We start from the raw sequence: 111,867 nt of genomic DNA on the forward strand, positions 1-111,867 counted from the left end.
ATCAGAAACGGGCCCCGGCGCATCCCTCGTCGCAGCGGCGACCAACGCACGAGGCCCGTTTCAACGCTTCGTCCAACGGAGGAGAGTAAGCCTGCTCGCACGCGGAGCCGTCTCCCGGGACCCCCTACCTGCGGGTTCTCCGCGGGTAGGGGGCCTGTTGTCGTGCTGGGGGCTGTGTTTCTGCGCGTTAGTGACGTGGTTCGACAAGATCAAGTCGAAGAGGCTCCAGACCCCTCGGCGGACAATCAGCCGAGGACTACGGCAGGTTGACCGACGTCGAGGACGCCCGGTGTGCTCAAGGCCATCCGTTCAGCAGCGGAGTACGGCAACCGCAGCGTCCAAGCACGAAGGCCGGCGACCAAGAGCGCCCGGCAGCGACCTCAACGACCTCAACGACCTCTCGACCTCTACGACCTCAGCGACCAAATGTCCGATCCGCTCTGAGCCACATACCGGAAGGCTTCTGACATTCACGGCTGCCATCAACGACGCCGGTGCTCACCCGATACCGAGGGGCATCAGGGCTGGGTAACTCGCAGGTGTCGTCGTGCGGCCAGTTCCTCCGCGCCGACCACGGTCAGAATCGGGGTACCCGGCGGCGCGAACATGGTCACCACCAGCTGCGACTGCGCGTCCGAAAGGTTGTTGCCGCCCTGGTAGTGGATCACGTCGCCCCCAGGTTCGAACAGGGCGTCACCAGCCTTGAGCACCCGGGGCGGTTGCCCCTCCAGCTCGAAGAGGATCTCGCCCTGGGTCACGTAGCCGAAGAGCGGCCCGGGGTGCCGGTGCGGCGGCGCGCCCGGGTCACCGGGCAGCAGGGTGACCCGGATGGTCCTGGCCTCGGCGCCGGCCGGGATTCGGGCCGCCGCCTCCGACAGGGTCGTGATCACCTCAACGCCTGGGGGCAGGTGTGCGTGCTCAGCGCTCATGTGTTCCTCCAAACAGGGACTGTCCACAGAGAGGACAAGACGGCTTCCTCGTTTGTGACAGCCCTGCGCGGCGAACCTGCCCAGGGCCGCGCCGGAGATCCGGCCGCCCGAGCGGATCAGGGCGCTCGGGTTGCCGGCGGCAATCTCTACAGCTCCGCATGGCCGTTCACCCTCGGGGTGCCTGCTCGGCATGGACCTACGCCGCGTCGGCAGCGGCGAACGCATGACCTTCGGCAAGGCCGGAGCGACTCTTGGCCAGTGGATGTCGGAGCACGCCCTCGACAACCCGGCGTTGGGTGCCCAGCCCGGAGCCGTGGTCGGTACCGCGTCGCGGTCGACGAGCACGGCGTCGGGGCGGCGCCCGGGCCACGGCGCGTTTGCCCCGCACCGGTGGGACCGCCCGGACGAGTGGAATGAGCCGGTCCGGACGAGCGGAACGAGCCGGTCCGGACGAGCGGAACGAGCCGGTCAGGAGTGTCCACGGTCGGGCCGCAGTGCGCGTGGCGGCGGGTTGTTCTAGCGTCGAACAGAGGGAGGGGCAGTCCTGCCGAGCCGACGGGTGCGGGGGCCCGGGGCCACGGTCGTACGCCGGGCGCGTCCGCTGCTCGGCGCCTTGAATCCGCGCATCCCCGACCAGTCCCGGAGAGCAGGTGCCTCCCATGCACACGGCGGCCCGTATCGCCGGTGTCCTCACCGGTTTGACCCTCACACTCGGCGGCGTGGCCTTCGCCGCCCCCGCCGCCCACGCGGATATTCCGGCCTGCACGAACATGGTCCGCCAAACGGGCGTCGAAGTCTCAGACGCCGTCAGAGCGGCGTGCACCCAAGGTGTGCACGCGGACCTGCGGGGCTGTGTGAGCGCCCTGACCCAGGCCGGCACGCCGGGCGGCGCCGCGAACGGTGCCTGCCGAATGGCGGCCAACCCTCCGTGACTGCCGGGGCCCCGGTCCGGTGGCCGCATGCAGAAGGGGCCCCGTCGTGGTGACGGGGCCCCTCTGGGTGGGGCTAGGTGATCAGCCGCACTGGCACGGGTTGCCCGACTGGCAACCGCACCCGCAGCCGGAGCCGCAGCCGCAGGCGCCGAACAGCGGGAGGCTTTTGATGTCGGCGGGCTGGTCGGTGTCGCGGTCCAGGGTCGGGTCGGGCGTGGCGGGAGAATCGGCCATGGTGTCCTCCTCAATGAGGCCTCAATGAGGCATCGAGGCCGGGTCCTTACGCCTGTACGCCTAGGCGCCTAGGCGTAGGCGCGAGTGCCTACCCCCATTGCATGCCCGCTCCCCTGGGCGCATCAACGGCGCACTGAGGCTCGCCCGCGCCCCCGGAGTGAGACGGCAGCCCCGGGTGCTCCCGGACCTCAGACGCCCTCGGCGCCCGTGACCGGCTGAATGTCGGGCTGGAGCTCGTCCGCGTGCTCACCCGTCACCAGGTACACCACGCGCTTGGCCACCGACACCGCGTGGTCGGCGAAGCGCTCGTAGTAACGGCCCAGCAGGGTGACGTCGACGGCGGTTTCGATGCCGTGCTTCCAGCGGTCGTCGAGCAGGTGCTGGAAGAGCGTGCGGTGCAGCAGGTCCATCTCGTCGTCGTCCTGCTCCAGCTGGAGCGCCAGGTCGACGTCCTTCGTGATGATCACCTCGGCCGCCTTCGCCATCAGGCGCTGCGCGAGCTGGCCCATCTCCAGGATCGTGGCGTGCAGGTCGTGCGGGATCGCACGCTCGGGGAAGCGCAGCCGGGCCAGCTTCGCCACGTGCTGGGCCAGGTCGCCGGAGCGCTCCAGGTCGGCGGACATGCGCAGCGAGGTGACGACGATACGCAGGTCCGTCGCCACCGGCTGCTGGCGGGCCAGCAGGGCTATCGCGCGGGCTTCGAGCTCGTGCTGGAGATCGTCGACCTTCTGGTCGGCCGCGATCACGCTCTCGGCGAGCTTCAGATCGGCGTCGAGGATGGCCGTGGTGGCGCGCCCGATCGCCGACCCGACGAGCCGGGCCATCTCGACCAGGCCGTCGCCGATCGAGTCAAGTTCCTCGTGGTACGCGTCACGCATCTGGTTTGTCCCTCTCTTACGTCATCTTGGGGCCCGGGGGCCGGGCTGCCCTGACCGCCGGACGGACCGCCGGACGGGCCCCGTGAACCCCACGCTCCCACGTTCCGGCCCGTACGCGTCCGTTTCCGGCATCCCAAATGAACCATCCCTGGCTCCTGGGTGAACTCTGGGCGACGAGTGTTCGAGGTCGCACTCCGATGGCTGTGGCCTGGCGTGTCGCCATGCCTAACCTGGGGGCATGGACGTGAACGCGGCGGTCGCCGCAGCGGCAGCGATCGCCGGAGTGCTCACCGGTGTCATCGCCATGCTGGCGTTCCGCTGGAGCGAGCGCGACCAGAAACGCCCCACCCGCACATCCCTGCACACGGACCCGGTGCTTCCGCCGGGCGTCGACACGGTGCTCTCCGTGCTCCGGTCCTCGGCCGTCGTCCTCGACGAGGCCGACGCCGTGGTCAAGGCCAGCTCCGCCGCGTACGCCCTCGGGCTGGTGCGCGGCGGCAAGCTCGCCGTCGAGCCGATGATGCAGATGGCCCGCGACACCCGTCGCGACGGGGAAATACGCCAGGTCGAGCTGGATCTGCCGAGGCGGGGGACCGGACGGGGGGAGGCCCTGGCCGTCTCCGCGCGAGTCGCCCCGCTGGGCTCCCGGCTCGTGCTGCTCCTCGTCGAGGACCTCACCGAGGCCCGGCGGATCGAAGCGGTACGGCGCGACTTCGTCGCGAACGTCAGCCACGAGCTCAAGACGCCCGTCGGCGCGCTCTCCCTCCTGTCCGAGGCCGTCATGGACGCCTCGGACGACCCGGAGGCCGTCGAGCGCTTCGCCGGACGTATGCAGATAGAGGCCACCCGGCTCACCAACCTCGTACAGGAGCTCATCGACCTGTCGAGGGTGCAGAACGACGATCCTCTCGAGGACGCCGAGCCGGTCCGGGTGGACGAGCTGGTCGCCGAGGCCATCGACCGGTGCCGCCACCAGGCCGGCACCAAGCAGATCACCATGGCCGCCGGTGGCACCGCCGACCTGAGCATCTGGGGGAACCGGGGCCAGCTGGCCGCCGCCCTCGGCAACCTCGTCGAGAACGCCGTCAACTACTCGCCCGCCCGCACCCGGGTGGGTATAGCCGCGCGCCGGGTGACCGCGCCCGGCGGAGACCTCATCGAGATCGCCGTGACCGACCAGGGCATCGGCATCTCGGAGAAGGACCGGGAGCGCGTCTTCGAGCGCTTCTACCGCGTCGACCCGGCCCGTTCCCGCCAGACCGGCGGTACGGGTCTCGGTCTCGCGATCGTCAAGCACGTGGCCGCCTCGCACGGCGGGGAGGTCACCGTGTGGAGCTCCGAGGGTCAGGGCTCCACGTTCACCCTGCGGCTGCCCGAGGCGGCCGCGGCCCGCGACCGCGGGATCGACCACGACATGCCCGGACTCGACGATGAGGACGAGAACGGGCAGCCCGACGGGACGACCACCGTCACATCCCCGTATGAACCGCTTCCCGCTCCGGAGGTCCTTCCGTGACCCGTGTGCTCGTCGTCGAGGACGAGGAGTCCTTCTCCGACGCCCTGTCGTACATGCTCCGCAAGGAGGGCTTCGAGGTCGCCATCGCGACCACCGGGCCTGACGGACTCGACGAGTTCGAGCGCAACGGCGCCGACCTCGTCCTCCTCGACCTGATGCTGCCGGGGCTGCCCGGCACGGAGGTCTGCCGCCAGCTGCGCGGCCGCTCCAACGTCCCGGTGATCATGGTCACCGCCAAGGACAGCGAGATCGACAAGGTCGTCGGGCTGGAAATAGGAGCCGACGACTACGTCACCAAGCCCTTCTCCTCCCGCGAACTGGTCGCCCGCATCCGGGCCGTCCTGCGTCGCCGCGGGGAGCCGGAGGAGGTCACCCCGGCCGCTCTCGAGGCGGGTCCCGTCCGGATGGACGTCGACCGCCACGTGGTGACCGTCTCCGGCTCCAAGGTCGACCTGCCCCTGAAGGAGTTCGACCTCCTGGAGATGCTGCTCAGGAACGCGGGCCGCGTGCTGACCCGTATGCAGCTCATCGACCGGGTGTGGGGGGCCGACTACGTGGGCGACACCAAGACGCTGGACGTCCACGTGAAGCGGCTGCGCGCCAAGATCGAGCCGGACCCGGGCGCGCCGCGGTACCTGGTCACGGTGCGTGGCCTCGGCTACAAGTTCGAGCCGTAAACCGAATCCTTCTCACGGCGGCACGTACGACGCGACCCACCCGTAGGACAACGGGCGGCGCGTACGACAAAGGGCGGCACCCTTCGGGGTACCGCCCTTCGTGCGTGCTGGATCAGTGGCCGGCCGACGAGGAGGCCGTCGCGGTGGCCGTGCCCGTGGCCGTCGCGCTCGCGGAGGCCGCGTCGGTGGGCGTGCCCGAGACGGAGTCGGACGGCGAGGTCGAGGCCTTCGGCGACTTCGAGGAGGTCGCGGAGCCGGTGGCCGTCGCGCCGGGCGCCGCGGGGATGTTGGTGGGGCCCCACTTGGTGAAGTAGCCCTCGGCAGGGACGACGAACGCGCGCAGCTTCACATCACCGGTCTTGCTGAAGGTGAAGGTGATCGGCTGGGCGTTGCCGTCCTTGACGGCCGTGCCGGGGTTGCTGAGGGCCGCGGAGGCGTTGCCCTCGCCGCCCAGGATGACGTGGCCGCCGGCGGGGATGGTCAGCTTGCCGCCGCCCTTGGCGGGCGTGATCTGGGCGACGCCGTCGCCGCCGATCTTGACCGAGTCGAGGGTCTGCGGGGTGCGGCCGTTGTTGAAGACGGTCGCGGAGACCACCGCCGGGCCCGTGGACGTCGTGTCGGGCTGGGTGATGACGAGGACGTTCTGGATCTTGATGTCGCCGACGCTGGTCGCCGCGTTGTCCGGCTTGACCTCCAGCGTCTGTGCGTTGTTGCCGGCGCCGCACGCGGCGAGCGAGGCGATCGAGAACGCAATGGCGGCGGCGGCGAGAGAGCCGCGTCGAAGGCTGCTGCTCACGGCGGCGGCAACTCCTTGAACGTGGGCGAAGCAGAGCGGCTCCGGTGTAAAGCCGCCCTAAGGGTCTGTCAGCGGCCTTAGGTTACCGAGCCGTTCCCGCGCCGCCGCACCCGACCCGCCCCTTGGCGCCCGCGAGCCCCGTTGCGCCGCTCGTGCGCCCCGGTCCTCGAGTGGTTCCGGTCCGCCTCATCAGCTACTTTGAGCTTCCGTTCGTCCGCCATTCACATAAGCGGCTGTACGAGTTGCCGCGAGAGTAGCGACGAGATCCGCTTGGGGTTTTCCGGTAAGGAATCCACGGCGGTCCGGAAAATTGATCATCAGTAGATCGGCGCGGTCCGTGATCAATTCCGGATTCGTCTCGTACCCGACTCCGCTCACCGAACGGAGTAGCGGAAGTCGAGCTCCTGGAGCGGGACAAACCGGGATGTTCAGAACCTGGTCAGGAACGTCCGGTGTGTGTAACGTACGCGTTTCTCTTGCCCTGAACAGCCGCTCCCACCTGCGAATACCCTCTTCCGCTCCCCCTTCGCAGCACGTTCCTGTCGCGGTTGTCAAGCCCCGAGATATGCCCTGACCTGCGAAAACGCCATTCAGAAGACGCCGTTTCCGTGTTACCCTGGATAGCCACGGAAGGGGTACCTGTCACATGACGTTCAAGGTTGGCGACACCGTGGTCTATCCCCATCACGGGGCCGCGCTGATCGAGGCCATCGAAACTCGCCAGATCAAAGGCGTGGACAAGACCTACTTGGTGCTGAAGGTCGCCCAGGGCGACCTGACGGTGCGTGTGCCAGCGGACAATGCGGAGTTCGTCGGCGTGCGTGATGTGGTCGGTCAGGATGGGCTGGACCGGGTCTTCGAGGTGCTGCGCGCGCCGTACGCCGAGGAGCCCACGAACTGGTCTCGTCGTTACAAGGCAAATCTGGAGAAGCTCGCCTCCGGCGATGTCATCAAGGTCGCGGAAGTCGTGCGTGACCTGTGGCGTCGTGAGCGCGAACGCGGACTCTCCGCCGGAGAGAAGCGCATGCTCGCCAAGGCCCGCCAGATCCTGGTGAGCGAGCTCGCCCTCGCGGAGAACACCAACGAGGACAAGGCCGAGGCTCTGCTCGACGAGGTTCTCGCGTCCTGACGCAGGCAGTCGTCGAGACGGTGGCCGCTCACCCGGCGGTCGTCCCGGCGTCCACACAAGGCCGCACAGCTGCGCAATGAAATGCCGCGGTGCCCGATGACGTAAATGCTGTCGCTCCACACGATGGCTGTCGCCGGGCGCTGCGGCATGTTCGTACCCGCGTGATTTCGGAAACGTGTGGCCCCGAAAACGTGCGGCCCCGAATACACCTGCGTCCCATGGAATACACCTGTGTCCCATGCGCCTGCGTCCCCGATGCCGCGTCGATACCCGCGTCCCCGATACTTGGCGTGCCGGGCCCGGACAGCTTGCTCGACCGGATGTCACGGAAGGGTCCGGTCAGGGCTCGCGCCCGGCACTGCCCCGAGCTCTCGGCTTCGCTCGAGCAAGGGGCACGCCCAGGCCATACCCAAGCACGCCGAGTACACAAACCTGACAGGAACCGATGTCTGACGATTCGCGCTCCTCGCTGTCCGGAGGCCGCACGGCGGCCGTGATTCCGGCCGCCGGACGGGGCGTGCGCCTCGGTCCGGGCGCCCCCAAGGCGCTTCGCGCGCTGAACGGTACCCCCATGCTCATCCACGCGGTGCGCGCCATGGCCGCCTCCCGCGCGGTGTCGCTGGTCGTCGTCGTGGCCCCGCCCGACGGTGCCGCCGAGGTGAAGGCGCTGCTCGACACGCACGCGCTGCCCGAGCGGACCGACTTCCTCGTCGTCCCCGGCGGGGACAGCCGTCAGGAGTCCGTGAAGTACGGGCTCGACGCGCTGCCCCCCGGCGTCGACATCGTCCTCGTGCACGACGCGGCCCGCCCGCTCGTGCCGGTGGACACGGTCGACGCCGTCATCGAGGCCGTACGTGACGGCGCGCCCGCCGTCGTCCCCGCGCTGCCGCTCGCGGACACCGTCAAGCAGGTCGAGCCGGCGAGCGAGCCGGGGATGCCGGAGCCCGTCGTCGCCACGCCCGAGCGGGCGCGGCTGCGGGCCGTGCAGACGCCGCAGGGGTTCGACCGCGCCACCCTCGTCCGCGCCCACGAGACCGTCACCGGCAACGTGACCGACGACGCGAGCATGGTCGAGCAGCTCGGGGAGCGGGTGGTGGTCGTGCCGGGGCACGAGGAGGCGTTCAAGGTGACGCGTCCCCTGGACCTCGTCCTCGCGGAGGCGGTCCTCGCGCGCAGGAGGGCCAACGATGGCTTCTGAGTCGCACGGGCCGGTGCCCGTGGTGCTGCCGCAGGTCGGCATCGGTACCGACATCCACGCCTTCGAAGAGGGGCGGGAGCTGTGGTGCGCCGGGCTGCTGTGGGAGGGCGAGGGGCCGGGGCTCGCGGGGCACTCCGACGCGGACGTCGTCGCGCACGCCGCCTGCAACGCGCTGTTCTCGGCGGCGGGGATCGGTGACCTCGGCGCCCACTTCGGGACCGGGCGGCCCGAGTGGTCCGGCGCGTCCGGGGTCACGCTGCTGACGGAGGCCGCGCGGATCGTCCGCGCGGCGGGCTTCACCATCGGCAACGTCGCCGTCCAGGTCGTCGGACCCCGCCCGAAGATCGGGAAGCGCCGGGACGAGGCGCAGAAGATCCTCTCCGAGGCGGTCGGGGCACCGGTGTCGGTCTCCGGCGCCACGACGGACGGCCTCGGCTTCCCCGGCCGCGACGAGGGCCTGATGGCGATCGCCACGGCCCTGGTGGCCCGCACACCCTGACGCGCGTCGGCCCCTGGGCGGCGACGGGGGTGCCGGTGGTGTCGAGAGGCCGGTGGCCGCCCGCAGATGTCACGAATAAGTCCTCCTTGCGAGGGAAGGTCGCGGGGCACTCCCCGGCGCCCACTACCCTGGAGTGGTGACCATTCGCCTGTACGACACCAGCGCCCGGCAGATCCGTGACTTCTCCCCGCTCAAGCCGGGTTGTGTCTCGATCTACCTGTGTGGCGCCACCGTGCAGGCCGCACCGCACATCGGGCACATCCGCTCGGGCCTCGACTTCGACATCATGCGCCGCTGGTTCGAGTACCGCGGGTACGACGTCACGTTCATCCGCAACGTGACCGACATCGACGACAAGATCATCACCAAGTCGGCGGACCAGGGCCGCCCTTGGTGGTCGATCGGGTACGAGAACGAGCGCGCGTTCAACGACGGGTACGCCGCGCTCGGCTGCCTGCCGCCCACCTACGAGCCGCGGGCCACCGGGCACATCACCGAGATGGTGGAGATGATGCGCGGGCTCATCGAGCGCGGACACGCGTACGAGGCGGACGGGAACGTCTACTTCGACGTGCGGTCCTTCCCCGGGTACCTCCAGCTGTCCAACCAGGAGCTGGACAACCTCCAGCAGCCGTCGGGCGTCGGTGAGACCGGCAAGCGGGACCCGCGTGACTTCGCCATGTGGAAGTCCGCGAAGCCGGGCGAGCCGAGCTGGGAGACGCCGTGGGGACGGGGCCGGCCCGGCTGGCACCTGGAGTGCTCCGCCATGGCCCACAAGTACCTGGGCCCCGCGTTCGACATCCACGGCGGCGGGATCGACCTGATCTTCCCGCACCACGAGAACGAGATCGCGCAGGCCAAGGCCTTCGGCGACGAGTTCGCGAAGTACTGGGTGCACAACGCCTGGGTCACCATGAGCGGCGAGAAGATGTCCAAGTCCCTGGGCAACTCCGTACTCGTCTCCGAGATGGTCAAGGCGTGGCGTCCGATCGTGCTGCGCTACTACCTCGGTACCCCGCACTACCGCTCGATGATCGAGTACAGCGAAGAGGCCCTGCGCGAGGCCGAGTCGGCGTTCGCGCGTATCGAGGGCTTCGTGCAGCGGGTCGTCGAGAAGGCGGGGGGCGTCGTCGAGCCCGCCGCCGAGGTGCCGCCGGCCTTCGCCGAGGCGATGGACGACGACCTGGGCGTCCCGCAGGCGCTCGCCATCGTGCACACGACCGTGCGACAGGGGAACTCCGCCCTCGCCGCCGACGACAAGGAAGCCGCCGTCGCCCGCCTCGCCGAGGTCCGGGCCATGCTCGGCGTCCTCGGGCTCGACCCGCTCGACGAGCAGTGGGTCGGCGAGGGCGACCGCGGTGAGGATCTGCACGGCGTCGTCGACACCCTCGTGCGGATGGTCCTTGACCAGCGCGAGGCCGCCCGCACCCGCAAGGACTGGGCCACCGCGGACGCCATCCGCGACCAGCTCAACCAGTCCGGTCTGGTCATCGAGGACGGCCCGCAGGGGCCGCGCTGGACGCTCGGCCCCCGCTGAGCGGGTCCACTCGGGCCCTCCTCAGGGCCTTCGTGGGCCCTTCTCGGGGCCTTCGCGGGGCCTCTCGGCCTTGATCGATTGTGCCGCCCGGGCCTCCGGGCGGCACACTGCATATACGACACCTCAAGAACGTACGCACGCTCGCCTCACACAGACAGGTAGGTCATGGCCGTTAACAACCGCCGCATGTCCGGCAAGAAGGGCGCGCAGGTCGGCAGTGGCGGCCAGCGACGCCGGGGCCTGGAAGGCAAGGGCCCCACCCCGCCCGCCGAGATGCGCAAGGGGCACAAGAAGAACCGCATCGCGGGCGCCAAGGCGAAGCAGGTCGCGCGCCGTCCCGTCCCGCGCGGACGCGGCGGCAAGGGCACGTCCGAGATGGTCGTCGGACGCAACTCGGTCGTGGAGGCGCTGCGCGAGGGCGTGCCCGCGTCGATGCTGTACGTGCAGCAGTTCATCGACAACGACGAGCGGGTGCGCGAGGCGCTCCAGCTCGCCGGTGAGCGCGGCGGCATCCACCTCATGGAGGCCCCGCGCCCCGAGCTCGACCGTATGACCAACGGGCTCAACCACCAGGGTCTCGTCCTCCAGGTCCCGCCGTACGAGTACGCGCACCCCGAGGACCTCGCGGCCGCCGCGTACGACGAGGGCCAGGACCCGCTGATCGTCGCCCTCGACGGCGTGACCGACCCCCGGAACCTGGGTGCCGTCGTCCGTTCCGTCTCGGCCTTCGGCGGCCACGGCGTCGTCGTGCCCGAGCGGCGCGCGGCCGGCATGACCGCCGGTGCCTGGAAGACGTCGGCCGGTGCCGCCGCCCGTACGCCCGTCGCCCGCGCCGCCAACCTGACGCGGGCCCTTGAGTCGTACAAGAAGGCCGGTCTCGTCGTGGTCGGACTCGCCGCGGACGGCGAGGTCGAGGTCGGTGATCTGGAGGCCCTCGGCGGTCCCGTCGTCATCGTCGTCGGCAGTGAGGGCAAGGGCCTGTCCCGACTGGTCGGCGAGACCTGCGACTTCCGGGTGCGGATTCCGATGCCGGGCGGCACCGAGTCGCTGAACGCCGGTGTCGCGGCGGGAGTTGTGCTGTACGAGGCCTCGCGCCGACGCGTCTGAACAGACGTCCGAACGGATATCTGAACAGGCGTTTGAGCAGACGTCTGAGTGAGTCACCCCGTGGGGCAATCGGGATGTTCGGCATGACCTTGACGCGGTCCGGACAGATCGGCGCAGTCAAAGCAGTGTCCTAAACACACATCACTCGGTTAGATGAGTGTGGACACCAGAACACCCCGCACACCCACGGGGGACCGCTCGTCGGGATTCGACGACGCTCCCGCGCTGAGCATGGTGAAGGTGCCGAGCGATCCGGCGCAGGTCATCGTCAATCATGCGAGCTTCCGCGTGCAGCTAGGCGGCGCGACGCGGACCCCATCCTGGCGCGTCGCACGGCACTTGAGCGCCGACGACACCGCGCGGATCCCCGTCGTCGGTACGGCGGGCAGAGCGGGCGGCCCGGCCGCCGGGGCCCGCCGCCGCGCACCCGTCGTCTGGAGCGGGCGGTCCGACCCCGACGACACCGGCGCCCACCGCCTGCTGCAGGCCGTGCGCAGCACCAGCGTGCGCCACGGCGTCGCGGACCCGACGGGCGACGCCGGCGCCACCCAGGTCATCCCCCGCCTCGACGAACACCAGGGCTACGCGGGCGACTTGACCGTCGACACGGTCGGGACGCCCCTCGTCGGCAGCCAGCGCGGCCACGACCACGACCACGACTCCGCGGGGACCCGGCTGCTGCCGAACATGCGCAGCGTGGACAGCGCGTACGACGAACCGCGCTACACGGGTGGGCAGTTCGCGGCGGAGGACCCCGACTACGACGGCGACGTCGATGGCGGCGGCACGCCGGCCAGGCGGCACGGCTCGGACCCGGTCCGACACGCCTACTACCCCGGGCGCCGGATGAACCTCGGCGTGGTGCTGCTCCCGCTCCGCGTCTTCCTCGGCTTCATCTCCATCTACGCCGGCATGGGCAAGCTCTGCGACCCCGTCTACTTCGACGGCGGCAAGCGCGGCTCCATGGTCAAGTGGCTGAACACGCTGCACCCTTGGGACGTCGCCGAGCCGCTACGGCAGTTCGCGCTCCAGCACCCCGTCGGCTCCGGGCTCGTCATCGCCTTCCTCCAGGTCATCGTGGGCGTCCTCACGGTGCTCGGGCTGTGGCAGCGGGTCGCCGCCGTGGTCGGCGCGATGCTGTCGGCCGCGCTCATCGTCACCGTCAGCTGGAAGACGGTCCCCGCGTACGACGCGCCGGACATCATCTACCTCGCCGCCTGGTCGCCGCTGATCATCGCGGGCGCGCCCGTCTACTCCGTCGACGGACGCCTCGCGAGCGAGGCCTGGCGCACGCTCGGGCCCCGCGCCGACATCTGGGACCTGCGGCACCGGGTGCTGCGCCGCGGCGCGCTCGTCTCGGCCATCGTCGTCGGCCTCACGCTCCTCATCGGCTCGCTCCTCGGCGGCGCCGTCCGTGACGCCGACCGGGTGGTCGTGCCGGGACCGGGCGAGGCCCCGCGCAACGAGCTGCCCGGTTCCCCGCTTCCCGAGGAGCCCGGCACGCCCCAGCACAAGACCACCACTCCCTCGGCCTCGGCCAAGGCGCCCACCCACGGCAGCTCCTCCTCGCCGTCGGGCGCGGCCACCACGCCGGGCGCCGCGGTCCACGAGACGGGCGGCACGGTCACCAGCGGCCCCAGCCAGACCCAGGGCACCGGCCAGGCCCCGCCCCAGCAGTCCTCACCGGTCCACCAGGCCCCGAGCACCAGCGCGGGCCCGACGTCCAGCGGCGGCAGCTCCAGCACCGGCGGCACCGGATCGAGCGGCGGCACCTCCTCCGGCGGTTCGAGCGGCGGCGGTGGTGGTGGCGGCACCTCCGGCGGCTCGGACAAGCTGGTCGGCGGTCTCCTCGGGTAACGCGTAACACCCCCTGGCAGTACGAGGACGGGCCCCGCACATCAGATGTGCGGGGCCCGTCCTCGTACTGCCGGAAAGGGGCTCTCGGCCCTTCGTGCGGCCGGGAAGGCCTCTCAGCCCTCGTGCGGCCGGGAAGGCCTCGCCGCCCTCGCACGGCCAGGAAGGGCCTCGCAGCCCTCGTACTGCCGGAAAGGGGCTCTCAGCCCTCGTGCATGCGGCCGGGAAAGGGCCTCTCAGCGTCCCAGGGCCGCGAGTTCCTTCGCCGCCTCCGTGAGGTCCTTCGCGGTGTCGATGGCGCGCCAGTAGGCGCCCTGCGGGAGCGGGAAGCCGGCCAGGCGGCGTTCGCGGGCCAGGTGCGGGAACGTGGTGCGCTCGTGGTCGCCGCGCTCGGGGAGCAGGTCGGCGAACTCGGCGGAGAAGACGTAGACGCCCGCGTTGATCTCGTACGTGGTCGGCGGGGACTCGATGAAGTCCGTGACGCGTCCGAAGCCGTCGGTCTTGACGGCGCCCCACGGGATGCGCGGGCGGGCGAGGGCGAGGGTCGCGACGGCGTCGCGCTCGGTGTGGAAGTCCGCCATGTCGCGCAGCGAGAAACGGGTCCAGATGTCGCCGTTCGTCGCGAACCAGGGCTTGTCCGGGTGCGGGAGGTGCGCGGCGGCGTACTTCAGGCCGCCGCCCCGGCCGAGCGGTTCCGTCTCGACGACCGTCGTGATGTTGACGGGGAGGTCGGCCGAGTCCAGCCACTTCTGGAGGACCTCGGCGAGGTGGCCGCAGGAGACGACGACGTCGGTGACGCCCTCCTCGGCGAGCCAGGTCAGCTGGTGACCGATGATCGGGGTCCCGGTGCCGGGGATCTCGACCATCGGCTTGGGCCGGTCGTCGGTGTAGGGACGCAGTCGGGAGCCCTGACCACCGGCCAGGACAACGGCTTGAACGGGGCGTGACGCGGCGTTCGGATGGGTCATGCCCGAACTGTACGTGGCGCCCCGCTCACGGCTTCTGTCGGCAACAGTTCCCTTAAGCAGCTGTTACCTGACAGGACAGGTGGGGCCGGTGGGGCTCAGAGATGCGTGGCCGCGACCCCCGATGCGAAGGACGTGTCGCAGACGGGGCGCGCGAACGCCTGGGCACGCGTCGGGCCGTACGCGCGGACCGCGGCGCGGCCGAGGGCACGGGCGATGGAGACGCAGTGCTTGGCGAGCGACGGGCGGCCGTTCACGGCCTCCTGGAGGTGGGTGAGGGCGACGCCCGGGTTCTCCTCCTGGAGCTCCAGCAGGAGCCGGTCGCGCAGCACGTCCTGCGGGGCACGGGAGACGGCACGCGAGGAGACGTCCGAGGAGGAGGCGGTGAGCACCGAGTCCGAGGAGTTCCCCGACCAGTTGACTCGGGTGACCGCCAGGGTCCCGGAGAGCACCAGGACGACAGGCAGGACGAGGGCGAGGGTGCGACCGATCCGGCGCGCGGGGCCACGGCCACGCCGGGTCCGTTGGTTAGTGGTGGTGGAGTGCTTCACGCGAGTGAGGGTAGCGCGGGGTGATGATTTGGCGACATTTAGTAATCAGTTCGGGGGATAGAGGAACGGCTTTCGCTGGGCGGCGAGTTGACGTACAGGGATCGAAATGACCGGCTTGCCGGGGTATTTATCGACAACGAAGAGGGCCCCACGGTCAGCCGTGGGGCCCTCTTCGTCAACTTGGGTGAATTCGACCGCGGCGCGGTTTTCGTCCCCCCGACTTGCTTTTCGCGGTGATCAGGGCGATCAGTCGGAGAGGCGCTCGCCCGTGGAGGTCGAGAACACGTGGGTCTCGCCCGGCCGCGGCACGACGTGCAGCGTGGCGCCCTTGTCCGGGATCGAGCGGCCGCTGACGCGGACGACCAGGTCCGTGAGCTTGTCGTCGACCTTGGCGCTGCCGTAGACGTAGCCGTCGGCGCCGAGCTCCTCGACGACGTTCACCGAGACGGCGAGGCCGGCCGGGGCGTCCGCGGTGTCCTTGGACAGCGTCTTGGCGGCTTCGCCGTTGTGCTCGACGATGTCGAAGTGCTCCGGGCGGACGCCGACCGTGACGGTGCGGTCGCCCTTGTCCGCGGCGGCCTTCAGGGCCTCGCGGTTCACCGGTACGACGGAGTTGCCGAACTTCACGCCGCCGTCCGTGATCGGGACCTCGACGAGGTTCATGGCGGGGGAGCCGATGAACCCGGCGACGAACAGGTTCGCGGGGCGGTCGTACATGTTGCGCGGCGAGTCGACCTGCTGGAGCAGACCGTCCTTGAGCACGGCCACGCGGTCGCCCATGGTCATGGCCTCGACCTGGTCGTGGGTGACGTACACGGTGGTGATGCCGAGGCGGCGCTGCAGCGAGGCGATCTGCGTACGGGTCGAGACGCGGAGCTTGGCGTCGAGGTTCGACAGCGGCTCGTCCATGAGGAAGACCTGGGGCTCACGCACGATGGCGCGGCCCATCGCGACACGCTGGCGCTGACCGCCGGAGAGGGCCTTCGGCTTGCGGGCGAGGTAGTCCGTGAGGTCGAGGATCTTCGCCGCGTCCTCGACCTTCTGGCGGATCTCGGCCTTCGGGACACCGGCGATCTTGAGCGCGAAGCCCATGTTGTCGGCGACCGTCATGTGCGGGTAGAGCGCGTAGTTCTGGAACACCATCGCGATGTCCCGGTCCTTGGGCGGCAGGTGCGTGACGTCGCGGTCACCGATGTGGATCGAGCCGGCGTTGACGTCCTCGAGACCCGCGAGCATGCGCAGGGAGGTGGACTTTCCGCAGCCGGAGGGACCGACGAGGACGAGGAACTCGCCGTCCGCGACGTCGAGCTCGAGCTGATCGACGGCGGGCTTGTCGCCACCCGGGTAGATGCGGGTCGCCTTGTTGAACGAGACTGTGGCCATGGTGAGGGGCCCCCTTCACCGGCAGGAACGTGCCGGACGATCCGTTGTAAAGGTGGTGTCCACCGCGAAGCCTTCGCGGTGGTGTAGTCCACAAGAGTGAACTGGCTCAGGACGGTACCTGGCGTTCACCTGGTCTGTCAGTAGCCAGAGGGCTGTGAACTTCGCGGAAATTTTCGAGAGGGCGCGGCTGGGACGTGGGTACACTGCACGGGCACACGCGTGCAGGCCTCCTTAGCTCAGCTGGTCAGAGCGCCGCTCTTGTAAAGCGAAGGTCGTCGGTTCGAATCCGACAGGGGGCTCCGTGAACCACCTGGGACAACGCCCCCGCGATCATGGACCGCGAGGGCGTTGACGGTAGTTCGTGACGGCAGTCCCGCTTAACGGCGCCGTTTGAGCAGGCGATCCATGTGGCCCATGGCCTCCCGACGGTTGTCGTCGCTCACGTGGGTGTAGACGTTCATCGTCACCGCGATCTGCGAGTGCCCCAAGATCTCCATGACGGTGCGAGGCGCCACGCCGGCCGCGAAGAGCAGCGACGCGCACCCGTGGCGGGTGTCGTGCAAGCGCACCTGCGGCAGACCAGCGGACGCCGCGATCCGCAGGAACGACCGGTACAGATTCCGCGGCTCGATCGGCCTACCGCTGCGTGTCGTGAAGACGTGATCACTGTCGTGCCAGTCCGCGCCGATCGCGTCCCGGCGGGCGGCTTGCCGTAGACGCTGCCACCGGAGTGGCGCCACACACATCAGCGGGATGGGGATCACCCTCGCTCGCCGATTCTTGGTCGTGTCGAGGTACAGCTCCTTGCCGCCACGGTTCAGCGTGGTCCGGACGGTGAGGGTGCGTCGGTCAAGGTCGACGTCCCGCCATTGGAGCCCGAGGATTTCCCCCCGCCGCAAGCCGAGTGCGACGGCCAGAACGAACGCCGGATAGAGCGGGTCCGTCCGCGCTGCTTCCAGGAACGTCAGGGTCTCGTCCAGCGACCAGGGGTGCAGTTCGCGCGGCTCGACTCGCGGGGCGGGTACCAACTGCACGACGTTGCGGCTTATCAGCTCGTCACGGCATGCAGCCGTCAGGGCCGTTCGCAGCACGCGGTGCGCCTCCTTCGCGGTTGCCGCCGACGCCTGCTCCGTGACCTTGGAGATCATCTGCCGCACGTTCGCCGTGGTGAGCGACTCCAGTCGGCGACTGCCCAACAGCGGTACCAGGTAGAGCCGGACGTGCATCTCGTACTTCACGTACGTGGGCCGCTTCCGTTGCGGCTTGATGTACTCCGCCAGCCAGTACGGCAGCCACTCGGAGAGCTTTGCCGACCGGGAAGGTGTCGGGATCCCCTGGCGGTCGCGCCGAACGAGTTCCTGACGCTTCTCGTCGCACTCATCCCAGGTGGAGCCGTAGACCGTCTTGCGCTTGCGGGTGCCGTCAGGCTGCGGGACGTAGACGCGCGCCTCAAAACGCCCGTCCTTGCGCTGCCAGATGCTGCCGGCGCCGTTCGGGTTCCTCTTACGGGATGTCATCAGGCCGCGTTCTCCTCGATCTGTTCCTGAATGAAGGCGCGCAGGCTGTCGGGGGAGATGCGCCGCGCGCGTCCGACGGTGAAGCTCGCCAACTGACGGGATCGGATGAGGTCGTAGACCTTGCTGCGGCTGAGGCGCAGGGCGGTCATGACCTCGGGGACCTTGAGTGCTTCGTGGCTCGGGGGCATGGCGGTGGTCATGCAGGGATCTCCTTGGGATGAGGAGAGGGCGGTCCGGGGCGTGGTTGGCGTCACAATGCTGTGGGTCGCGGCCCATCGCGGCCCAAGGCTGTGACCTGCGGTTTTGTCCCGCTCTTGTGCGGCCCATCGCGGCCCAGCCGTTCGGAGGGTGGGCCGCGATGGGCAGCGATGCGGTGTGGGTAAATCCGCAGCTCAGGCGTGTTGGGCCGCGATGGGCCGCGACCCGGCGGATTGTGGACTCAACCGCTGAGGGCGATCCCGTGGTACGTGGCGATCCGCTCGCCCGAAGGGGCTCGGGGACGGGTGCGGTTGAGCTGGGGGACGACGGAGAGCAGGTTGCGGCCGAAGATCTGTTTCGTGCCGTGGCGGACGCCGTTGTCTTCGGTCCACTCGCGCCAGACGTTCCACAGGTCGTCCACGGGGATGCTGCACGTCGGGCCGGTGGTGCAGCGTTCGCGGACGAATGCGCTGGTGGGTGAGGCGGTGTCCTGCATGGTGGTGATTGCCTCGCGGCTGGACGGCGGCTGTGTGATCCGTCCGTTGCGTTGGAGGCGGGCGAGTCCGTCCAGGGCCCAGTTGAGGATGCCGGGCATCTCTGCGGTGAGCCGATCGGTGAGGGTGGGATCTTCCTTGCCGAGCCACGACAGCCGGGTGCTGAGCAGGATGAATCGGTTGGCGATGACGCCGGAAGAGTCGCCGAAGTGCGGCAGTTCGTTGGACAGAATCATCAGTCGCGAAGGCACCCGACCCGTCCACGGTTCGCGGTACTTGCGGTCGATGTCGATCGTGTCGTCGCCCGAGATCGTCAACAGCCGCTCCACGACCTGGCTGTTGTCGTTGCCGGACAGTCGGGCGTCGGAGATGATCGCGAGGGATTTGCCGATCAGGGTGGACAGTCCGAAGTTCGTGCCGAGTCCGGCCAGGGTCGGGCCGGCCAGGTTCTCCTTGCCGACCAGAGCTTTCAACACGCGGGCGATGGTGCCTTTGCCCGAGCGAGAGGGGCCGACGATGAGCAGGATCTTCTGCTGGTCGGTGCGGCCGGATAGGACGTAACCGAACCACTCCTGAAGTGCGGCGATGGAGTCGGGGTCTTCGGGCCAGAGCTGCGCGAGGAAACCGTGCCACGTGGGCGCGTTCGCGTCGGGGTCGTAGGCGAAGGGGACGGAGACGAGGTTGAAGAACTCCGGTCCGTGCGGCAGGAGCGCACGGTCGCGGATGCGCAACAGGCCGTTTTCGCAGGCGACGATGGGTCCTTCATCCCGTCCGGTGTCGCCCTGGTCGTCGACCCAGGCGGGGGCGTCGGTGTCGGTGGGCAGCAGGGTGATCGATCCGAGGGCATCGAGCAGGTTGCCGATCTTCTGCTTGGTGGGTGCCCAGTCGCGTTCCTCGGTCTGCCCTTCCTTGCCGGGTGCCTGGTAGACGGTGTGTTCGAGGCGCGTGTACATCGCCTTGCGGATCTGCGCTTCCTCCGCTTCGCGCCAGCAGGAGCCGTTCCACCGCATCCACGATGCCCGCCAACGCCGGCATACGAGCCGTCCGTCCTCGGTCTGCCAGTCGGGCAGCAGCCGGCGGGCCACGGCCAGGGGGTTGGTGGGCGGGGGCAGTTCCTCGGTCTCGGTGGCGGGGCGGTTCATCATGCGGCCGTCCTCCCTTCGGTGAGCTGGGCGGGTGTTCCGGTGCAGGCGTCCTTGTGGGCGCCGTAGTCGGCGACCAGCGCGGCCACGCCATGGGCTCCGGTGGCAGTGCCGGTCTGCCCGCAGGCGCAGGCATAGGCGGCGGTGGGGGTGTTGCCGTGGCGCTTGGACCAGCGGGCCCCGTCGTCGTGGGAGCGGTAGACCGGAGGGGCGTAGATGCGGATGCCGGGCTGGTCCGGCGTGGGGTTGTCGGCGGGGTGGCGTGCGTCGCGGACCGGGAATCGCTTCGAACGTGGAAGAGCAGAGAGGACGCCTTCGGCGACGCCCTTCGGGTCGCCCACGGCCGTCAGGGGCAGGCTCGGTTCAGCGACGTGCGGGCCCGTCGTGGCGGTGGGTTGGCCTTCCAAGGGGGGATGAGGTGGGGCGCTCATGCCGTGTCCCGGGGACGGGCTTTGCGGATGGAGCCGTCCAGAGCGCTGCGGATCGTGGCGCGGCACTCCGCAGCGGTGAGTCCGTGAGCCTCCCCGACCGCTTGGAAGGCGTCCTCCACCATGTGCCGGGCGATGTCGCCCCATGCGACGAACCGTCCCACCTTGAAGGTGCACCGGTTCAGCGTGATGTTGCGCTTCGATTCCGGGGCTGCGGACACCACGGCGCATTCCCGCTCAAGCGCGGCGAGGGCCGCGCGGCTGCCGTTGGCCGCGGGGAGCCTGAGAGGCCCTGTGGGGCGTACGGGGGCGGGTTTCAGGATGCTCAGCAGCCACGAGGGCAGAGAAGCCGTTACAGGGCCGCTGATGGCTTCGTAGGGTCCGGCGGGGGTGACGCTGCCCGCGGCGACGACGTAGCCGCCCCATGCCCGGGTGTCGACCAACGGCGCTACGGTTCCTGCCGTGTTGGCCAGCCGCACCCCGGACGGCGCCGTGAAGTAGAGGTGGCTGCCGCCGCTCGCGGTCCGGGTCCGGTAGGTGTCGGGGACGGCGTTCCCGGTGCGCTCGCAGAGCGCCCCGAAGGTCGCCGCGCCGTCAGGCGCGTCCCCATTGCTGTTGTCCTTCGGCATGTCGAGGTCGACCACGACCAGCCCCGACGGGCCGGTGGCGATACCGACGTTGAACGCAACCGTGGCCCAAGTGGCGTGGATGCGCTCCGGGTCGGTCGTCGCGCGCTGCTCCCACTTGCGGTGGCCTCCCGCGCAGGGGCCGGTGCGCGGGCAGGTGGCCTCTCCGTGGAGGGCGGGGCGCTTGGTGCCGGGACGGAGCGGGAAGACGTGCCAGCCGCGGCCGGCGGCGTTCAGCGCGGCGGCGAGTAAGGCCTCTCGCCGGTTGTCCGTGGGTTGGGTCATGCTGGAGGTCTCCAGTTCCTGTGATGGGTTCTGGCTGGCAAGGGCGACCCCGGTTCTTTGGCGAGATGCGGGGGTCGCCCTTGGCGTAGCTACTGGTTCTCGGCCCAGACCGCGTATTCCTGGCGGACGTAGCCGCGGGGATGGGCGAGCGTGGCCGGGTGCTCCGGCCCGTACGGGTCGCCGCCGTAGTCGCCCTCGCCGTCCTGGTCGGCCTCGATGAGCTGGCGAGCGGCGTTGGCCGCGACATCGGCCGTGTCGTTGCGGACGCCTTCGGCCTCGTACTCCAGCGCGATCCGGTCCAGCAGAGCGGCTTTGCGCAGCCAGTACTCACGGTCCACGTCGCGCTCGTGCGGGCTCTCGGTCGCCGTCCTGGCGGTGGAAGCGGTCCACGCGATCTCGTAGGTGATGCCCGGGGCGGTGGCGTAGGCGTCTTCCGGCGTGGGCCATGCTGTCGGCCCCGCCTCGGTCGCCTCGGGGGCGTCGTTGAGCAGCGCGGCGGAGTCGGGGTGGAAGGCTTTGGTGTAGAGGCGGACGCGGTGGCCGTTGTGGGCGGGGCGGCGCTGGATGGGGTCGCAGTCGAAAGCGGCGGTCAACGCGCGGGTGATGTCCGGCTCGTCGGCCAGGTCGCAGATGATGCGGATGTCGAACACGGTTCTCCTCTGGGGGTGTTCAGCCGTGGAAGTGGCTGCGCTTGATGACGGCTTTGCGGATGTTGACCGTGCTGCCCTTGCCGCTGGTGATGGCGCGGGCGGGGGTGCGCAGGGCGAGGACGACGAGGGCGATCCAGATCAGTGCCCCGCCGCTGAAGCCGGCGGCGGCGTTGATGACTTCACTGATGCCGTATCCGGCCCCGGCGGACAGTGCGCCGCCACCGATGCCGGCGCCCATGAGGCGCTGCGCGATGGGGTCGAGGAGCGGGAGCGGGGTCAGGTCGCGGGGTGCAGGGGCGACGACGGCGGGCGGGGCGAGGTGCTTGGGCATGGGGACCATGCGGCCGTATGCGTCGGGCACCCACACCACGGGCTGCCGTTCGGCGTACGGGTCCATGGCCGTGGACGGGCCGGGGTCGTAGGGGGTGAGGGGCTGTGGCTGGTGGACGGTCACGGCCCGTTCGGCGGGCAGGTGGCCGATGCTCTCGGGGTACATGCGGAATCCCTTCCGGTCACGGTTCAGGGAGGAGGAGACACCCCCTTCCGGGGGCGCTGAGAGGGGGGTTTCAGGGGTCTGACCTGGGGTGCCTCCCTGCCTCCCTGAACGATCAATTACGCAGGTCAGGGGCAGGGAGGCGGGTCAGGGAGGGGGTCAGGGAGTTCTCCCTGCCTCCCTGACTCCGGGCGGGTTAGCTCCCTGTCACTCGGAAGCGGAAGCGGAACCCCTCTCGTCGCGGTCGGCGAGCGCGCGGGCGAGGCGGTCACGGCCAATGACCATGCGCCCGTCGGACTTGTACGGTTCGGCTCCGGTGCCGTCCAGTACGCGCTTGAGGTCGATGAAGGACCACTTGCCGTAGGGGTCCGGGGCGAGCACGGCGAGTCGCTTGAGGACGTCCTGAGTGAGCACGCGGGTGTCCGTGCCGACGACCGAGGCGATGTCGGCGAGCGGGTCACGGACTTCGCGGTCGTTGTCGACGACGTGCAGCGTGGTGATGCCGTTGCGCAGGGCCTTGGCGCGCTCGGCGAGCGCTTCGGCCGCGTCGTCGTCGATGTAGTGGGTGCGCACGGTGATGGATGCCTGGCCGGCCGGGATGGTGATGCCGTCCGAGGCGACCACGAGGGTGCCCTTGTCCAGGCCGGGGCGCAGCAGGTTGGGGGCGGCGCCGCCGTCGACGGCCTTGTCCCCGAGTGCCATGCGGGCCTGCTGTTCGGTGCCCAGGGCGAGCGAGGCGCGGGTGTGGGCGCCTTCCCGGACCAGCTTGGGCAGGTTGTCGTTGGTCGGGTCCTGGGTGCCCTGCCACATCAGCACGTCCACGGCGCGGCCCTGGTTGTGGATCTTCCGGACGGCCATGAAGTACCGGGAGGTGGCCTTGGATCCGCCGTAGGGCCGGTTCTCCTCGTCCTTGGCCGGGCACATGAACGCCACCTGTGCTTCGTCGACGATGACGATGAGCGGGGGGAAGACGGCGTGCGGGTCGTTCTGGCGTGCCTGGAGACGGCGGTTCATCTCGTCCACGGCGGCCTCGGCCATCTCTGTCGCCTGGATGACGTGGTCGTCGGTGGGGCCCTGGATTAGGACGTCGGCGATGCCGTCCATGAAGCGCCAGTCCCCGACGCCCTTTAGGTCGGCGGTCCAGAACTGCACGGAGCGGTCCAGGGCCAGCCACAGGGCGAGGGAGCGAAGAGCGGCGGTCTTGCCCTGGTTGGACAGACCCGTGATGAGCAGGTGCCGCTGATACAGGCTCAGGGAGGCTGCGTCGCCGCGCAGATCCTGTCCCCAGGGGGCGCGGCCCTTGGCGTAGTCGGCGGTCATCGTCTCGTCTGTGAACAGCGGGGACGGGCCGATCGGCTCGTCCAGCGCCCCAGAGTCGGCCACCCACAGCCGCACTGTGCGCGCCGCGGTCGGGATGGTGATGAACACCTCGTGCTCATGCCGGGTGAGGTTCTCAGCGAGCTTGCGGCGCTTGCCCTGCACCTCGTTCGTCGACACCCCGGACGGGAGCGTGACGTCGACCTCGACCCCGCATCCGGCGATCCGGATCGGTCCGAGCATGGACGCGCCGGCGTCACCCATCTCCTTGATGGCGTTACGCAGCGCGGGCACCCCGAGATCCCGCAGGGCCTTGACGACGATCGACGGGGTGATCGGCTCGCCCTCGCCGTTGCGGACGTTTGCGGGCAGGGCCCACTGGGGTGCGGCTTGCTGCTTGCTGCCGACGGTCCACAGGGCGAGCAGGGCGAGGAACGGACCGATCATCAAGGCCGGACCCCATACGACCTGCACGATTCGGATCAGCAGGGCGATGAAGTCGATGGTGGCTCGGAGTGGGGTGATGACGTCGGTGACGTCGTGGTTGTTGATGGCCATGACGACTCCGAGCGCGACCAGCGCCCCGATGCTCACGCCCGTCCCGACCGCAATGCCCTTGGCGGCCTCTACGGGTGAGTGGAGCAGGTCCATGCGGCGGTGGTGGCGGGCGGCGCGGAAGCGCTGCAGCCGCTCCTCCCACTCCTCGGCCGCTTCCAGGTTCCCTGCGGCTTCCGCCGTTCGGATCATGCGTTCGTAGCGGGCTCCGGTCTTGCCGTCCCAGGTGCGGCGGGCCACGATCCGGCCCCCGTTGAACGTGTAGAGGCTGTGCCGGGCGACGGCGCGGACCGTGGTCTTGGTGGTCTCGTGCGTGACCGCGTACTTCACTGCGCGGCCGGAGCGCACCCACAGCGGTACCGGGGGCGCCGGCGGGGCGTCGGGCACCACGGTCAGCACCGTGGGCGCCGCGTCGGCGGTCGGGGGGTCGGTGGGCTTGTGGAGGTGAACGACGTTCTCAGACATGCTGAGGGTGCTCCTGACTGCCCCTTTGGGGCGGGAGTTGTGGAGGGCGCCGGGGTGGCCGTGTCCGTGGCAGGGGGCGGTCACCCCGGCGGGTTGCGCGGGGCTGGTCAGAACCAGCGGGAAGACTTCTTGGCGGCCTTGGCGCGGGCGGCCTCGGTGATGAGCCGCTGGCGCTCGCCGTGCAGGGCGGTCAGCTCCGCGTTCAGCCGCATCTCGGCAGCGGACCCGGTGGCGTCCATCCGCTCCTCGGCACGGTCCGTGCTGCGGCCACGGGAGGCGCGGTAGGCGCCGCCGGCCAGCGCGCGGGCCATGGCGCGGCGCTCCGAGCCGTTCAGCGGCCACCACTCACCCCGGCGGACGGCTTCCAGCTTCTTCTGCGTCTGCTGGATCTCGCGGTCCAGACGGCGAATGTCGGAGTTGGCCATGGTCATCCCCTCCTGGGGTAGGTGTGGCCGGCGGGCGGCTGGTCGCACCGGTTGGCGTACAGGGCGCGGGCAACGATCTGTTCGAACTCGTCCGGCTCGCGGTCGGGGTCCAAGGAGTCGCCAAGGGCGCCCATCAGGCCCACGGTGCGGGCGCAGTCGTCGGCGGCGGTCTCGCGGATGCTCATCAGGCGACCACGCGCTTCCACGCCGCCCGGAGGCGGACCTCGGATGCGGAGTGGCCGGCCGCGCGGAAGCGGCTCGCCATCTCGCGGTAGGAGAGGGCGGGGGTTTCGCTGTGGCGGATCTCGTCGACGAGCGCGTCGAGCGCTGCGTCGGTGAGGGCGGGTGCCGCGTCCAGCGTGAACGCGGAGACGGGCTCGGTGGGTCCCCAGACGGGCAGTTGCCAGCGGGGTGTGACGTCGGGTGTGACGCGGTTCGTCACGCTGGTCAGTGCCCTGCCGGTGTCCTCTCCGTCCCGTGCCGTTTCCAGCGTCGACCACGCCCGCGAGAGGGTCTGTGCGGTCTTTGCCTGGACGCGTGCGACGCGGGCGCCGGCCTGCGTCACGGCCGTCAGCCGGGTCTCCTCGGTGACGGCTTCGGCCCGCAGGCGGGCGCGGGCCACGGCGGCTTCGTCGCGGGCCTCCTGCTGGATGCCGCGGATCGCCCCGAGCGCGTTCGGGGTGAGTGCGGTCCGCTCCCACAATCCGTGGACCAGCCACAGTGCCTTGGCGGCGATGGGCAGCCAGGCCACAGCCAGCCACGCGCCGGCCGACTGCTCAGCGGTGAGTGCGTGGGCGATCAAGACGCCGGCGGCGATCAGGCCGAAGGACCAGCCGACGCCGGTAACGGCGTGGCTGTGGTCGCCCTGCGCTGCGAGGCGGCGTTCGTAGGCGAGGGTAGCCAGCCATCCGCCGTCGATCCCGAGACCGACGACCAGGGCGACGGGCCACGGCATCGCCGTACCGAGCCACATCACCACCACGGCCAGGGTGAGGACCATGGACACCGCCGTCATCGCGACGGCGGGCAGCACGGTCTTGGCGTTCCTGGCGCTCATGCCGCGCCCCCGGCGGTCATCTCGTTGGCGGTGCGGTTGGCGAGGATCCGCCACTCGGTGAGGACCCGCGCCAGGGCGCGGCGCACGCGGCGGGTGTCGACCTCGTTCGGGGTGTGGTCCATGGCGATGATCTGCGCGTCGATCAGGTCGACGTCCGCCAGGATCAGCGGCATTTCCGACTCGATCGCGTCCAGTTCCGCATCCGTCGGCTCGTTCCAGTCGGCGAACGCGGTAACAGCTTCCTGAACAGTGACGATGTGCTTCATTGGGTCGTGTTCTCCCTAGTCGGTGGTACGGCCCGAAAGCGGTCCCCGGGGGGCATCCCCGGGACCGCCTGCCGTTGATGGTGGAAAGCCGTGCGGATGATGGGCGGCACGGCCGCGGAGCAGCGGCCGCGGTGCGGTCAGCGCTGGACGACGTCCTTGCCGAGGTCGCGGTGCCGGACGGTGACGTCATGACCCGCGTCGCGCAGCAGTTCGGCGAGTGCGCGGGCGAAGGTGGGGGCGCGGTGCCGGCCTCCCGCGCACCCGTCGGCGACGGTGACGGTTCCGGCGGACGGGCCGGACGTGAACGCGTCCACCGCCGCGGCGGTCGCGAGCACGAGGGCGGCGACACCCGGGGTGGACAGCACCGCCGTGCGTACCGGCTCGTCGTCCGCGGTCATGTACCGCAGTTCCGGGCTGACGTGCGGGTCGCGGAAGTGGTGGCGCAGGTCGATGGTCAGGTGCGCGGCGGGCGGCTCGTCGTGCAGGTAGCCGAACGAAACGATCTCAATAGCAGCAGCCATGCGGGACTCCTGACGGGTCGTCGGTGTGGGCCTGGCCGGACCTACCGGCCCCGGCTCCCCTCGCCCGCCCGTACGACCGAGAGGGCCGGACGGGCGGGGGAGGCAACCGACCGCAACGCCACACAGACACTGCGGAAGGTGAGAAACATGCGCGGACCAGGCCGCGCGGCCGTCTTTTCGACTCGGGGAGACGGGGCCCACCTATTCAGTTCTCAAGGAACGACCAGGTCAGGGCCCCATGTGAAGGCGAGCTATCCCGAACCGGCACGGTCCGGAAGCAGCCCAAAGAAGGACCCCTTCGGTTCGCTGTCCTAGGACTGCGAGCGACCTGAGAAGAGAATGCACCGCAGTCCTGGGACTGTCAACAGTCCCAGGACTGTGCTTGACTGGGACGTGTCGAAAGGAGGTCTGCGTGGCACCGAAGTGGCGCGAACTGGCGGACAGGTTCGCGGAGCAGATCAGAAGCGGCGAGATCAAGCCGGGCGCCCAGTTGCCCCAGATCAGAGACCTGGTTGCGGCCGGCGAGGGGTCAAAGGACACCGTCCACAAGGCGTACAAGGAACTTGAAGCCCAGGGGTTGGTGACATCCTCGCGTGGCCACGGCACCGTGGTGCGCCAGCAACAGCCGCTCAAGCGGCTCGGCATCGCGCGGTACGACAAGGCGAAGTGGCGGGACGGCGATGAAGTCGCGTTCATCGCCGACCGCGTGGCGTCCGGTCGCTCGTACCGCCGGAACGAACAGACCCAGACGGTCAGCCGAGTCAAAGCGTCGGCAGCCGTGGCCGCAGCCCACGGCTTGCCCGAGGGGGCCGACGTATACGCACGGGCGCGGGTGGTAAAAGAGGGCACGCAGCCGACTCACACCCTGACCAGCTACTACCGGCCCGAACACGTCGAAGGAACCCGCATCGTCGATCCAACCCCGGGCCCTGCCGGGCGGGGCGGTGGGTTCCGAGTCCTATACGACGCCGGATACGAGATCGACCACATGACCGAGGAACTCTTCGCGCGGGTGCCCACGGCGGAAGAGGCTCAGCTACTCCAGCTCTCGCCGGGTGAGTGGGTGGTGGAACTGCACCGCACCACGTACACGGCGGATGGGACCGTAGTTGAGTTCGCCATCGGGGTGCATGCGGCGACGCGGTTCGCATGGTCGTACGACTTCAAAGTGCCCGACTCAGCGAAGACAGAGGGTGAGAGCAAGTGATCCCTGCACAGGCATGGGCGGATGCCCGACTTCTGTGGGACTACCACCGCATGCACCACACCCCACGGCCCTGCTCCGTGGCTGTCGGTCTGGGCAGTCATGACCTTGGCGTGGCTGACGTGACAGCGGAGTTGTATCACCAGGGCATGGCTCCGGTCATCGTGTTCACAGGGGCCACCAGCCCTACGACCCGAGCACGCATGCCGCGTGGAGAGGCCGTCCACTACCGAGAGCGAGCGTTGCAGCTCGGGGTGCCGGATTCCGCCGTACTCCTTGAGCCTCGAGCAACCAACACCGGCGAGAACATCGAGTTCGCCAGAGCGGTGCTGGTCGAGGCCGACATCACGGTCTCGTCTGTCCTGCTCGTGAGCAAGCCGTATGAAGAGCGGCGCTCGTACGCCATGATGCGGAAGCTCTGGCCTGAGGTTGATGTCGTGTGCGCGTCCACGCCGATGGGCTTGGAGGAGTACGCCGACTCCATCGGGGACGCTCGCATGGTGATCGACATGATCGTAGGAGCTCTGCAACGAGTGCTCGTCTTCCCTGGCTGGGGTCTGGCCATCGAGCAGGCCGTGCCGGACACCATCGTGGCCGCGTACGAGCGTCTACGCGACCAGGGGTTCACGAGTCGACTCATCCCGGATGCGGCGCAGCGCACCTGATGGGACCCGATCCGCCGGCGAGGTCGCGGCAGTCCCTTGCAGACATCCTCCGGCCAGATTCGCCCACGTGCACCATGCGGAGTAAGCGAATGCCCTGGTCAACGTGCCTTGCGGTGCAGGTCTTTGGGCGGTCTTGAAAGCCGTCGTGCCTTGGCGCGGTAGAACTTTCCCCACTGCATCGAGCCCCCGCCCGTCGGGCGGGGGAGCCGGCGCGGCAGCGCCCGCAGCATCCGACAGGCCTCAGCCGTGGCGCACTCGAAGGGAAAGAACACAACTGGGGGTGCTCCCATCCCGTCCACCGTCGATCCAGGCAGAGCTGAGCAGTCGCGACCTAGGGCGTCAAGGTCGTTCGTACAGTGGCGCGCTCCGCCTTGACGCCCTGAACCACGCCCGCTCCACAGAGTGTGGGCCGACGGCAGACGGGATGGGAACTGGGGAGAGTAGTGGGCTGAGGCGAGAGACAGGCTGCAGCGATAGCTGCTACCAGACGACGTCCGTGTCCTTGAGCGTTTAGTGAGTAAGGGGCGAGACTGATTCTCGTCTACCCCCGACTGGCACCGAGTGGCCCCCACCGCCTAGCCTTCAGTTGCACTTTCCCAGCTCAGCGTGGTACGAGCCCGTCTGCGCTAACATCCTGATCACCTCGTGCCCGCGCCTAGCCAGAAGAGAGAAGAAGATCGTTACCCCAACACGGCAGCGCGTGACGCAACCGGAGCTGCCGGTCGCGTCACCCTTGGACCGTAGGCGAGGGCGATCTGCTCTGTCTCCCAAGCGCCCCTCAGAAGACAAGGCCGGCCTCGCCGATGTCTTCCCGTACTACGCCGGGTTCGCTTACGACTGGGCGCGCGCCCTCCTCGGGTCCCAGGACATCAGTGACACAGCAGTTGTACTGGATCCGTGGAACGGCAGCGGCACGACCACGCTCGCCGCTCAACACGAGGGCTTCCGAGCGGTCGGCATTGATAGAAACCCAGTAGCCAACATCGTTGCCCGATTGCGAGTCAGCGCATATCAAACGGACCCGGAATTGGTGGACGCCTCATCCATCCGTCCGGCAGAAGTCGCAACTTCGGACGATCCACTGTGCGCATGGTTCACACGCGGGTCAGTCAGCCGGATCCGCGAATGGGCAGAGCATCTCTCTCACCTGCCTCCCAGTCAGTCAGGCTTGCCCTACGTCGCACTTTTCCGTGCCATACGGTCTCTCACAACGTCCTTCGAAGGCAGTAACCCAACTTGGGTGAAGCGGGCCAAGTCGAGCGATGAACTTGTCTCTGTCTCGGCGAAAGACTTCGACTCCTTGTTGATGCAAGAACAGGAGTTCATTACATCTCGCATCGTCACTTCAAGCGAGATGCCCAATAATCCCGTACAGCTCGCAACAGCACTCAGTAGCGCCCTTCCGGTTCCGAACGGATCCGTAGATGCCGTTTTGACCTCTCCGCCATACTTGACTCGCATCGACTATGCGGTTGCCTATACAAGAGAACTCGCCGTACTCGGGCACGACATCGCAAAAGACCGGACACTAAGGGCAGCCCTGATGGGAACCACTCTTATCCGGAAGGACGCCGATTCTCACCTGCAGATTGGAAAAACTGCAGGCACGCTGATCCAGGATGTCACTAGCCATTCCAGCAAGGCTTCGTCAGGGTACTACCGCAAACAGGTCTTGCAATACCTTCGCGACTTGACCGCCGGCCTGGATGAAGTCACGCGAGTCACCAAAAGCGAAGGGATCTTCCACCTGGTGGTTCAAGATTCCTACTACAAGGACGTCCCCGTAAGGCTTGCAGATATCTGCATCGAAGAGTGCACGCTGCGCGGCTGGAACCTAATCGATCGCGACCCCTATGTCGTCAAACGCACCCTGACTTCAGTCAATACAGCGGCGCGTAATTACAAAAAATCCGAAGTGTCTGAAACTGTAATCTCACTTCGTAAGAAATAGTTAGTGTCACAGTTGGGGGAGGAGAAGGCGTGTCGGATGACTTGTCCGAGGAATTCATGCTGCAGCTCTTGACCGAGCGCCAGAAGGTAGACGTTGCTACTCATGACTTCTCGGTGCGCGAACTAGTGCGCATGATGGAGGAAGATGAGCTGAATGTCGCCCCTGCCTACCAGCGCATGTTCCGCTGGAATGCCAAGGCTTCGTCCCTTTTTGTCGAGTCGGTGTTCCTAGGCCTCCCCGTACCGCCAATCTTCGTGGCGACAAACGTTGGTTTCCAGTGGGAGGTAGTCGACGGCCTTCAGCGACTCTCTTCGTTGGCACACTTCCTTGCATCGAACACGGAAGAAGCATCCGCAGTAAGTCGAACCGCGCCACTTGTTCTGACCGGACTTGAGAAACTGGACCGTTTGAACGGACGGACTTACGATTCTCTGCCAAAGAATTTGAAAGTGCACTTCGGCCGCCAGCCGCTTCAGGTCGTTTCACTGACCGATAAAAGCAACCTCGAGGTTCGCTTCGATGTATTCGAACGACTGAATCGGGGCGGGCTGCGACTTACAGCCCAGGAAGTACGCGCCGTCGTGTATAGGGGAGATTTCAACCTCTTCATCGAAGAGCTGGCACTCAATGAAGATTTGAATTCTCTGCTTAAGCTCAAAGAGGGCAGCCAAGATGACGGCACTCAAGTCGAGCAGGTTCTGAAGTTCTTCGCGTACAAGAATCACAGTGATATCTTCGACGGTAAGGTCGAGCGCTTCCTGAATAGCGTCATGGGAATGGCGCAGAACGGCTTCGATTACGTACGCGAACGGATACTCTTCGAGAAGTCTTGCGACTTTCTGAACCAGGTGTGCGATGGTCCCTACCTCAGGAGTGGCACGAAAACTACACCGTTGGTGCAGTTCGAAGCATGCTTGGTGGCTATTGCTCAGCTCTACCAACAGGACGAAGAACCCGTGGTGCCTCGCGCCGGGTGGATCGAAGACGAGGAACTCCGAGCCTCCAGCGGAGGGGGCAGCAACAGTCGAAGGATGCTCGATCGCAGGCTGACGCGGGCGAAGGAACTCTTCAGTGGGCAAGCATGACGCTCTAAGGCAAGAGAATATTGATCACCTTGCACGCCTGCTGAAGCGAACGGGAGAGTTGAAAGTCTTCCTCGCATTCACGCAGACCACTAAAACGGACACAACTGGTTGGACCTCCGCCAGCAGAGATGCCCGCGCCCTGGCCATCATTTGCACTATGGCCGAGCTTGAATCCTTGGTGAAGACCTGCCTGCAACGAACCCACGAAGAGCTCAACTCCGCAGGCATCCGAACCATGGCTTTGATTCCCAGCGTCCGGCAGGTCATTGCTCACGCGGCATTTGAGAGTCTCCGCACGCTTCAAGACCACTCGAAAATGTGGGAGCGGCGTTCGTTCACAACCACCTTGGATGCCAATATCGAGGTCGCGAACTTTCCCATCGAGAGAAGTCACCCCCAGCCGCCACTCGACGGAAAGACCCTCAAGCCAGAGCATTTTTTCCGCCTATGGCAGATATATCAGTTGCCTGACTCTCCGTTTACCAATCCGCGATGGCCCGGCGCACTTCAAAAACTCGCACTGGCGCGGAACGATTTGGCGCACGGAAACCTCCCGTACCATGAGATCTTTCAGCAAGCGGGCAGATCTGTACCCAATATCGAATCATACGTAACTGACGTCAGTGACTTTGCCGCTCACTTCATTGCCACCTGGAACGCTTACCTCGACAAGGAGGCTTACAGAGTGCAGCCGACACCATAGTGTTTTCCCATGGCACTCAGGTTGTGAAGTCGTGGCAGGCGAGGTGGACGCCACCGCCACCCTCTGCCACCGGATCTTGGACATAGAGCAACACCTGAAAACAGGCATGTCTATGCGAATCGGCACCAAACGGACTTTCTTTGCCCGGGGCGCCCCACCGGTCAGTTCTGCACTGGTGGTTGAGGTGGTCGGCTCAGGACTATCTGTGGGACCAGTCCTCAGGAGCTGGATACGCCGACGCTCCTGACCAGCGACTTCTCTGTTGAATGACACACCCTCCGGAGCCGTATGCGCGGGCCCCAGCCTGCGCCAGCGGTTCCGCGCCTCGTCACGAGGAGGCTGGCAACCATGAGCTTCCGGGAATCGCGCATTTTATTTCCTTGATCCTTATATGCTCTCCAGCTCAGTACGACACCAGGGGAGGGTGCAGTGGCTGATCTTCAAGAGACCGCTGAGGCGTGTGAAGACGAGGGCGGGCTGATGCAAGACAACCTGGGACGCCTACGAACCGCATTGGGGTTCGACAGACTTGGCAAGAACGTTCTCAGTTCCATCGCTCGTAAGCTCGAAGCTTCGGGTCTTGGGTACTTCCCGCTTGCCGTCCTTGATCCCCGGTGCAACACAGAACCGCGCAAAGAACAGCAGGTGTGGGTTTATACGCGTGACGGGAGTGAGCGTGCCCGCGTCTTGGACGCTGTTCTGCACCCCCACTCGCACAACGTACGGAGCACCTTGGACGGGCTGGTGAGCGGCGACTACTCGTCACTCAGTGCGGAGGAGAAGCTTCGCGAAGTCCAGAAAATCATTAACGCTTGAAGGTATGCCGCATGCTGCGGTTCGGATAGGAGCCGAGCTGCAGCGTGCCAGACCCGTGCCAGATCGTGCGGAGAATCACGGGGAACACCGGACATCAAGCGGCCGGGCGCGGGAAGCGCTACCGCCCAGGTCGACCAAGCAACCGCCCGTAGGTCGCCTCAGCTTCCCAAGCTGATGGCCCGACAGCTCAGTACGGCCGCGGAATCTCGGGAGCAACACTCCCTGAGGTGTAGGACCCGAGCACTGCGCCCGAGCACGCTCGGTGGACGAGGCGTGGACGACTAGAGAGCCGTCCGATGCGGCCACGTCCACCTGTGCAGGTCAGCGGCACTTTTCAAATGAGTCCTTGAGGGGACTGTAAATCTCCCGGGTCCAGAGCTGGTCCGTCCTCGGGCCGTGCAGGGGCGACCAGCGACAACCGCCAACGGCCAACAACGACTAAAGGGGGCGCGGCAGATTGTCGCGCCCCCTTGCTACGTCTGCCCTGCTAGACCCAGGTGTCCAGCCACATCCGCGACCGCCACTGGTCTATCAGGCCGCGCAGGCGGTGGTCACGGAATACGCGGCGCGTGAGGGCGTGAGCATGTCGCGGCAGGAGGTCGAGTGGGCTGTGAAGAGGGCCGTACGACCCCCGGCGTCGGAGGGCTGACGGCGCTACTCCGCGTCCGGCCAGACGGCCAGCGTGCGAGCCGCGGCCTCGTCGACCAGTGTGAGGCGTGCGCCGGGGATGGTGCCGTACTCGCCCACCCAGGACACGAACTTGCCTCGCGCGACTGCGTCGTTCTCCCACCAGCCCTGCATGACCGGGCGGCCGGTGGAGGACACCGTGAGGTGGAAGCGCTCCCGGTCAGGGGCGGTGCTGGTCATGTGAGCCTGATCCCGCGCGGCCTGTGAGGCTCGCGGGCGATGTACCCGAGCGCTTCGATCCGTCCCAGGTGGTAGTGCACGGAGGCGCGGCTGCGCATGCCCACATGCTCGCCGATCTCCTGCACGGTCGGGGATTCACCTCGTTCGGCGATCGACTCGCGGATGCAGCGCAGGATGTGCTCCTGGGTGCTGGTGAGGTAGTCGACCCTGTGGTTCGCCATATCCGAATTAGATCGCGTGTTCGAATTCTGGGGCAAGGTGAGCCGCACCGGTTTGTTCGGCGGCGCCGTCATGTCGACCTGTTCAGCGTACGGCCGGTGACTGACGAGGGCAGGGCCACCTCAAAGAGTCCGAGGGGCGGCGGTGAACGGCGGCCCGCGGGTCTCTGGCTGGATCGCTTGGCGCTCCACACGGCCGGCGGACATGGGCTCGTGGACGAAACCGCAGATCCGAGCCCCGTTGTCGGGCGAGAGGAAACAGTTCAGCGCCCAAGGCTTTGACCTGGGCACTAAACTCTTCTCTGCGCAGCTGGAATCGAGGATCTGCGCACTGATCTGTTCAGTGCGCAGACACCCGACGGTGCGGCTACTTGGGGCGTTCGTAACCGACGAAGAGGTCGTGGGCTCAAATCCCGCCACCCCGACAGCCGAAACAGCAGATCAGGCAGGCACTGGATTCAGCACCTGCCTGATCTGTTTCAGTCTGCGTGTCTATCCCCGCCTGCCACGCAAGCGGCTTGACTCCGTCATTGAGACTCGCTCCGCTCCCCGCGCGCGGCCCGGCCCTCGGCCGGGCCTGCGGTCATGTCTCCGCCCCGCTTCAGCCCGGCCGGCGCCCGTGCCGCTGCGACTCCATGGTCTCCATGATGCAGCGAGCCCCGCCGCTGCGGGGTGCGCGGCGAGGCCTGCAGATGGTGGTCGGCGTCGTGCGACGTCAGCGATCAGAAGTCAGTTCGGGACGCTTTGATGGTCTTGCACTCGAGCTTCTTGGCGTCCTTGATCTCGTCCGCGTTCACCAGCGCACCAGCGTTTTTGTCAGTGAACTTCTGGCCCGGGGCGAGGTTCTCGGCGGTTGACATGAAGTCGTTGACCTTCTTGCCGTCGGCCAGGACCTCGCCCTCTACGAAGTACGAGTATCGGCGGTCGCCGTTGTTGGCGTAGTCGACGTGGATGGCCATCTCCTTGATGCCGAAGTCGCCGGTGACCACGTCGCACTTAGTGACCTTGAAGTCCTTCATGACCTCGGACTCCTTGGCGCCGCCGGTCTTGGACTTGCCGCCGCCGACGGTGGTGGAGTCGTACGACTTGTCGAGCTCCTTACTGGCCTTGTCGACGGCGGAGAAGAACAGGGCGTTCATGGCAAAGAACATGATGATCGCTACGGCCGAAGTGACGAGGCCGGTGATGCCGGCGCCCTTGCCCTTGCGGACCTTGCCCGCCTTGGAGAGGCCGATGGCGCCGAAGATGATGCCAAGGATCGCGAGCGGCCAGACGACGACGTTCAGGACAGGGATGAAGCTGACTACGACGGCGATGATGCCGAGGACGAGTGCGGTGGTGGCCAGCCCGTTGCTGCCGGGCTGCTGGGGCTGGGGGTACTGCTGCTGGCTCATGGTGCTCCCCACGGGTTTCTGCTGTGTTTGCGCGTGGGTGACCAGTGAAGGACCTGTGTGGTTGCCGCGAAGGTACGGAAAGTGATTAGTTCGTGATTGAACTTTCCTGATGGGCAAAAAATTTGGTGTGCAGGGCGCGGCTGTGGTGTTTTGGGAGGTCATCGGCGGTGACGGCGGGATCGGGCAGGGGCCTCACCTCGGCGTCCCACCGCGATGCGTCACGCGGCTCCACCGTCGTCACCCGCAGTGCGGTGTGATGCTTCGCGTTGAGGAAAACGAGTCGTCCTGGTTGCCCGACATGCGCGGCGGTGTGGACAGCACGCCGCACTGCCGCGGTCCGCGAGGTCCACCGATCGGCCGCACCCGCGGCAACATCCGTCCGAGCGTTCGTGCAACCACTCGACACAGCACCCCCGATCGAACGATTTCCGCCATGCGGCGCTACTGAACAGTGGCCTGCGCACTTGACCTTATGAAGCGCAGCTGAACTTTCGACTGTCGCTGAACAGTTCGCCTGACAGCGGCATCAGAATCACTCGGAAACGGCCTGCAACGACGTAGGCAGGTCGAAACATCCAGAGATGTACCTTATGGCGCTGAACGGTTCACCGCGCTGCTGAACTACATGCTGAACTCTTTGCTGCGCTGCTGAACTCTTTCGTGCTGTTCAACACCCGTGACGTGACGGCAGTCTTTGACGGCAACACCCGTGCACATTGCCGTATCGGGAGAACTAGCCGCGCACCTCGCAGGCCAGGCCGGACGGCATCGCCCCTGGTCGTTGGGCTGTTGGGGGGAACTTGTAAAGCGAAGGTCGTCGGTTCGAATCCGACAGGGGGCTCCGTGAACCACCTGGGACAACGCCTCCGCGATCATGGACCGTGGGGGCGTTGACGGCAGGTCTGCCCCGTAGATCACCTTGTGGTCCTCGCGTACCACCTTGCCGTGACCGAGCTGCACGTGGCCTTCAGCTTCCAGGTGGCGCGGGTGTGGACGAAACCGCACCTCGCAGGCCGGGCCGGGCCGCTGCACCCCTGGTCGTTGGACTGTCGTGGGGAACTTGTGGAGCGAAGGCCGTCGGTTCGAATCCGGCAGGGGGCTCCAACAGCGCGAACAACAGGGGCATCCCGCGGTGGTGCCCGTGCTTTTCCCTGCCGTGCCCCGCTTTACGGCCTTACCCTGTTGGGCACCATCAGGGTGCCGCGCCAGCTGTGTGGAGGTAACGGGGTGAGAGGGCGCAGTCCGGATCGGGTCCGCAACGAGCTCATTGTCTCCATCGTGGACGCGTTGCAGGGGTCGGCCACGGTGAGCCAGGGGAGCAGCCGCGAGGTCTGGCGGGATCTGCTGGCCGGTGAACTGGCCGCGCCCGTGGAACCCTTCGGCGGGGACCGGCTGAGGCCCTGGCTGTTGCAGGTGGTGAAGGAGTGCACCACCGTCGGCGACGGCCTGGCCTGCCTGGTGCGGTCGCTGGAGTACGTGGAACAGCAGTCGGCGACGGTCGCCGAGCTGTGGCCGCTCGTGGACGAGTGGGAGGCCGTCGACTTCTTCAACAACACCGATCTCGGTCACCTGCGGCCCGTCCTGCTGGCGATGGGCTCCACGGACCTGGCCGTCATGGCGCGCCGCGCGAGCCGGTCCCGCGTCCAGGAGCTGCCCGGGTGGTGCCAGACGGGGTGGCAGGTCTTCCTGCGGCTGGCGGGCGAGAACTCCCCGGCCGGTGAACTCCCGCCCAGCATGGCCTTCCTGGCGCTGTCGGCCGACCGGCTGATGGAGGACGGCCAGGCGGACGCCGCCGAGGTGCTGCGCCGCTTCAACCGCACCCAGGCCCTCACTCTGGGCATGGAGGGACTGCTCTCGGACTGGCAGCACTCGGACTTTCCACAGCCCGCGCCCTCCCTCGTCCCCGCGTATCTGATGATCCAGTTCGAGCCGGACCGGATCGAGACGGACCGGTACTACCTCTCGCACTGGCGCCAGTCCGACTCCGAGGGATGGCACCCCGTGCGCGGTGAGACGGTCCACCTGGGCCGGGAGGAGCTCCCGGGCGCGGTGGAGCGGCTGATCGAGGAGGCCGAGGAGAAGTGGGCCGACCTGCGGCAGCCGGTGATCCTCGAGTTCATCCTGCCCTGGGAACTGCTGAACGAGCCGGTGGAGTGGTGGTCGAAGGAGTCCGGCTCCGAGGCCCCGACCCCGCTCGTCATGGACTATCCGGTGGTGGTGCGCAGCATCGAGCGCCTGCAGCGGGCCGCCTGGCACCGGCCCTGGCACCACAAGTGGCGGCAGCTGCGGGAGCGCCCGGCGGACAGTCACTCGCACTGGAGCAGCCCGGCGGAGGACGAGGCGTACTTCTTCCACCTGGAGCGTGAACTGAAGGAGGACCGGCACGCGGTGTGCCTGGTGCTCAGTCAGCCCCCCGGTGACGACTCGGGAACCGGCCGCCGCGAGATCCTCGCCGGCCTGCGGGCCGGGGTGCCCGCGATGATCTGGCACCGCAGCGACTGCGCGGACCCGAAGTTCCAGGACGCCATCGGCGAGATTCTGCAGGACCGGGGGCTGGGCAGCCTGGCGGAACGGGTCGGGGAGTGGCGCAAGGACGCGCTGGCCCTCGGCCCCGGTGCCTGGGACGGGCACGTGGGTCGCCATCTGGCCATTCTGCTCGACGACCCCGAGCGCAAGCCGAGTCCGCCCGGACCGGTGTAGGCCGTCATGCCCCGACGGCCCGGGACGGGCCTCCGACCGGCGAGCGGAGGCGGACACCCCACGGTCTTGCACACGCCATCGCCGACTGTCACGCTATTGACGAGACAGAGCCACCGGCTGTCCACAGGGGGCAAGTACCATCCGGCGATTGACTTTCGGACCCTTCTGCCGTCTCCTGTGGCCTGCCATGTTGCACCGCAAGCAGACCACTGCCAGGCTTGGCACGTGGATGTCACGCATGCCCGCGGACTGCGGGACTCCTCCTCGGTGCTCCCTCCGTCGTCGGGCATGACCGGACGTTCTGAGGGCGCTTATGCAGTGTGACGACGGTCCACGACCACCATCGGCATCACCGTCTGACGATGCGTCACTCGGCGTGCTGTCGCACGCTCTGCGTGGCCTCGGGCAGGCTTCTTCCGCGGATCGCCCGGACGTACTGCTCGTGGTCGACGACTACGTGACCATGCGGGTCTGGGACGAGACGGTCACCCGACTGGCCGACGAACTCGCCCGCCAGGAGTCACTGGGCCCGATCACCCGCTTACGGCTGCTGAGTTCGGACGACACCGAGCCGGGCCGGATCCGGCTGGAGCACCTTCCCCCGCCCGTGGGCGAACACCGGGTGGTGCTGGTGCTGACCGACGGGCTGGCCGCGGGCTGGCGTTCGGACGCGGTGCTGCCGCTGCTGCGTGAACTGGGCCGCTCCGAGCCGATCGCGGTCCTGCATCTGCTGCCCCAACGGCTCTGGTTCCGTACCGGCTTGGACGTCTACCGCATGCGCCTGGGCTCCGCGCGCCCCTGGGCGCCCAACGAGTCCCTGCGCTGGGAACTGCGCACCTCGCCCCTCGAACCCGTGGACGACGACAGAGCGGCACGGGCCGGCGTGGTGCCCGTCCCGGTCCTGGAGCGGACCGGTCACTCCCTCACCGGCTGGGTCGACCTGGTGACGGGCCGGGCCTCCGAGGGCGTGGAGATGTCGGGCGTGCGGGCCCGTGACTGGAAGCGGCGGCCGGACGCCGCGCGTGCCGTGCCCTGGGTCGACGACGTGCCCGACCCCGCCAGCGCCGTACCCCCGTGGGAGCGCGTGTCGGAGTTCAGGGCCGCCGCCTCGCCCACCGCGTTCGCGCTCGCCACCCGCCTCGCGGCGGCTCCTCTGACGCTGCCCGTCATGAGCGCCCTGACGGCCTCGGTGCCGGGTGCCGGACCCGCCCACCTCACCGAGCTGCTGATGAGCGGTCTGGTGCGGCCCGCGGGTGCGGATGCCGAGCGCGCGGCCGACGTGGTTTTCACCTTCGGCCCGAACATCCGCCAGGAGTTACTGGCGCTGGCCCGCCGCCGGGACACCATCCGCGTGCTGCACGACGTACGGGTGCTGATGGCGGTCCCGGAGGGGTCCGAACCGTTGCTGCCCGCCGCGGACGAAGTTCTCGAGACGACCGGCCTGTCGCCCGTGACCCCCCGGAACGTGGCGTTCCTGCGCATCGAACTGGCCGCGCTGCGCGCCCTGTCCGGACGCTTCCTGCCCCAGGCCGAGCGTCTCGCGCGGGCGCTGCGCGCGTACGACCGGCAGAACACGGTCAACCTGGGCAAGGACGCACGTACCCACACGCGGCATCAGGACCCCGCCACCCGGGCCCACCGGGATGCCGCACACGCCCCGAGGGGGCCCGAGACAACTTCAGAAGGAGCCACGACCATGGCGACCACGCAGCAGCCCGCGGTGGAGCGCGCGCGCTCGACGCAGCCGCGCATCTGGGGGAACATCCCCCCGCGCAATCCGAACTTCACCGGCCGCGTGGACCTTCTGGAACGACTGCGGGAGCGCCTTCAGGAAGGCACGACCACCGTGCTGCCCGAGGCCATCCACGGCATGGGCGGTGTCGGCAAGACCCAGATGGCGATCGAGTACGCCTACCGGCACCAGTCCGAGTACGACGTCGTCTGGTGGATCCCCGCCGAGCGCCCCGGCCAGATCGGCCAGTCCCTGGTGGAACTCGCCCAGCGGCTCGGCCTCGGCACCAGCCCCGAGGCCAACATCGCCGGTCCCGCGGTGCGCGAGGCGCTGCGCGAGGGGCGGCCGTACTCCCGCTGGCTGCTGATTTTCGACAACGCCGACAGTCCCGAGCGCGTCCGTGACTACTTCCCCACCGGTGGCAGCGGCACCATCCTCGTCACCTCGCGCAACCGGCGCTGGAGCGTCGTCGGCCCCTCCCTGGAGGTCGACGTCTTCACCCGGGAGGAAAGCAAGGAGCTGCTGCGCCGCTCGGGGTCCCCCGGGGACCTCGACGATGCCGAGGCGGACCGCCTCGCCGAGGCCCTCGGTGACCTCCCCCTCGCCCTGGAACAGGCCGCCGCATGGCGTGCGGAGACCGGGATGCCGGTGTCGGAGTACCTGCGCCTGTTCGAGGACAAGCGCAGTGAACTCCTCGAGGTCTCCCCGCCCCCGGACTACCAGCTTCCGGTCGCGGCCGCGTGGAACGTCTCCCTGGACCACCTGGAGACACGCAGCCTCGCCGCCCTGCGGCTGCTCCAGCTGTGCTCGTACTTCGCGCCGGACCCCATCTCCCGTTCGATCTTCTCCGGCCTCGGCGGTTCCAGGATCGAACCCGAACTCGACCGGGCCCTCAACGACCCGATGCGGCTCGCCCGCGCCATCCGGGAGATCAACCGCTACTCCCTCGCCCGCATCGATCACCGGACCAACTCGATCGAGATGCACCGCCTGGTCCAGGCCGTGCTGATCAACCGCATGGCCCCCGAGGAACAGCAGCGCATGCGCAGTGGGGCGCACACCCTTCTGGCGGCCTCCGACCCCAAGGGACCCAACCAGTCGGCCAACTGGCCGCGCTACGCCGAGCTCTACGGCCATGTCATCGCCTCGGGCGCCGTCGAGTCCGACCAGCCGTGGGTGCGCGAGCTCGTGATGAACGTCGCCAAGTACCTGTGGTACTGGGGGGACCACAAGGTCGCGCGCGAGTTCATGGAGCAGGCCTGGCAGACCTGGCGGCAGCTGTTCGGCGAGGAGGACCAGCAGACGCGGCTGATGGCATGGTGGCTGAGCTTCGTCTATCTCAAGGTGGGCCGTTACGACGATGCCTCGCAGCTCGTCGCCCAGCTCAAGGACGTCTACGCCCGCACCGCGCCCGCGGACCGGGAGGACACCCGTGAGGACGCGCTGGAGACGCTGAACCTGGAAGCCGCCGTGCGACGCGTCCAGGGGGACTTCGCCGCCGGGGCCGAGCTGGACGAGGCGGCCTACGACCGGGCCCGCCGTGCCTTCGGCGAGGACGATCCCACCACGCTGGACAGGGCCCACAACCTCGGGGTGAGCCTGCGGCTGGTCGGCGAGTTCCAGCGCGCGCTGGAACTGGACCAGCACACGCACGCCCTGAAGGCCCGGCTGTTCGGACGTGACCACCAGCAGTCGCTGATCACCGAGGCGAGCATCGCCGTCGACGTGCGGGAGACCGGCGACTACGTCGGCGCGCGGTCCCTGCAGCAGGCGGTCGTCGACGGTTTCCGCGCGGTCTTCGGGGCCGGCAACCCCTCGACGCTGGGTACCGTGCGCCAGCTCAGTGAGGCGTCCCGCAAGGAGGGCGACCCGGTCACCGCGCTGGTCCTGGCACGCGAGGCGTTCGACCAGTTCACCCGTCGGTACGGCGACACGCACCCCGAGTCCCTGACCGCATCCCTCGCCCTGTCGGTGGCGCTGCGGCACAACGGTGAGCTGGAGGCGGCCCGCGACCGCGGGGAGAAGGCGCGCGAGCGCTACCGCAGGCTGTTCCAGGCCGACCACCCGCACGTCCTGGCGGCCGACATCGACCTCGCTGTGACGTTGCGGCTGTTGGGCCGGGTGCAGGAGGCCAAGCTGCTGGACGAGAAGGCGCTGGAGTCGCTGACCGAACGCCTCGGGGCGGGCCATCCGATCGCGCTTGCCTGTGCCATCAACCTGGCGAGCGACTTGAGCGCGCAGGGACAGTCGGCCGAGGCCCGCCAACTTGGCGAGAAGACGGTGGAGCTGTGCCGGGAGCGACTGGGCGAGGACCACCCCACCACATTGGTGTGCGCGGCCAATCTCTCCCTCGACCTCATCGCCGTCGGCCAGGAATCGGAGGGCGCGGCATTGCACGCGGCCACACTGGAGCGGATGGAGCGGGTCCTCGACGGGCCCCGGCTGCGCTCCGCCGAGCCCGCGCCGCACCCGGCGACGCTGCAGACCCGGGCGATGAAGCGGGCCAACTGCGACATCGACCCGATGCCGTTGTGAGGTGAGGGTCAAGGCCGCGCGACCGCCGGTGGCTACCGCGAACCCGTGGGTGAGGCGAGCCAGGCGGCCAGGCGGACGGGGTCCGGTGCGGTACCGGTAGCGCGTAACACGGCGTGGTGGACCGTCCGTGCCCGCTCGGGCCAGTGGCAGAGCAGGTGGGCCGCCGCGGGTTCCGTGCCCGCCGCCTTCAGGGCGTGCCCGAGGCCCGCCCAGGCGCCTGCCCGCTCGGGTTCGACGGCCAGGTGGGCCCGGTAGGCGTGCTGGGCCGCCGTGGGGTCTCCCGCCGCCAGCAGTGCGTCGCCGGGCAGGGCTCCGGTGACGTGGGCCGCGGCCTTCTCGGGGTCTTCGGACGGCGGTCGTTCGTCGGGAGTGGTGCTGAGGTGGTGGCGGGCGAGCATGGCCATGCTGTCCAGCCAGCGTGCGGACAGGTCGGGGACGAGGTCGGGCTCGGCCGCCAGGGCGGCGGGCGGTCCGCTCGCCCCGGCCAGCCAGGCGCGTACGGCCTCCTCCACCGCGGGCGCGGGGGGCCGCAGGTGGTGGACCCGCCAGCGGGCGACGTGGTCGGCGGCACACAGCCGGGCCAGGGCCAGTTGCTCCTCGGGAACCGGCTCCTTGAGCCACTGCGCGCAGTGGCCGCGCAGGGTGTCCAGCAGGGCGGCGCCGAGCGGTGTGCGGCGCGGATGGCGGTGGACCTGTTCCAGCGCCGTGGCCACATGGGTCCGCCACAGTGCGAACTCGAAGTGCGCGATGGCCTGCTGGGCGTCGGCCTCTTCCCGGTGGGCGCGCCAGAAGCGGGCTATCCCCACGAACGCGTAGATGCCCTGGAGCAGCCCGTCGAGAGGTCGGGGGTCGTCGCGCCAGGGCGCGTACCACAGCTCCGTACTCGCGTCGGCACTGTCGGTCAGCAGAGGTGTCAGGTGCAGGAGGCCGCCCAGTTTGGTGTGCTGGAACTCGTGCACGAGTGTGACCGCGAGCTGAACGGCGTCGTCGGGTTCGGAGGCCTCGATGCCGCCGAAGGCGTCCCCGGACGTCACGCTGCGCGGCCGAAACCTTTCCCTTGCCGGGGTCGGAGTCAGCGAGAACACCCCCCGCCGCATGGCCTCGGCCGTCCCGGGCAGTTCCCGCAGCAGCACCCTCCAGGCCCGCTCCAGCTCCTGCCGCCACTGCGTCACCGCCTCCTCGGACAGCGGGCGCGGCTCGGTCGGCTGCGGATACGTGCGATACGGGTCCAGGTCGTCCAGTGCCACGTCGAGCTGTCGCCCGGCGGGGCCGACCGCGAGTCTGCGCACCTGGTGCCACCCCGGTCCGGCCGACCCGGGCGCGGGCGGTACGGCGATCGTGGCGTCGGCCGTCTCCACCACCGCGCGTCCGCCCTCGGCGCGCACGGTGGCCGTCGTCCACGGCTCGGTCGTCGGCAGTACCGCACAGCCGAGGGTCGGCAGCGGCACCCGGCCGTGCCGAACCGGGACCTCGATGCTGAAGTCCAGCTCCGCGCGTAGCGCCGCCACGGCGGCGAGCGCCGAGAAATGGCCGAGCACCACCCACAGCGGCGGCTCGTCCTGCGGAATCGACCCGCGCAGCCGACGTAACGCGGTGGCCAGCCACATTCCTGTCTGCGGATACATCAGCAGTTCGTCGACGACGGAGGGCGAACGTTGCTGCGCCTCGCTGAGGAGGTCCCAGGCGGGACCGGTGTCCATGGCGTCGTCGAGCATCCGCAACAGCAGCAGACGGCGGCTGCGTTCGGCTTCGAGCAGGAGGTCCAAGGTGGCCGGATCGCCTTCGCCACGGGCCAGCTCGGCCAGCGCGGCGGCAGGCAGGTGATGATGGGGCGGGGACGGCTCAGCACTCATGGGCGGCCCTGGCGTCGTCAGTCGAAACGCTCCGCGGGGTTGAAGTCGCTGACACTGGCCTGCGGCAGGTCGATGCGTTGCTGCAGCTCCTCCAGCGACGCGGCGAGAACTCGGCGGTCAATGGAGCGCAGCGTTTCAAGAGATACCCCCGCGAGATCGACCAGGCTGGACTCGACGGCGGCCACAGACGGCTCCATGACGGCCAAACCCCTTCCCCCCGGCTGTGTTTGTGGATGCGGGCTGCTCACATCCTCCTGATAATGGCCCGCTGCGCGGAGGATGAAACCCCGCGCCCGCGGGGCGGCGCGATATCAGGTCAGCGGCTCTCATCGGCTCGACGGTGGCGCCGGGACAACTCCACCGCCTCTTCGTCCATGCGGGCCACCCCGGCGGAGTCGCCCTCCACCAACCGTATCGCTTCCAGGAGTTGGTCCAGGGTCCCCGGGTAGCGAAGGCAGGTCCGCAGGATCCCGAACACGTCCGGTCTCAGTGCCGGTGTCCTCGGACTCATGGCCGCGACGGCCGGGTTGATGCCGCCCAGGACCAGGGCCAGGGTGGTGCGGTCGCTCACCGTGGGCAGTGCCGTCAACGCGCTCACCAGGCCCTCGAGTTCGCGCAGCGGCAGGTCGTCGCGGAGCTCCGCCAGGCTGACCGGGCCCGCGGTGCCGGCCGGTACGGACGGGAAGCGGGGCAGCTCGGGAGCCGACGCGGGAAGGCCGGCGTACTTGTGCAGCAGGGCCAGTTCGGACCTGGTCAACAGCTCGTACCAGCGGTCCACGCGGACGGCGGCGAGGCGGCCGAGGCCGTCCGTGCGGTGGTGCGCGCTGACCAGGCCGACGATCGCGTCGTCGTGCCAGACCGCCGCGCCCGACATGCCCTCCCAGGGCGACCGGTCCGGCTCGGCGTCCGACTCGGGCGGGGTGACGGCGAGTTCGAGCGTGCCCTCGCGGCGGTTGGACAGCACCGAGGTCATGCCCGTCGCGTGACAGGAGTCGCGGTACTGGGACGGCGAGCCGTCGTCGAGCCGTCGCCCCCGGTCCGAGCGCAGCTTGAACCGGGGGAAGCCCATGGCGCTGCACGGCAGCACGAGGTCCGCGTCGGCCACGGCCCCGTACGAGGGTGCTTCGATCCCCGCCACCTGGACGCCGTACGGCGCGGGTCCTTCGAGCTCCAGGAGTGCCACGTCGGCGCTGTCGGAGGCCAGTACCACCCGGGCGGCCACGGTCCACTCGTCGGCGCGGTCGGCCTCGAACCGTACGAGGGTGGTTCCCGTTGTCGCGTCACGGACGACGTGTGCGGCCGTGAGCACCCACCAGGGACCCACCCGATAGCCGGAACCGCGCCGCCCGGGACCCCGCCCCGAGGTCGGCCGCACCATCACCTCCGCCACCCGGACCGGATCCAGTCCGAGGCGCGGATCCTGTGCCGCCACGCCTCAGCGCTCCCCTTCGGCCTCGGTCCCGCCCACCCACGGGGCCCGTCCGCCGCCGCTGTGGGTGCGCGGGTCGAGGGTCAGCTTCACCCGGTGCGTGACGCTGTCCGCCACGCGCCCGTCCGCGCCCGCCTCGACCACCCAGAAACGGATCTTGCCGCCCGCCGTCGCCGACCGCTCCACGACCACGGCCGCCTCCAGCTCCACCGGACCCACCTCGAAGTACAGATCCTCCCCCTCCGCGGCCGTCCGGGCCACGGTCAGTTCCCTGCGCAACTCCTCGATCAGTTCAGCGAGTTCAATCACACCCGCTCTCTACCCGCACCGCCCGTGCTCCCACCGCCCTTCCGTCACTCGATCCGGGCCGATTCCGCGCTGTGGCCCTGCGTGACGGCTTTGATGCAATAGGGTCACCCAAGTAGCCTGAAATCCCTGGAAACGCCATATTCAGTGATATCTAAGGCATTGTTCGCATCACCTCACTGTCACAGGGGCGCCGCCATGGAGAAGTCCGGAGTCGAGTCCGAGCTGATCGACCTCAGCGACGTTCCGCTGGACGCCTGGCCCCAGCTGGACCTGCCGCCCGCGCAGGGCTCCATGCGCCGACTGCTCAGCCGTATCGACGACCCCGCGAGCAGCCTCGGCGGCTACAACCCGCAGCGCGACGCGTAGCGGCGCGAGAGGTGCGTCAGACGGCCCGGTCCCACGCCCTGCCCCACGTTCTGTCACACGCCCTGCCCCATGTCCTGCCGTCGCAGTCGTTCGACGAACTGCTGTGCGGTGGGGGCGGCCCCGCGACGGTGGACCGTCTGCGGGTGAGCGAGCGGAGCTGGCGGCTGCTCGTCGTCCGGGCCCTGCTGGACTCGGCCGCGACGGCACCGGTCGGCCCCCTGCCCCCTTCGCCGGACGGCTGGAAGCTGCTGTCGCGCGCCTGGGCCGTGTCCAAGGAGACGGTGGAAGACCTGCTGGCGTATCCGGCCGTGGGCGTGTGGGCGGCGCACACGCTGCGCCGGCTGCGCGGGACGGCCCAGGACGACGCACCCCTCTGGGTGGACACCGGGCACCTCCACGCGATCGCCGCCGCCGCGGCCGTCCGCGTCGGCCTGGAGTTCCGTACCGACGTCCCGGTCCGCCACGGCTGGGTGGTCCTGCCCGCGCTCGGGGCGATGCGGGTGCCCGGCCGGGCGGACTGGGACGTGGCCGAGGTCAGCGCCTCCGCGGGATCCGTGCGGATCGCCGGGCGCCCACTCGGGGGGCCGGACTGGCATGCCCTGACCGAGCTGCGCGCCGACGGCTGCACCCTGCTTCTCGACGACACCGACCCCTACCGCGACCTGCGCGGACCGGCCGGGGTGGAACCGATCGACTCCGCCGCCGAGTGGCAGGAACTGTTCGGCCCCGCCTGGGACATCCTGCGGCGCGCCGACACCGAGGTGGCCGAGGCGCTGGCCGGCGGGCTGGTGTCGGTGGTGCCCCGTCCGCGCGCCGAGAGGTTCCGGCCGCACAGCGCGTCCTCGGGCGACGCCTTCGGCACCGCCCTGGCATCGGCCCCGGACGACGCCGAGCAGTTCGCCTCGACGCTGGTGCACGAGTTCCAGCACAACAAGCTCAGCGCGTTCATGCACCTGTTCACCCTGTACGACGACCAGGGCACCCGGCTCCACTACGCCCCCTGGCGCGACGACCCCCGTCCCCTGGGCGGGCTGCTCCAGGGCGTGTACGCCTTCTTCGGCGTCACCGCGTTCTGGCGGCGGCGCGGCCACGCCCTCGGACAGTTCGAGTTCGCGCTGTGGCGCAGCCAGACCGCGTACGCGCTGCGCGCCGTCGGCTCGGCGGACGGGCTCAACGACCTGGGGCGGCGGCTGGTGGCCGAGCTGACGCGGCGCATCGAGCCCTGGCTGGACGAACCGGTCGACGCGCGGGCCCGGGCCGCCGCCGCTCTGGCGGTCGCCGACCACCGTGCCACCTGGCGCGCCTGCCATCTGCGGCCCGCGCCGGGGACACTCCGCGCCCACGCGTCGGCCTGGGCCGAGGGAAACCCGCTGCCCAGGACGACGGACGAGCCCGAACCCGTGCCCGTCCCCGGAAGTCCGGCGCGGGGCATCGACACCCGGGCCGTGCTGCTGCGATGGCTGCTGGCGGACCCCGCGGGCTTCGCGGCGCTGCGGGAAGACCCCGGCGCGGTGGTCGCCGGCGCGCGCCTCGAGGACATCGCGCTGGTGGAAGGCCGCACCGCCGAGGCCCTGGGCGCGTTCCGTGCGCGCATCGACCGGGGCGACGGCGACCCCGAGACCTGGGTGGGGCTCGGCCTCGCGGCACGGGCCGCCGGAGACCCGGCGGCAGACGGTCTGCTGGCCCGCCCCGAACTGGCGATGGCACTGCACGGCGAACTGAACGGACAGGCCGATCCGCTGGCACTGGGACGCGCCCTCGCGAACGGGGCCTGAGCCGAAGGACGACAGGGCCTAGGCTCCGCGCGGGGCGCCCCGCAGTCGACGCGCGATCTCCAGCTGGACCGCCTCCAGCGGGCGGCCGTCCTCGATGTCCCACAGAGTGTTCTGTAGAACACGACCGAGGGTCCAGGCACGGGCCCGCTCGCGATCCAGGCCCATGACGTCGGTCATCGCGTCGAAGCGCCAGCGGATCTCGGCGGGCTCGAAGCGGTTGCCGAGCGCCGGGCAGAGGTCGAAGCCGGGGTCGCCCGCGAGCGGCTTGGGGTCAATGGCGACCCAGGGCCCGCGGCCGACTGAGCGGGCGTCCCCGTCCTGGAGACCGTCGGGGTCCTGGATGTCTTGGAGGTCCTGGAGGTCTCGGAGGTCCTGAAGGACGTTGTCGTAATGGAGGTCCCAGTGGAGGAGACGGTCACCCGGCTCGGTCGCCACCTCGCGCACCGCCGCCGCGCAGTCCTCGACGAGACGACGCTCGGCCGGGTCCGCGATCAGCTTCAGGGCCCCCGGCACCCGCTCCAGCATGGCCTCCGCGATGTCACCGAGCCGCCGCATCCCCTCCGGCGCCGGCACGGCCGTCAACCGGGCCAGCAGCCGCGCGACGACCAGGGCGGCCTCGCGTGTGTCGGGGAGGTGCGTCAACCTGCGGGTGTGGTCGAGCCGTTCGAGCAGCAGGGTGCAGGTGGCCTCGTCGTGGACGAGCAGGCGTACGGCCGCGCCACCGTCCCAGACACGCAGGGCGGCCGGCTCACCCGCGCTCTCCTCGTCCAGGAGCTGGAGCTTGAGCACGGCCGGGGTGCCGTCGGCCCGCAGCACCGGCAGGACCAGCGCCGTGACACCGTGCATGGAGGGGCCGTCGAGGCGCAGCTCCCAGCGCTCCAGGAAGTGCGCGGCCCGCGCGGGCAGCCCTGCGACGAAGGCGCGCCCCGCCGCTCCGTTGTACTTGGCCTGGGAGGCGGCCAGACCCACCGGAACGTCGATCACAGAGCCGAGCCTATGCGCGGCGGTGAGGAGGCCCATGCGCATTGACGGGGCCCTGCACCGCGCCGGGAGCTACCTACGCAGTGCCCCCGGCACCTACGTGTGGCTGGCGATCCTCTTCGTCACCACAGTGGCTCTGCACCACATGACTCCGGATTTCGAAGAGGACTTCCTGCGCCAGCGGTCCACGAACATCCACGAGCTGTCGGACAACCCCGTACGGGTACTGATCACCAGTGCGATGTGGATCGACGGCGGTCTCTGGCTGCCGTACGCCGTCCTGTTCACCGCTTTCCACGCCCAGGCGGAGCGCTGGCTGGGCACCCTGCGCTGGCTGGCGGTCGCGGTGGCCGCGCACGTCCTGGCGACGCTGATCAGCGAGGGAGCGCTGCTGGGCGCGATCCGGCGCGGGGCGGCGCCGCACTCGGCGGTCGACACCCTGGACATCGGCGTGAGCTACGCGCTGGCGGGCGTCATCGGGGTCCTCACGTACCGCGTCGCGGTGCCGTGGCGGTACCTCTATCTGGCGGTCATCCTCGCGGTCTACGGCCTGCCGCTGCTCACCGGCCGCACCTTCACCGATTTCGGGCATTTCATATCGATCCTGATAGGTCTCTGCTGCTATCCGCTGGTCAGAGGCCGCGGAAAAGCATGGAATCCGAAGGAGACACTGGCCACCCTCAGGGGTTAACGTCCCGCCCATGAGCAGCAGCACGGGAAGCGGCACGACCAACGGCGGCATCTCCTTCTGGTACGCGGACGACGGTCTGCCCGAGCCCCGCGAGCCCCTGTCGGGCGACGCGACCGCCGACGTCGTGATCGTCGGCGGCGGCTACACGGGCCTGTGGACCGCGTACTACCTCAAGAAGGCGGCCCCCTTCCTGCGCGTCACCGTCCTGGAGCAGAAGTTCTGCGGCTACGGCGCCTCCGGGCGCAACGGCGGCTGGCTCTACAACGGCATCGCGGGCCGGGACCGGTACGCCAAGCTGCACGGCCACGAGGCGGCGGTCCGTCTCCAGAAGGCGATGAACGAGACGGTCGACGAGGTCGTCCGGGTCACCGCCGAAGAGGGCATCGAGGCGGACGTCCACCAGGGCGGCGTCCTCGAAGTGGCCTACACGCCCGCCCAGCTGGCCCGCCTGAAGGCCTTCCACGAGCACGAGCTCTCCTACGGCGAGAAGGACCGCGAGCTCTACGGCGCCCGGGAGACCGTCGAGCGCGTCCGGGTCGCGGACGCGGTCGGCTCGACCTGGACCCCGCACGGGGCGCGTCTGCACCCGGTGAAGCTCATCAAGGGGCTGGCGGCGGCGGCCGAGGCGCTCGGCGTCACGATCCACGAGAAGACGCCGGTCACGGAGATCCGCCCGAAGCACGCGGTCACGCCGTACGGCACGGTGCGCGCCCCCTACGTCCTGCGCTGCACGGAAGGCTTCACGGCCTCTCTGAAGGGCCAGAAGCGCACCTGGCTGCCCATGAACTCCTCCATGATCGCGACCGAGCGGCTGACCCCCGAGCAGTGGGCGACGATCGGCTGGGAGGGCCGCGAGACGCTCGGCGACATGGCGCACGCCTACATGTACGCCCAGCGCACCGCCGACGACCGCATCGCGCTCGGCGGCCGGGGCGTCCCGTACCGCTTCGGCTCGCGCACCGACAACGACGGCCGCACCCAGCAGGCGACCATCGACGCCCTCCACGAGATCCTGGTCCGCTTCTTCCCCTCGCTGGCCGGCGTACGGGTGGCGCACGCCTGGTCGGGCGTCCTGGGCGTCCCCCGCGACTGGTGCGCCACCGTCACCCTGGACCGCTCCACCGGCCTCGGCTGGGCGGGCGGCTACGTGGGATCCGGGGTCGCGACGACGAATCTCGCCGGGCGCACCCTGCGGGACCTGATCCAGCAGGACTCGGGCCAGGCGGGACCCACCGACCTGACCGCCCTCCCGTGGGTCGACCACAAGGTCCGCAAGTGGGAGCCGGAGCCGTTTCGCTGGCTGGGCGTGCAGGGCATGTACGCCACCTACCGCACGGCAGACCGCCGCGAACTCACCACACACAGTGCGCAGTCGTCGCGGCTCGCACGGATGGCGGACCGCGTCGCAGGCCGGCACTGACCACCGGGCGGACCTCGGTCCCTCCACGAGAGGTCCTTGTGCCTCGACGAGAGGTCCTTCACGTGCGTGTGAAACTGCGCCCATGATTCGCACCGCGACCCCCGACGACATCCCCGTCATCCACGCGATGGTCCGTGAACTCGCCGAGTACGAGAAGGCGCCGGACGAGGCGAAGGCCTCCCGGCAGCAGCTGCACGAGGCGCTGTTCGGGGAGCGGCCGGCCGCGTTCGCGCATCTCGCGGAGGAGGCGGGGGAACCGGTCGGCTTCGCGCTGTGGTTCCTGAACTTCTCGACCTGGCGCGGGGTGCACGGGATCTACCTGGAGGATCTGTACGTCCGGCCCGGGGCGCGCGGCGGCGGGCACGGGAAGGCGCTGCTCACCGAGCTGGCACGGATCTGCGTCGAACGCGGGTACGAGCGTCTGGAGTGGTCGGTCCTGAACTGGAACCGGCCTTCCATCGAGTTCTACGAGGCGTTGGGCGCGCGTCCGCAGGACGAGTGGACGGCGTACCGGCTGACGGACGGGGCGCTGCGGGAGCTGGGTTCAGGGGACTGACTCGGGCACGGGGGCCGGTGCGGTCGCGTTTCTGGGGGTTCTCGCGGTGACCATGAGGCCCGCGACCAGACCGGCCAGGAGCATGATTCCGGCGGCCCACCAGATGGCGACCGTGTAGCCGTGCACGACGCCCTCGCGGACGATCAGGGCCTTCCGGGAGGGGTTGGTGAGGTGCGCGGCGATGTACACCGCGCCGCTGGTGGTGGCGATGGTGTTCAGCAGGGCCGTACCGATCGAACCGCCCACCTGCTGTGAGGTGTTGACGGTCGCGGAGGTCACGCCGGAGTCCTGTGGGGCGACCCCGGCGGTGGCGGTGGCGAAGACCGGCATGAAGATCAGGCCCATGCCGAGGCCCATCAGGATCAGACCGGGCAGCAGCCGGCCCGCGTAGTCGGCGTCGACCGTGAGGTGGGTGAAGAACAGCATCCCGGAGGCCGCGAGGAGTGCTCCGGGGACCATCAGCACGCGCGGTGCCACGCGGCGCAGCAGCCGCGCCGAGATCTGCGTCGTACAGAAGACGATCGCGGCCGTCATGGGCAGGAAGGCCAGGCCGGCCCACACGGGCGAGTATCCGAGGACGACCTGCAGGTAGTAGGTCATGAACAGGAAAATGCCGAACATGCCGATGACGGCGAGGGCCATGGTCAGGAAGCAGCCCGCGCGCGTGCGGTCCTTGATGATGTGGAGCGGGAGCAGCGGGCTCGGGGCCCTCGTCTGCCAGTACACGAACGCGGTCAGCAGCGCGACTCCGCCCGCGAGGAGGGCCAGTACCAGCGGGTCCGTCCAGCCGCGCGCCTCCGCCTCGCTGACTCCGTAGACGATCGTGACCAGTCCGCCGCAGCCGAGCAGCGCACCGGGGATGTCGAGCCGGGCGCGGGCGTTGCCCGGGGGGTCGGGCAACAGGGCGAACGCGCCGAAGACCCCGACGACGGCTATGGGGATGTTGACGTACAGGCACCAGCGCCAGTTCAGGTACTCGGTCAGCAGCCCGCCCATGATGAGTCCGATCGCCGAGCCGCTGCCCGCGAGGGCGCTGTAGACACCGAAGGCCTTTCCGCGCTCCTTCGGCTGGGTGAAGGTGGTGGTCAGCAGGCTGAGCGCGGAGGGGGCCAGGACGGCGGCGAAGGCGCCTTGGAGGGCGCGGGCGCCGTAGAGCATGACGGAGTTGGCTGCCGCGCCGCCGATCGCGGAGGCGGTCGCGAAGCCGATGAGGCCGAAGACGAAGGTGCGTCTGCGGCCGACGAGGTCCGCGATCCGGCCGCCGAGCAGCAGGAGGCCGCCGAAGGCCAGTGTGTACGCGGTGATGACCCACTGCCGGTTGCCGTCGGACATGCCCAGAGCGCGCTGTGCGGAGGGAAGCGCGATGTTCACTATGGTCGCGTCGAGGACGACCATCAGCTGCGCGAGGGCGATGACCACCAGGCCCCACCAGCGGCGGGAGTCGGCGCCTTCGGGGGTTCCAGGGGCGCCGCGTTCACCTGATCGGGTGCGGCTCACTTGCCCAGAAGACCATGAATTGGTATGTATCGCATCTTTCCGGATGGTGATCCCGATTCATGGCTCCAGAACCACCTTTCCGAGGGTGGCGCGGGTCTCCAGGGCCCGGTGGGCCCCGGCCGCCGCGGCCAGCGGGAACCGGGTCACGGCCGGGGTGAGGCGGCCCGCGGCGGCTTCGGCGAGGGCCCTCAGCTCCAGTGTGCGGACGGGGTCGGGACCGCCCGCCGCGCGCAGCATCACGGGGCCGAGGACCTGCTCGGACACCCCCTCCACGAGCAGCGGGCCGCCGTTCTGGATGCCCTCGCCGGACCAGCCGAAGACGAGGTGTTTCCCGCCGGGGCCGAGCAGGCCGACGGCGGCGCGGGCGACGTCACCGCCGACGCCGTCGAAGACGACGGTGACCGGCTTCCCGTCCAGATGGGCGCGGACGCGGTCCGGCCAGCCGCCGTCCTTGTAGTCGACGGCCAGGTCGGCGCCGTTCTCGTGGACGAGGGCCACCTTCTCCGGGCCGCCCGCGAGACCGATCACGGTGGCACCGGTGTGCCGGGCGTACTGCACGAGCAGGGTGCCGATACCGCCCGCGGCGGCGGGGATCAGGGCCACGGAGCCGGGGCCCAGCTCGGCGAACTGGAGGATTCCCATCGTCGTACGGCCCGTGCCGATCATGGCGACGGCCTGGGCGAAGTCCAGGTTCTCCGGGATCTCGTGCAGGCGGTCGACGTCGGTGACGGCCAGTTCGGCGTAGCCCCCGGGGGCGAACCCGAGGTGGGCGACGACGCGCCTGCCGAGCCAGTGGCCTTCGACGCCCGCGCCGAGGGACTCGACGGTGCCGGCGACCTCACGGCCGGGGATCGTGGGCAGCGGGGTGGGGGCGGGCGCCGGGCCCCGGGCGCCCGCGCGCAGGGCGGCGTCCAGGAGGTGGACACCGGCCGCGGCCACGGCGATACGGACCTGCCCCGGGCCCGGCTCGGGATCCTCGGTCTTCTCGTAGGTGAGGTTCTCGGCCGGGCCGAAGGTGTGCAGGCGGATGGCGTGCATGACGGTCTCCCTCGCTGACGTGGTGCGGCTCAGCGTTCAGCCTCAAGCGCGCTCGAGGTCAAGGCGCGGGTGCGGGGTGTGCGTGGTCGCAGGCGCGGGTCGGGGGCGTTGTCAGTGGCGGAGTGCAGGATGGGGGGCATGGTGCGCAAAGCGGCGGGCAGGGCGGGCGGGCGGGGCCAGGGGGCGCGGCGGCCGGAGGTGCGGCTGCCGCCGCTGGAACCCCATGACGGCTCCGAGCTGGAGCCGGACGGGGACTATGACGGGCTGGAGTTCCGGGAGGCGGACTTCGCCGGGCAGGACGGCGCGGGCGCGACCTTCATGGACTGCGCCCTGACGGGGTGCGCGCTGGACGAGACGCGACTGCGCCACGCGCGCCTGCTCGACTCGGTCCTGACGGGCATACGGGGCGTGGGCACCGATCTCGCCGAGTCGACCTTGCGCGACGTCGAGTTGGTGGACGCCCGCCTGGGCGGGGTGCAGTTGCACGGGGCGGTGCTGGAGCGGGTCCTGATCCGCGGCGGCAAGATCGACTATCTGAACCTGCGCAAGGCCCGGCTCAAGGACGTCGTCTTCGAGGGATGCGTGCTGGTCGAGCCGGATTTCGGGGCCGCCCGGCTGGAGCGCGTGGAGTTCGTGGACTGCGTCCTGAAGGGGGCGGACCTGACCGCGGCCACCCTGACGGACGTGGACCTGCGCCACGCGGCGGAGCTGGACATCGCGCGGGGCGTGGACCGGCTGGCGGGGGCGGTGATCAGTCCGAGCCAGTTGCTCGACCTGGCGCCCGTGTTCGCCGCGGCGCTGGGGGTGCGGGTGGACGGGGGACCGGCAGAGTAGGCCGGGGGTACGGGACTGGACGGAGCGACTCGGTCCCGCTCGGTCCGGGGGAACGCTCTCAGTCCACGCGGGGGAAGCGGGCCTGGAGGGTCCAGATCGCCGGGTTCTCGGCGAGGTCGTCGTGCAGGTCCGTGAGGTCGGCGATCAGGTCGTGCAGGAAGTCGCGGGCCTCGCGGCGCAGTGCGGAGTGGGAGAAGGTCAGCGGCTCCTCGTCGCCCGGCATCCAGTCGGCCTCGATGTCCACCCAGCCGAAGCGCCGCTCGAAGAGCATGCGGTCCGTCGACTCGGTGAAGTCGAGCTCCGCGTGCTGGGGGCGCGAGGCCCGGCTGCCGCGCGGGTCCCGGTCGAGCTGCTCCACGATGTCGCACAGGGCCCACGCGAAGTCGAGCACCGGCACCCATCCCCAGGCTGTGGACAGCTCCCGGTCCGCCTTGGCGTCGGCGAGATAGACGTCACCGCAGAACAGGTCGTGCCGCAGCGCGTGGACGTCCGCGCGGCGGTAGTCGGTCTGCGGGGGGTCCGGGAAGCGGTTGGAGAGGGCGTAGCCGATGTCGAGCACGTAGGTGATGGTGTCATGGGCCTGGGGGAGGGGACACGGCTCCGGGGCGCGGGGCTGTGACAATGCGGCTCCGCCGCGCGGGCGCGACCCGGCCCCACCGGCCGGGCCCTCGGCGGGGTGCGTGGCCCGGGTGGGGTTGCCGGGGCCTCGTAGGATCGCTGGTGTGCCCCGATCTTCCCTCGCCGTCCGCTTTGCTCCGGCCCCGGCCCTCGCCCTCGCTCTCGCGCTCACCCTCACCGCGTGCGGCGGCGGTGGTGGTGTGCACGGCAAGCCCGGGGCCACCGGGGTCCGGGATCCGTACTTCCCGAAGATGGGCAATGGTGGCTACGACGTCACGCACTACGCCCTGACCCTCTCCTACGACCCCAAGGCGCACCACCTCGACGGCACCGCCGAGATCACCGCCCGGGCCACCCAGAACCTCAGCGCCTTCGACCTGGATCTGAAGGGCATGGACGTCGCCGCCGTCACCGTCGAGGGCAAGGAGGCCCGCTGGAACCGGGCGGGCCAGGAGCTGACCGTGCGCCCGCACACCGACCTCGACAAGGGCGAGACGTTCCGCGCGACGGTCCGCTACTCGGGCACCCCTGAGACGCTCACCGACCGGGACGGCTCGCAGGAGGGCTGGCTGCGCACCGCCGACGGTGCTCTCGCCCTGGGTGAACCCACCGGCTCGATGGCCTGGTTCCCCGGCAACCACCACCCCTCCGACAAGGCGACGTACGACATCGCCGTCACCGTCCCGAAGGACCTGCAGGCGGTCTCCAACGGTGAGTTGACGAGCGAGACGACGGCGGCCGACGGCCGCAGGACCTTCACCTGGCACACCGCCGAACCGATGGCGAGCTATGTCGCCACGGTCGCGATCGGCCGGTACGTCATCATGCGCTCGACGACGAAGAACGGCCTGCCCGTGTACGTGGCGGTGGACCCGACGCAGACCGCGGCCGCGAAGAAGGTGCTGTCCGAGATCCCCGAGATCATGGAGTGGGAGGCGTACAACTTCGGCCCGTACCCCTTCTCCTCGACGGGCGCGATCGTGGACCGCGGCGACGACGCGGGCTACGCCCTGGAGACCCAGACCCGCCCCGTCTTCCCCGGCGCCCCGGACACCGGCATCCTCGTCCACGAACTGGCCCACCAGTGGTACGGCGACTCCGTCACGCCCAAGTCCTGGCAGGACATGTGGCTCAACGAGGGCTTCGCCACGTACGCGGAGTGGCTGTACCAGGAGGACCACGACGGCGAGAGCGCCGACGAGATCTTCAACTCCCTCTACCGGGGCGACTACTACGGCACCCCCGAGAAGAACAAGGCGGTCTGGGCCTTCCCGCCCGCCAAGCCCTCCAGCGCGGCCCACATCTCCGACCCGCCCGTCTACGACCGTGGCGCGATGGTCCTGCACAAGATCCGCCGGACCGTCGGCGACGACACGTTCTACGACATCATCCAGGGCTGGGCCGCCACCCACCGCCACGCCAACGTGTCCACGGCCGACTTCACGGCCTACGTCGAGAAGAAGGCCCCGGACAAGGACTTCAGCGGCATCTGGAAGGACTGGCTGTACGGAGAGGGCAAGCCGCCCCGGGCGTGACTCAGGTCCTCCCGTTCAGCGCTTTGCGCAGTACCGCGCAGGGGCGGCCCAGTTGGCGGTCCTCGCGGTGTCCGATGGTCTCGTAGCCGAGGGTGGTCCAGAAGGCCAGGCCCTGGGGGTTGTTGTCGAGGACGGCGAGGCGGGTGGCGTCTCGGCCGGTGCGGCGGAACCGCTCCTCGACGAGTGCCGCGAGTTCACGCCCGTACCCCTTCCGCCGCTCCCGCGCGTCCACGATCAGCAGTCCGATCCACGGATCCGGATCGGTGGGGTCGGGGTGGTGCGCGAGGGTGATCGCGACCCCGACGAGCCGCCCCGCGCTCCGCGCGAGCAGCACCTCGGCCCCCGGATGTGCCATCTCCTCGGTGAGCGCCGCCGCGACCTGCTCCGGCCGGATGTCGTGGGCGTCGGGGAAGTCCCCGCTGAGGGAGAAGAACTCGTGCTGGGAGGCGTAGAGGGAGGTGAGTTCGGTGAGGACGGCGACGGGGATGTCGTGGCCGGGTACGAGGGCTTCGAGAATCACGCGGTGCAGGCTAGCCAATCGGTCCCGTCGTCACCTGGTGCAGGCCGGCCGGTCGGTCCCGTGCCCGGTGGTGGCCGGGCACGGGTGGGGAGGAGCGGGGACGGTCAGGTCTCGTCAGGGGTGGACGGGGGTCGGGGGCCGCCGAATCCGTGTGCGGAGAGGTCGAACCAGTTGCCCTCCGGGTCCATGGCCCGGTACTCGGCGAAGGGGCGGTCGGTGAAGCGTTCGGCGGGCTTGTCCGTGCCCGCTTCGACCAGCGCCGCCGAGGTGGCTTCCGTGTCGGAGATGTGGAAGCCGAAGTGGTTCATGCCGAGCGGGGTGTCGCCGTCGAGGCGGTGCTTGATGAGGGCCAGGGAGAGGTAGCCGTCGGAGAGGAAGCAACTGCCGTCGGGGTCCCGGTGGAAGAGTTCCATCGAGAAGACCGAGGTGTAGAAGGCGGCCAGTCTCTCCGGGTCCTTGGCGACGATCGCCAGGTGGCGGAGCCTCGGACGGGCCTGTTCGGACTCGGTGGGCTGCGGCACGGCGGCTGTCTCCTTCGGGATCGCCGGGATCATGTTGTGGAACGCGGTGAGGTGCCAGTCCCCGGTGGCGGTCCGCTCCGCCATGGCCAAGGCGTGTGTCTTCACCAGGGGCGCGCCCGCGGCGGTGAGGATCGTCGACTCGGCCTCGACCGTCGCCAGGCCGGGGCGCAGGTGACGGACCGCGACGATCCTCGCGTCCAGGCGCGTCGAGGCGTACTGGGTGCGGAACAGACGGTCGTGGCCGGCCGCGATGCCCGCCCGGCCCGGCGGTTTGTCCCCCCGCACGGTGGTGAAGTCGCAGTCCGGGGAGAAGACGGAGGCGAAGAGCGCGGCGTCGGCCGATGCCCAGGCGCGGGCCATCGTTTTCCACAGGGCGTGGATCGCGTGCGTTTCGGCGGTCGTCATGACGTCAGACACCTACCGCGGTGCTCGTACGGACGCGCAGGGGGAGTTCGGTGCAGTCGCCGTCGAGGTGTTCGGCCGGGGGCGGGGCCCAGGCCGCGAGCGCGTGGTAGAACGCGTCGGCCCGGCGCTCCAGGTAGCAGATGATGTTGATCGGCCAGGCCGTCTGCCCGAAGACATGGCGGTCCATGGGGGTGGGGCGCTCGCTGAGAACGACGGCGCGTTCCTGCGGCGGCCCCAGGCGGTGCCAGTCGGGGTGCATGTGGATGGAGCCCAGCAGTTCCAGGCCCAGGGCGTCCGCTTCCTTGGAGGCCTTGAGGAGGTCCCGGGAGTCGATCCACCAGGCGCGGTGCTCGTTCTCGTAGGCCGGTCCGAAGCGGGGCACGATCGTCTCGCTGAACTCGAGGCGGGCGGCCGGGTCCGAGGTGCGGGCGTTGCGGCCGAAGGCCACGCGTTCGATGTGGAGGGTGCCCCGGCCGGCGTTGCCCAGGAGGAGGGCGAAGCAGGGGAGGGGGGTGCGGGGGGTGATGAGCTGGTACTCGGTGACCGCGGCGGTGAGGAAGTCGTCGAGCGCCTGGTTGTCCATCAGGACGGTGGGGGGAGCGCTGTCGTTCGTACAGTGCTCGTCCGATAAGTCGGACAGGGAGTGGGACATGAGGTGGGAGCTCCGTTTCCCGTGGGGGGTGAGCGGGACGCCCGAGAGCCTAGAGGTGAATGCTTGAAGGTTTCAGTACCTTGCTCGGAACGTGGGGATATCCCTACGGAGGCAGGGAGCGGGGTGTGGACGGCGGGAACGCTAGGAGCCCCTGGTCCGGTGTCCCGGGCCAGGGGCTCCTTCAACCGCCTTGAACGGATCAGACGTTGACGCCGAAGTCCTGGGCGATGCCCACGAGGCCCGAGGCGTAGCCCTGGCCGACAGCGCGGAACTTCCACTCCGCGCCGTTGCGGTACAGCTCGCCGAAGACCATGGCGGTCTCGGTGGCGGCGTCCTCGCTCAGGTCGTAGCGAGCGATCTCGGCGCCGCCGGCCTGGTTGATGATGCGGATGTAGGCGTTGCGGACCTGGCCGAAGTTCTGCGAGCGGTTCTCCGCGTCGTAGATCGAGACCGGGAAGACGATCTTGTCGACGTCGGCGGGGAGGCCCGCCAGGTTGACGTTGATCGCCTCGTCGTCGCCCGCGCCCTCGCCCGTGCGGTTGTCGCCGGTGTGGACGATGGTCTGGTCCGGGGTCTGCTTGTTGTTGAAGAAGACGAAGTGACCGTCGGAGTAGACCTTGCCCTGGGGGTTGACCGCGATGGCCGAGGCGTCGAGGTCGAAGTCGGTGCCCGTGGTGGTGCGGACGTCCCAGCCGAGGCCCACGGTGACGGCGGTCAGGCCCGGAGCCTCCTTGGTGAGCGAGACGTTGCCACCCTTGGACAGGCTTACAGCCATTGTTGGGAGTCCCTTCCCTCGTTGCGTACGTGCGCTGTGCCCGTACGTATGGGCTTCGTACGGGCACGAAGCTACAGCTACACCTAAGAACGCCAAGAGGGGTGTCGAAGGTTCCTGCCCTCTTTACTTTCTTTACCCTCTTGGCGGATTCCTGACGGCGAAAACGGGGTGACGTGGACCGGACATCCACGCGACCATGGACCCATGCCTGGTCCTTACGTCATCCGCGGCTCCGTCTCCCTCCCCGAGGCCGAGCTCCTGTGGCGTTTCTCCCGCTCCAGCGGGCCCGGCGGGCAGCACGTCAACACCAGTGACTCGCAGGTCGAGCTGAGGTTCGACCTCGCGAAGACCGAGGCGCTGCCCCCGGTCTGGAAGGAGCGCGCCCTCGCCAAGCTCGCCGGGCGGCTCGTCGACGGCGTCATCGGCGTCCGCGCGTCCGAGCACCGGTCGCAGTGGCGCAACCGGGAGACCGCGGCCGTACGGCTCGCCTCCCTGCTTGCCGAGGCCACCGCGCCACCGCCCAAGCCCCGCCGGGCCACCCGCATCCCCCGGGGGATCAACGAGCGGCGGCTGCGCGAGAAGAAGCAGCGCTCCGACACCAAGCGGGGCCGCTCCGGACGTGACTGGGGCTAGGAGCACCCGAGGCACCCGCGGCACCTGAAGCACCCGAGGCACGCGAGGCACCCGAGGCACCCGCGTGTCTTCCGTGGGTGTGTCTTCCGTGGGCGTGTCGGCCACTGCGTGGGTATGAGGCGACAGGCCTTTGTGCCGAGTTGTCGCTAATCTCATGGAATGGACGGATACGAGGACAGGGCGCACCTGGAGTGGTGGGCCAATCGATCGACCTGCCTGGCGCGGATCCCCGTCCGGTTGCGGCAGGCCGCCGTGCCCGACGCCCGTGCGTGGGACGCCGTCGTCTCCGCGCCGCTGGACAGTGGCGCGCGTGAGGACATGCAGTTCCTGATCGAGGCCAGTCCGTACTTCACCCTCCGCTTCGCGGACGATTCCGTGAACGAGGTCGAAGTGGAGCGCTCCGGGGACGGCAGCCGACTGCGACTGAGCGCCGTCCCGGAGACGTGACGTCACATCAGGGGGCCGCGGTCCGTCAATGCCATGACGGGCAAGTCCGTGCCGGACCGCGGTGGCGACCAGGAGATGCGACGTATGAGCGACAGCGAATTTCCCGGAGAGAACGGGAATGACGACAAGAATGCGAAGAACGCGAACGCGAAGAAGGCCGAGAACGCGAAGGACGGCGCGAACGCGAACGAATTTCTTGCCGCGCGATTCGAATCCCACCGCGGTCACCTCCGCGCCGTCGCCTATCGCATGCTCGGCTCCCTCTCGGAGGCCGACGACGCCGTCCAGGAGGCCTGGCTCAAGCTCAGTCGCGTCGACGCCGACCGGGTCGACAACCTCGGCGGCTGGCTGACGACCGTCGTCGGCCGGGTCTGTCTCGACATGCTGCGCTCCCGCCGAAGCCGCGGTGAGGAGCCGCTCGGCCCCCAGGCGGAGGGGCCCGGTGTCCGGATGCCGGAGCCGGTGCTCAGCCCCGTCTCGGGCATCGACCCCGAACAGGAGGCGCTGCTCGCCGACTCGGTGGGCCTAGGCCCTGTCGTCACATTCCCGTCTGCCCCGCGACGCCATGCACGCGCCCCCAAGTTCTCGGCTTCGCTCGAACAGGGAGGGACCCCCTTCGCCGCACCGGGCACAGACCCAAGTACATCCAGTACGAGGGCCTGTGCCCGGCACGCCGAGAGCACGCTCCCCCAAGCTCTCGACTCCGCTCGAGCAGGGGGGACCCCCATGACGCCGCAGGGCCCGCCCTCCGGGCGGACGACGGGAATGTGACGACAGGACCTAGCCCTGTTGGTCGTACTGGAGACGCTGACGCCCGCCGAACGGCTCGCCTTCGTGCTGCACGACCTGTTCGCGGTGCCCTTCGAGGAGATCGCGCCCCTCGTGGGCCGTACGTCGGCGGCGTCCCGTCAGCTCGCCAGCCGGGCCCGGCGCAGGGTCCAGGGCGGGGCGCCCGTGCCCGATCCCGACCTGGCGCGGCAGCGGGCGGTCGTGGACGCGTTCCTCGCGGCGGCGCGTGAGGGCGACTTCGACGCGCTCGTCGCCGTGCTCGACCCGGACGTGGTGGCCCGCAGCGAGGCCGGGGTGACGGCCGGTGCGATCGCCGTGGCCTCGGGGGCGAGCGGGTACGCGCACCTGGCCCGGATCGCGCGGCCCGCGCTCGTCAACGGCGCCGCGGGCGTGGTCGTGGTCGTGGAGGGACGCCCCGTCGGTGTCCTCGCCTTCACGGTCGTGCACGGCAGGATCGCCGTCATCGACATCCTCAACGACCCGGAGCGGCTGACCGGGCTGGACGTCACCGTCCTCGACCGGTAGCCCCCGGCTCCCCGGCCGCGTCGAAAGGGCGTCAGCCCAACTGCCGGTAGCGCCCCTTGAAGTACAGCAGCGGTCCGCCGTCCCCGCTCGGTACCGACGCGGTCAGCACCCGCCCGATGACGAGGGTGTGGTCACCGGCGGCGACCCGCTGCTCGGTGCGGCACTCCAGGGTCGCCAGGGCGCCGCCCACCAGGAGTGCCCCGGACGCCTCGCCACGGACGTACGGGATGTCCTCGAAGAGCAGGCGGTCGCTGATGCGGCCCTTCATGGCGAAGCGGCCCGCGATGTGGCGCTGGCTCTCGGAGAGCACGGAGACGGCCCACAGGGGCTGTTCGTCGAGCAGATCGTCCATGCGGGAGCCCTCGCGCAGGCTGACCATGACGAGTGGCGGGTCCAGGGAGACGGACAGGAAGGCCGTCGCCGTCATGCCGACGTCCTCGCCGCCGGGGCCTTCCGGGTCCAGCGCGGGCTCGTGCGCGCTCACCAGGACCACACCCGCGGCCAGCAGGGACATGGCGGCACGGAACTCGTCGTTACTCACCCCCTCAGCATGCACGGAGGGGGTGAGTGGAGCGGCAGAGGGAGTGTTCAGCACGCCGAAACGCTAGTCTCCGACCCCGGGGAGCCACATCGGGCCTCGGTCCGAGCCGGGTCCTAAGTCTGGTCCTAAGTCTGGTCCTGAGCCGGGTCCTAGGTCTCGGGACGGACACAACTGCTCACAGTGTCTACACAGCGTCCAAATAAGCGTTCAGTAAACACACGGGGGAAATGCAGAAACCCCACTCAATTGCTCATCTTCTGCTGTGACTTGAGTCACAGGAGCCATATTTTGTTGACCCTGTGTACCGAGTGGGCAGCGCGCTGTGATTCAGTGGCGTGGAAGCTATGCACGAAGCTACCAAGTAGTACGCGAGAGAACCGTAAGAGAACCAGGTACGCCGAAGACAACCCTGGAGTTGCTGCGAGGTCTCGAGGGGAGGGCGAATGGAGACCGAGTCGGAGCCCTATGTCCGTCTTGCGACCCTGCGGCAGCTCCATCAGGTGATGGCGGACATGAACACCGCGCGGAGCCTGGCGGACACGCTGCAGACCGTCGCCGACGGCGTGGTCACGGGCCTCGGCTACGAGCTGGCGTGTGTCAATCTCGTACGCCCCGACGGCGACCTCGTGGTGGCCGCGCTCGCCGGCAACTCCGCCGCCGAAGCACTGATCACCGGCCGGGTCGGCTCCCGCACCTCCTGGGACCGCCGGCTGAACATGGGCGAGGCCTGGGGTGATCTGCGCTTCATTCCGCACACCGAGGGCTGGGTCCTCGACGACGACGACGTACCGCAGTGGTACACCGACGGGCCCGCGCCGCGCTTCGAGGACGAGTGGCACCCCTCTGACCGCCTCTTCGCCCCCATGTACACCCCGGGAATCTCCGGGGGCAGCACCGGTGAGCTGATCGGCGTCCTGTCCGTGGACCGGCCGCGCAACGGGCGGCGCCCCGGCGCGTGGGGACGCGAGGCGCTCCAGATGTACGCCTTCCAGGCCGCCATCGCCATTAGCAACGCGCGTCTACGAGCCAATATGCAGCGCGCCCTGGTCCGGCTCGAGCGTGAGCAGCAGGCCCTGCGCGCCAGCGAGGAGAGCTTCCGGCAGGCCTTCGAGTACGCCCCCTCCGGCATGGCCATCGCCGAGATGGGCGGCGACCAGCACGGCCGCATCCTGCGCACCAACGACGCCCTGTGCCGCCTCCTGGGCCGGCCCGCCTCCGCGATGCGCCGCTACTCCTTCTCCGACCTCGTGCACCCCGAGGACATCGGCACCCTGCTCCGCACGTCCGCCGAGGGCGGACGCGCCGAGCTCAGACTCGGCCGCCGCGACGGCACCTACGTCTGGGTCTCGCTGCGCAACTCCGTGGTCGCGGACGCCGCCGACGGCCCCCGCTTCCTGCTCACGCACGTCGAGGACATAGAGGAACGCAAGCGCCGCGAGCTCCAGCTCGCCCACCGCGCCTCGCACGACTCGCTCACCGGCCTGCCGAACTCGGCCGAGCTGCGCTCCCGCCTCGGTTCCCGCCTCTGCCGGCGCCCCGGGGCCCTTCAGCCGGGCACGGTCGAGTCGCTGGACGCGGCGTACGGGCACGGTCCGTTCGCGGACCAGGCGGCCGAGCACAACTCCTACGACGGCCAGCTCGGCGGCGGCGCGGGCACCGCGGGCAACGGGAGCGGCCACGGGTTCGACCTCGGGCCGGGCTTCGACGCGTACGACGCCTTCGACCACCATGTGCACACCATCGCGCCCGAGGGTGAGACGGACGACGGCACCAAGGGGCTCGCGGTGCTCTTCTGCGACCTCGACGGCTTCAAGTCGATCAACGACCGCTTCGGGCACAACGCGGGCGACGCGGTGCTCATCGAGGTCGCCAGACGCCTCACCAACGGTGTCCGGGACGGCGACACGGTGGCCAGGCTCGGCGGCGACGAGTTCGTGGTGCTCGCCGACGGGCTCGGCCGGGCCGACGCCGCTGACCTCGCCGTACGACTGCGGAACGCGATCATCCCGCCGATCCGTGTGGACGGCCGGGCCGTCCGGGTGGGCGCCAGCTTCGGCATCGGGTGGGCACACTGTGGCATGACGGCGGACGAGGTCTTGAAATCCGCTGACGAACGGATGTACGTCGAGAAACGGTCTCGTCCCAAACAGCATCGGCGTGCCGGATAAGTCACAGGTCAGTGGGTTGATGCGAGGAAGCCCACCCGTTTGGCCCCCTGGGAGCGGGTAGGCTCGCTATTCATCCATGTACCGCATCTGAACCGCACCTGTTGAGGAGACCTAGGGATGACGCCCGGCAACAACGGCGCGAGCACGCCCGAGGATGACGACCCGTTCGGCTATCTGTACGCCGACGGTCAGGCCAACGGCGCCACTCCGCCCAGCGGAGGCGGCGGCTACGGCTACCCCGGCTCGGTCAACCGGGTGCGGGCGGTCGGCGAGCGCCAGTACGGACAGCAGCAGCCCGGTTACGGCCAGCAGGCCCCGACCGCGCAGTACGGCCAGCAGGCCGCCCCGACGGCACCGTACGGCCAGGTGCCGCAGCAGGGCGCCTACGGGCAGCCGAACGCGCACTACGCGGCGCCCGAGACGGTCCCCGGCGGGTCCCCGACCGGCCGGCAGTCGTCCGGCGGCGGCGGGCGTGGCCGCGGACCGAACACCAAGGGCCTGCTGATCGGCGCCATCGCCGTGGTCGCCGCCGTCGTCATCGGCATCGGCGTCGCGATGATGAACGGCAACTCGAACGACAAGAGCAAGGACACGGCGGGCGGCGGCTCGACCCCGACGGCCTCCGAGAGCGCGTCCCCGAGCGCGTCGACCTCGCCGTCGGCGGTCGCCGGTGAGCTCCCGAAGATCGACGCGAAGGCGCTGAGCCTGGGGACGGGTGTCACGACGGCGTCGGACGTCAAGGGTGCGAAGGCGGACGGCGGCGTCTACGTCACGGGCTTCAATCAGGTCGGTGCGGCCGTCACCTGGAACGTCAGCGGCATCCCCAAGGCCGGCAAATACACGCTGTACGTGAACTACGGGGTGCCTGGCAAGGACGCCGACGCCACGCTCACGATCAATGGAACCGCCCAGAGTCGCCATCTCAACCTGAAGAACTTTGCCAAAGCCGCAGAGGGCGACTACGAGAAGGGTTGGACCAACACCTGGGGGGACATCACCCTCAACAAGGGGACCAACACCATCAAGATCTCCTGCGAGCAGGGCAACCAGTGCGACGCGAACATCGACCAACTCTGGTTGGAAGCAGGGTGGAAGTAGTCCGAGAGGTAAGTGAAGCGTCCCTGCCCGCCTGATCAGGCGGGCAGGGACGCTTCCACGTTTCTCAAGCCGTGGCGTCAGGCCGCCGTCGCGTCCGCCGTGACCGCGATCTGGTCGAGCAGGGTCTCGTACGCCAGGTGGTCGAACTCGCCCGCCACCGGTGCCAGTACGGTCGCCGCGGACAGGGCGACGGCCCGCGCCAGGCGCTCCGGCCACGCAAGTCCCTCCACCAGTCCCGACAGCAGGCCCGCGACCGCCGAGTCGCCCGCGCCGGTCGGATTGCCGTGGACACGGCGCGGCGGGGTGGCGCGCCAGAGGCCGTCAACGACGGCAACCAGTGCAACGCCGTCCTGGACCAGGTCTACCTCACCAAATAGAGGCCGATGCGGTCCGTCAAGCGCGACAGCCGCCGGAGGTGTTGATTTCCGGCGGCTGTCGAACATTGTGAACTTCAGGTTAAGCGCTCTTGGCGCACTCAGCCGAAAATCTCAACCGAGTTGGCGCTGCCGGGGTTGTCCGAGTGGGTGCCCGGCTTCAGAGTGACCAGCTTGGTGCCGGTGGCGCAGCCGAGGGTGGCCTTCCAGAAAACCAGAGTGTAAGAAGTCTGGTTCGAGACGGACCGGGCGATGTGGTCGAGAGGGATACAGCCGGGCGATTCGGAATAGATCGTCCTGGTCCCGGTCCTGTTCGTCCCCGACCACCCGCAGAACTTGCCCTTCGGGCATGTGTTGGGATCGGCTGCCGCGGCCGGTGTGGCAAAGGTGCCGCCCAGCAATGCGCCGGCCACAGCCACCGTTGTCAGGCTTTTCTTGAGCATGCTCATATAAGGTTCCCCGATTCTGATTCTTTTCTTTCGCCATTGGTCGATGTGGCGAACGAATGATCATCCGATCATCCGGCAGACGTGAGGGGGAAGGGCGTTTCTCGGCCAACTTGTTAGGCGGGCATATCCGGCAAGGGTTCCAAAGCTGTCACGCCGCCGTCACTGACACTCGCGCCAGGAGTTTTTCGTAGGCCGCGCGGTCGAACTCGCCCGCCGCCGGGGCCTGTACCGTCGCCGCCGACAGGGCCACCGCGCGGGTCAGTCGCTCCGGCCAGGGGAGTTGTTCGACCAGGCCGGAGAGCAGGCCGGCGACCGCGGAGTCGCCCGCGCCGGTCGGGTTGCCGTGTTCCCGGTCGGGCGGGGTCGCGTGCCAGCGGCCCTCCGGGGTGAGCGCCAGCAGGCCCTGCGGGCCCAGTGAGGCGACGATCGCTCTCGCCCCGCGTCGGCGGGCGTCCTGGGTCGCGCGTGACGGGTCGTGGGAACCGGTGAGTTCGGCCAGTTCGTCGGCGTTCGGCTTGACCAGGTCGGGCCGGGCGGCCACACCCCGCCGCAGCGGCTCCCCGCTGGTATCGAGGAGTACAGGGACACCCGCCGAGCGGGCCGCCTTTATCAGCCCCGCGTACGCGCCCACCGGCACCCCCGGCGGCAGGCTGCCGCACAGGGCCACCGCCGAGGCGGAGCGCAGCAGCACCCCGTACGCCTCCTGGAAGGCCGCCCACTCGCCAGGGGTGATCTCCGGTCCTGGTTCGTTGAGTTGGGTCGAGTCACCCGTCGTCGTGTCGACCACGGCTATCGTGCGGCGTGTCGCCCCCGCGACCGGGATCAGCGCGTCCACCACCCCGGGCGTGTCCGCGAGTTGGTCCCGCAGGGCGCGGCCCGTCACGCCGCCCGTGAAGCCCGTGACCGTGACCTCGTGGCCGAGGGCGGCGAGCACCCGGGCCACGTTCAGGCCCTTGCCACCGGGGCGTTCGGTCACCTCGGTCACCCGGTGCGCGGTGTGCGGGCGCAGGGACCGTACGCGGTAGGTGATGTCGAGAGCGGTGTTCGGTGTGACCGTGAGGATCACCTGGACCGACCTCCCCCGATGAATGCGCTGGCCGACAGTTTCGAGTTCCGGAGAATCCGGAGGCTCGATCATGCCAAAGACAACGGCGGTCGGCCCAGTCCCGGGACGACCGCCGTACGTCACATCGCGTTCCAATCGGGGGGCGAATCAGCCCAGTTGTGGGTCAACCACCCATTCGCCCCGGCGCATCACGCCCTTGAGGGCGAACTCCGCGTCCAGGACCACCAGGTCGGCGTCCTTGCCCGGTTCCAGCGAGCCCACCCTGTCGTACAGGCCGAGCAGGCGGGCCGGGTTGGCGGACAGGGCCGCGACGATGTCCTCGACCGGCAGCCGGTCGACGGTCACCGCCCGCTGGAAGGCGCGGTCGAGGGTGAGCGTGGAGCCCGCGATCGAGCCGCCCTCCACCAGCCGGGCGACCCCCTCGCTGACCTCGACCTCCAGCGGGCCGAGCCGATAGCGGCCGTCGCCGAATCCCGCCGCGTCCATGGCGTCCGTGATGAACGCCACCCGGTCCGCGCCCGCGTGATGGAACGCCAGCTGGAGCGCGGCGGGGTGGAGGTGGGTGCCGTCGTTGATCAGCTCGACGGTGATCCGCTCGTCCTCGAGGAGGGCGGCGATCGGGCCGGGCGTGCGGTGTCCGAGCACGGGCATGGCGTTGAACAGGTGCGTGGCGACGGTCGCGCCCGCGTCGATGGCCTCCACCGTCTGCTCGTACGTCGCGTCCGTGTGCCCGATCGCCGCGATCACCCCGTGCTCGGCCAGCAGGCGTACGGAGTCGATGCCGCCCGGCAGTTCGGTGGCGAGGGTGACCATGCTGGCCCGGCCGCGCGCCGCGTCGATCAGCTTGCGGACCTCGGCCGGGTCCGGGTCGCGCAGCAGTTCCTCGGAGTGCGCGCCCTTGCGGCACGGCGAGATGAACGGGCCCTCGAAGTGGATGCCCGCGATGTCGCCCTGCTCGGCCAGCTCGGAGAGCAGCCCGGCGCGCTGGGCGAGGCCGTCCATGTCGCCGGTCACGGTCGAGGCGACGAGGGTGGTGGTGCCGTGCAGCCGGTGGGTGTGGACGCCCTGGAGGACCTCCTCGACGGTCCCGGAGGTGAAGGAGGCACCGCCGCCGCCGTGGTTGTGGAGGTCCACGAAGCCGGGGACGAGCCAGTGGCCCGACAGGTCCAGTGTCCGCGCCGACGAGGACGCGCTGCCGGCGATGCGTGTGCCGTCGACGATCACACGACCGTCGTCGACGACTCCGGTGGGCAGTACCACCCTGGCACCGGCGAGAACCGTTCTAGGGGCCATCAGGTGGTTACCTCCGAAGTCGATGGGGAAGTGGTCGGCTGGTTCAGCAGGTCCCAGGCCAGCAGGCCCGCGCCCAGGCAGCCGGCCGTGTCCCCGAGGGCCGCGGGGACGAGGGACGGCAGTTTCTGGAAGGTGACGCGCCGCTCGACGGCGGCCCGTAGCGGTGTGAACAAGGTTTCCCCGGCCTCGGCGAGACCGCCACCGATGATCAGAGTGCGCGGATCCAGCAGGGTGAGCGCGGTGACGAGACCGTCGGCGAGCGCGTCGATGGCGTCCTGCCAGACCTCCCGCGCCCGAGCGTCCCCGGACTCGACGGCCTTCGCGCAGTCGGCGGCGTCCGCCGCCGGGTCCCCGCAGGCCTCGGCCCAGGCCTGGCTGACGGCGGCCGCGGACGCGTACCGCTCCAGACAGCCGTGCTGCCCGCACGGACACGGGGTCCCGCCGGGGCGTACGACGACATGGCCGATCTCGCCCGCGAAACCGTGCGCGCCCGCCTCGACGCCGCCGTCGATGCCGATCGCGCCCGCGATGCCGGTGCCGAGGGGGACGAACAGGAAACGGTCGGCCCCCTGCCCCGCGCCGATCCGGCCCTCCGCGAGCCCGCCGGTGCGCACGTCGTGTCCGAGGGCCACCGGCACCCCGCCCAGCCGGTCGCCGAGCAGCCGGCGCATCGGGACGTCGCGCCAGCCCAGGTTGGCCGAGTACACCGCCACGCCCCTGTCGGCGTCGACGATGCCGGGGACGGCGACTCCGGCGGCGGCCGCGGCCTCGCCGAGGTGGTGCTCGCCGTACGCGCGCAGCTCGGCCGCGAAGTCGAGGATCGCGTCGACCACGGCGTCCGGACCGCGCTCGCGGCCGGTGGCGCGGCGGGCCTGGTGGAGGAGCTCGCCCTCCGACCCGACCAGGGCGGCCTTCATCCCGGTGCCGCCCACATCGAGGGCGATGACATGTCTCACGGGGACAGTGTCGCCCCTTACCCCAGGAGAGGTCTAGTCCACTCGCGTGGTGTAGACCTTGTATCCGCATTCCGAGACGGATGCAACGGACGCAGAAGCAAAGACGGACAGCCTCTGGACAGGGGCGGCCGGGGGTTGGGAGAAGTGCGGTGCAGCGGCGTAGGACAGGACGTAGGACGGTACTGATCGCGGCGGCGTCCGCGCTGGGTATGACGGCGACCCTCGCGGGCTGCGGCGGCTCGGCCGGTTCCGGGGACGTGACCCTCAGACTCGTGGCCGCCGACTACGGGGACTCCAAGGCCAACAGCTCCCAGAAGTACTGGGACAAGCTCGTCAAGGCGTACGAGGCCGACCACCCCGGGACCAAGGTCGAGGTCAGCGTCTACCCGTGGACGGACGTCGACCGCGAGGTCAAGGAGATGGTCGCGCGGGGCGACGCCCCCGACATGGCGCAGATCGGCGCGTACGCCGACTACGCGGACAAGGGCGAGCTGTACAAGGCCGAAGAGGTGCTCTCCATACCCGTCCAGGCCGACTTCGTCGCGCAGCTCACCGATGCGGGGAAGATGAACCGGGTGCAGTACGGCATGCCGTTCGCCGCCTCCACCCGGCTGCTCTTCTACAACAAGAAGCTGTTCTCCGCCGCGGGTCTCGGCGCGCCGACGACCTGGAGCGAACTGGCCGCCGACGCGCAGGCGCTGAAGGCCCGGGGTGTGAAGATCCCGTACGCGCTGCCCCTCGGTCCCGAGGAGGCGCAGGCCGAGACCATGCAGTGGCTGCTGAGCGGCGGCGACGGCTACACCGACGACGTCGGCACCTACAGCCTCGACTCCGCCCAGAACGTCGCCACCCTGACCTGGCTCAAGGACGACCTGGTCGGCAAGGGGCTGACCGGACCGGTAGCGCCCGCGAAGCTCAATCGCGCGGACGCCTTCGCGGCGTTCGCGCGCGGCGAGGTCGGGATGCTCAACGGGCACCCCACGCTGATGAAGATGGCCGCCGACAAGGGCGTGAAGTTCGGGATGGTGCCGATGCCCGGCGTCAGCGGGAAGACCCGGGCCACGATGGGTGTCGCCGACTGGATGATGGCCTTCAAGAAGAACGGCCACCGGGATCAGATCGGTACGTTCCTCGACTACGTCTACAGCGAGAAGAACGTGCTCGCCTTCTCGCACGAGTACGACCTGCTGCCGGTCACGACGTCCGCGTCCGAGGCGATGGCGGCGGACAGCGACGACGCGGACCTCACCCCGTTCCTGAACGAGCTCCCCTCCTCCCAGCTCTATCCGGTCGGCAAGACGTCCTGGGCCGCCGTCAGCGCCGACATCAAGCAGCAGATCGGCAAGGCGGTCTCCCCGGACGGCAGCCCGGCCGGGATCCTCGGCTCGCTCCAGCAGACGGCGACCACGAGGGACTCCGCGGGGTAGCCCCGCTGTCGGTGGCGGGCGCTACGGTGCGGTCATGGACGAACTGAGCGGGAGGGAGCGGGGGATCCTCGCCATGGAGCGCCGTTCCTTCGCGGGGCCCGGCGCGAAGGAACGGGCGATACGCGAGCAACTCGGCCTCGCTCCCGTCCGTTACTACCAACTCCTCAACGCCCTCCTCGACGACCCCCGCGCCCTCGCCCACGACCCGATCACGGTGAACCGCCTCCGCCGCATCCGGGACACCCGCCGCGCGGAACGCTGACACCGCACGGTGTGACTCGGTGAGCCGTGGGTGCGCCCGGGGGTGCGCGGATAGGGTCGGAGCATGGGCAGCCACTCGGAAAACCCGGAATCCCCGGACGTCACGGAACCCTTGCCGACACCCGTGACCCCCGCCGGACGCGACGGCCTCGACGCCATCCTCACCCGGCCCGACCGGGCCGTCATCGCGCTCGACTTCGACGGAACACTCGCCCCCATCGTCGCCGACCCGGAGCAGGCCCGCGCCCACCCCGACGCGGTCCCCGCCCTCGCGGCCCTCGCCCCGAAGGTCGCCTCCGTCGCCGTCGTCACCGGCCGCCCGGCCGGCGTGGCGGTCCGCCACGGCGGCTTCGCGGGCGTCCCGGGCCTCGACCACCTCGTCGTCCTCGGCCACTACGGCGCCGAACGCTGGGACGCGCGCACCGGTACCGTCAACGCCCCCGCCCCGCACCCCGGCGTCGCCGCCGTCCGCGCCGAGCTGCCCGGGGTCCTCGACGGGATCGGCGCCTGGCACGGCACCTGGATCGAGGAGAAGGGCCGCGCGGTCGCGGTCCACACCCGCCGCGCGGAGGACCCCCAGGCCGCGTTCGAGGCACTGCGCGACCCCCTCACCGACCTTGCCACCCGCCACGGCCTGATCGTCGAACCCGGTCGGATGGTCCTCGAACTGCGTCCCCCGGGCATGGACAAGGGCGTCGCCCTCCTGGAGTACGTCCGCGAGGTCCACGCCGAAGCCGTCCTGTACGCCGGCGACGACCTGGGCGACCTCCCCGCCTTCGCCGCCGTCGACAAACTCCGCTCGGACGGCGTCCCGGGCCTGCTGGTGTGCAGCGGCAGCGCGGAAGTCACCGAACTGGCCGAACGAGCGGATCTCGTCGTCGACGGCCCGGCGGGAGTCGTACGCCTGCTGAGGAGACTGGCGGCACACTGCAGCGCCCCGTAAGGGGCGCGAGGAACTGCGCGACCAGCCACACACAACCCGCACCGACAGACGACCGACCCGGCTATCCCTCCAACTCCCGCAACTGCTCAAGAAACCACTGCGCCGGAGGCAACGCCGTCCCGGCGGCAGCCAACCGCTTCGTACGCTCCGCCCGTTCCCCCACCGGCATGGTCAGCGCCGCGTCCAGCGCCCGCGCGGTGCCGACCACGTCGTACGGGTTCACCACCACCGCGTCCTCGCCCAGCTCCTCGTACGCCCCCGCCTCCCGGGAGAGCACCAGCACGCAGCCCTCGTCGGAGACGACCGGCACCTCCTTGGCGACGAGGTTCATGCCGTCGCGGATGGGGTTGACGAGGGCGACGTCGGCGAGTCGGTACGCGGCCAGGGAGCGGGCGAAGTCGTCCTTGACGTGGAGTACGACCGGGGTCCAATCCGGAGTCCCGTACCGGTCGTTGATCTCGGTCGCCACGCGCTGCACCTCGGCGGTGTAGTCGCGGTAGACGGCCAGGTCCTGACGGGAGGGGTAGGCGAAGGCCACGTGGACGACGCGCTCGCGCCACTCCGGGTGGTCCTCCAGCAGCTGCCGGTACGCCAGCAGACCCCGCACGATGTTCTTCGACAGCTCGGTCCGGTCGACCCGCACGATCGTCCTGCGGCCCTCGCCGATCTGCTCGCGCAGCGTGGCCATACGGTCCGCGACGTCCGCCTCGTGCGAGCGCCTGCGCAGGAAGTCCGCGTCCGCGCCGAGCCCGTGCACGCCGATCCGGGTGTCGCCGAGCCCGCCGACGAGCGCGTCGCAGCAGGTGGTGAACGCGTCCGCCCAGCGCTGGGTGAGGAAGCCGAGCCGGTCCGCGCCGAGCATGCCGCGCAGCACCTGTTCGGCGATGTCGTCGGGCAGCATCCGGAAGTAGTCGACCGGCGCCCAGGGGGTGTGCGAGAAGTGCCCGATCCGCAGGTCGGGGCGGAGCTCGCGGAGCATCCCGGGGACGAGGGTCAGGTGGTAGTCCTGGACGATCACCACCGCGCCCGGCGCGGCCTCCGCGGCCAGCGCTTCGGCGAACGCGCGGTTGTACGCCTCGTACGACGCCCACTGGCGCCGGAACTCCGCGTCGAAGACCGGCTCCAGCGGGGTCTGGTACAGCATGTGGTGGACGAACCACAGCACGGAGTTCGCGATGCCGTTGTAGGCGTCCGCGTGCACGTCGGCGTCGATGTCCAGCATCCGTACGCCGTCCTCGGCGATCCCGCGCCGGACCGCCTCGCGGTCGCCGTCGCCGAGCGCCGAGCACACCCACAGGGCCCCCGCGTCCGGCCCGATCGCGGAGAGGCCCGAGACCAGCCCGCCGCCACCGCGCTTGGCGCGCAGCGAGCCGTCCTCCTGGACCTCGTAGGTGACCGGGCCGCGGTTGGAGGCGACGAGGATGTTGTGGGCGCCTTGCGTTGAAGCCATGCCTCGAAACTTAGCCCCGCGTGGAAACGCTCAAACGTTCCCGTTGGCCATATGAGGGGTCGTATGTGATCTTCCGGCCGGTGGGGGCTTGTCGCGCAGTTCCCCGCGCCCCTAGGGGGCGCCCCTCCAGGGCGCCTCTACGCCGCCCTGCGTTTCTGGTACTCGGCGATTTCGACCATCGGGGGACGTTCCTCCGTGTCCACCGAGTACGTGCGCGGCTCGAAACCGTCCCCGCCCCGTTCGAACTGGGTGAGGGCCGGGCGGATCAGGTGGCCGCGGGCCAGCCGGAGCTGGGCCGTGCGGTAGATCGCGGCGGACATCCGGCCCAGCGCCTGCCCGTCCTGGTGGCGGTGCTTGCGCACGCCCACGTCGACCTGGGCGAGCGCGTCCAGGCCCACCAGGTGCAGGGCGTCGACCAGCATGCCCAGCTCGATGCCGTACCCGACGGGGAAGGGGAGTTGTTCGAGCAGCGAGCGGCGGGCCGCGTACTCCCCGCCGAGCGGCTGCACGAAGCCGGCCAGCTGCGGCCAGTGCATGTTGAGGAGGGGGCGGGCCATGAGTTCGGTGACCCGGCCGCCCTGCCCCGCCGCACCGCCGAGCGGACGGTCGTACATCGCCTTGACGAGGTCCACACCGGGCTCGGTGAGCAGCGGCCCCACGATCCCGGAGACGAAGTCCGAGGAGAACTCCTTCAGGTCCGCGTCGATGAAACAGATGATGTCCCCGCTCGTCACGAGGAGGGAACGCCACAGCACCTCGCCCTTGCCGGGCACGGTCGGGATGCGCGGCAGGATCTCGTCCCGGTGCACCACGCGCGCGCCCGCCGCGGCGGCCACCTGCGAGGTGCGGTCGGTCGAGCCCGAGTCGACGACGACGATCTCGTCGACGAGGGGCACCTGCTGCATCAGGTCGTGGCGGATGATGGCGACGATCTCGCCGACCGTCTCCTCCTCGTTCAGCGCAGGCAGGACGACGCTCACCGAGGAGCCCGTGGCCCGTTTGGCGGACATGAGTCTGTGGAGCGGGCGATCGGTCACGGACCAGGAGCGATTGCTCAGCCAGCGCTCAGTTTCCTTCAGCACAGTCTGCGGCTCCTCACTGTCTGATCACCCGGTGTCTCACGGTGTGATCCATCTCGCGGTTCGGACGACTATCTCAACTGTCCTGGCCTTCGGTTACAGTCTTGAACAACGCGGATGACCATCGCATGTCGTAGATCATTTGCGGACCATCGCACCACCGCACGACACAACCGAATACCGCTCATCCAGAGGGGCAGAGGGATACGGCCCGATGAAGCCCCGGCAACCCTCCAGCTGGTCCTGTCACATTGATGTGGCGAGGCTCCCGGCTAGGGAAGGTGCCAAATCCGTCTCACGGCGAAGTGCGTCGTGAGGAAGATGAGGAGAAAGGGCCTCGCCTCCATGGCTGCGCAGACTGTTGCAAGTTCGACTGTTGCAAGCACCACGAACCCTGTCGCGGGCGACACCACCACCGTAGTCGGTGTGGATCTCGGACCCGCCGCCGCGCTTTCCTGCCGCGAGTGCGGGCACCGCGTGCCGCTCGGCCCGGTCTTCGCCTGCGAGGAATGTTTCGGCCCGCTGGAGATCGCGTACGACTTCTCGGCCTACGAGACCGAAGAGCTCCGGGCGCGCATCGAAGCGGGCCCCGCGAACATCTGGCGCTATGCGCCGCTGCTGCCCGTCCCGGCCGACGTCGCCGACAAGCCGAACATCAACCCCGGCTGGACCAAGCTCGTCAAGGCCGACAACCTCGCCCGCGAGCTGGGCGTCGAGGCCGGCAAGCTCTTCGTCAAGGACGACTCCGGCAACCCGACGCACTCCTTCAAGGACCGCGTCGTCGCCCAGGCCATCGAGGCCGCCCGCGCGTTCGACTTCACCACGCTCTCCTGCTCCTCCACGGGCAACCTCGCCGGCGCCGTCGGTGCCGCCGCCGCCCGGGCCGGCTTCCGCTCCTGCGTGTTCATCCCGCACGACCTGGAGCAGGGCAAGATCGTCATGGCCGCGATCTACGGCGGCGAGCTCGTCGGCATCGAGGGCAACTACGACGACGTGAACCGCTTCTGCTCCGAGCTGATCGGCGACCCGGCCGGCGAGGGCTGGGGCTTCGTCAACGTCAACCTGCGGCCGTACTACGCGGAGGGCTCCAAGACCCTCGCGTACGAGATCTGCGAGCAGCTGGGGTGGAAGCTCCCCGACCAGCTGGTGATCCCCATCGCCTCCGGCTCCCAGCTCACGAAGATCGACAAGGGTCTCCAGGAGCTGATCAAGCTCGGACTGGTCGAGGACAAGCCGTACAAGATCTTCGGCGCCCAGGCCGAGGGCTGCTCGCCGGTGTCCGTCGCCTACAAGGCCGGCCACGACGTCGTACGGCCCCAGAAGCCGAACACCATCGCCAAGTCGCTCGCCATCGGCAACCCGGCCGACGGGCCGTACGTGCTGGACATCGCGCGGCGTACGGGTGGGGCCGTGGAGGACGTGAACGACGAGCAGGTCGTCGACGCGATCAAGTTGCTCGCGCGTACGGAGGGGATCTTTGCGGAGACCGCCGGTGGTGTGACGGTGGGCGTGACGAAGAAGCTGATCGAGAGCGGGCTGCTCGACCCGACGCTGACCACCGTCGTCCTGAACACCGGTGATGGTCTGAAGACGCTGGACGCGGTGGCCGGTACGGGGCTCACCGCGACGATCCGGCCCAGTCTTGAGTCCTTCAGGGAAGCTGGACTCGCGTCCTAGCGTCGTTGTCGTCTGCGGGCCCGGTGGGGGCTGGTCGCGCAGTTCCCCGCGCCCCTAAAAGCTAAAAGCCGCACCTGACCGGGAGGTCATCAGCATGAGCGTTTCCGTCCGCATCCCTACCATCCTGCGCACCTACACCGGCGGGCAGGCCGAGGTCTCCGCCGAAGGCGCCACCCTCGCCGAGGTCATCACCGACCTTGAGAAGAACCACACCGGGATCTCCGCCCGCGTCCTGGACGACCAGGGCAAGCTGCGCCGGTTCGTCAACGTCTACGTGAACGACGACGACGTCCGCTTCGAGCAGGGTCTGGAGACGGCGACGCCGGACGGCGCGGGCGTCTCGATCATCCCCGCCGTCGCCGGTGGCTGACCTCCTCGCGAGCCGTTACCCAGGGTGAGATAGTTACCCTTGGTAATGCCAATTACCGAGAGTTCATCGAATTGCCCCCTCCGTGAGAGAAGCGGAGGGGGCAATTCTGTATGGTTGAGCGGGGTACAGTTGGGGAACCCACGCCACTTTGCATGCCGGGCGCATATGAGATCGCGCCCGAAGTCCGGCAAGAAGTAGCCAAAGTATCCCGCACTTTTGAGCCTTATACGGCTTTTATGGGGCCCGACTTGCCCTGAATCTTTGCGAATTCTCCCTATATTCCCGATCAGTCGTGCCCGGAATTCTCGTCCGATTGACCTGTTGCAGACGGCAGTTGGACAGATACATTCAGCCGCGGTCGACGCGTTCCGGCGCACACCCCCAACCGTTGGGGGGTGAGGTCTGACCCGGGTCCGCGAAGTGCGGTCCTGTGCAAGGGCCAGTAATAGGGGAGTTAGGCATGGCTCAGGGCACCGTCAAGTGGTTCAACGCGGAGAAGGGGTACGGCTTCATCGCGGTCGACGGTGGTGCGGATGTATTCGTCCACTACAGCGCGATTCAGATGGACGGCTACCGCACCCTGGAAGAGGGTCAGCGGGTCGATTTCGAGATCTCGCAGGGCCAGAAAGGGCCGCAGGCGGACATGGTCCGACTCGCGGCCGGCTGAAGCACGCGCCGACTGACTGTTCGACGTGACGAAGGGCTCGTATCCCATGGGGTACGAGCCCTTCGGTCTGTCCGTGCACGGTCATGGCACCGCCGTGGGACCGCTCGCGCACCGGCGCGACGCGCGGGTTGCACGCCCCTTCTCACCTGCGGATCAAGGGAAGGCGCTTGCACTCGGCAGGGGCGAGTGCTAATCATTGGCGTTAGCACTCTGAAGGTGAGAGTGATAACGAAGGACCGGGTCGGTGAGGCCCGCAGGCCAGGTGGTGCAAGGAACCACGGGGCAGGCAGGCCGTCCGTCGCGGGCGCCAGCGCGGTCCGGAGCAATCCACCCCAGTCCGGGAGGACCACTTCACATGGCCAAGATCATCGCGTTCGACGAGGAGGCACGGCGCGGTCTCGAGCGCGGGATGAACCAGCTCGCCGACGCCGTCAAGGTCACCCTTGGCCCCAAGGGCCGCAACGTCGTCCTCGAGAAGAAGTGGGGCGCCCCCACGATCACCAACGATGGTGTTTCCATCGCCAAGGAGATCGAGCTCGAGGACCCGTACGAGAAGATCGGCGCCGAGCTGGTCAAGGAAGTCGCCAAGAAGACGGACGACGTCGCCGGTGACGGTACGACCACGGCGACCGTTCTCGCCCAGGCGCTCGTCCGCGAGGGCCTGCGCAACGTAGCCGCCGGCGCCAACCCGATGGCTCTCAAGCGTGGTATCGAGAAGGCCGTCGAGGCCGTCTCCGGTGCCCTCCTTGAGCAGGCCAAGGATGTCGAGACCAAGGAGCAGATCGCTTCCACGGCCTCCATCTCCGCCGCCGACACCCAGATCGGCGAGCTCATCGCCGAGGCGATGGACAAGGTCGGCAAGGAAGGCGTCATCACCGTCGAGGAGTCCCAGACCTTCGGTCTGGAGCTTGAGCTCACCGAGGGTATGCGCTTCGACAAGGGCTACATCTCGGCGTACTTCGCCACCGACATGGAGCGTATGGAGGCCGTCCTCGACGACCCGTACATCCTGATCGCGAACTCCAAGATCGCGAACGTCAAGGACCTGCTCCCGCTCCTCGAGAAGGTCATGCAGGGCGGCAAGCCGCTGCTGATCATCGCCGAGGACGTCGAGGGCGAGGCTCTGTCGACCCTGGTCGTCAACAAGATCCGTGGCACCTTCAAGTCCGTCGCCGTCAAGGCTCCGGGCTTCGGTGACCGCCGCAAGGCCATGCTCGGCGACATCGCCATCCTCACGGGCGGCGAGGTCATCTCCGAGGAGGTCGGCCTCAAGCTGGAGAACGCGGGTCTGGACCTGCTGGGCCGTGCCCGCAAGGTCGTCATCACCAAGGACGAGACCACGATCGTGGACGGCTCCGGCTCCGCCGACCAGGTCCAGGGCCGGGTCAACCAGATCCGTGCCGAGATCGAGAACTCCGACTCGGACTACGACCGCGAGAAGCTCCAGGAGCGCCTGGCGAAGCTGGCCGGCGGCGTGGCCGTCATCAAGGCCGGTGCCGCCACCGAGGTCGAGCTCAAGGAGCGCAAGCACCGCATCGAGGACGCCGTTCGCAACGCGAAGGCGGCCGTCGAGGAGGGCATCGTCGCCGGTGGTGGCGTGGCCCTCATCCAGGCCTCCTCGGTCTTCGAGAAGCTCGAGCTCTCGGGTGACGAGGCGACCGGCGCCAACGCCGTGCGGCTCGCCCTGGAGGCCCCGCTCAAGCAGATCGCCGTCAACGGTGGTCTCGAGGGTGGCGTCATCGTCGAGAAGGTGCGCAACCTGCCCGTCGGCCACGGCCTGAACGCCGCGACCGGTGAGTACGTCGACATGATCGCCGAGGGCATCATCGACCCGGCGAAGGTGACGCGCTCTGCCCTGCAGAACGCCGCCTCCATCGCCGCGCTGTTCCTGACCACCGAGGCCGTCATCGCCGACAAGCCGGAGAAGGCCTCCGCGGCCGCTCCGGGCGGCATGCCGGGCGGTGACATGGACTTCTGATCCTTCCGAGGATCGGTTTTCCTGCCGAGGGCGGTACTCCCTGGAAACAGGGGGTGCCGCCCTCGGGCGTGTCCGGGGTCACAGGGCGAGGTGCCGGGCGGCCGGAATGACATGAACGGCCGGAGAGTTGTGGTTGACGCACCATCGATGCATACGCACATACCATCCGGTACTCGAGGAGCCCCCACACGTGTCTACGACTGCCCCCGCCTCCCGCGCGGCCGAGATCCTGTCCCGCCCTGTCTCGCTGAACGGCCTGACCGTCCCGAACCGGATCGCGATGGCACCGATGACCCGGCAGTTCTCCCCGGGCGGCGTCCCCGGTGAGGACGTGGCCGAGTACTACGCCCGCCGCGCCGCCGCGGGCGTGGGCCTCATCGTCACCGAGGGCACGTACGTCGGCCACGACTCGGCGGGCGAGAGCGACCGCGTCCCGCGCTTCCACGGCACGGAGCAGCTCGCGGGCTGGACGAAGGTCGCCGACGCGGTGCACGCGGCGGGCGGCACGATCGTTCCGCAGCTGTGGCACATCGGCATGGTGCGCAAGGCGGGGAAGCCGCCGTACGCCGACGCCCCCGCGGTCGGCCCCTCCGGCATCCGTCTCGACGGCACCGAGGGCACCGGCAAGGCCATGACCCAGGCCGACCTGGACGAGGTCATCGCAGCGTTCGCCGAGGCCGCCGCCACCGCCGAGCGGATCGGCTTCGACGGCGTCGAACTGCACGGCGCGCACGGCTATCTGCTCGACCAGTTCCTGTGGGCGGGCACCAACCGGCGTACGGACGCGTACGGCGGTGACCCCGTCGCCCGGACGAAGTTCGCGGCGGAGATCGTCGCCGCGGTCCGTGACTCGGTCTCGGCCGACTTCCCCGTCCTCTTCCGCTACTCGCAGTGGAAGTCGGACAACTACGACGCCCGGCTCGCCGAGACCCCGGAGGAGCTGGAGGCCATCCTGACCCCGCTCGCCGCCGCCGGCGTCGACGCCTTCCACGCCTCCACCCGCCGCTACTGGCTCCCCGAGTTCGACGGCTCCGACCTGAACCTCGCGGGCTGGACCAAGAAGCTCACGGGCAAGCCCACCATCACCGTCGGCTCGGTCGGCCTCGACGGCGACTTCATCAAGGCCTTCATGGGCGAGAGCTCCCAGGTGGCCTCCCTCGACAACCTCCTCGACCGCCTGGAGCGCGACGAGTTCGACCTCGTCGCCGTGGGCCGCGCCCTCCTCCAGGACCCGGAGTGGGCGGCGAAGGTACTGGACGGACGGCTCGAGGAGCTGGGGTCGTACGACCCGAAGGCGCTGAGCACGCTCAGCTGAACCTCGGCCCGACCGGGCGGGACCTGACCGCATCCGGCCCCAGCTTGACCGGATCGGACCGGACGTGACCCGACCTGTCCGAAAACGCATCCAGGCGATCACCCTTCCCATCCCAGGGGGGTGATCGCCTGGCTGTTTCGTAGCACGCTGTTCCCACAAGGACCCGTTCCGTTCCACCTGTCTCCGGGGAGCCGTCGTGACGTCAGCAGGAGCGAGCGTGGTGCGTACCCACGCCGGTGCGGTGCGTGGTCGCCGGGAGGACGGGCTGGTGGTCTTCCGGGGCATTCCCTTCGCCGAACCGCCGGTGGGGGACGCGCGGTTCGCCGCCCCGCGTCCGGTGACCGCCTGGGACGGCACCCGCGACGCCTTCGCCTTCGGGCCGCCGCCCCCGCAGGAGTCGGGATTCCAGGGCCGTACCGGGGTGATCGACGCCCCCATGGGCGACGACTGGCTGACCGTGAACGTCTGGACGCCCGACCCGGACCCGGCCGCCCGCCGTCCGGTGATGGTCTGGATCTACGGCGGCGCCTACAAGCTCGGCCACTCCGGCAGCCCCGGATACGACGCCCGCCGCATCGCCCGCGACGGCGACCTGGTCGTCGTCACCCTCAACTACCGCCTCGGCGTGGAGGGTTTCGCCCGGATCGACGGAGCCCCCGCCAACCGGGGCCTGCTCGACCAGGTCGCGGCCCTGGAATGGGTACGGGAGAACATCACGGCCTTCGGCGGCGACCCCGGCCGGGTCACCGTCTTCGGCGAGTCCGCGGGCGCCGGGTCCGTCGCCTCGCTGCTGGCCATGCCCAGCGCGGCCGGGCTGTTCGGTCGGGCGATCGCGCAGAGCGTGCCCGGCCCCTTCTTCTCCGACGACCTCGCCCGCGACATCGCCGCCGCCATCGCCGCCGAGGCGGGCCTGCGCCCGACGGCCGCCGACCTGTCCTCGGTGGATCCCCGCCGACTGACCGCCGTGGGCGAGGCGTTGGGGCCCAAGATGCGGGAGTTCGAGGACAGGTGGGGCATGGTCGCCCACACGCTGACCGCCTTCTCGCCCGTCGTCGACGGAGAGGTACTGCCGGCCGCCCCCTGGCAGGCGCTGGCGGCAGGCTCGGCACGGGACGTGGAACTGATCGTCGGGCACACACGGAACGAGTACCGGCTGTTCGCCGCGCTGGGCGGCCAACGCGGAACGATCACGGACGAGCAGGCGACGGCGGCTCTCCGCATTTTCGGACCGGGACCGGGACCGGGACCGGGACTGGAGATGGGGCTGGGTCCGGGGTCGGGCTCCGGGGCTGACGGCGAGCGGGCCTACCGCGCCGCCTTTCCCGACGCCTCTCCCGAGGAGCTCTACGAGTGGGTGCACTCCGACGCGGTGTTCCGTATGCCCTCGTTGCGCCTGGCCGAGGCGCAGATCGCGGGCGGTGGCCGCGCGCACGTCTACGAGCTGGCCTGGTCCGCGCCCGCCTACGGAGGCGCGCTGGGTGCCTGCCACGGCCTCGACATACCGCTGCTGTTCGGAACCTTCGCCGCCGACCTCGGCCTGATGCTGTTCGCCGGGGTGGGGTCGTCACCGGAGGCCGAGGCCGTGTCGTCCCGCTTCCGCACGGCCTGGACGGCGTTCGCCACGACCGGAGACCCGGGCTGGCCCGCGTACGACACCGAGCGGCGGCCGACCCAGGTCTTCGACACGGAGTCGGTCGTCACCGCGTATCCGCACGAGACCTCGCGCCGGCTCTGGGAGCACCATGACTTCGGGGCGTTGCCGTTGATGGGCTGAGGGCGGTGGCCGTGTCGATCAGATGGGTGATCGTCGTCGCCGCGGAGGCGATCGTGGAGCGCTCGCCGGGGTGGTCGCCGGTGCGCGGCCGACCGGCGACGCCGCCGACGTGGTGAACAGGTCGAGGAGGGCCACCTCGTATGCCGCCGCCCGGCCGGGATCGGCACCGAGACACCTACCGGTGCCGCGCACGGCGGCCATCGTGTTCCGTACCGCCTCGTGCACCTCGTGCGCCCCGCTGTAGGGCACGGTGGCGGCCGCCGTGCCGACGACCTGGGTGGGGGCGAGGATCGCGCCGTCCAGGTAGCGGATGCCGTGCGCGGTGGCCCAGCCGGCCATCGAGCGGGCTCGTGCCGGCTCCCCGCTGGTGAGGTCGGTGAGCGGGCGCCCCTCCCAGCGCGCCGGCGCGACCGGCTCCAGCACCGCCCGTACGGCGTCGTAGTCCCGCAGGCAGGAGACGACCAGACCGCCGCGCGTGACATCCTCGACTCCCTCGTCGGCCGCCCTCTCCGGAAAGACCTCCGGCGCGTGTAAGGAAATGCCGGGCTCATGACATCTACAGGGTGTGGAGAACATGAAGACCGCGACCGACCGTGAACGCGCCGCACGGTTCACGGCCTTGTATGTCCGCGACCACCCGCGTGTGTCCGCTTTCGTGCACCGGCGGGTGGGTGACCGCGATGCGGCGGAGGAGCTGACGGCCGAGGTCTTCCGGATCGCTTGGGAGCGCGCGCTCGGGGGCACGGAGGCGACCACCGGCTGGCTGTTCGTCACCGCGCGCAATCTGCTGAGCAATCACTACCGCGCAGCGACCCGGCTGACCGAGCTGCACCGGCGCATCACCGACGAACTGGACCGTGCGCCGGCGTCCGCGGAGGACTCCGTGGTGCTCGAAACCCTCGAACGGCTTCCCGAACGACACCGGGACGTCCTGCTGTTGCGCTACTGGGACGGCCTCAGCACGGCCGAGACCGCCGAGGTCCTCGGATGCAGTGGTCCAGCGGTCTGGGTCCGGCTGCACCGCGCCCGCGAAGCCTTCCGCGACGGTTACGCCTCACCCGCGTCCCTCTCATCCGAGGAGTCGGCATGATCAACGTGAAATCCCTTGTCCAGCACGTCAATCCGGTGCCGGATCCGCCCACGAACGGCATGTCGGCGCGTGCGCGGGACGAACTCGCGGAACTGATCGGGTCCGACTTGATCGGGTCCGAACTGATCGGGTCCGACCTGGTCGGGGCCGTCGGGACGAAGCGGCGGGGACCGGCCCGGAGGCCGTCCCGCCGGGGGGTCCTCGTGGCGGCCGTCGCCTGTACGGTGGCCGCGGTGGTCGCGGGAGTCGCCGTCTTCGCCCTCGACGACCCGAAGGAGCCCGGCGGGGGCGGCGGGGGCCCGATGGCGGACGAGCCGTACTTCAAGACGACCGCCGAGCTGGAGTCCGCTTCGGTCCTGATCGTCCGCGCGCGGCTGGGCGCCGGGCACGAGGAGACGACCGACGGCCTCACCGAGACCGTCGCCACGGCTCAGGTGCTGGCGACGGCCAAGGGCGCGTCCCCGACGGGCGGCAGGATCGAACTGGCCTACACGACACCCGGATCCGGGCCCGAGACGGCGGACCTCGCCGCCGGGAAGGAGTACGTCCTGCTGCTCGACGAGCTGGACGGCGGGCGCTTCACCCCGGTCAACACCACCCAGGGCGTGTACGGGGTCGGTGGCGGGCACGCGGTCGCGGGCGCCGACAACGACGTCACCCTGAGCCCGGGAGTGATCAAGGCCCTGAAGCTGACGCCCTGACGGAACCGAGGACGGCCGCCGCAAGCGACGACCGCCCCCAGTGGAACCAGTGGAACCAGTGGAACCAGCGGAGCCAGTGGAACCTACGGAACCAGCGAAGCTACTTCGCTTCGTCGATCGCGTCGGCCTTGGCGGCGAGTTCGTCCACCTTGCCGATGCCGTCGAACCCGCCGTCGGCCACGGGCGTGACCTCGTCGTCGGAACCGACGGTGTAGAGAGCCTGCTCGGGGTTGAGCAGGTCGTAGGGGTTCGTGTCACCCTGGTCGGCGAGCATGAGGACGTACTGGGTGTCGTCCTCGGCCAGGGCGGTGGTCTGCTTCTCCTGGAACGTGACCCCGTCCAGCGTGCCGCCGAGCTGCGACACCTCGACCGTGTCCCCGACCTTCACGTCGCCGGCGCCGGAGAGCACCTGGGCGACCTTGACCGTGGAGACGGTGACGACCACCGGGTCGGACTCGGCGGCCTCCTCGGGCGAGAGCCCCGCCTGCGGGTTGGCCACGGGGTCGTCGCCGGTGGGCGCCTCCGGGCTCAGTTCCCGTACCTGGGAACCGACGACGGTGCCCCGGACGATGACGTCCGACTGCTTCAGCAGTGCGTCGACCGAGTCGTACGACGGGTAGTCGGCCTCGTACGGGACGACCTGCGCCGCGGCACCGGCCTTGTTCCCGGACTTGTCCCCGGCCTTCCCGCCGGCCGAACCGTCGGCGGAGCAGCCGACGAGGACGACGGCGGCGAGTAGCGCCGTACCGGCTACGAGGACGTTCCTGACCGCGGTCATGAGTAGATCCCCTTCACCTCGGAGACGTCGTACGGCTGCGGCTTCTGCACGGTCGTGCGGTTGCGGCTGTGCTTCATGAGCGATGCCTTCGACGTGTTCGGGTTGTCGTCGAGGCTGAGCCCGTGCCCCAGTTCGTGCGTGGCCGTGCTGCGGCACCACTCGGTCATGTGGGTGCCGGAGTCGCGCTCCAGGGTGCGTGCGTTGACCTTGATTTTGAAGACGCGGTTGATGTGGCGGAAGCCGGACGGTGAGTAAATGCCGTACCAACTCTGGGAATAGCGTCCCGCCGTGAATTCTGCCTTGGCGCTGGACGTGCGGCCGATGTTCGCCCCGGCGCCCGCGTTGTTCCAGTTCTTCCGTCCCGTGTCGAGGAATCCGACCCAGGTGTCATTGATGCCGACCGCCTTGACGTTCCAACTGCGCGACGGCATACCGCCGTCGTAGTAGTCGGCATGGGCGGCCGTCGCTCCACCGATGGCGATCGCCGTGGTCAGGGCGGTACCGGCGGCCAGTCTGGCTGCGGTTCGGGCGTATTTGATTGTCAAAGAGACTTCCCCGTGTCTGTGTTCGCGGGCGGCGGTGCCCCGCGCATGGTCGTGTGTTCGCGGCCGGAGCATGGGTGATCAGTCCATGTCCCCCGGAAACGGAGACCGTGGGAGAAGTGGCGGATGCGGATTCCGGTTCTGCATCAAAGAAGGGCCGAGCTTCCCCCGTGTCTCGGCAGGCCACGTAAAGGGATCGTATGTGCGAGTTGAGGGGTGGTCAATGGGGATAATGGGTTCAACTGGCAATTGTGGTAAGGGAGTTGATAAGGCGACCGCTCTGGTTCGTGGTGCGCCTCGGAGGCGCGGGGCTTGGTGGTCGGTGAACCGCGGGGCGGGCCTCGGATGGGTGCCAGATCGCGCCAAAATTGCTGACAATTTTGTGAGAGATTGCTTCGGTTTGGAGGCCGGCGCGGCAGGGTGACCGTGGTTGTGGCTGGTCAGGGCGGTGGCCGGATCCCGGTGCCGTCACCGGAGACACAAAGGAAGGCTTAAGGAACGGCTGTTGTCCTGGGGGCGCGTTGTCCGAACGAGCCGCGAAGACAGGAGACGGTAGTGAAGTCAGTGAAGCGCAGGACAGTGGTCATGGGGCTCACGGCGGGGGCCGCGGTGCCGGCGGTCGGGTTCGCCTCCGGTGCGCGGGCGGCGAGCCGAACGTCCGCGGCGTCGTCCGCGGCGTCCACGGACTCCTCCCTGGTCTTCGATCCGAGCAGCTACACGGAGTTGACCACCAGCATCACGGACACCACCGGCACCGCTCACGAGGTCGTCTACCACTTCTACAAAGTGGCCTCGTACGTGGCCAACCCGGTGGACGCCACCTACCAGTCCCTCAACGTCAGCGTTCCGGTGAAGATCGACGGAAGCGTCGTGGACGCGTCCGGCGCTCCCATCCTCTTCGCCAACCAGGTCGGCGGCTACATGCCGTCGTCCGTCGCGAACGCCACCGGCATCGGCGCGGGCGGTGGGATGGGCCCCGGCGGCCCGGGCGGGCCCGCTCCCGCCGCCGACTCCGCCGCGAGCCGCCAGCAGCTTGCGCTCGCCGCCGGGTACGTCGTCGTGGAGCCGGGTGCACGCGGGCGGTCGCTGGTCGACTCCAGCGGGACGTACTACGGCACCGCGCCCGCCGCCATCGTCGACCTCAAGGCCGCGGTGCGGTACGTGAAGTTCAACAAGGGGCGCATCCCGGGCAACGTGGACCGGATCGTCTCCGCGGGAGTCAGCGCGGGCGGCGCGCTGTCCTCGCTGCTCGGCGCGTCCGGCGACAGTCCGGTCTACGACTCCTACCTGCGGGAGCTGGGCGCGGCCGACGCGAGCGACGCCATCTTCGCCACCGGTGCCTGGTGCCCGATCACCGACCTCGAACACGCCGACATGGCGTACGAGTGGAACTGGGGCGCCAACCTGCTCAGCAGCGGCTCGGTCGTCGACCAGACCATCTCCAAGGCGCTGAGCAGCGCGTACGGCGACTATCTCGCCTCCCTGAGGCTGACGGCGAAGGGCTTCGGCACCCTTACGGCCCGCAACCTCGACGAGTACCTGGTCAGGACCCACCTGGAGCCGTCGGCCACCAAATACCTCGCGGCGCTGTCGGACGCGGACCGCGCGACCTATCTGGCCGCGAACTCGTTCATCACGTGGTCGGGCGGCAGGGCGGCCTTCTCCTGGGCCGACTTCCTCACCCACGTGGGCGCCCGCAAGAAGGACACCCCGGCGTTCGACGCCTTCGACCGGTCCGCCCCCGAGAACAACGAGTTCGGTACGGGGACCACCGCCGACCGGCACTTCACCCTCTACAGCCTGCGCCACGAAGAGGGTGCCAGTGCGCGCCTCGACAGTGACATCCCCGCGAAGCTCCATCTGATGAACCCGATGTACCACCTCGTGGACAGGGTCAACGAGAACCGGTCGAAGCACTGGTGGATCCGCCTCGGCACCAAGGACAGCGACACCGCGCTCACCGTGGCGGGCAACCTCGCCGCCCGCCTGAAGAACCTCGGCGACGACGTCGACACCTCGTACTACTGGGACGCCGGCCACGGCGCGGACAACGACCCGGGCGACTTCGTCACGTGGATCGCGACGGTGTCGGGCTACAGGTCCTAGCCTGGAGACATGGGCGGTGGCCTTGTCACGCTGTTCCTGGCCGGTGATGTGATGCTCGGCCGGGGAGTCGACCAGATCCTTCCGCACCCCGGCGATCCGAAGCTGCGGGAGTCGTACGTCAAGGATGCCCGCGCCTATGTGGAGCTGGCCGAGGCGGCGAACGGCGTGATTCCCCGCCCGGCCGGCTTCACCTGGCCCTGGGGCGACGCGCTGGACGTGCTCGCCGCGGTGGCGCCCGACGCCAGGATCCTCAACCTGGAGACCGCCGTCACGCGCAACGACGAGGCCGCGCCCGGCAAAGAGGTCCACTACCGGATGCACCCGGCCAACCTGCCCGCCCTCGTCGCCGCCCGTCCGCACGCCTGTGCCCTGGCCAACAACCATGTGCTGGACTACGGCCGCCGCGGGCTGGAGGAGACCCTCGACGCCCTGGCGGACGCGGGTCTTCGCGCGCCGGGAGCGGGGCGGGACGCCGACGAGGCCCGGCGTCCCGCGATCGTCCCCGTCACAGGCGGCCGGCGCGTCCTGGTCTTCTCCGTGGGGGTGGCCTCCAGCGGCATACCCCGCGGCTGGGCCGCCACGGCACAGCGCAGCGGGGTCGACTTCGTCGCCGAGCCGTCGGACGCCGCCGCGGCCGGGATCGCGACCCGGCTGCGTCCGGCCAAACGGCCGGGCGACATCGTGGTCGTCTCGGTCCACTGGGGATCCAACTGGGGCTATCTCGTCCCGCGTGACCAGGTCCGCTTTCGGCCACGCGCTCGTCGACGGCGGCGCGGACGTCGTGCACGGGCACTCATCGCACCATCCGCGGCCTTTGGAGTCGTACCGGGGAAAGCTCATCACCCACGGCTGCGGCGACCTGATCAACGACTACGAGGGCATCAGCGGCTACGAGGAGTACCGGGACGACCTCCGGTTGCTGTACTTCGTCACCGTGGACCCGGACGGTGGCAGGTTCCACGAGGTGCGCATCGTCCCGATGCGGTCCCGGCGGATGCGGCTGGAGCGCGCGACGGCCGAGGGCTCGCGGTGGGTGCGGGACGTTCTGAGCCGGATCAGCCGGGCCTACGGCTCACGGGTCGAACTCGACCCGGACGGCACCCTCACCGTCCGCCCGGCTCCGGACCGTTTGGACCGTCCGGACCGTTTGGACCGGACTACTTCACTCGGGACTCGAGGAGCTCACCTCACCCCGGGAGGCGACCATGAACTTCGCTGATCGAACCGACGCGGGCCGGCAGCTCGCCGCCCGGCTGCACCACCTCAAGGGCCAGGACCTCGTGGTCGTGGGACTTCCCCGCGGCGGCGTCCCGGTCGCCGCACAGGTCGCCGAGGCCCTCGGCGCCCCGCTCGACGTCTGCCTCGTGCGCAAGCTGGGGGTGCCCTTCCAGCCGGAGCTGGCCATGGGCGCCATCGGCGAGGAAGGCGTCCGCGTCATCAACGAAGAGGTGCTGCGGGGGACGGGCGTGACGGACCGTGCCCTGGCGGCGGTGGAGGAACACGAGCGCGGCGTCCTGAAGCAGCGGGCTCGCCGCTACCGGGGCGAGCGGCAGCCGGCCCGGTACGAGGGACGGACGGTCCTGGTGGTGGACGACGGGCTGGCGACCGGCTCCACGGCGCTCGCGGCCTGCCGGATCGCACGCGCCCGCGGCGCGTCGCGGATCGTGCTGGCGGTTCCCGTGGCGCCGCACGACTGGTCGTCCCGCCTCGGAGGCGCGGCGGACGAAGGCGTCTGTCTGCACACGCCCCGGCTGTTCTACGCGATCGGCCAGTTCTACACGGACTTCGAGCAGACCAGCGACGAGGAGGTCATCGCCTGCCTGGAGCACAACCGCGCGGCGCACGCCACGTCCGACGCACCGTCGGCCGCGGGAAGCGCCTCCCCGGAGCACGCTCCCCCGCCCTATGAGGGGGAGGTCCTGATACCGGCCACGGGCGCCGCGCTCGACGGGCGGCTGACGGTACCGCGCGGCGCCCCCGGGGTCGTCCTCTTCGCCCACGGCAGCGGCAGCAGCAGGAAGAGCCCGCGCAACCGCTTCGTCGCCACCGGGCTGAACCGCGCCGGTCTCGGCACCCTTCTGTTCGATCTGCTCACCGAGGCCGAGGCGGTGAACCGGGACAACGTGTTCGACACGGCGCTGCTCGCCCGCCGCCTGATCCAGGCGACCGAATGGCTGCGTGAGCAGCCCGGCATCCAGGACATGGGGTTCGGTTACTTCGGTGCCAGCACAGGCGCCGCGGCCGCGCTGTGGGCCGCGGCGGAGCCCTCGGCGGACGTCGCGGCAGTCGTCTCCCGCGGGGGCAGGCCGGATCTGGCCGGCGCCAGGCTGCCGGAGGTCAAGGCTCCGACGCTGCTCGTCGTCGGGGGCCGTGACCACGTCGTACTGGACCTCAACCGGCAGGCCGCGGCGCGCCTGAGCTGTGAGCATCAGCTGGCCGTCGTCCCCGGTGCCACCCATCTCTTCGAGGAACCCGGCACCCTGGAATCGGTCACCGAGCTGGCCACGGACTGGTTCCGCAGGCATCTCGCCTGACGCGATGACCCATGGGGCTGGATCGGCTACAGGTTGCCCATCGGCTCGATGTCCACCTTCACCGGTGTGCCCCAGATGCGCAGCACCTCGTAGTCCGTGAACTCGTGGACCAGGCGGTAGGCCATGCCGGGGCGCGGGGTGCGGCGCTCCGCGGCGAGATACCGCTCCGCCTCGACGCGGTCGCGGCGCGGGGTGCCGCACAGCTGCCACGCCTGCCCTGTCCACACCTCCGGCAGCCAGCGTTGCTGGGGCTGGGGGCGGTCGGCCCGCACCCCGTACCGGGACATCGTGCGCTCGGGTGCCTCGTCGGCGCCGCCGGGGCGGCCCTGCGGGAAGGCGTCGTTGACCTCGGTGCGGCGGGCGGTGCGCCGCCGTGTCTCGCAGAGCAGGCAGAGGTCGACGGCGCCCTCGTCCACCGGGCCATTGGGGTGCTCGGCGCAGCGCGTCGTGGGCACCGCCGTCGTCACCGTCTCCTCCAGCAGGTCCAGCGCCCGCTTCAGGTCGGCCTTCACCTCGTGCAGCTTCGCGTCGGGCGTGTCGGCGTTCAGCGCGTCGCCGTGCTCGCCGAGCACGCGCAGGGCGCGGCCGAGGGCGGTCAGCTGTGCGTGGTTCACGGTGGTGGATTCCCTCCCGGGTCGGTGTCCTGCCCCTCCTTCGAAGAATCGCACACGCCACTGACAGTGCCCCTGACCGTCCTTGCGAGGCCGAAGAAGTACGTCGCCGCGAAACCCACCACGTACCCCGTCAGCAGCCCGCCCGCGTAGACCGCCGCCGTCAGGGCCAGTCCGCCCGTGCCCTTGAGCAGGGGGAACAGCGCCCAGCCCGAGGGGCCGATCGCCGTGGAGCCGATCTTGTCGCCGAGCATCGAGAAGAAGCCGACGAAGGCGCCGCCCGCCGCCCCGCCCGCGCAGGCGGTGACGAAGGGGCGGCCGAGGGGGAGCGAGACGCCGTAGATCAGGGGTTCGCCGACGCCCAGGAGCCCCGCGGGCAGCGCCGACCTGATCGTCGTACGGAGGGACTGGTCGTGGCGCAGGCGGACGTAGACCGCGAGTGCCGCGCCGACCTGCCCGGCGCCCGCCATCGCCAGGACGGGGAGCAGGACCGTGTAGCCCTGCTGCTGGATGAGGGTGGTGTGCAGCGGGATCAGGGCCTGGTGCAGGCCCAGCATCACCAGGGGGAGGAACAGGCCGCCCAGGACCAGGCCCGCGAAGACGCCCGTGTGGTCGAGGAGCCAGTTCGCGCCCGTCCCGATGGCCGTCGACAGCTCGCCGGCCGTGTACATCAGGACGTAGAGCGTCACCAGGCCGGTGAGCAGGACGGTGAGGGTGGGGGTGACGAGGACGTCGAGGGCTTCGGGGACCCAGCGGCGGCACCACTTCTCCACGTACGTTCCCAGGAGCGCGGCGGCCAGTGCGCCGAGTACCCCGCCCTGGCCCGGTGCCAGGGTCATGCCGAAGGCCGTCACCTTCGCGACCCCCGCGTACACGACGATCGCCGCCACCGCCCCGCCCAGGACCGGGGTGCCGCCGAACTCCTTCGCCGTGTTGTGGCCGACGAACACCGCGATCAGGGCCATGAAGCCGGAGGCGATCGCGGCGAGGGCGGGGGTGAGGGAGGGCAGCCACCCCAGATTGACCAGCAGGCCGCCCAGGCCCGCGATGACTCCGCAGCCGATCAGGGCGGGGATCAGGGGGACGAAGATGTTCGCGATCCGGCGGAGGAGGAGTTTGAGTGGGGTCGCGTTGCGCTGTTGCCGGGCGGCCTTCCACTCGGCGCCGCGTGCGGCCAGCGCGTCGGCCGTGCCGGTGACCGGCGCACCGGCCGTGCCGGTGACCGGCGCACCGGCCGTGCCGGTAACGAGCGCCTCGAACTCGGGGGTCACCCGTGTGACCGTGCCCGGCCCCAGGACGATCTGGAAGCTGTCGTCGTCCGCGACCACGCCCAGTACGGCGGGCAGGGACCGGAGAGCGTCCTCGCGTACGAGTGTCCGGTCCCGCAGGCCCAGGCGCAGGCGGGTCATGCAGTGGGCGACGGAGGTGACGTTCGCGGCGCCGCCGACCAGGGGGAGGATCGCGGCGGCCGTGGCGGCATGGGGGGTGAGGTCGTTCGTTGTGCGCACTCCACGAGGGTGCTGGTCAGCCCGTCGATGCGGCGAGCGCCGCGCGCAGATGGCCGTCGCTCTCCTCCAGAAGGCGGGCCGCCGTGGGCCCGTCCACGCCGCCGAGGATGGTGAGGATGGCGTTCTTCACCTCGCCGTCGGTGGCCGCGAGGGCCTGTTCGATCTCCTCGTCCGAGGCGCCGGTCGCGAGGGCGACGATACGGCGGGAGCGGGCCCGCAGCTTCTCGTTCGAGGCGCGGACGTCGACCATCAGGTTCCCGTACGTCTTGCCGAGACGGATCATCGTGATCGTCGAGAGCATGTTCAGGACGAGTTTCTGCGCCGTGCCCGCCTTGAGGCGGGTCGAGCCGGTCAGCAGCTCGGGCCCGACGACGATCTCGATGCCGTGCTCGGCCGCGGCGGCCAGCGCGCTGTGCGCGTTGCAGGACAGGCCGATCGTCAACGCGCCGCGCGCGCGGGCGTGTTCGACCGCGCCGACGGCGTACGGGGTGCGGCCGGAGGCGGAGACACCGACCACCGTGTCGTCGGGGGTCAGGGAGAGCCCCTTCAGGTCGGCCTCGGCCAGCTCCTTGGAGTCCTCGGCGCCCTCGACCGAGGTGACCATGGCGCTCGGGCCGCCCGCGATCAGGCCCACGACCTCGGACGGGTCGGTGTTGAAGGTGGGCGGACACTCGGAGGCGTCCAGTACGCCGAGGCGTCCCGCGGTGCCCGCGCCCGCGTAGATCAGCCGGCCACCGCGGGACATGCGCTCGGCCACGGCGTCGATCGCGGCGGCGATGCGGGGCAGCTGGGTCGCGACGGCCGTCGGCACGGTCGCGTCCTCGGCGTTCATGATCTTCGCGATCTCCAGCGTCGACAGCCGGTCGATCTGGGACAGCTCAGGACGGAACGCCTCAGTGGTCAACGTCTCCAACTCGGCCCGCAGGGAGTGGTAGTTGGAGGAGGCGTCGGCGGTGGAAAAGGACATGACGAACGGCTCTTTCCAGTGCTGGGTGGTGAAGGCGCGCCCCTCAGGGGCGCGGGGAACTGCGCGACCAGCCACAACGGGCCCGCAGAGTGACGACGGCATCCAGTTCTTACAGGCTCCCAGCGGAGCGTTACCGCATACGGCCCCGAGGACTGTGGCGGTGCGCCAGCGCCTCGTACGACGCGGACAGCGCCGGCGCCGCCGTCTCGTACGTCCGCTGGGCGACCCCCACGAACAGACAGTCCACCACCAGCAACTGGCTGGTGCGCGACGACATCGCCGCGGGACGCAACTCGCTCTCGCGGGCCGTGGACGTGGTGAGTATGTGGTCGGCGTACTGCGTGACGGGCCCGTCCGGGCGGCCGGTGATCGCGACCGTCGTCGCCCCGCGTTCGAAGGCGACCCGCAGCGGCTCGATGACGTCGCCCGTCGAGCCGGAGTGGGTGATCGCGATCGCCACGTCCTTGGCCCGCAGCTGCACCGCGTTGGTGACGGCGAGATGCGGATCGCTGTGCGGATGGGCTATGAGCCCGATGCGCAGCAGCTTCTGGGCCAGGTCCTGGGCGACGAGTCCGGAGGCGCCGACGCCGTAGATGTCGATCCGGCGGGCGGCGGCGAGCGCGGTGACGGCCGCGCCCAGCTGGACCGTGTCGAGCCCCGCCGCGGTGTCGGCGAGGGTCTGCTGCTCGTCGTACGCGAGTTTCGCGACGACGTCCGCGATGGGGTCGTCGACCGCGATGTCCGCGGTGACGGCGGGGGCGCGGCCCGACTGCTGCTGGGCGGCCAGGCCGGCGAGCGCGAGGCGCAGGTCGCGGTAGCCGGGGTAGCCCAGCAGGCGGGCGGTGCGCACGACCGTGGCCTCGCTGGTGCCGGTGAGCTCGGCGAGGCCGGTGACCGTGAGGGCCGCGCAGCCGGCCGGGTCGCCGGCGACGGCCTCGGCGACCCGTTGCATGGAGCGGGTCATCGACGGGGCCAGCGTCCGCACCTTGGCCGCGAGGGCGGCGGGAGCGGGCGGAGCCTCACCGGCGAAAATTTCCTTCACGTGTGGGGTCACTTGTGAAAGATATTTTCTGCTGGGGTATGCGGTCAAGGGTGCGCACAATGGGTGCATGGACCCCACCAGCCATCCCGTCAGCCCCTTGGAGCAGGCGTTGCACGCGGCCCGCGCCCTCGTTCTCGCCGATCTCGTCGCGGGTGAGGTCGCCGAGGCGGATGTCGTCTCGCTCGTCGAGGACTCGGTGGTGCAGCGCCGATGGTGGGTCGAACAGTGGCCGGAGGGCGTCGGCTATGTGGCCGGGCTCGTCGCCCAGGACGTACAGGACGCGTTGCTGGAGCGGTACGGGCGGTGGCCGCTGTGTCCGGTCTGCGGCTCGGGCGACCCGCACGCCCTCGACGTCGAGCCGGAGCTCGGGCCCGATCCGCACTGGGTCTGCCACAAGGCGGGCGTGAAGGTCGCGTCCGTGGGGTGCCTGGGGTCGGCGACCGGCGAGATGCCGTCCTCGTGACCGTCTACATCGACCCACCCGCCTGGCCGGGCCACGGGCGGCTCTGGTCCCATCTGGTCAGCGACGTCTCGTACGACGAACTGCACCTGTTCGCCGCGGACTTGGGCGTACCCCCGCGCGCCTTCGAACGTGATCACTACGACCTGCCCTCCCACCGGTACGCGGACGCCGTGCGCGCCGGGGCGGTGGAGGTCAGCAGCCGCGAGGTGGTGCGGCTGCTGTACGGGGCGGGGCTGCGCCGACGCAAGTACGTCGGCCGGTAGGACGACCGGTCGGCCCGTCCCGGTCGGCGGAGGTCAGTCCGTACGGGCGTACACCCGCAGCGACGGATCCAGCGCGCGCAGCTCGTACGCGTACTCCTCCTCGTCCTCGCTCACCCGGGTGAATCCGGCGCGCGCGATGACCCGCTGGGAGGGCGCGTTGGTCCGCTCTATGGCCGCGAAGAGGACGTCGAGCTCGTCGCGGGCGAGGGCCCAGGCGGCCAGGGCGCGCAGGGCCTCGGTCGCGTAGCCGTGGCCGCGTGCGTTCTCGGCGAGGTCGTAGCCGACTTCCGCGCGGCCGTCCTCGTCGGGGGCGCCGTGGAAGCCCATCGCGCCGACCGCCCGGCCGTCCTCGCTCCGTACAAGCACGAACATGCCCCACTCCGGGCGGTGCACCCCACTCTCGTACGCCTTCATGACCATTCCGGCGGCGTCCCGCGTGCCGTCGAAGGGGCCGCCCTCGATCCACTCGAAGCCGCCGGTGCCGCCCGCGCGCAGATCGGCGGCGGCCGCCGGGGTGACTCCTTGGAGGGTGAGCCGTCCGGCCTCGATCACCAGGTTGTTGCTCCAGTGCCACTTGGTGAGCGGGGCGCGGCCGGGCAGCTCGCCGCGGCCGGTCGCCCACAGGAGCGTGGGCCACGGCTCGGACCCCGGCCTGACGTGCGGAAAGATCCGGGACAGGACATCCGCGCAGAGCTCGGCCGGCGGCTCGTAGGCGACCTTGAGACCCTGCGCGATGTCATGCGTGTGCAGCAGCACCTCGGTGACACCCATCGCGGCGAAGCCCTCGCGGTTCGCGCTGCGGAACGGATACGGGTGGAAGGCACGCACCTCGCGCGGCGTGGTGCGCACGGCGGCGGCGAGCAGGGCGCCGGTCGTCTCGATCACGTCGACGACGCCCGCGTTGTCGGTGCCGTCGTCCAGGACGATCCCGAAGGGCACGTACGCCGTGGTGGTCCGCCCCGCCAACTGGCCCGCGTACGCGAGGAGATCGTCCGCGATGTGCTCGGCGGTCCTGCGGCAACTCCACTCGAGACGGCCCGCCCCGACCCCGTCCCAGTCCCGCCCGGCCACCGCCCGCAACAGCGCGACGGCGCCCGCGACGGCTTCCTCCACCTGGTCCCCACCCATGGATCGCATGCGGCTGAGGATAGGCGCGGTCAGACGTCGTTACGTACTGGATTGTTGGTCCTGTCGGCCTTTTCGGCCTTCTTGTTCATGGACACCACCACGCGGGAGGCCCGGGTACGGCGCTGGAGGCGCAGCGAGACCGCGGCCACCCCCAGGCCCGTCACCGTCATGGCCGCGCCCGCCCAGGCCGTCGCCGCGTAGCCGAGGCCCGCGTCGATGACCGTGCCGCCGACCCAGGGGCCGCCGGTGTTGCCGAGATTGAAGGCGGCCGTGGTGGTGGCACCGGCCAGGGTGGGGGCGGCCCCGGCGAGGTTGAAGAGCCGGGCGTTGAGCGCCGGGGCGGTGAAGAAGCAGGTGACGCCGAGGAGGAAGGAAAGAGCCACGGCCGCGATCGCGTACTGCCCCAGGAGCGCGAGCGCCACGAGGACGGTGGTCGAGGCCGCGGTGCCGGAGAGGAGCACCCCGAAGAGGTGCGCGTCGGCGACCCGCCCGCCGATCGTCGTACCGATCAGCGCCCCGACCCCGAAGAGCGCGAGCACGCTCGGCACCCAGCCGTCGTCGAGCCCGGCGACATCCGTCAGCAGCGGCGAGAGATAGCTGAACGTGCAGAAGACCCCGCCCGCGGCAAGCATCACGAGAGCGACGGTGAGCCAGACCTGCGCGTCACCGTAGATGGTGAATTCCCGCCTGAGCTGCGGCTTCTCGTCGGGGAGCGGGATGCGGGGGATGAGGGTGACGACCCCGACCAGGGCGATCGCGGAGGCTGCGCCGACGGCCCAGAACGCGGACCGCCAGCCGAGGTGCTCGCCGAGGAAGGCACCGGCCGGGACCCCGAGCACGTTCGCGATGGACAGGCCGCCGATCATCACCGCGAGCGCGCGGGCCCGGGAGGTCACCGGGACCATCGCGATCGCCACCGCCGCGCCCACCGCCCAGAAGCCCGCGCAGGCGAGGGCGCTGACGATCCTGGAGGCGAAGAGCACGGCGTACGTCGGCGCCAGCGCGCCGGCGATCTGGCCGAGCCCGAAGACGGCGATGAGCGAGACGAGGGTGGTACGGCGGGGGAGGCGGAGGGTGGCCACGGCGAGCAGCGGCGCGCCGACGACCATGCCTATGGCGAACGCCGATATGAGCAGACCCGCCTGCGGAATCGTGACGCCCATGTCGTCCGCGATGGGCGGCAGGAGCCCCGAGAGCATGAACTCGCTGGTCCCGAGGGCGAAGACGGAGAGGGCGAGGATGTAGACGGCGAGGGGCATGCGGGGGCCGGGCGGCGGACTGGAGCCGGTCACTTGGCGTCCTTCCGGGGCGGGTTTGCCGATTCCGGGGTGGTTTCGGTGAGGTGGATGAGCTCGCGCCGGATGTTCTCCCGGGCCCGTTCCTCCCACTCCCGTGTTCCGTACGGCGTCCTGAACAGCCGTGGCAGGTCGAGGAGTTGATGCAGTACGGCCGCCCGGCCCGCCCGGAACGCCTCGTCCGGGACGAAGGCGTACTCCTCGCGGACGGCGGCGGTGTAGGCGGCGTAGGTGTCCGGGGCCGAGGCGAGGATCGCGAGGTCGGCGTCGCAGAGGACCTGGCCGTTGCGGTCGTCGTCGGTCGGGGCGTGGGTGACGGTGAGCCGGACCAGGCGGGCGACCTCCGCCGTGCGGGATGCGTCGATGTCGAGTTCCGGGAGGGCGCGTTCGGCGAGGCGGGCGGAGCGTTCCTCGTTCTCCGAACGGTCGGGGAGGTAGACGGCGTCGTGGAACCAGGCGGCGAGGCGGACGAGGGCGGGGTCGTCCGCGTACTCCTCCAGCACGTCGATGTGGTCGAGGACCGCGGTGAGGTGCGCGACGGTGTGGTAGCGGCGCTGTGGCTCCTGCCAGCGGGCGAGGAGGTTGTCCACGTACGGGGCCGGGTCGGGGCCACCGGGGGAGCGGGCGCCGTCGAGGGCATGGGACCAGCGGGTGCGCAGCGCGTCGAGGTCGGGCATGCGTCGATTCTCCCGCTCGCGTTCCTTGGGTCCTAGCGCGGAGGGCAACCTCCCCTCGCCCCCGGACCCGGGCCTTCCAGGGGCGCGGGGAACTGCGCGATCAACCCCCACCGTCCCGCAGGCGATCGATTTCGGGTGGGCGGGGCATCGGGGCGGAGCCCCGTCTTGGGGGCGCGGGGAACTGCGCGATCAACCCCCACCGTCCCGCAGGCGAACGAATTCGGGTGGGCGGGGATTCGGGGCGGAGCCCCGATGATGTGCCCCGGTAAACGGCGAGGCCTTCTCGCGGTGGTCGGTGGGCGCGGCGTACCCTGAGATTGGACTAGACCTGTAGCCGCAGAGGAAGAGGCCCCATGAGCGAGCGCAAGCGTGCAGTCCTGGAGGTGATCGCCCTCGGCGTGGAGGACGCGGTCGCCGCCCAGGCCGGAGGCGCCGACCGGCTGGAGCTGGTCACCGACATGGCCGCCGACGGGCTCACCCCGGCGCTGGAGACCTTCGTCGGGATCCGCGCCGCCGTCGACATCTCGCTGCGTGTGATGCTGAGGCGGGCGGACGGCTTCGCGGCGGGCGGCGCCAAGGACGTCGACGCGCTCGTACGGCTCGCGGGGGAGATGCGGGCCGCCGGAGCGGACGAGTTCGTGCTCGGCTTCCTCGACGAGCACGGCGGTCCCGACCTGTCCGCCGTGGAGCGGATCGTCGCGGAACTGGACGGCTGCCCCTGGACGTTCCACCGCGCGATCGACCGCGCCGCCGACCGCGACTCCCTGCGCAAGCAGCTCGCGGACCTGCCGGGCCTGGACGCGTACCTCACGGCGGGTTCCCCGGACGGCGTGGACGACGGTTTCCCGACCCTCCTCGCCGAGGCCGCCCGCCGCACCGAACCCGGTTACGAGCCCCGGATCATGGTGGGCGGCGGGCTGCGTCTCGATCATGTTCCTCCGCTGAGGGCCGCGGGGATCGACGCCTTCCACATCGGTGGGGCGGCCCGGCCCGGCGGATGGGACGGGCCGGTGACGGTGGCGGCCGTACGGGAGTGGCGGCAGGCCCTGGACGCGTAGCGGCCGGCAAAGGGCCCGCCCGACTAGGCCAGTTGCTGCGGCAGCGGGGCCGCGTGGGTCACGGTCAGGCCCGAGACCGCTCGGGTCAGGGCCACGTACAGGCGGCGCAGCCCGGTCCGCTCGTCCGGTTCGCCGTCGACCACGGCCTGCGGCTCGTCCAGGACCACGTAGTCGTACTCCAGGCCCTTGGCGAGGGAGGCCGGCACGAGGGTGAGGCGGGTCTCGGCCGTCGTCTCCTCGCCGGGGCCCAGGTACGTCAGCCCCGCCGCCGTCAGTGCCTCGGTGAGCGCCGGGATCCGGGCGTCGGCGGCGATGAGACCGATCGAACCCTCGTTGCGCAGCAACTCCTCGCAGGCGTCCACCACCTGCTCGTCGCCGGTCGTCGGCCGCACCTCGAAGAAGCCCGGGTTCTCACGGACCGACGCCACCGGCGTCAGCCCCGGCGCGATGTGCGGCAGCAGTCGGGAGGCGTAGGTGATGACGTCGGTGGGGACGCGGAAACCGGCGGTCAGCTCCTCGATCACCGCTTCCCCCTTGCCGAGGTGGGCGAGCGCCTCGTCCCAACTCCGTGTCGCCCAGGGGGTCGTGCCCTGCGCGAGATCGCCGAGCACGGTCGCCGAACCCGTCGTGCAGCGCCGCCCCACCGCCCGGTACTGCATCGGCGACAGATCCTGCGCCTCGTCGAGCACGACATGGCCGAGCGAGTGGGTGCGCTGGACGAGATCGGTGGCCTCGTCGATCAGCACGGCGTCGGCGGGCGCCCACTTGGCCGACTTCACCGACCGCACCGGCTTCGACCAGAGGATCTCCTTCTGTTCGTCCTCGTCGAGGATCCCGTCCGCGTGGACGGCCAGGAAATCGGCGTCGGTGAGCAGGCGCAGGACCAGTTTGGCCGGGTCGACCGGCGGCCAGATCGCCTTGACGGCCGCCTTCACCGCGGTGTTGCGGGCCACGGCGTCCTGCACCCGGTCGTCCGGTGCCTCGCCCGAGCGCTCCATCTGGACCAGCACGACGTGCGCGATCCGCTGCGGAAGGGCCTCGCGGGCGGCGCCGTACCGGATGTCGCGGTCCAGCAACTCCCCGACGATCGTCTCGAGTTCGTACGCCGGGACACGCCAGCGCCGCGACCCGCGCACGACCACGACGCCCTCGGTCGGGAGCGTCACATGCGAGCGGACGGCCCGGCGCAGCACCTCGGCCATCCGGGCGTCGCCCTTGATGACGGCGGCGGTCGCGTCGTCCGTCCCGCGTACCTCCACATGCGCGACGAGGTCGTCGACCGTCGCCTGCTTGACCTCGAGCTCGCCCAGCGCGGGCAGCACCTGCTCGATGTAGTGCAGGAAGGACTTGTTCGGCCCGATGACCAGGGTGCCGGTGCGGGCGAGGCGCTCCCGGTGGGCGTAGAGGAGGTAGGCGACGCGGTGCAGGCCGACGGCCGTCTTCCCGGTGCCGGGGCCGCCCTGCACACAGACGGAGCCCGCGAGACCCGACCGTACGATCTCGTCCTGCTCCGGCTGGATGGTCGCCACGATGTCCCGCATCGGGCCCACGCGCGGACGCTCGATCTCCTGCTGGAGCAGCTTGCTGGTCGCCGCGGCCTCGGAGGGGTCGGACAGGTGCTCGTCCTCGTACGCCGTGAGGTCGCCGGCGGTGTACCCGAAGCGGCGGCGCAGTCCGACGTCCATCGGGTCCTTCTTCGAGGCCCGGTAGAACGGCTGTGACACCGGCGCGCGCCAGTCGATGACCATCGGGTCGCCCTCGGCGTCGTGCACATGCCGGCGCCCGATGTAGAAACGCTCGCCCTCCGCGCCCTCCGCCTTGTCGGCGCCGGGTGCGTGCAGATAGTCGAGGCGGCCGAAGAACAGCGGGGTGTGGCTGAGGTCGGCGAGGGCCTTGATCCGCTCGTCGATCTGGTGCTGGAGGACCGCGGCGTTCACCCAGTTCGCGGTGACGTCCTTGATGTCGAGGTTCTCCACGTCCTCGCGCATCGCGCGCAGTGCCGCGCGGGACGAGCCGAGGTGGGCGCGCTCGCGGGAGAGGGGGTCCTGGGCGGGTGGGGTGGACAACGTGATGCCTCCGGAAGACCTGCTGCGTGTGAGTGGGTACGGCGGTCGAGCCGTTGGATGCTGTCCGGTTTCCGGCCGGGCGGCGGCACTCCGTCGAGGGAGGCGGGCAAGAGCGGAGATTCTAGGTCAGGGGAGAAGGTCCGGGCCAACTCTTTTTCGAGGATCGCTCGCGGCATCGTTCAAGGCATCGCTCCCGGCGTCGTACGCGGCATCAGGGACGCGACCCCCATATCCCTAGGGGTCGCCGTCCGTCGTGAGGCGTACACGCAGAGGCCTGGAGACGTACGAGAGGCCACCGAGGTTCGGTCCATAGGCCGACGCCATATGGGGTCGCGCATTCCATCATGGATACATGAGCGCAGCAACCTTCACCCCAGGCCCTTCCCAGCGCGGTCCCGCCGCTCATGGCGCGACCGCCTTCTCCGCCGTCCACCACCGCCACCGTGTCGGCGACGCCCTGCACGCCGTCAAGGTCTTCGTGGGCGCGGCGTTCGGCGTGGTGCTCCTCGGGGAGTACGAGGAGGAGGCGGGCGTACGACGCCGGTGAGCCGTCCGCCGGGGTGAACCGTCCCGGCACTAGGGTCACTCCGTGCTTCAGCGGAACGTGACCGATCGCTCACTCGACGAAGTTCTCCCGTTCTCCGTCCCTCGTTTCTCCGTCTCCCGCTTCTCCGCGTCTCTTCTGCCCCTCCTCCTGCTCGCCACTTCCCTCGCCGCGTTCGTCGCGCTGTGTCTTCTCCGGCGCGCCCCGATGGCCGACGCGCTCGTCTACCGGGCCGAGGGTGCGGCCGTCGTCCACGGCACGGATCTCTACGGGTTCACCGTCACCGAGTGGCAGCTGCCCGCCACGTACCCGCCCTTCGCGGCGGTCCTCTTCGTCCCGCTGGCCTGGCTCCCGCTGCCCGTCCTCAAGGCGGCCTTCGTCGTCGGGAACGTGGTCCTGCTGGCCGTGCTGGTCAGGCTCTCCTGCCGTCTCGCGGGTCTGGCGACGCGGCTGCCCGCGCTCTGCGCCGCCACCGCGCTCGCCCTGTGGCTGGAACCCGTCTTCCAGACCGTGCTCTTCGGCCAGATCAACCTCGCCGTCGCCTGCCTGATCCTCTGGGACCTGACACGGCCGCCCGGCGCCCCCGGCAAGGGCATCGCCCTCGGCATCGCGGCCGGGGTGAAACTGACCCCCGCCGTCTTCGTGGCGTATCTGCTGCTCAGGGGCCGGCGACGGGAAGCGGCCACCGCCCTGGCGGCCTTCGCCGGGACCGTACTCCTGGGAGCGCTCGCCCTTCCCGCCGCGAGCGTCGACTTCTGGACCCGGCGGCTCTTCGAGACCGGCCGCGTCGGCAAGGTGTGGATCGTCGACAACCAGTCGCTCCAGGGGCTGATCGCCCGGGCGCTGGGAGACCCGGCACCGGGTCCGCTGTGGGCCGTACCCGCGCTGGCCCTCGCGTCGGCGGGACTGTGGCTGGCCCGCCGCGCGCGCACCGACCGCCGGGGCATCCTCGTCACCGCCCTCACGGCCCTGCTGATCTCACCCATCAGCTGGTCGCACCACTGGGTGTGGTGCGTCCCGCTGATCGCCGTGCTGTACGCCGAACACGGCCCGCGCCCGGCCGCCGCCACCGCCGCGGTCTTCGCGGCCCGCACCCTCTGGCTGGTCCCCCACCAGGGCGATCTGGACCTTCGTCTCCCCTGGTGGCAACAGCCGCTCGCCTCGCCGTACCCCCTGCTGGGGTTGGTACTGCTGGTTCAGTTGTCGGCCAGGAGCTCGTCGGCGTCGACGATCCGGTAGGCGTACCCCTGCTCCGCCAGGAACCGCTGCCGATGGGCGGCGAAGTCCTGGTCGATGGTGTCGCGGGCGACGACGGAGTAGAAGTGCGCCTGGTGGCCGTCGGCCTTCGGGCGCAGCACGCGGCCGAGCCGCTGGGCCTCCTCCTGGCGCGAGCCGAAGGTGCCCGACACCTGGATGGCGACGGTCGCCTCCGGCAGGTCGATGGAGAAGTTGGCGACCTTCGACACGACGAGCACGCTGATCTCGCCCTCCCGGAAGGCGCCGAACAGCTTCTCCCGCTGCGCGTTGCTGGTCTCGCCCTTGATCACGGGCGCGTTCAAGTGCTCGCCCAGCTCGTCGAGTTGGTCGATGTACTGGCCGATCACAAGGATCTGCTGCCCCGCGAACTTCCGTACCAGCGCCTCGGTCACCTTCCGCTTGGTCGCGGTCGTCGCGCAGAAGCGGTACTTCTCCTCGGTCTCGGCGGTGGCGTACGCGAGCCGCTCGGAGTCGGTGAGGTTGACGCGGACCTCGACACAGTCGGCGGGCGCGATGTACCCCTGCGCCTCGATCTCCTTCCAGGGCGCGTCGAACCGCTTGGGCCCGATGAGCGAGAAGACGTCCGACTCGCGCCCGTCCTCGCGGACCAGGGTCGCGGTCAGGCCGAGGCGCCGCCGCGCCTGGAGATCGGCCGTGAACTTGAAGACGGGCGCGGGCAGCAGGTGCACCTCGTCGTAGACGATGAGTCCCCAGTCCCGGGAGTCGAACAGCTCCAGGTGGGGATAGACGCCCTTCCGCTTGGTCGTCAGCACCTGGTAGGTGGCGATGGTGACCGGGCGGATCTCCTTCCTCGTCCCGCTGTACTCGCCGATCTCGTCCTCGGTCAGCGAGGTCCGCTTCACCAGCTCGTGCTTCCACTGCCGGGCGGAGACGGTGTTGGTGACGAGGATGAGGGTGGTGGCCTTGGCCTGCGCCATGGACCCGGCGCCGACGAGCGTCTTCCCGGCTCCACAGGGCAGGACGACGACGCCCGACCCACCGTGCCAGAAGTTCTCCACGGCCTGCTTCTGGTACGGCCGCAGCGCCCAGCCGTCCTCCGCCAGCTCGATCGGGTGCGCCTCCCCGTCGACGTACCCGGCGAGGTCCTCGGCAGGCCAGCCCAGCTTCAGCAGCGTCTGCTTGATCTGCCCGCGCTCGGAGGGGTGCACGGCCACGGTGTCCGGGTCGATCCGGTTGCCGACGAGCGGGATGACCCGCTTCGACCGCAGGATCTCCTCCAGGACGGGCCGGTCGGTGGTGGTCAGGACCAGCCCGTGGGCCGGGTGCTTGCTGAGGGTGAGACGCCCGTAACGGTCCATCGTCTCGGCGATGTCGACGAGCAGTGCGTGCGGCACGGGGTAGCGGCTGAACTCGACGAGCGCGTCGACGACCTGCTCGGCGTCGTGGCCCGCGGCGCGCGCGTTCCACAGGCCGAGCGGCGTCACCCGGTAGGTGTGGATGTGCTCGGGCGCGCGCTCCAGCTCGGCGAACGGCGCGATGGCCCGACGGCAGGCGTCGGCCTGCTCGTGGTCGACTTCCAGGAGCAGGGTCTTGTCGCTCTGGACGATGAGGGGTCCGTTCACACCCGTCCCTTTCTGCGTGCCGTCACCCCGCGCGGATGACCGGCCAAACGTCCAGTGTGCCTCACGGGGCGGTGATCACGGCTGGTCGTCGGCGAGCTCGGCGACCCCCGTCACGCGGTGCAACGGATAAGTGCGGACCTCGTCCGCGGTGTGGTCGTACGCCGTCACGAAGCCGCCCTCCACCCGGATCGGGGCGATCACGCGCTGGCTGGCGGCGCCCTCGGCGTTCACGTATCCGATCCACACCGCCTCGCCGGTCATGACGGCGGCCTGCATGGTGGCGAGGGTCTCGGCGGAGCTGGTGCGCGGCAGCTCGCTGTTGCCCGGCGCCGGCGCCTGCGTGTCCTTGCGCGGGGTCGTGGAGGCAAGGTCACCGGCGCGGATGGCGCGGACCGCGGCACCGAGGAGCGTGGCGTCGGGCACCGGCGGGCCGTCCGGGACCGGCACGGGGGCGGAGCGCGGCGGGGTGCGGTGGGCGTGGGCGCGGGTGATCAGCACATCGCCCTCGGCGGACTCCGCGGCGGGCGCGAAGCCCATCGAGCGCAGGCCCTCCAGCAGGGCCGCCGGGTCGGCCAGGGCGGCGAGCACGGTGGGTGCGAGGCGGCGCAGCCGCAGTCCCTGCGAGCGCTTGTCGGCGAGGATCTCGCTCAGCAGCGCGTCGTCGTCGCAACGCACGTACGCCGAGGCCGCCCCGATCCGCAGATGGCCGTGCCTGCGCGCCACGTCGTCGATCAGATAGGCGAGCGGCTGCGGGACGGGCGTGCGGGAGTGGGCCGCGAGGAACGCGTGCAGGTCCGAGGCCGACCGGCCCGCGTCCAGAGCGCGCCGTACCGACCCCGGAGTGAAGCGGTAGACCGTCGCCCCACCCTTCGACTCGACGTCCGCGAGCACGCCGAGCGTGTCGGCGAGGGGCCGCTCCAGCGGGCCGGGGGCGACGGCGGTCAGGTCCGCCTGGAGGAGGACGTGGTCCAGCGGCTCGGGCAGCAGCGGGGCGAGGAGCCGGGCGGCGTGGGCGACGGCAGCGGCCTGCTCGGCGGGGGAGCGCGGGGTTTCGGAGAGGGGGGCCTCGACGGCGGGGCGGTGGTGCTTGTGGGCGGGGAGCTTGTCGCCGGGACCGGACGGGGCGCGCGCCCCGCTCTCCCGGGCGCTCGCCGACGGCAGCCCCAGCAGCGCCCGCCCCTGCGCCGAGAGGGCGCCCCGGCCGGTGACTCCCAGCAGCTCCGACTCGGACAGCGTCCACCGGGCGAGCCGGGCCCGCAGATCCTCGGCCGCGCTCCGGTCCCCGCGCAGCGGACGCTCCCACTGGAGGTGGGCGAGGACCGAGTCCGGGGTGGCGGCGGCGCCCTCGGGCAGGGTGGCGAGGAGGGCGAGGACGCGGTGGCGGACCTCGGGGGCCGCCGAGCGGTCGAGGCCGGGGCCCAGCGCCGACAACGTACGGTCCTTCGTGTCCCGCCCGCCGATCAGGCCCGCCGTACGGGTCGCGGCCAGCCACGCGGAGGTGAGCGTGGCCCACCGTTCGGCGGCGGGCCTCTCCAGCCACTCGTCATAGGCGGGGGTGGCCGCGTACCGCTCGTCGGCCTCCCCGTCCGAGGCCAGCAGCCCCGCCGCGTAGGCGAGCTCGACCCAGAACGCGGCGATCGGCTCCGCGACGTCCAGTGCCACCGCCGTCCGCTTCAGGTCCCGCACGCTGAGCCCACCGGCGCGCAGTACGGCGGGCCCGCCCTCGTGCCAGTCCTTCAGCAGCTCCTCGACGGTGGCGAGCGCCGTGTACGCCTGGCCCGCCGCCGCACTGTCCACAACCTGTGGACGATGCGTCCGCGCGGCCTCGACCGCCGGGGCCACCGGTTCCGTCACCCGGTGCGCGCGGCCCGCCCGCAGATGCAGGGCGACCTCCCGGGGCAGTACGACCGTGCCGGGCGCCGTCGGCAGCAGCAGCCCGCGGTCGATCAGCCAGCGCAGATGGCGTGCCGGGTCGGCGGTCACCTGGCCGTACGGCGGCCCCCACACCAGCCGGGACAGCACGTCCACCGCCTCGGCCGGGGCGGTGTCGAGGAGCGCCGACATCCGGGACCGGTCGGTGAACAGCGCGGTGAGCGAGGCGACGGCGGAGACGGAGTCGTGGGTGGTCGGCAGTCCGGCCTCGGCCACGATCTCCTGGATGCGCCCCGGGGACATCCCGGCCGTGGCTTCGGCGACGGTCGGGCCAAGGCCAGTGGGGGACGGGTGCTGGGGGGACGGCGCGAGCAGCTCGCGCGCCGTCCGTACGAGGCGCAGGCGGTCGTCGGGGCCCCACACCAGGGCCTGCTCGCGGAGCGTCCCCAGGGCGTGCGGGAACGCCGCCGTGACCGCCGGGTCGTTGTCGTCGCCCGCCAGCAGTGCGAGCAGTTCGTCGCGCGCCGCCGGGTCCGACGCGACGGCGAGGGCCTCCGCGGTCTGGAGCGCGAACCGGTCCAGGCGCTCCAGGGCGCGGACCACCGAGGCGCGGGTGCCGGCGCGGGTGGCGAGCTGGGTGAGGTCCGTGGGGACGGGGGTGATGAGGTCGGGGCGGGTGCGGAGGAGGGCCGACAGGGAGGCGTCGTCCCGGGCGCGGAGAGCTTCCGCGAGGGAGCGCGGAGCGGTGCCCTGCGGGGCGGGGTCCGGGGTTCGGTCCGGCGTGGGGTGCTCCTCTGTGCTCATCCGCTCAACGGTAGTGGTTTCTCGCCCCCGCCGCCCCTACCCTCCCCATCCCCGGGGCTCCGCCCCGGACCCCGGGTGTGTTGTCCGGCTGACGGCCGGTGGGGGCTGGTCGCGCAGTTCCCCGCGCCCCTGGGGCACGGGGCTGCGCCCCGGCGCCGCTTCAGAGGCGCGGGGAACTGCGCGCCAAGCCCCCACCGTCCCGCGGCCGACGAACCCGCCCCGGGGGTCTGGGGGGCGAAGAACTCGGGGTGTACGCGGTACCGTCGTGGCCACGGGGTTTACAACGTGCGCGCCCCGGAGGGGACTTCGTGGGGATTGAGAGCGACCAGCTCGTATTCGACTATCTGAGCCGCGTCGGAGACCTGGCCCAGCAGCGCCAGCTGCCCTCGGCCACCCGCATGCGACTCGTCTCGGAGCTGCGCAACGAGATCGACCGACGCCGGGCGAAGGCCCCCGTCGACAGCCCGGCCGCCGTCCGCCGCATCCTCTCCCGCCTCGGCACCCCGGACGACATCGTCGCCGCCGCCCGCGAGGGCGCCCCCGAGGCCGGTACGGACACCTGGGCCGCCGTCCCCACCCAGCGCGCCGGCGAGGCCGACGAGCGCCCCAAGGGCCTGCGCCGAGTCGTTCCGAGGCCACGCCCGGCGGAGCCGAAACCCGCGCCCCGTCCCACCGAGGCCGACGGCGCCCCGTCCCCGCCCCACCTCGCGAGCACGCACGAACTGGGCGACAGCTCCGAGGATCCGGACTGGTGGCGCAAGGACACCAGCCCGTTCGGACTGGGGGACAGCGTGCCGGGATTCGTCGGCGGCGTGGAGATCCCCGAACTGCTCAAGCCGCCACCGAAGCACGAGGACAAGGACGACGACGAGGACGCGACCGAGGACGAGGGCGATCCGGCCAAGTCCTCCAAGTTCTCCAGGTTCCCCAAACCCTCCAAGTCCTCCAAGCCGGCGAAGCCTTCCAAGGCGCCCAAGGCCGACAAGCCCGCCCCCGTCGAAGAGGCCGACGTCGTCGCGCCCCGTCGCCGGCTTCCCCGCCCCGGCAACTGGAGCAACCCCCTCCTTCTGCTGGCCGCCGTCCTCCTCGTCGTCGGCGCCGCCCTCGGCAACTGGTTCGCCCTCGGCCTCGGCTGGCTCATCGCCTGGGCCTCCCGCCGGCTGAGCCCCGTCGAGTCGAAGTGGGCCGTGCTCGGCATGCCGGGGCTGGCCGTGACGGCGGGCGTCGTCTGGCTGTGGGGCCGTACGGACGGCCGCTGGGGCGATCCGATCGTCAAGGGGCACATGAACGAGGCGGTCGCGCAGACCTGGCCCTGGGTGGTCAGGGGCGCGGCCGTGACCTCGGCGCTGTACCTGGTGTGGCGCTCACAGCGACGCCGCTGACCCGCGAGGACGCCGCTGACCCGCGCGACCGACCGCCACCGGCCACCACATGGGCACTTGGGCAGGTGGGCACAATGGTCCATATGCCTATCGCATCGACGACCCCCCGATCTCCCCACCTGCTGACCGTCGGCTTCGACCTCGACATGACCCTGATCGACTCCCGCCCCGGCATCCACGCCTGCTACCAGGCACTTGCGGAGCGCACGGGGACGTACATCGACTGCGACCTGACCATCACCCGGCTCGGACCGCCGCTGGCGGAGGAGTTGATCAACTGGTTCCCGGCGGACCAGGTGCCCGCGGTCGCCGACCTCTACCGCGAGATGTACCCGGTGCACGCCATCACCGGCACACTCGCGATGCCCGGCGCCCGCGAGGCCGTCGCCGCGGTCCGCGCGGCGGGCGGGCGCGCGGTCGTCGTCACCGCGAAGTGGGAGCCCAACGCCAAGCTGCATCTGGACCACCTGGGCATCGACGCCGACGCGGTCGTCGGCAACCTGTGGGCCGAGCAGAAGGCGCAGGCGCTGCGGGAGCACGGCGCGAGCGTGTACGTCGGCGACCACACCGGCGACGTCCGCGGCGCGCGCACCGCGGACGCGTACTCCGTCGCGGTCGCCACCGGCCCGTGCGACGCGGCGGAGTTGCGCGCGGCGGGCGCGGATGTCGTGCTGGCCGACCTGACGGAGTTCCCGGCGTGGCTGAGCGACTACCGCGGGGACTACCGGGAGGCCGTACGGGCCTGAATCGCGCGGGCCTGACGGCGTCCCGCGGCGACGGACCGCAGCACCCCCGCCGCGGCGATCAGGAAGCCGACGCCCATGAGCATGCTCAAGCCGAACATGTACGTCGGAAAAGGCGTCGTATGGAGGAGTAGCGGGGCCACGGTGACGAGTGTGGCCACGGCTCCGACGAAGAACACGATGGCACCGGCACGGATCAGCCGGTCACCGGGCTCGGTGGAATTCGCTTGGGTTTTGTCACGCACCGGACCAGGGTAGTTCCCAGCGCGAAGGAACAATCCGGCGACGTCTTGTCACCGGCCCCGGGACCATTAGCCTTGGTACCGGCGGGTCCGACGACCCGCTGTAGTGCTATCCGGGGCAGTTTCCGACCGTTGCCCGTGCAACGGTCCGAGTGTGCGCCCGCGCAGTTTCAGAGCAGTTTCCGACGAGTACGAGGACGAGGACAGACGTGCCTACCGGCAAGGTCAAGTGGTTCAACAGCGAGAAGGGCTTCGGCTTTCTCTCCCGCGACGACGGCGGCGACGTCTTCGTTCATTCCTCGGTCCTGCCCGCCGGAGTAGATGTGCTCAAGCCCGGCCAGCGCGTGGAGTTCGGCGTCGTCGCCGGCCAGCGCGGTGACCAGGCGCTTTCGGTGACCATCCTGGACCCGACCCCCTCCGTCGCGGCCGCCCAGCGCCGTAAGCCGGACGAACTGGCCTCCATCGTGCAGGATCTGACGACCCTTCTCGAGAACATCACGCCGATGCTGGAGAAGGGCCGCTACCCGGACAAGGCCTCCGGCAAGAAGATCGCGGGCCTCCTGCGCGCGGTCGCCGACCAACTCGACGTATAGCCCACGGGCGGGCGGAAGGAAGCGCCGGAAGCGTATGCGGGCCGAGGGGCGTGATCAGCCCCTCGGTCCCGTCCGTACCGTCGGCCGGGATCAGGGGAACGACAGGGCGTGGGGTCCGAGCGCCGGGACCAGCCCTTCGGCGGCGGCGCGGGTGAGCAGGCCCCGGATCGCGGCGTAGCCGTCCTCCCCGAGATCGGCGGTGAACTCGTTGACGTACAGGCCGATGTGCTGGTCGGCGACGGCCGGGTCCATCTCCTGGGCGTGTTCGAGGACGTAGGGGCGGGAGGCCTCCGGGTCGTCCCAGGCGGCGCGGACCGAGGCGCGGGTGGCGTCGGCGAGGTCCTTCAGACGCTCCTCGCCCAGCGCGCGCTTGGCGATGATCGCGCCGAGGGGGATGGGCAGTCCGGTCGTGCGCTCCCAGTGCTCGCCCATGTCGGCGAGCTTGTGCAGCCCGTAGTTCTGGTACGTG

At 70.1% G+C, this 111,867-nt stretch carries 106 protein-coding genes, 1 tRNA gene, 5 pseudogenes and 1 riboswitch (1 of these 113 only partly in view); of the genes and pseudogenes, 53 read left to right on the forward strand and 59 right to left on the reverse strand.

The annotated features are described in order from the left end of the window. Positions 1–518: 518 nt before the first annotated feature. A complete protein-coding gene (locus AQJ27_RS22500) occupies positions 519–929 on the reverse strand; it encodes a cupin domain-containing protein (protein WP_067371606.1) in 411 nt (136 codons plus the stop codon). A 277-nt stretch (positions 930–1,206) separates the two neighbouring features. Then, positions 1,207–1,350, reverse strand: a pseudogene (locus AQJ27_RS58740) (IS5/IS1182 family transposase); the annotation flags it as partial. 238 nt (positions 1,351–1,588) lie between these two features. Between AQJ27_RS58740 and AQJ27_RS22505 the strand changes: the two are divergent. Continuing rightward, positions 1,589–1,861 carry a hypothetical protein gene (locus AQJ27_RS22505; RefSeq protein ID WP_067371609.1) on the forward strand — a complete coding sequence of 91 codons (273 nt, stop codon included), beginning with the start codon at positions 1,589–1,591 and terminating at the stop codon, positions 1,859–1,861. 81 nt (positions 1,862–1,942) lie between these two features. Here AQJ27_RS22505 and AQJ27_RS57395 read toward each other — a convergent pair whose 3' ends face one another. Beyond that, the gene (locus AQJ27_RS57395; RefSeq protein WP_167552125.1) at positions 1,943–2,095 is read right to left on the reverse strand and encodes a hypothetical protein; all 153 of its coding nucleotides are present in this window, start codon (positions 2,093–2,095) and stop codon (positions 1,943–1,945) included. A 188-nt stretch (positions 2,096–2,283) separates the two neighbouring features. Beyond that, a complete protein-coding gene (gene phoU / locus AQJ27_RS22510; protein WP_067371613.1) occupies positions 2,284–2,973 on the reverse strand; it encodes a phosphate signaling complex protein PhoU in 690 nt (229 codons plus the stop codon). A 238-nt stretch (positions 2,974–3,211) separates the two neighbouring features. Between phoU and phoR the strand changes: the two genes are divergently transcribed. Then, a complete protein-coding gene (phoR, locus tag AQJ27_RS22515) occupies positions 3,212–4,489 on the forward strand; it encodes a two-component system sensor histidine kinase PhoR (protein WP_054232435.1) in 1,278 nt (425 codons plus the stop codon). A gap of 5 nt (positions 4,490–4,494) precedes the next feature. After that, on the forward strand, positions 4,495–5,166 hold the full coding sequence (gene phoP, locus AQJ27_RS22520; RefSeq protein ID WP_010985401.1) for a two-component system response regulator PhoP: 672 nt from the start codon (positions 4,495–4,497) through the stop codon (positions 5,164–5,166). A gap of 112 nt (positions 5,167–5,278) precedes the next feature. Here the strand turns inward: phoP and AQJ27_RS22525 are convergent, their stop codons facing one another. Next, the gene (locus AQJ27_RS22525; protein ID WP_067371615.1) at positions 5,279–5,962 is read right to left on the reverse strand and encodes a copper chaperone PCu(A)C domain-containing protein; all 684 of its coding nucleotides are present in this window, start codon (positions 5,960–5,962) and stop codon (positions 5,279–5,281) included. A gap of 646 nt (positions 5,963–6,608) precedes the next feature. Here AQJ27_RS22525 and AQJ27_RS22530 point away from each other — a divergent pair. The 6 genes from AQJ27_RS22530 to AQJ27_RS22555 all read left to right on the forward strand — a co-directional run bounded on the left by AQJ27_RS22530 (position 6,609) and on the right by AQJ27_RS22555 (position 13,289). Beyond that, positions 6,609–7,091, forward strand: a complete 483-nt coding sequence (locus tag AQJ27_RS22530; RefSeq protein WP_003953493.1) for a CarD family transcriptional regulator — start codon at positions 6,609–6,611, stop codon at positions 7,089–7,091. A 445-nt stretch (positions 7,092–7,536) separates the two neighbouring features. After that, positions 7,537–8,289 carry a 2-C-methyl-D-erythritol 4-phosphate cytidylyltransferase gene (gene ispD, locus AQJ27_RS22535; protein WP_067371618.1) on the forward strand — a complete coding sequence of 251 codons (753 nt, stop codon included), beginning with the start codon at positions 7,537–7,539 and terminating at the stop codon, positions 8,287–8,289. Continuing rightward, positions 8,279–8,788 carry a 2-C-methyl-D-erythritol 2,4-cyclodiphosphate synthase gene (gene ispF / locus AQJ27_RS22540; RefSeq protein ID WP_067371621.1) on the forward strand — a complete coding sequence of 170 codons (510 nt, stop codon included), beginning with the start codon at positions 8,279–8,281 and terminating at the stop codon, positions 8,786–8,788. The genes ispD and ispF overlap by 11 nt, the downstream gene beginning before the upstream one ends. A gap of 136 nt (positions 8,789–8,924) precedes the next feature. Next, positions 8,925–10,325 (forward strand): cysteine--tRNA ligase, encoded by a 1,401-nt coding sequence (gene cysS / locus AQJ27_RS22545; RefSeq protein WP_067371624.1) that lies wholly within the window; start codon positions 8,925–8,927, stop codon positions 10,323–10,325. 165 nt (positions 10,326–10,490) lie between these two features. Further along, positions 10,491–11,432 carry a 23S rRNA (guanosine(2251)-2'-O)-methyltransferase RlmB gene (gene rlmB / locus AQJ27_RS22550; RefSeq protein WP_067371628.1) on the forward strand — a complete coding sequence of 314 codons (942 nt, stop codon included), beginning with the start codon at positions 10,491–10,493 and terminating at the stop codon, positions 11,430–11,432. Between the two features lie 153 nt (positions 11,433–11,585). Then, on the forward strand, positions 11,586–13,289 hold the full coding sequence (locus AQJ27_RS22555) for a DoxX family protein (protein ID WP_079065159.1): 1,704 nt from the start codon (positions 11,586–11,588) through the stop codon (positions 13,287–13,289). Positions 13,290–13,522: 233 nt separating this feature from the next. On the opposite strand, the gene AQJ27_RS22560 is transcribed toward AQJ27_RS22555, so the two are convergent. From AQJ27_RS22560 to AQJ27_RS22570, 3 genes are all read right to left on the reverse strand, one after another. Further along, on the reverse strand, positions 13,523–14,254 hold the full coding sequence (locus AQJ27_RS22560) for a nucleotidyltransferase family protein (RefSeq protein ID WP_067371635.1): 732 nt from the start codon (positions 14,252–14,254) through the stop codon (positions 13,523–13,525). Positions 14,255–14,349: 95 nt separating this feature from the next. Beyond that, positions 14,350–14,802, reverse strand: coding sequence for a hypothetical protein (locus tag AQJ27_RS22565; RefSeq protein ID WP_067371637.1), 453 nt, complete (start codon positions 14,800–14,802; stop codon positions 14,350–14,352). Positions 14,803–15,048: 246 nt separating this feature from the next. Continuing rightward, complete coding sequence (locus tag AQJ27_RS22570; RefSeq protein WP_067371640.1) at positions 15,049–16,185, reverse strand: ABC transporter ATP-binding protein; 1,137 nt, start codon at positions 16,183–16,185, stop codon at positions 15,049–15,051. A 225-nt stretch (positions 16,186–16,410) separates the two neighbouring features. On the opposite strand from AQJ27_RS22570, the gene AQJ27_RS22575 reads away from it, so the two are divergent. After that, a tRNA-Thr gene (locus AQJ27_RS22575) sits at positions 16,411–16,484 on the forward strand. Between the two features lie 78 nt (positions 16,485–16,562). On the opposite strand, the gene AQJ27_RS22580 is transcribed toward AQJ27_RS22575, so the two are convergent. The 13 genes from AQJ27_RS22580 to AQJ27_RS22640 form a co-directional block, all read right to left on the reverse strand. Further along, positions 16,563–17,702, reverse strand: coding sequence for a tyrosine-type recombinase/integrase (locus AQJ27_RS22580; RefSeq protein WP_067371643.1), 1,140 nt, complete (start codon positions 17,700–17,702; stop codon positions 16,563–16,565). Beyond that, positions 17,702–17,902, reverse strand: coding sequence for a helix-turn-helix domain-containing protein (locus tag AQJ27_RS22585; RefSeq protein ID WP_067371646.1), 201 nt, complete (start codon positions 17,900–17,902; stop codon positions 17,702–17,704). Before AQJ27_RS22585 ends, AQJ27_RS22580 begins: the two co-directional genes overlap by 1 nt. A gap of 239 nt (positions 17,903–18,141) precedes the next feature. After that, positions 18,142–19,539, reverse strand: a complete 1,398-nt coding sequence (locus tag AQJ27_RS22590) for a DNA primase family protein (RefSeq protein WP_067371649.1) — start codon at positions 19,537–19,539, stop codon at positions 18,142–18,144. Next, on the reverse strand, positions 19,536–19,943 hold the full coding sequence (locus AQJ27_RS22595; RefSeq protein ID WP_341866088.1) for a hypothetical protein: 408 nt from the start codon (positions 19,941–19,943) through the stop codon (positions 19,536–19,538). The genes AQJ27_RS22590 and AQJ27_RS22595 overlap by 4 nt, the downstream gene beginning before the upstream one ends. 20 nt (positions 19,944–19,963) lie before the next feature. Further along, positions 19,964–20,875: a bifunctional DNA primase/polymerase gene (locus AQJ27_RS22600; RefSeq protein WP_067371652.1), complete on the reverse strand. Its 912-nt coding sequence runs from the start codon at positions 20,873–20,875 to the stop codon at positions 19,964–19,966. A gap of 89 nt (positions 20,876–20,964) precedes the next feature. Continuing rightward, a complete protein-coding gene (locus tag AQJ27_RS22605; RefSeq protein WP_067371655.1) occupies positions 20,965–21,525 on the reverse strand; it encodes a hypothetical protein in 561 nt (186 codons plus the stop codon). 19 nt (positions 21,526–21,544) lie between these two features. Continuing rightward, positions 21,545–22,021 (reverse strand): hypothetical protein, encoded by a 477-nt coding sequence (locus tag AQJ27_RS22610; RefSeq protein WP_067371658.1) that lies wholly within the window; start codon positions 22,019–22,021, stop codon positions 21,545–21,547. Positions 22,022–22,225: 204 nt separating this feature from the next. Next, positions 22,226–24,355 carry an FtsK/SpoIIIE domain-containing protein gene (locus tag AQJ27_RS22615; RefSeq protein WP_067371661.1) on the reverse strand — a complete coding sequence of 710 codons (2,130 nt, stop codon included), beginning with the start codon at positions 24,353–24,355 and terminating at the stop codon, positions 22,226–22,228. A 107-nt stretch (positions 24,356–24,462) separates the two neighbouring features. Next, the gene (locus AQJ27_RS22620) at positions 24,463–24,780 is read right to left on the reverse strand and encodes a hypothetical protein (protein ID WP_067371664.1); all 318 of its coding nucleotides are present in this window, start codon (positions 24,778–24,780) and stop codon (positions 24,463–24,465) included. 2 nt (positions 24,781–24,782) lie between these two features. Beyond that, positions 24,783–24,965: a hypothetical protein gene (locus tag AQJ27_RS22625; protein ID WP_067371667.1), complete on the reverse strand. Its 183-nt coding sequence runs from the start codon at positions 24,963–24,965 to the stop codon at positions 24,783–24,785. After that, positions 24,965–25,837 carry a protein spdB gene (locus AQJ27_RS22630; RefSeq protein ID WP_067371670.1) on the reverse strand — a complete coding sequence of 291 codons (873 nt, stop codon included), beginning with the start codon at positions 25,835–25,837 and terminating at the stop codon, positions 24,965–24,967. The genes AQJ27_RS22625 and AQJ27_RS22630 overlap by 1 nt, the downstream gene beginning before the upstream one ends. Then, positions 25,834–26,103 (reverse strand): DUF6284 family protein, encoded by a 270-nt coding sequence (locus tag AQJ27_RS22635; RefSeq protein ID WP_067371672.1) that lies wholly within the window; start codon positions 26,101–26,103, stop codon positions 25,834–25,836. The genes AQJ27_RS22630 and AQJ27_RS22635 overlap by 4 nt, the downstream gene beginning before the upstream one ends. A gap of 137 nt (positions 26,104–26,240) precedes the next feature. Continuing rightward, a complete protein-coding gene (locus AQJ27_RS22640; RefSeq protein ID WP_067371675.1) occupies positions 26,241–26,624 on the reverse strand; it encodes a RapZ C-terminal domain-containing protein in 384 nt (127 codons plus the stop codon). A gap of 412 nt (positions 26,625–27,036) precedes the next feature. On the opposite strand from AQJ27_RS22640, the gene AQJ27_RS22645 reads away from it, so the two are divergent. The 6 genes from AQJ27_RS22645 (at position 27,037) to AQJ27_RS52365 (ending at position 33,048) form a co-directional block, all read left to right on the forward strand. Beyond that, on the forward strand, positions 27,037–27,831 hold the full coding sequence (locus tag AQJ27_RS22645) for a GntR family transcriptional regulator (protein WP_067371678.1): 795 nt from the start codon (positions 27,037–27,039) through the stop codon (positions 27,829–27,831). Continuing rightward, positions 27,828–28,493: a YdcF family protein gene (locus tag AQJ27_RS22650; protein ID WP_067371680.1), complete on the forward strand. Its 666-nt coding sequence runs from the start codon at positions 27,828–27,830 to the stop codon at positions 28,491–28,493. The genes AQJ27_RS22645 and AQJ27_RS22650 overlap by 4 nt, the downstream gene beginning before the upstream one ends. A gap of 700 nt (positions 28,494–29,193) precedes the next feature. Then, on the forward strand, positions 29,194–30,444 hold the full coding sequence (locus AQJ27_RS56430; protein ID WP_159064380.1) for a hypothetical protein: 1,251 nt from the start codon (positions 29,194–29,196) through the stop codon (positions 30,442–30,444). Positions 30,445–30,473: 29 nt separating this feature from the next. After that, positions 30,474–31,529 carry a DUF262 domain-containing protein gene (locus tag AQJ27_RS52360; RefSeq protein WP_206697733.1) on the forward strand — a complete coding sequence of 352 codons (1,056 nt, stop codon included), beginning with the start codon at positions 30,474–30,476 and terminating at the stop codon, positions 31,527–31,529. Then, positions 31,516–32,232: a HEPN domain-containing protein gene (locus AQJ27_RS56435; protein ID WP_159064381.1), complete on the forward strand. Its 717-nt coding sequence runs from the start codon at positions 31,516–31,518 to the stop codon at positions 32,230–32,232. Before AQJ27_RS52360 ends, AQJ27_RS56435 begins: the two co-directional genes overlap by 14 nt. 429 nt (positions 32,233–32,661) lie before the next feature. Further along, positions 32,662–33,048, forward strand: coding sequence for a hypothetical protein (locus tag AQJ27_RS52365; protein ID WP_079065160.1), 387 nt, complete (start codon positions 32,662–32,664; stop codon positions 33,046–33,048). Positions 33,049–33,702: 654 nt separating this feature from the next. Here AQJ27_RS52365 and AQJ27_RS22660 read toward each other — a convergent pair. The 3 genes from AQJ27_RS22660 to AQJ27_RS22670 form a co-directional block, all read right to left on the reverse strand. Next, complete coding sequence (locus AQJ27_RS22660) at positions 33,703–33,915, reverse strand: hypothetical protein (protein ID WP_067371686.1); 213 nt, start codon at positions 33,913–33,915, stop codon at positions 33,703–33,705. After that, a complete protein-coding gene (locus tag AQJ27_RS22665) occupies positions 33,912–34,136 on the reverse strand; it encodes a LexA family protein (RefSeq protein ID WP_067371688.1) in 225 nt (74 codons plus the stop codon). The genes AQJ27_RS22660 and AQJ27_RS22665 overlap by 4 nt, the downstream gene beginning before the upstream one ends. A gap of 719 nt (positions 34,137–34,855) precedes the next feature. Then, complete coding sequence (locus tag AQJ27_RS22670) at positions 34,856–35,527, reverse strand: DUF4190 domain-containing protein (RefSeq protein WP_244313872.1); 672 nt, start codon at positions 35,525–35,527, stop codon at positions 34,856–34,858. Between the two features lie 1,278 nt (positions 35,528–36,805). On the opposite strand from AQJ27_RS22670, the gene AQJ27_RS22675 reads away from it, so the two are divergent. Next, positions 36,806–38,227, forward strand: coding sequence for a VMAP-C domain-containing protein (locus AQJ27_RS22675; RefSeq protein ID WP_133257707.1), 1,422 nt, complete (start codon positions 36,806–36,808; stop codon positions 38,225–38,227). 376 nt (positions 38,228–38,603) lie between these two features. Further along, positions 38,604–42,494 carry an FxSxx-COOH system tetratricopeptide repeat protein gene (gene fxsT / locus AQJ27_RS22680; RefSeq protein ID WP_107120687.1) on the forward strand — a complete coding sequence of 1,297 codons (3,891 nt, stop codon included), beginning with the start codon at positions 38,604–38,606 and terminating at the stop codon, positions 42,492–42,494. Between the two features lie 32 nt (positions 42,495–42,526). On the opposite strand, the gene AQJ27_RS22685 is transcribed toward fxsT, so the two are convergent. The 4 genes from AQJ27_RS22685 to AQJ27_RS22700 all read right to left on the reverse strand — a co-directional run bounded on the left by AQJ27_RS22685 (position 42,527) and on the right by AQJ27_RS22700 (position 46,085). Next, complete coding sequence (locus tag AQJ27_RS22685; RefSeq protein WP_067371697.1) at positions 42,527–44,347, reverse strand: HEXXH motif domain-containing protein; 1,821 nt, start codon at positions 44,345–44,347, stop codon at positions 42,527–42,529. A 17-nt stretch (positions 44,348–44,364) separates the two neighbouring features. Continuing rightward, complete coding sequence (locus tag AQJ27_RS22690) at positions 44,365–44,532, reverse strand: hypothetical protein (RefSeq protein ID WP_159055260.1); 168 nt, start codon at positions 44,530–44,532, stop codon at positions 44,365–44,367. A 131-nt stretch (positions 44,533–44,663) separates the two neighbouring features. Further along, positions 44,664–45,779 carry an effector-associated domain 2-containing protein gene (locus AQJ27_RS22695; protein WP_067371700.1) on the reverse strand — a complete coding sequence of 372 codons (1,116 nt, stop codon included), beginning with the start codon at positions 45,777–45,779 and terminating at the stop codon, positions 44,664–44,666. Positions 45,780–45,782: 3 nt separating this feature from the next. After that, complete coding sequence (locus tag AQJ27_RS22700) at positions 45,783–46,085, reverse strand: trypco2 family protein (protein ID WP_067371703.1); 303 nt, start codon at positions 46,083–46,085, stop codon at positions 45,783–45,785. 195 nt (positions 46,086–46,280) lie between these two features. On the opposite strand from AQJ27_RS22700, the gene AQJ27_RS56440 reads away from it, so the two are divergent. Together AQJ27_RS56440 and AQJ27_RS22705 are read left to right on the forward strand one after the other, a co-directional pair. After that, a complete protein-coding gene (locus tag AQJ27_RS56440; protein ID WP_159064382.1) occupies positions 46,281–46,451 on the forward strand; it encodes a hypothetical protein in 171 nt (56 codons plus the stop codon). An 11-nt stretch (positions 46,452–46,462) separates the two neighbouring features. Then, positions 46,463–48,226, forward strand: a complete 1,764-nt coding sequence (locus AQJ27_RS22705) for an HEXXH motif domain-containing protein (protein ID WP_067371706.1) — start codon at positions 46,463–46,465, stop codon at positions 48,224–48,226. Positions 48,227–48,244: 18 nt separating this feature from the next. On the opposite strand, the gene AQJ27_RS22710 is transcribed toward AQJ27_RS22705, so the two are convergent. Then, on the reverse strand, positions 48,245–49,246 hold the full coding sequence (locus AQJ27_RS22710) for an aminoglycoside phosphotransferase family protein (protein ID WP_067371710.1): 1,002 nt from the start codon (positions 49,244–49,246) through the stop codon (positions 48,245–48,247). Between AQJ27_RS22710 and AQJ27_RS22715 the strand changes: the two genes are divergently transcribed. Genes AQJ27_RS22715 through AQJ27_RS22725 form a run of 3 tightly spaced genes read left to right on the forward strand, consistent with a single transcriptional unit; the run spans position 49,245 to position 51,874 of the window. Further along, on the forward strand, positions 49,245–49,898 hold the full coding sequence (locus tag AQJ27_RS22715; RefSeq protein ID WP_201264364.1) for a rhomboid-like protein: 654 nt from the start codon (positions 49,245–49,247) through the stop codon (positions 49,896–49,898). The genes AQJ27_RS22710 and AQJ27_RS22715 overlap by 2 nt on opposite strands. 10 nt (positions 49,899–49,908) lie before the next feature. Further along, entirely contained in the window at positions 49,909–51,318 is a 1,410-nt protein-coding gene (locus AQJ27_RS22720; RefSeq protein WP_067371713.1) for an NAD(P)/FAD-dependent oxidoreductase, read from the forward strand. Further along, positions 51,263–51,874, forward strand: a complete 612-nt coding sequence (locus tag AQJ27_RS22725) for a GNAT family N-acetyltransferase (protein WP_341866089.1) — start codon at positions 51,263–51,265, stop codon at positions 51,872–51,874. Before AQJ27_RS22720 ends, AQJ27_RS22725 begins: the two co-directional genes overlap by 56 nt. On the opposite strand, the gene AQJ27_RS22730 is transcribed toward AQJ27_RS22725, so the two are convergent. Further along, on the reverse strand, positions 51,863–53,371 hold the full coding sequence (locus AQJ27_RS22730) for an MFS transporter (RefSeq protein WP_079065163.1): 1,509 nt from the start codon (positions 53,369–53,371) through the stop codon (positions 51,863–51,865). The two genes, AQJ27_RS22725 and AQJ27_RS22730, sit on opposite strands and share 12 nt — an antisense overlap. A gap of 57 nt (positions 53,372–53,428) precedes the next feature. Next, positions 53,429–54,409, reverse strand: a complete 981-nt coding sequence (locus AQJ27_RS22735; protein WP_067371722.1) for a zinc-binding dehydrogenase — start codon at positions 54,407–54,409, stop codon at positions 53,429–53,431. A 138-nt stretch (positions 54,410–54,547) separates the two neighbouring features. Here AQJ27_RS22735 and AQJ27_RS22740 point away from each other — a divergent pair, with 138 nt between their 5' ends. Further along, on the forward strand, positions 54,548–55,243 hold the full coding sequence (locus tag AQJ27_RS22740; RefSeq protein WP_067371725.1) for a pentapeptide repeat-containing protein: 696 nt from the start codon (positions 54,548–54,550) through the stop codon (positions 55,241–55,243). A gap of 58 nt (positions 55,244–55,301) precedes the next feature. On the opposite strand, the gene AQJ27_RS22745 is transcribed toward AQJ27_RS22740, so the two are convergent. Beyond that, complete coding sequence (locus tag AQJ27_RS22745) at positions 55,302–55,802, reverse strand: hypothetical protein (RefSeq protein WP_067372420.1); 501 nt, start codon at positions 55,800–55,802, stop codon at positions 55,302–55,304. A gap of 163 nt (positions 55,803–55,965) precedes the next feature. Between AQJ27_RS22745 and AQJ27_RS22750 the strand changes: the two genes are divergently transcribed. Further along, on the forward strand, positions 55,966–57,396 hold the full coding sequence (locus AQJ27_RS22750) for a M1 family metallopeptidase (protein WP_067371728.1): 1,431 nt from the start codon (positions 55,966–55,968) through the stop codon (positions 57,394–57,396). Between the two features lies 1 nt (position 57,397). Here AQJ27_RS22750 and AQJ27_RS22755 read toward each other — a convergent pair whose 3' ends face one another. From AQJ27_RS22755 to AQJ27_RS22770, 4 genes are all read right to left on the reverse strand, one after another. Next, a complete protein-coding gene (locus tag AQJ27_RS22755) occupies positions 57,398–57,916 on the reverse strand; it encodes a GNAT family N-acetyltransferase (protein ID WP_067371731.1) in 519 nt (172 codons plus the stop codon). 104 nt (positions 57,917–58,020) lie between these two features. Next, positions 58,021–58,842: an SgcJ/EcaC family oxidoreductase gene (locus AQJ27_RS22760; protein WP_067371733.1), complete on the reverse strand. Its 822-nt coding sequence runs from the start codon at positions 58,840–58,842 to the stop codon at positions 58,021–58,023. A gap of 4 nt (positions 58,843–58,846) precedes the next feature. Beyond that, positions 58,847–59,494 (reverse strand): MPN domain-containing protein, encoded by a 648-nt coding sequence (locus AQJ27_RS22765; RefSeq protein WP_067371737.1) that lies wholly within the window; start codon positions 59,492–59,494, stop codon positions 58,847–58,849. A 199-nt stretch (positions 59,495–59,693) separates the two neighbouring features. Continuing rightward, a complete protein-coding gene (locus AQJ27_RS22770; protein ID WP_067371740.1) occupies positions 59,694–60,269 on the reverse strand; it encodes a TerD family protein in 576 nt (191 codons plus the stop codon). Positions 60,270–60,473: 204 nt separating this feature from the next. Here AQJ27_RS22770 and arfB point away from each other — a divergent pair, with 204 nt between their 5' ends. The 4 genes and pseudogenes from arfB to AQJ27_RS22790 all read left to right on the forward strand — a co-directional run. Then, a complete protein-coding gene (gene arfB, locus AQJ27_RS22775) occupies positions 60,474–60,902 on the forward strand; it encodes an alternative ribosome rescue aminoacyl-tRNA hydrolase ArfB (protein WP_054235131.1) in 429 nt (142 codons plus the stop codon). A gap of 159 nt (positions 60,903–61,061) precedes the next feature. Continuing rightward, complete coding sequence (locus AQJ27_RS22780) at positions 61,062–61,349, forward strand: hypothetical protein (RefSeq protein WP_067371743.1); 288 nt, start codon at positions 61,062–61,064, stop codon at positions 61,347–61,349. A 180-nt stretch (positions 61,350–61,529) separates the two neighbouring features. Next, positions 61,530–61,874, forward strand: a pseudogene (locus AQJ27_RS58745) (sigma factor); the annotation flags it as partial. A 255-nt stretch (positions 61,875–62,129) separates the two neighbouring features. Further along, a pseudogene (locus AQJ27_RS22790) lies at positions 62,130–62,663 on the forward strand (sigma factor-like helix-turn-helix DNA-binding protein); the annotation flags it as partial. Between the two features lie 31 nt (positions 62,664–62,694). Here AQJ27_RS22790 and AQJ27_RS22795 read toward each other — a convergent pair. Next, entirely contained in the window at positions 62,695–63,204 is a 510-nt protein-coding gene (locus AQJ27_RS22795) for a flavin reductase family protein (protein WP_067371746.1), read from the reverse strand. Positions 63,205–63,647: 443 nt separating this feature from the next. Here AQJ27_RS22795 and cdgB point away from each other — a divergent pair, with 443 nt between their 5' ends. Next, on the forward strand, positions 63,648–65,372 hold the full coding sequence (gene cdgB, locus AQJ27_RS22800) for a diguanylate cyclase CdgB (protein WP_067371749.1): 1,725 nt from the start codon (positions 63,648–63,650) through the stop codon (positions 65,370–65,372). A gap of 117 nt (positions 65,373–65,489) precedes the next feature. Then, positions 65,490–66,470 (forward strand): CBM35 domain-containing protein, encoded by a 981-nt coding sequence (locus AQJ27_RS22805; RefSeq protein WP_067371752.1) that lies wholly within the window; start codon positions 65,490–65,492, stop codon positions 66,468–66,470. 77 nt (positions 66,471–66,547) lie between these two features. Here AQJ27_RS22805 and AQJ27_RS52375 read toward each other — a convergent pair. The 5 genes and pseudogenes from AQJ27_RS52375 to AQJ27_RS22825 form a co-directional block, all read right to left on the reverse strand. Further along, positions 66,548–66,808 (reverse strand): annotated as a pseudogene (locus AQJ27_RS52375) (PfkB family carbohydrate kinase); the annotation flags it as partial. 137 nt (positions 66,809–66,945) lie between these two features. Further along, positions 66,946–67,293, reverse strand: a complete 348-nt coding sequence (locus AQJ27_RS22810) for a peptidase inhibitor family I36 protein (protein ID WP_067371755.1) — start codon at positions 67,291–67,293, stop codon at positions 66,946–66,948. Between the two features lie 148 nt (positions 67,294–67,441). After that, positions 67,442–68,359: a 1-phosphofructokinase family hexose kinase gene (locus tag AQJ27_RS22815; RefSeq protein WP_067371758.1), complete on the reverse strand. Its 918-nt coding sequence runs from the start codon at positions 68,357–68,359 to the stop codon at positions 67,442–67,444. Positions 68,360–68,506: 147 nt separating this feature from the next. Then, positions 68,507–69,652: an N-acetylglucosamine-6-phosphate deacetylase gene (gene nagA, locus AQJ27_RS22820; RefSeq protein WP_067371761.1), complete on the reverse strand. Its 1,146-nt coding sequence runs from the start codon at positions 69,650–69,652 to the stop codon at positions 68,507–68,509. Next, positions 69,652–70,608, reverse strand: coding sequence for an ROK family protein (locus tag AQJ27_RS22825; RefSeq protein WP_079065167.1), 957 nt, complete (start codon positions 70,606–70,608; stop codon positions 69,652–69,654). Before AQJ27_RS22825 ends, nagA begins: the two co-directional genes overlap by 1 nt. Before the next feature lie 209 nt (positions 70,609–70,817). On the opposite strand from AQJ27_RS22825, the gene AQJ27_RS22830 reads away from it, so the two are divergent. From AQJ27_RS22830 to otsB, 3 genes are all read left to right on the forward strand, one after another. Next, positions 70,818–72,035 carry an ABC transporter substrate-binding protein gene (locus tag AQJ27_RS22830; RefSeq protein ID WP_067371764.1) on the forward strand — a complete coding sequence of 406 codons (1,218 nt, stop codon included), beginning with the start codon at positions 70,818–70,820 and terminating at the stop codon, positions 72,033–72,035. A gap of 34 nt (positions 72,036–72,069) precedes the next feature. Continuing rightward, positions 72,070–72,297 (forward strand): DUF3263 domain-containing protein, encoded by a 228-nt coding sequence (locus AQJ27_RS22835; protein WP_067371767.1) that lies wholly within the window; start codon positions 72,070–72,072, stop codon positions 72,295–72,297. Positions 72,298–72,360: 63 nt separating this feature from the next. Next, positions 72,361–73,239, forward strand: coding sequence for a trehalose-phosphatase (otsB, locus tag AQJ27_RS22840; RefSeq protein ID WP_067371770.1), 879 nt, complete (start codon positions 72,361–72,363; stop codon positions 73,237–73,239). Between the two features lie 61 nt (positions 73,240–73,300). Here otsB and AQJ27_RS22845 read toward each other — a convergent pair whose 3' ends face one another. Next, the gene (locus AQJ27_RS22845; protein WP_067371773.1) at positions 73,301–74,689 is read right to left on the reverse strand and encodes an alpha,alpha-trehalose-phosphate synthase (UDP-forming); all 1,389 of its coding nucleotides are present in this window, start codon (positions 74,687–74,689) and stop codon (positions 73,301–73,303) included. Positions 74,690–74,826: 137 nt separating this feature from the next. Further along, positions 74,827–75,771 (reverse strand): glucosyl-3-phosphoglycerate synthase, encoded by a 945-nt coding sequence (locus AQJ27_RS22850; protein ID WP_067371776.1) that lies wholly within the window; start codon positions 75,769–75,771, stop codon positions 74,827–74,829. A gap of 178 nt (positions 75,772–75,949) precedes the next feature. Next, positions 75,950–76,096, forward strand: a riboswitch (SAM riboswitch). A 17-nt stretch (positions 76,097–76,113) separates the two neighbouring features. Between AQJ27_RS22850 and thrC the strand changes: the two genes are divergently transcribed. From thrC to AQJ27_RS22880, 6 genes are all read left to right on the forward strand, one after another. After that, positions 76,114–77,445, forward strand: coding sequence for a threonine synthase (gene thrC / locus AQJ27_RS22855; RefSeq protein WP_067371779.1), 1,332 nt, complete (start codon positions 76,114–76,116; stop codon positions 77,443–77,445). A 94-nt stretch (positions 77,446–77,539) separates the two neighbouring features. Continuing rightward, positions 77,540–77,815, forward strand: coding sequence for a MoaD/ThiS family protein (locus AQJ27_RS22860; RefSeq protein ID WP_067371782.1), 276 nt, complete (start codon positions 77,540–77,542; stop codon positions 77,813–77,815). A gap of 460 nt (positions 77,816–78,275) precedes the next feature. Beyond that, entirely contained in the window at positions 78,276–78,482 is a 207-nt protein-coding gene (locus AQJ27_RS22865; protein WP_016436693.1) for a cold-shock protein, read from the forward strand. Positions 78,483–78,837: 355 nt separating this feature from the next. Then, entirely contained in the window at positions 78,838–80,460 is a 1,623-nt protein-coding gene (groL, locus tag AQJ27_RS22870; protein WP_067371785.1) for a chaperonin GroEL, read from the forward strand. Positions 80,461–80,650: 190 nt separating this feature from the next. Further along, positions 80,651–81,775 carry an NADH:flavin oxidoreductase gene (locus AQJ27_RS22875; RefSeq protein WP_067371788.1) on the forward strand — a complete coding sequence of 375 codons (1,125 nt, stop codon included), beginning with the start codon at positions 80,651–80,653 and terminating at the stop codon, positions 81,773–81,775. 217 nt (positions 81,776–81,992) lie between these two features. Continuing rightward, positions 81,993–83,549: a carboxylesterase/lipase family protein gene (locus tag AQJ27_RS22880; protein ID WP_268814592.1), complete on the forward strand. Its 1,557-nt coding sequence runs from the start codon at positions 81,993–81,995 to the stop codon at positions 83,547–83,549. 18 nt (positions 83,550–83,567) lie between these two features. Here AQJ27_RS22880 and AQJ27_RS22885 read toward each other — a convergent pair whose 3' ends face one another. Continuing rightward, positions 83,568–84,125: an NAD(P)-binding domain-containing protein gene (locus AQJ27_RS22885; RefSeq protein WP_067371790.1), complete on the reverse strand. Its 558-nt coding sequence runs from the start codon at positions 84,123–84,125 to the stop codon at positions 83,568–83,570. Between AQJ27_RS22885 and AQJ27_RS22890 the strand changes: the two genes are divergently transcribed. Beyond that, complete coding sequence (locus tag AQJ27_RS22890; protein ID WP_235613645.1) at positions 84,124–84,639, forward strand: RNA polymerase sigma factor; 516 nt, start codon at positions 84,124–84,126, stop codon at positions 84,637–84,639. The two genes, AQJ27_RS22885 and AQJ27_RS22890, sit on opposite strands and share 2 nt — an antisense overlap. Continuing rightward, positions 84,636–85,340 carry a hypothetical protein gene (locus AQJ27_RS22895; protein WP_079065170.1) on the forward strand — a complete coding sequence of 235 codons (705 nt, stop codon included), beginning with the start codon at positions 84,636–84,638 and terminating at the stop codon, positions 85,338–85,340. The genes AQJ27_RS22890 and AQJ27_RS22895 overlap by 4 nt, the downstream gene beginning before the upstream one ends. 100 nt (positions 85,341–85,440) lie before the next feature. On the opposite strand, the gene AQJ27_RS22900 is transcribed toward AQJ27_RS22895, so the two are convergent. Next, positions 85,441–86,118 carry a hypothetical protein gene (locus AQJ27_RS22900; RefSeq protein WP_067371800.1) on the reverse strand — a complete coding sequence of 226 codons (678 nt, stop codon included), beginning with the start codon at positions 86,116–86,118 and terminating at the stop codon, positions 85,441–85,443. Next, complete coding sequence (locus AQJ27_RS22905; protein ID WP_235613644.1) at positions 86,115–86,663, reverse strand: zinc metalloprotease; 549 nt, start codon at positions 86,661–86,663, stop codon at positions 86,115–86,117. Before AQJ27_RS22905 ends, AQJ27_RS22900 begins: the two co-directional genes overlap by 4 nt. A 582-nt stretch (positions 86,664–87,245) precedes the next feature. On the opposite strand from AQJ27_RS22905, the gene AQJ27_RS22910 reads away from it, so the two are divergent. From AQJ27_RS22910 to AQJ27_RS22920, 3 genes and pseudogenes are all read left to right on the forward strand, one after another. Continuing rightward, positions 87,246–88,766, forward strand: coding sequence for a subtype B tannase (locus AQJ27_RS22910; RefSeq protein ID WP_067371804.1), 1,521 nt, complete (start codon positions 87,246–87,248; stop codon positions 88,764–88,766). A gap of 9 nt (positions 88,767–88,775) precedes the next feature. Then, positions 88,776–89,883 (forward strand): annotated as a pseudogene (locus tag AQJ27_RS52380) (CapA family protein); the annotation flags it as partial. Between the two features lie 88 nt (positions 89,884–89,971). Then, positions 89,972–91,300, forward strand: a complete 1,329-nt coding sequence (locus AQJ27_RS22920; RefSeq protein WP_067371809.1) for a phosphoribosyltransferase family protein — start codon at positions 89,972–89,974, stop codon at positions 91,298–91,300. 26 nt (positions 91,301–91,326) lie between these two features. Here AQJ27_RS22920 and AQJ27_RS22925 read toward each other — a convergent pair whose 3' ends face one another. The 4 genes from AQJ27_RS22925 to AQJ27_RS22940 form a co-directional block, all read right to left on the reverse strand. Then, positions 91,327–91,914 (reverse strand): hypothetical protein, encoded by a 588-nt coding sequence (locus tag AQJ27_RS22925; RefSeq protein WP_067371811.1) that lies wholly within the window; start codon positions 91,912–91,914, stop codon positions 91,327–91,329. Beyond that, positions 91,911–93,419 (reverse strand): PTS transporter subunit EIIC, encoded by a 1,509-nt coding sequence (locus AQJ27_RS22930; RefSeq protein WP_079065171.1) that lies wholly within the window; start codon positions 93,417–93,419, stop codon positions 91,911–91,913. The genes AQJ27_RS22925 and AQJ27_RS22930 overlap by 4 nt, the downstream gene beginning before the upstream one ends. Positions 93,420–93,435: 16 nt before the next feature. Then, on the reverse strand, positions 93,436–94,386 hold the full coding sequence (murQ, locus tag AQJ27_RS22935; RefSeq protein ID WP_067371814.1) for an N-acetylmuramic acid 6-phosphate etherase: 951 nt from the start codon (positions 94,384–94,386) through the stop codon (positions 93,436–93,438). Between the two features lie 130 nt (positions 94,387–94,516). Next, positions 94,517–95,440 (reverse strand): MurR/RpiR family transcriptional regulator, encoded by a 924-nt coding sequence (locus AQJ27_RS22940; RefSeq protein WP_067371817.1) that lies wholly within the window; start codon positions 95,438–95,440, stop codon positions 94,517–94,519. A gap of 55 nt (positions 95,441–95,495) precedes the next feature. Between AQJ27_RS22940 and AQJ27_RS22945 the strand changes: the two genes are divergently transcribed. Continuing rightward, positions 95,496–95,891, forward strand: a complete 396-nt coding sequence (locus tag AQJ27_RS22945; RefSeq protein WP_067371819.1) for a hypothetical protein — start codon at positions 95,496–95,498, stop codon at positions 95,889–95,891. After that, positions 95,888–96,154 (forward strand): DUF4031 domain-containing protein, encoded by a 267-nt coding sequence (locus AQJ27_RS22950; protein ID WP_054235190.1) that lies wholly within the window; start codon positions 95,888–95,890, stop codon positions 96,152–96,154. The genes AQJ27_RS22945 and AQJ27_RS22950 overlap by 4 nt, the downstream gene beginning before the upstream one ends. A 33-nt stretch (positions 96,155–96,187) precedes the next feature. Here the strand turns inward: AQJ27_RS22950 and AQJ27_RS22955 are convergent, their stop codons facing one another. From AQJ27_RS22955 to AQJ27_RS22965, 3 genes are read right to left on the reverse strand one after another with little or no spacing between them, the layout of a single operon-like run. Beyond that, positions 96,188–97,291: a GNAT family N-acetyltransferase gene (locus AQJ27_RS22955; protein WP_096240070.1), complete on the reverse strand. Its 1,104-nt coding sequence runs from the start codon at positions 97,289–97,291 to the stop codon at positions 96,188–96,190. Positions 97,292–97,311: 20 nt separating this feature from the next. After that, positions 97,312–98,541 (reverse strand): Cmx/CmrA family chloramphenicol efflux MFS transporter, encoded by a 1,230-nt coding sequence (locus tag AQJ27_RS22960; RefSeq protein WP_067372437.1) that lies wholly within the window; start codon positions 98,539–98,541, stop codon positions 97,312–97,314. A gap of 29 nt (positions 98,542–98,570) precedes the next feature. Next, complete coding sequence (locus AQJ27_RS22965; protein WP_067371822.1) at positions 98,571–99,254, reverse strand: HD domain-containing protein; 684 nt, start codon at positions 99,252–99,254, stop codon at positions 98,571–98,573. A 353-nt stretch (positions 99,255–99,607) separates the two neighbouring features. On the opposite strand from AQJ27_RS22965, the gene AQJ27_RS22970 reads away from it, so the two are divergent. Then, entirely contained in the window at positions 99,608–100,312 is a 705-nt protein-coding gene (locus AQJ27_RS22970) for a copper homeostasis protein CutC (RefSeq protein ID WP_067371825.1), read from the forward strand. 23 nt (positions 100,313–100,335) lie between these two features. Here the strand turns inward: AQJ27_RS22970 and AQJ27_RS22975 are convergent, their stop codons facing one another. Continuing rightward, entirely contained in the window at positions 100,336–102,378 is a 2,043-nt protein-coding gene (locus tag AQJ27_RS22975; protein ID WP_067371828.1) for a HelD family protein, read from the reverse strand. A gap of 352 nt (positions 102,379–102,730) precedes the next feature. On the opposite strand from AQJ27_RS22975, the gene AQJ27_RS22980 reads away from it, so the two are divergent. Together AQJ27_RS22980 and AQJ27_RS22985 are read left to right on the forward strand one after the other, a co-directional pair. Continuing rightward, positions 102,731–102,925 (forward strand): hypothetical protein, encoded by a 195-nt coding sequence (locus AQJ27_RS22980; RefSeq protein ID WP_067371831.1) that lies wholly within the window; start codon positions 102,731–102,733, stop codon positions 102,923–102,925. Between the two features lie 147 nt (positions 102,926–103,072). Then, complete coding sequence (locus AQJ27_RS22985; protein WP_425275223.1) at positions 103,073–104,161, forward strand: glycosyltransferase 87 family protein; 1,089 nt, start codon at positions 103,073–103,075, stop codon at positions 104,159–104,161. Here the strand turns inward: AQJ27_RS22985 and AQJ27_RS22990 are convergent. Both AQJ27_RS22990 and AQJ27_RS22995 read right to left on the reverse strand, forming a co-directional pair. Further along, the gene (locus AQJ27_RS22990) at positions 104,119–105,762 is read right to left on the reverse strand and encodes a DNA repair helicase XPB (protein ID WP_067371834.1); all 1,644 of its coding nucleotides are present in this window, start codon (positions 105,760–105,762) and stop codon (positions 104,119–104,121) included. The two genes, AQJ27_RS22985 and AQJ27_RS22990, sit on opposite strands and share 43 nt — an antisense overlap. Positions 105,763–105,837: 75 nt before the next feature. Next, on the reverse strand, positions 105,838–108,438 hold the full coding sequence (locus AQJ27_RS22995; protein ID WP_067371837.1) for a helicase C-terminal domain-containing protein: 2,601 nt from the start codon (positions 108,436–108,438) through the stop codon (positions 105,838–105,840). A gap of 308 nt (positions 108,439–108,746) precedes the next feature. Between AQJ27_RS22995 and AQJ27_RS23000 the strand changes: the two genes are divergently transcribed. Next, a complete protein-coding gene (locus AQJ27_RS23000; RefSeq protein ID WP_067371840.1) occupies positions 108,747–109,820 on the forward strand; it encodes a hypothetical protein in 1,074 nt (357 codons plus the stop codon). 74 nt (positions 109,821–109,894) lie between these two features. Continuing rightward, positions 109,895–110,566, forward strand: a complete 672-nt coding sequence (locus AQJ27_RS23005) for an HAD family hydrolase (RefSeq protein ID WP_201264361.1) — start codon at positions 109,895–109,897, stop codon at positions 110,564–110,566. On the opposite strand, the gene AQJ27_RS23010 is transcribed toward AQJ27_RS23005, so the two are convergent. Beyond that, a complete protein-coding gene (locus AQJ27_RS23010; RefSeq protein ID WP_067371843.1) occupies positions 110,542–110,808 on the reverse strand; it encodes a hypothetical protein in 267 nt (88 codons plus the stop codon). The genes AQJ27_RS23005 and AQJ27_RS23010 overlap by 25 nt on opposite strands. A gap of 206 nt (positions 110,809–111,014) precedes the next feature. Between AQJ27_RS23010 and AQJ27_RS60180 the strand changes: the two genes are divergently transcribed. Further along, positions 111,015–111,398, forward strand: a complete 384-nt coding sequence (locus AQJ27_RS60180) for a cold-shock protein (protein WP_067371847.1) — start codon at positions 111,015–111,017, stop codon at positions 111,396–111,398. Positions 111,399–111,488: 90 nt separating this feature from the next. On the opposite strand, the gene AQJ27_RS23020 is transcribed toward AQJ27_RS60180, so the two are convergent. Continuing rightward, positions 111,489–111,867, reverse strand: the 3' end of a protein-coding gene (locus AQJ27_RS23020; protein WP_067371850.1) for a 1,4-dihydroxy-6-naphtoate synthase. It continues 485 nt past the right edge of the window; only the last 379 of its 864 coding nucleotides appear in the window; its start codon lies off the right edge, out of view; its stop codon occupies positions 111,489–111,491.

This window comes from Streptomyces olivochromogenes (assembly GCF_001514115.1).
GTDB classification, from domain to species: domain Bacteria; phylum Actinomycetota; class Actinomycetes; order Streptomycetales; family Streptomycetaceae; genus Streptomyces; species Streptomyces olivochromogenes.

Excerpts from the sequence above, each read along its gene's own strand:
- AQJ27_RS22500 (WP_067371606.1), bottom strand. The coding sequence starts at position 929 with ATGAGCGCTGAGCACGCACACCTGCCCCCAGGCGTTGAGGTGATCACG.
- AQJ27_RS22505 (WP_067371609.1), top strand. The coding sequence starts at position 1,589 with ATGCACACGGCGGCCCGTATCGCCGGTGTCCTCACCGGTTTGACCCTC.
- AQJ27_RS57395 (WP_167552125.1), bottom strand. The coding sequence starts at position 2,095 with ATGGCCGATTCTCCCGCCACGCCCGACCCGACCCTGGACCGCGACACC.
- phoU (WP_067371613.1), bottom strand. The coding sequence starts at position 2,973 with ATGCGTGACGCGTACCACGAGGAACTTGACTCGATCGGCGACGGCCTG.
- phoR (WP_054232435.1), top strand. The coding sequence starts at position 3,212 with ATGGACGTGAACGCGGCGGTCGCCGCAGCGGCAGCGATCGCCGGAGTG.
- AQJ27_RS22530 (WP_003953493.1), top strand. The coding sequence starts at position 6,609 with ATGACGTTCAAGGTTGGCGACACCGTGGTCTATCCCCATCACGGGGCC.
- ispD (WP_067371618.1), top strand. The coding sequence starts at position 7,537 with ATGTCTGACGATTCGCGCTCCTCGCTGTCCGGAGGCCGCACGGCGGCC.
- ispF (WP_067371621.1), top strand. The coding sequence starts at position 8,279 with ATGGCTTCTGAGTCGCACGGGCCGGTGCCCGTGGTGCTGCCGCAGGTC.
- rlmB (WP_067371628.1), top strand. The coding sequence starts at position 10,491 with ATGGCCGTTAACAACCGCCGCATGTCCGGCAAGAAGGGCGCGCAGGTC.
- AQJ27_RS22555 (WP_079065159.1), top strand. The coding sequence starts at position 11,586 with ATGAGTGTGGACACCAGAACACCCCGCACACCCACGGGGGACCGCTCG.
- AQJ27_RS22560 (WP_067371635.1), bottom strand. The coding sequence starts at position 14,254 with ATGACCCATCCGAACGCCGCGTCACGCCCCGTTCAAGCCGTTGTCCTG.
- AQJ27_RS22570 (WP_067371640.1), bottom strand. The coding sequence starts at position 16,185 with ATGGCCACAGTCTCGTTCAACAAGGCGACCCGCATCTACCCGGGTGGC.
- AQJ27_RS22580 (WP_067371643.1), bottom strand. The coding sequence starts at position 17,702 with ATGACATCCCGTAAGAGGAACCCGAACGGCGCCGGCAGCATCTGGCAG.
- AQJ27_RS22585 (WP_067371646.1), bottom strand. The coding sequence starts at position 17,902 with ATGACCACCGCCATGCCCCCGAGCCACGAAGCACTCAAGGTCCCCGAG.
- AQJ27_RS22590 (WP_067371649.1), bottom strand. The coding sequence starts at position 19,539 with ATGATGAACCGCCCCGCCACCGAGACCGAGGAACTGCCCCCGCCCACC.
- AQJ27_RS22600 (WP_067371652.1), bottom strand. The coding sequence starts at position 20,875 with ATGACCCAACCCACGGACAACCGGCGAGAGGCCTTACTCGCCGCCGCG.
- AQJ27_RS22610 (WP_067371658.1), bottom strand. The coding sequence starts at position 22,021 with ATGTACCCCGAGAGCATCGGCCACCTGCCCGCCGAACGGGCCGTGACC.
- AQJ27_RS22615 (WP_067371661.1), bottom strand. The coding sequence starts at position 24,355 with ATGTCTGAGAACGTCGTTCACCTCCACAAGCCCACCGACCCCCCGACC.
- AQJ27_RS22620 (WP_067371664.1), bottom strand. The coding sequence starts at position 24,780 with ATGGCCAACTCCGACATTCGCCGTCTGGACCGCGAGATCCAGCAGACG.
- AQJ27_RS22625 (WP_067371667.1), bottom strand. The coding sequence starts at position 24,965 with ATGAGCATCCGCGAGACCGCCGCCGACGACTGCGCCCGCACCGTGGGC.
- AQJ27_RS22630 (WP_067371670.1), bottom strand. The coding sequence starts at position 25,837 with ATGAGCGCCAGGAACGCCAAGACCGTGCTGCCCGCCGTCGCGATGACG.
- AQJ27_RS22635 (WP_067371672.1), bottom strand. The coding sequence starts at position 26,103 with ATGAAGCACATCGTCACTGTTCAGGAAGCTGTTACCGCGTTCGCCGAC.
- AQJ27_RS22640 (WP_067371675.1), bottom strand. The coding sequence starts at position 26,624 with ATGGCTGCTGCTATTGAGATCGTTTCGTTCGGCTACCTGCACGACGAG.
- AQJ27_RS22660 (WP_067371686.1), bottom strand. The coding sequence starts at position 33,915 with ATGACCAGCACCGCCCCTGACCGGGAGCGCTTCCACCTCACGGTGTCC.
- AQJ27_RS22665 (WP_067371688.1), bottom strand. The coding sequence starts at position 34,136 with ATGGCGAACCACAGGGTCGACTACCTCACCAGCACCCAGGAGCACATC.
- AQJ27_RS22670 (WP_244313872.1), bottom strand. The coding sequence starts at position 35,527 with ATGAGCCAGCAGCAGTACCCCCAGCCCCAGCAGCCCGGCAGCAACGGG.
- AQJ27_RS22685 (WP_067371697.1), bottom strand. The coding sequence starts at position 44,347 with ATGAGTGCTGAGCCGTCCCCGCCCCATCATCACCTGCCTGCCGCCGCG.
- AQJ27_RS56440 (WP_159064382.1), top strand. The coding sequence starts at position 46,281 with ATGGAGAAGTCCGGAGTCGAGTCCGAGCTGATCGACCTCAGCGACGTT.
- AQJ27_RS22715 (WP_201264364.1), top strand. The coding sequence starts at position 49,245 with ATGCGCATTGACGGGGCCCTGCACCGCGCCGGGAGCTACCTACGCAGT.
- AQJ27_RS22710 (WP_067371710.1), bottom strand. The coding sequence starts at position 49,246 with ATGGGCCTCCTCACCGCCGCGCATAGGCTCGGCTCTGTGATCGACGTT.
- AQJ27_RS22720 (WP_067371713.1), top strand. The coding sequence starts at position 49,909 with ATGAGCAGCAGCACGGGAAGCGGCACGACCAACGGCGGCATCTCCTTC.
- AQJ27_RS22735 (WP_067371722.1), bottom strand. The coding sequence starts at position 54,409 with ATGCACGCCATCCGCCTGCACACCTTCGGCCCGGCCGAGAACCTCACC.
- AQJ27_RS22740 (WP_067371725.1), top strand. The coding sequence starts at position 54,548 with ATGGTGCGCAAAGCGGCGGGCAGGGCGGGCGGGCGGGGCCAGGGGGCG.
- AQJ27_RS22760 (WP_067371733.1), bottom strand. The coding sequence starts at position 58,842 with ATGACGACCGCCGAAACGCACGCGATCCACGCCCTGTGGAAAACGATG.
- AQJ27_RS22765 (WP_067371737.1), bottom strand. The coding sequence starts at position 59,494 with ATGTCCCACTCCCTGTCCGACTTATCGGACGAGCACTGTACGAACGAC.
- AQJ27_RS22770 (WP_067371740.1), bottom strand. The coding sequence starts at position 60,269 with ATGGCTGTAAGCCTGTCCAAGGGTGGCAACGTCTCGCTCACCAAGGAG.
- arfB (WP_054235131.1), top strand. The coding sequence starts at position 60,474 with ATGCCTGGTCCTTACGTCATCCGCGGCTCCGTCTCCCTCCCCGAGGCC.
- AQJ27_RS22780 (WP_067371743.1), top strand. The coding sequence starts at position 61,062 with ATGGACGGATACGAGGACAGGGCGCACCTGGAGTGGTGGGCCAATCGA.
- cdgB (WP_067371749.1), top strand. The coding sequence starts at position 63,648 with ATGGAGACCGAGTCGGAGCCCTATGTCCGTCTTGCGACCCTGCGGCAG.
- AQJ27_RS22805 (WP_067371752.1), top strand. The coding sequence starts at position 65,490 with ATGACGCCCGGCAACAACGGCGCGAGCACGCCCGAGGATGACGACCCG.
- AQJ27_RS22810 (WP_067371755.1), bottom strand. The coding sequence starts at position 67,293 with ATGAGCATGCTCAAGAAAAGCCTGACAACGGTGGCTGTGGCCGGCGCA.
- nagA (WP_067371761.1), bottom strand. The coding sequence starts at position 69,652 with ATGGCCCCTAGAACGGTTCTCGCCGGTGCCAGGGTGGTACTGCCCACC.
- AQJ27_RS22830 (WP_067371764.1), top strand. The coding sequence starts at position 70,818 with ATGACGGCGACCCTCGCGGGCTGCGGCGGCTCGGCCGGTTCCGGGGAC.
- AQJ27_RS22835 (WP_067371767.1), top strand. The coding sequence starts at position 72,070 with ATGGACGAACTGAGCGGGAGGGAGCGGGGGATCCTCGCCATGGAGCGC.
- otsB (WP_067371770.1), top strand. The coding sequence starts at position 72,361 with ATGGGCAGCCACTCGGAAAACCCGGAATCCCCGGACGTCACGGAACCC.
- AQJ27_RS22845 (WP_067371773.1), bottom strand. The coding sequence starts at position 74,689 with ATGGCTTCAACGCAAGGCGCCCACAACATCCTCGTCGCCTCCAACCGC.
- thrC (WP_067371779.1), top strand. The coding sequence starts at position 76,114 with ATGGCTGCGCAGACTGTTGCAAGTTCGACTGTTGCAAGCACCACGAAC.
- AQJ27_RS22860 (WP_067371782.1), top strand. The coding sequence starts at position 77,540 with ATGAGCGTTTCCGTCCGCATCCCTACCATCCTGCGCACCTACACCGGC.
- AQJ27_RS22865 (WP_016436693.1), top strand. The coding sequence starts at position 78,276 with ATGGCTCAGGGCACCGTCAAGTGGTTCAACGCGGAGAAGGGGTACGGC.
- groL (WP_067371785.1), top strand. The coding sequence starts at position 78,838 with ATGGCCAAGATCATCGCGTTCGACGAGGAGGCACGGCGCGGTCTCGAG.
- AQJ27_RS22890 (WP_235613645.1), top strand. The coding sequence starts at position 84,124 with ATGAAGACCGCGACCGACCGTGAACGCGCCGCACGGTTCACGGCCTTG.
- AQJ27_RS22885 (WP_067371790.1), bottom strand. The coding sequence starts at position 84,125 with ATGTTCTCCACACCCTGTAGATGTCATGAGCCCGGCATTTCCTTACAC.
- AQJ27_RS22895 (WP_079065170.1), top strand. The coding sequence starts at position 84,636 with ATGATCAACGTGAAATCCCTTGTCCAGCACGTCAATCCGGTGCCGGAT.
- AQJ27_RS22900 (WP_067371800.1), bottom strand. The coding sequence starts at position 86,118 with ATGACCGCGGTCAGGAACGTCCTCGTAGCCGGTACGGCGCTACTCGCC.
- AQJ27_RS22910 (WP_067371804.1), top strand. The coding sequence starts at position 87,246 with ATGGGGCTCACGGCGGGGGCCGCGGTGCCGGCGGTCGGGTTCGCCTCC.
- AQJ27_RS22920 (WP_067371809.1), top strand. The coding sequence starts at position 89,972 with ATGAACTTCGCTGATCGAACCGACGCGGGCCGGCAGCTCGCCGCCCGG.
- murQ (WP_067371814.1), bottom strand. The coding sequence starts at position 94,386 with ATGTCCTTTTCCACCGCCGACGCCTCCTCCAACTACCACTCCCTGCGG.
- AQJ27_RS22945 (WP_067371819.1), top strand. The coding sequence starts at position 95,496 with ATGGACCCCACCAGCCATCCCGTCAGCCCCTTGGAGCAGGCGTTGCAC.
- AQJ27_RS22955 (WP_096240070.1), bottom strand. The coding sequence starts at position 97,291 with ATGCGATCCATGGGTGGGGACCAGGTGGAGGAAGCCGTCGCGGGCGCC.
- AQJ27_RS22960 (WP_067372437.1), bottom strand. The coding sequence starts at position 98,541 with ATGCCCCTCGCCGTCTACATCCTCGCCCTCTCCGTCTTCGCCCTCGGG.
- AQJ27_RS22965 (WP_067371822.1), bottom strand. The coding sequence starts at position 99,254 with ATGCCCGACCTCGACGCGCTGCGCACCCGCTGGTCCCATGCCCTCGAC.
- AQJ27_RS22970 (WP_067371825.1), top strand. The coding sequence starts at position 99,608 with ATGAGCGAGCGCAAGCGTGCAGTCCTGGAGGTGATCGCCCTCGGCGTG.
- AQJ27_RS22980 (WP_067371831.1), top strand. The coding sequence starts at position 102,731 with ATGAGCGCAGCAACCTTCACCCCAGGCCCTTCCCAGCGCGGTCCCGCC.
- AQJ27_RS22995 (WP_067371837.1), bottom strand. The coding sequence starts at position 108,438 with ATGAGCACAGAGGAGCACCCCACGCCGGACCGAACCCCGGACCCCGCC.
- AQJ27_RS23005 (WP_201264361.1), top strand. The coding sequence starts at position 109,895 with ATGGTCCATATGCCTATCGCATCGACGACCCCCCGATCTCCCCACCTG.